Source organism: Paenibacillus sp. J2L1-98 (assembly GCF_056269405.1).
Genome location: NZ_JBWDNW010000020.1, coordinates 1 through 106,335 on the forward strand (window position 1 = coordinate 1; position 106,335 = coordinate 106,335).

Genomic DNA, 106,335 nt, shown 5'->3' on the forward strand with positions numbered 1-106,335 from the left:
AACGAACGGTTACAAGCAAAACTAAACGGCCTCAGTCCGATGGAATTTAGGACCAAGGCCGCTTAATTGATTTTTGTTATTTGTACTGTCTACTTGACGGGGTGCAGTTCATAAGTGGCTGCCGTCTTCTTAGTTTAGTGGGATAATGTGGATTTACTTCAGGCAAACTACAGCTATAAAGATTTGACAATGCAGGAGATGAAAATGTGATTAAATTACAAGATGCAGAAAGTTATCTAAAAAAATGTCTTGAAGATGAACTAGGTGAAGATATTAATCATATATCAAAGTTTTGGGGAGTGTTCAAATTCTTTTCGAAAAAAGATGTTGGGGATGATGATCGTGATGTAGAGTCAGGTTTGCTCTTTGAATGTGGAATCTCCGATTCAACTGGTTTTTATCTTGGTAGAGTTTATGTAAATTTTGTTCGTCAATTTTCTGTTTATGAAAAGATTGGAGGGTACTCGCATATGGAACAACTTATATGCAATTTCACCTTTGAACCAACAGATGAAATAAGTAAACTGAAACATATTGCTCTATGGTATTTTTTTGATGAAGGCGGTGATTTAGAGGAGTATTTTAATGAAGTGGAAAATCATGAATCTTTCAAGATATCTTTGAAAAGTAAACCGATACAGTTCGAGATTTATCAAACTGAAGTTTGAACTAACAAGTACGAGGGAGTTAAATCGAAGGGGCTGCCACATGGTAGCCCCTTCATACAACTAACTAGCAGGATTGCTTAAACTTGTAGCGAATACTTCAAACAAATTAAATAGGAGTGATAACACTGTGAGTTTAATGCGAATAAAAATTCCAGCTGGTTATGCGATTACTTATAATAAATTTCATGATGTTGTTCCAATATCGATTGAAGCGTTTAAAGCAGATATATTAGATTTTCGCTTGGATTCCAATTTCGACATCCTTTTTTCAAGCGGCGTATTACATTATATTAAGCCTGAATATCGAAACGACATATTTAGTAATTATAAGCAATTTACAAATACAAATGGTATTCATGTTTTTAATGTGTTTGTAAACAAACCATTTATAGCTCCACCACCTGAAAAGGAACCCAATGCGTTTAAGTGGCATTCTGGAGAGTTACTTGCACAATATAAAGACTGGCTCATTAAGGACAGTTCAGAAGTTATAATTGACTGTAATTCCTCAGGCATCCCTCATAAACATGCAATGGCTAAAATGATTGCACAAAAAATTAGCTATCAATAAAAGGATTGGAAAATGGGCAAGAGCCTGTGACCAAAAACGACGACAACTCCAAATTACAAACATTAGATATCCAATCCTTAATGTAAATATCTTTCAACGTAAATGTTTAATCAGCTTATCCTTCGTTTCAGCCAGCCGCTCCTTTGCAAGAGCGGCATCTGCCGGCTCAACCCAAGCAAAACCGTCATTCTCGTACCGGGGAAAAACATGCATATGATAGTGGTTAAGGTCGTTAAACTTGCCGCCATTTTGAATGACCGAGATGCCGTCCGGTTGAAATTGCCGCTTTAACGCCTTTGCTATAAGAGCTGAAGCTTTCATGACTGCATGAGCGGTTATATCATCCAGCTCGTCTACGTCTACATAATGCTTTTTGGGAAGAATCAACACATGCCCTTCATTCAAAGGAGCAATATCAAGCAGACAAGCAATCCATTCATTCTCGTACACCGTATATGTATCCTGCAATTTGTGAGCAAGCCGGCACCCTAAACATCCGTCATATAGATCATCTATTGGATTCCAACCTCCTATTAATCGTATTCCGGAGCAAAGCCCAACCGGCTGCGTCTTTATTTAAACGGCTGACTTCTTCTTTTATCGAGCACCTCCAAGTAAAGCACCTGCAGAAACTTTTTAATATTGACCTTTCCTTTTCCCGGCTTCAGCCTTTCATCGATCTCTTTCATCTTCATACGAATATCTTGAAAATCAAAATAGAGCGGCGCATAATGTTCAAATTTAGGATTGCCGTAGTCCGCCAAGCCAATATTGGCGAGGTTTGAAAAAGCGCTCATGATCGTGCGGCGAATCCGCTGCTCCACCGCTTTGACCTCTCTTCCGGGATCGCGATGGGTACGGGCGGCGACCTCATACAATTCTTTTAGGGGCGGAAGCGACTCTGCTTTATGATGATGTATAAGATGCTCCATAATTTCAATCATGTCTCTGCATCCGATTTCGCCGATGATCCCCATATCCCTAAAAATAGGTTGAATAAATTCACGAACGGTCTGTTTTCTTTGGCTGTTCCCCAGATCCATATTCAGATTGCTGAGCTTTGCCATAGAGTCCTTGATTTCATTTAAATAGCGGCCAACCTTCCACAGCTCATTCACTTTGGTCAATACAGCTTGGACTTCCACCCGGTTAATCGGTTTATGAATATAAAATTCGATCCCCGCCTGATAAGCCTTGCCAATCATTTCTTTATTCTCGATTTGCGATATCATTACACACTTTCCGCTGTAGCCCTGCCGCTTTAAATGGTTTATCGTCACAATCCCATCCTGGTCCGGCATCAACAGGTCGATCAGCAGGACGTCCGGATTCGCACCAAGAACGGCCCGTTCGCCATCACTCCCGTTTTCCGCTGTAACGATTACCTCGCCAAGCCAGCTTTTTTCGATGATGCTTTGCAGCATCCGTATGCTCACCGCATCATCATCCACAATACCAAATGAAAGCATCGGTCATCACACCCCTAATTTCAATGTATTGGTCGAAAAAGCGACAACAAAGGTTGTTTCTTCGGACTGACCAGACGTATGTAAACACAGCTTGCCGCCTGATGAATGAACTATATCGCGAACATGGGATAAACCGATTCCGGTCGCCGCGCATCCCTCATCATTAAATTTCGTCGTAAATCCCGGTTCAAAAATAACCTCCTTATTCTGCACCGCAATCCCTGTTCCCGTGTCGGAAACGACAAGTACCGTTTCACCCTCCTGTTCATAAGCTTTGATCCGTACGGTTCCCTTCGTATCAATGGCTTCTACTGCATTTGAGACCAGATTGTTAAGCACGGTCAATAGCGGAATGTAGTGGGCTGTTGCGTAATCGGTTTCTATCCATTTTTCGAAATGGACCTCTTTCTTTAACATTTTACTGTAGCCGGCATTCGTGTTGATCACAAAAACAATGATTTCCTCAATGGTCATGTCGGAAGTCGTTTCCCGGTCGAACAGCTTCAGCAAGCCGGATAAAATGCGCTGGGAGTCCTTCTTCACTTCATGAATCTGCTGCGTAATTTCCAGTATAGACCGGCTTACTTCTTTTTCTCCGGCGTCGCTCAGCTTACAGTACAAACTATGACTTTTGCCCGTAATTTGCTCAATCGTATCCATCGATTTTTTCAAATAAAAAACTTCTCCGTACAAGCCAGAACCGACATTAAGCATTTGTTCCATCCGCTTTTGCTGTTCGTTATGAACGACCCGCATCTGACTTATAATAATGCTGCTGTACATACCAACCGCAAAGATGCTTCGTACTACGGAGGTGGCCCCTATCAGCATCCACTGCCCCTTGTACAGATAAGGCAAATCAAATAGAATACTGCGGGTCAGCAGCTCTACTTCATTGGATATAAAATCAATAAGTGAAATGATGCCAGTCAGCAGGAGCGGATGAAGCTCCGGTAAACGGCCTTGGACCCGCTTCATTCCCATTGCGAAAATGATGTAATAGAGCGCCGCCGATAAGTGAGTCTGCAAACTTGCAAAGAGCGAGAACGTCCCATAGGAAACGAATCCGTCGATGACCGTCCGGAAGACGAGCACCGTAAACCCCGTAACCAAGCCCGTATACACATAGGGCAGCTGCCGCATTAAGAGCAGGAATAGCAAAAAAGCGCTGCTGCCTAGTCCAATGCGAAACACTTCTCCGCTAAAGGGCGTTATTTTGAATTCGCCTGCTACCGCTGTAGCTGCAGCTGCCAGTATCATTTGCATACCGACGATACTCGTATATTTCCGCAAATCATCCCTCCCCCTCAGTTACAATCATTGTAAACAATGGGCTATTATTTTCATAGATATTTGTACCTTTCTTATATGCAAAATAGCCAACTTCGTACGAAGTCAGCTCATTGTTTGCTCTATGTGCTACTTTAGTAAATCCCAAACCTGCTTGCCGATCAGCAGTGTGCACACGACTATAAATAACGGCCTAACGTATGCCGAGCCTTTTCGGATCGCCACTCGCGAGCCAAGCAAGGAACCGAATATCATTGCGATTCCCATCGGAATGCCAACCTTGTAATTGACTTGGCCAAGCAGCATAAAGGTACTGAGGCTCGCAACGTTGCTGCCGAAATTCAACACTTTCGCATTGCCTGCGGCCCTTACAAAATCAAGACCGAGCATAAGAAAAGCAAAGATTAAGAAAGCGCCTGTTCCGGGCCCAAAAAATCCGTCATAAAATCCCAAGCCTGCCGCAGCTAAGGCCGCAAGCCAGGAGGATCTTGTCGTCAAGCCTTGAAAGTTAGAACGGCTGCCCCAGTTTTTGCGGAAAACGGTATATACGGTAATGGCAATCAGCATAACAATGACAATCGGCTTCAGAAAATCCGATGGGATTGATCGCAGCACTAATGTTCCAGCGACCGCTCCCGCTAAAGAGAGGCCAAACAATTTGGTTACCATTTTGACATCGACATGTCCAGACCGCATGAATGAAACCGTACTCGTCAAGGAGGACATCGTACCGGCCAGTTTATTCGTTCCAAGCACGACAGTCGTCGGCATTCCCGTTACAAGCAGAACAGGGACGGCGACCAATCCGCCCCCGCCTACCACAGAGTCGACAAATGCCGCAAGAAACCCTCCTGCGATGACAAGGATCATCATTTCCTTACTAAGCTCAAACATCCTGCTAACGACCCCTTAACGCTAAACGATTTTTGTCTCAAACCTTTTTGCAATTAATGATAAAGCAAAGTTAACGCCAAAGTACAAGACTGCGGCGAACAGAAGAACGGGAACGACATAATTATTGCTTTGTCCGATGACAATTTTTGATTGGTTCATAAGCTCCGGCAAAGAAATAACGACGGCCAATGACGTGTCCTTCAATAATGAAATAAATTGGCTGACAAGCGGCGGCACCATACGGCGCAGCCCCTGCGGCAGAACGATATGCCAGAGGGTGCGCATGTAGCCGAGCCCCGATGATCGAGCCGCTTCAATCTGCCCCTTATGAATGGAAGTCAAGCCGCTGCGGACGATTTCCGAAATCATAGCCCCTTCAAACAAGGTCAAAGCAACAATAGTAGCGTATACCGGACCCAGTTGAATCCCGATATCCGGCAAAGCGAATCTTGCGAAGAAAATAATGAGAAGCAGCGGCAAATTGCGCAGTATTTCGACGAGCAGGCCCAGAACCTGCGATAGAACAGGCACTTTCATATAACGGACCGTTCCGACAATAGAGCCTAGCACAAAGCTATAAACAATAGAGAGGAACGCCACTTTAAGCGTCATGTAAAAGCCATCAAGAATAAACCTTACATTTTCAATTGAAAAAGCATTGGCAAAATCCATCTGTCATCCTCCTTTCTACCCCCGTTTAGCCAGTCTTCGTTCCAATTGAAGCGCGATGTAGCTTAAAGGAAGAGTCAGCACTAAGTAAAATACAGCGACAAAAATATAGGTATCGAAGGTGGCATACGTTCTGCTGGCGATTTTATCCCCGAAATACATGAGATCCAATCCGGCAATAACGCTGAGCACCGATGTATTTTTAACCAGGTTAATAAACTGGTTGCTAAGCGGCGGGATGACAATTTTGATCGCCTGCGGCAGAATAACATATCTCATCGTCTGTACATACGTTAAGCCGGAGGACTGTGCCGCTTCCGTCTGCCCCTTCGGTACGGACATGATGCCCGCCCGGATCGCTTCCGCTATAAAGGAGGCGGTGTATACCGCAAGCCCGATTGTTCCGCACACAAACCCGCTTAATGTAATACCGATCGAGGGCAGGCCTAGGAAAAAAATATAAACAACGAGCAAAAGCGGTATGTTGCGGATAAATTCAACATATACCGTACCCGCCCACCGCAGCGGCCTGATGGACGATATCCGAAATACAGCAATGACTGTCCCCAGTACAAAGCTGCCGATTAGAGCATAGATACTGGAATAGATCGTGTTCACAAAGCCTTCCATATAGAAGTCAAAGTATTTGGTTAAGATCGAGAAATCCGGCATGATTTATCCCCCTTGCAAATCTGACCTGCAATCGCAAACGGCTGCCGCCGTCCTTTGGCGGCAACAGCTCGTTTCGCGGTGAAATATAAGCTTATTCTAAATGTGAAACTTATAAATTCTTATATTTTAAAAGAAGGGTGGCCGCGGCCACCCTTCTTTTGTTGTGATTGCTTTACTCGGAAGGCGCTGTCCCGATCCATTGCTCATAGATCTTATTGTAGTCGCCGCTCGACTTCAGCGCTGCCAGCTCTTTATTGACGGCATCCACCAGCGCTGTCTCGCCTTTCTTGATCGCGATACCGTACGGCTCATCCGTGAAAGGCTCGCCAACCACTTCATAACCGGCATCCTGTGCCATCATTCCGTACAGAATCGCGTTGTCCGTCGTTAATACATCTCCTTGGCCCGCTTTTAACGCGCCGAAAGCATCCTGATAATTATCAAACTCCAGCACGGTCGCATCAGGCGCTTTTTCGATAATGTTGTCTACGGATGTGGAGCCTTTAACGGCCAGTACTTTCGTTCCTTTCTTTATGTCGGCGATGCTTTTAATCGCACTTCCCTTTTTCACGAGCAAAGACTGTCCTGCTTTAAAATACACATCAGAGAAATCAACTTGCTCTTTCCGCTCCTCCGTAATCGTCATTGTCGCAACGATCAAATCAATTTCATTATTATCCAGCATCGGAATCCGGGTCTTCGAAGTAACTTCCTTCAGCTCAAGCTTAGTCTCATCTCCAAGAATCGATTTCGCCAGCGCCTTCGCGATGTCGACATCGAAGCCTTCGACTTCATTGTTCGCAGGATTTTTCAAGCCGAACAGCTTCGTATCGTATTTCACCCCGACGATGAGCTTGCCTCTGCTTTTGATCGTATCCAGCACCGAAGCGGAAGCATCCGGCTTAGCGCTTGCGCCTGAGCTGGTGTTAGCGCTGTTCTCTTTTTCGCCTCCGCAACCTGCGAGTACAAATACCGACATTACAATGAACATTAAGCTGCCTGCCAACCATTTCTTTGCCATCATTTCGAATCTCCCCTTTTATGCTAATGATTTAATACACGATTTAGAAACAAGCGTGCGCGTTCTTCGCGCGGATTGGAAAAGAATTCATCAGGCGACGCTTCCTCGACGATATGCCCCTTATCCATAAACACGACCCGGTCGGCTACTTCCCGCGCAAAGCCCATCTCATGCGTGACAACAACCATCGTCATCCCCTCATTCGCGAGCGTCTTCATCACATCCAGAACCTCGCCAACCATCTCCGGATCGAGGGCGGATGTCGGTTCATCGAAGAGCATCACCTGCGGCTTCATCGCAAGTCCCCTAGCAATGGCTACACGCTGCTGCTGTCCTCCCGATAGCTGAGACGGATATTGGTTAGCCTTGTCCTCAATCCCGACTTTCTCCAAATAATACATCGCGGTTCTTTCGGCTTCCTGCTTCGTCAGGCCAAGCACTTTCATAGGAGCTAATGTAATGTTGTCGATCACTTTCTTATGGGGATACAAATTAAAATGCTGAAACACCATGCCAATATCTCGTCTTAGCTTATTAATATCCGTCTTCTTATCGTTGACCGTATGATTGTTTACTTTCAAATCACCGCTTGTAATGGTTTCCAAACGGTTAATGCAACGAAGCATCGTACTTTTACCGGAACCTGACGGTCCCACTACGACAACGACCTCCCCTTGCTCGATCTGAAGATTAATATCCTTAAGTACATGGAAATCGCCGTAATGCTTCTCGACCTGCCGAAATAAGATCATCGGACACCCTCCTTCCCCATTCTCATCATTTTACCCGCTTGTTAGATATGAGTCAGAAAACCTAACATAATACTACGGATAAACTACGCAAACTTACAAAATCCTACATGTTACTCAAATATTTTTTCTGGCTTAAGCATCATTCACCGCCCGGCAGTTTAATTCGATTTTCTGAAACTATTTGCAGATCGTGATCCGATAACGGCGATTAAGTTTGATTACCGACGGAGTCAGCTAACATCGCCATTACCGCTGCGCGAGCTGCGAAGGATGTCCCTTCAAGCTCCTTGCACGAAAGCGCGGGGAAATCGGGAGATTTGAGTCAGTTTGAGGTACTTGCGCTGCAAACAGCAAGTGCGGGAATTTGTTTCAGGAAGCAGTAATTGTTCGGAATAAAGAAACGGCGGTTCAGGACTAACTCCCTGCACCGCCATTTCATTATCTTTACGCGTCATTGTTGATCTAAGCAAGCTGTCTCTGAGCTGTCTCTTTTGCGAGCTTTACTTTACGGGTACGTTAATATCGTCTACATTAAGGTGGCCCCAGCCGCCAGTGTTGTTATCTACAATCTTAATATAGCAATTGACGCCTTTATAAGCTGAAGCATCCCATATGACGTGTGAGAACGCCTCGCTGTTGGCGCCCGTCGCTTTTAACAGCTCGGCACCGTCGGACACTCTTACGAGAGCGACATAAAGATTCGAGAGGTTGCTGCCGCCGCCGATCAAGAAATCGATCTTTCCGCTGCCGCCGACAATGAAGTTTGCCGACTTCAGCACCCCTACTGCCGCATCTCCCGCTTTATATCCCCACAGGTGGTACACATTGCTCTTATTAAAAAATTCGCCCCAGCCCCAGTTTCTGGCATCCGAGACAACCGCATTGCTAAAGGCTGTACCACTGACTACTGTCCAACCGGTTAAATCTCCGGATTCAAAATCATGGTTCGTTAATTCAGCCGTCGCACCCAGTTCGTAAACGGCAAGGCTATTCAGCGTTACGTTTCCGCCCGTCGCATAAAGCTCAAGTCCATTTTTGGCTAGATCCGGGAAGATTTGATCCGTGATGGAAACCTTACCGTCATTACCGAATGCCTCGATGGAAGAACGGTCTACAAAAATCCGCATTTTGATCTTATTATTGTCCGCTGACATCGTTACTTCATGTTTTGCCGCAAAACTGCTGTCGAAATGCGATTCGCCGGATGCGGTACGGTCAACGAAAAACTTAGAATTCGTCTTATTGTAAGCAATCGTTGTGAAGTTGTCGCCGCCTTTACGCACTTTAAAGCCATACTCGGTTGCAGTGGCCGTATTGTTCTGGAATTCCGCAACAATTTCTACCGCATTTCCCGTCACGCCGGATAGGAGATTGCTGCCCGGCGTTATTGTTTGGTTCGTCCAGCTGCTGCTTGTTCCGCGTATGCCGGACAGCTCTGCAACCGGTGTTTGCGTCATTCTTACAGCGCCACCGCCCGTATCCGTCAGTTTGAGCTCGCGCGGAATGGTCATCGAGCTTCTCCAGACCGAGGTTGGAATGCTTTGCCCGTAATTCCAGTTATTCATCCACGAGAGCATGATCCGGCGGCCATCCGCAGCTGGAATATCGCTGTAGGAAATGCCGGCATAAAAATCGGAGCCGGAGTCAGCCCAAAGCACAGTACCCGCTGTATTATCATTTGTAAAAGTCGTACCGTTGAAGGATCCGACAAAATACTGCGTTCCCGATCCGCCGGCTGGAGCGCCATTGCTAATGCTGGCTGCCAATACCCATTTCGTATTAGCCCCATTGCCGTCAACCGCCAAAGGAAATAAATCCGGTACTTCCCATGTGCCGGCATGAGAACCGTCCGCGCTTCCAAACTCGCTGGCATACGTCCATGATTTTAGATTAGATGACGTGTAGATTCGCACACGGTCTCCCGCGGAAATAACCATCACCCATTTACTGGTGCCTGCATGCCAGAATACTTTCGGATCGCGGAAAACCGTCAATCCTGCAGGCATCGTAATAACCGGATTTGAAGCATATTTTGTCCATGTTCTTCCTTTATCGTTGCTGTAAGCGATGCTTTGCACCTGCGTACCGCCGCTTTCATGCGTAAATATGGCGACCATCGGTTTAACCGTGCCTGTTTGGAAGCCGCTTGTGTTGTTTGTGTCTACAACGACCGAACCGGACCAGATAAAGCCGTTCGTATCCGGTTCAAGCGCAATCGGAAGATCCTTCCAATTTACCATATCCGTACTGACAGCATGCCCCCAGCTCATCGGTCCCCATGTGGTGCCCGCCGGATTATGCTGATAAAACAAGTGATATTCCCCGTCATAATAAACAAGACCGTTCGGATCATTCATCCATTTCCGGTCCGGCGAGAAATGGATCTGCGGGCGATACTGCTCATACCGGTCTGCTGCCGTTATATCGCTTACCGTATTGTAAACATGGAAATCGTCAACGTTGATGTGACCCCATCCGCCCGTCGCATTATCTACAACCTTGATATATACCTGCTCACCGATATAGGCGGATGCATCCCAAAACAATCGGGTGTACCCTTCGTCGTTATAACCTGTCGCTTTCATGAGCTCCGCCCCATCGGATGCTCTGACGAGTGCAACATACTCATTGCTGAGATCATTGCCGCCCCCGATCAGAAAATCAATCCAGCCCTTTCCATACAGCGTAAATGTGCTCGATTTCATGACCCCGATTTGGCTGTCTCCGCCGTCTTTAAAACCCCACATATGGTATGTGGGGTTATGGTTGAATGGACGAGCCGGAGCCCAGTAAGTTGTATCTGTGCTTACATCAAGATTATTGAAAGCAGTGCCGCTTACAATCGTCCAACCGGATAAGCTTCCTGTTTCAAAGTCAGGGTTGGTGATGTTCGTCGTTGTTGGAGGCTGTACGGGTACTTGGAAGTCATCCACATTAATGTGACCCCATCCTCCCGTTCCATTATCCACAACTTTAATGTAACACTCGACTCCAATGTAATCGGAAGCATCCCAATAAACCCTTGTATACGATTCTTTGTCTCCGCCGCTTACTTTAAACAGTTCTTTACCGTCCGAGCTTCGGACGAGCGCAACATATTCATCATAAATATTGTTGCCGCCGCCTACCAGAAAGTTAATTTGTCCATTGCCGCCGAGAATAAATTTCTGTGAGCGGATCGATCCGGTTTGGCTGTCACCGCCGTCTTTGCCTCCCCATAAATGGTAGCTGCCGTGTTGATTAAAAGGTCCTCCCCGCCCCCAATCATTCGCGTCAGTTACATCTTGGCTGCTGAACGCATTGCCGCTTAAGATCGTCCAACCGGACAGATTGTCATCGAAGTCGCCATTGATTAATCCGTCATGGGCAGGCTCCGCTGTAACGGTAATCGCGCTGTTTGCAGTAAAGTTCCCGATTCGGGTTTTTGCCGTAATGGTCGCCGTTCCTACGGACTTCGCGGTTACCCTTCCGTTGACTACAGATGCTACCGCATTGTTGCTGGAAGTCCAGATGACATCTTTATTCGATGCATTCGCAGGTGAAACCGTCGCCCGCAGCAGCTGGCTGTCTCCATTAATGATCGTCTTGGATGCCGGCAGGGAAACGCTTGTCGGATTAACTGCCTCATATGCCGAATTCATTTCCCATACTTTCAGCTTCTTGATGACAACGGTACCCGTATCGCTATTGGCCCATATTCGAATGCCTTTCGCATCGCTGCGGGTCGGGTAAGCTCTTGTCGTTAATGCTTTGATGCCGTTCAAATACGATTCAACCATGGAACGGTCAACAAACGTACGCAGCTTAATATTTTCTGTACCGATGTCGGCGGCTCCGCCCTGATACCACTTCTCTACGTCTGGATTCAGGCTCGATTTGGTCCGGTTCACCCAAAATTCGGTCGAGCTCTTCTTGTAGTAAACGATCGTTTCTTCTTCCGCATTAGGGGAACGGCGCACACTTAGGCCGACTTCGTTCGCCGAGCCAGGATCAATTTCCACTTCAATTTCAAGCATATCCGAGGATATCGACGACAGAGCTGTATTCGCCGCCGCATAAGTCGTATCGGTCGTAAGATTGACCAGCTGCGTCCCTCTCAGCGTGTTTAATTCGGAAATCGGCTCCATCCCCAGCTTGCCGTCCTGACGAAGGTATACGCTTAGCGGCAGTCCGAAGTTATGGGCATAACCTGCGTTGTAGTCCATCGTTGCCGTTCTTCTGCCCTGCGCGATCGTATAAATGACCGTTCTGCCGTCAGGCGTATTAAATGCAGCCGGTCCGGTAAAATGATCCCCGACGTCAAACAGCTGCGGCTCTGCATTGTCCGGTGTGAAAGTAGCCGTCGTTTTATCCCATGTGCCGATCCAGTACAACGTATAGCGGGATTGGCGTTCGGTTTGCGCCATTTTGGCCGGGTTGATCATAAAAATATGCTTGCCGCTTGTTCCGAGCGGAAGCAGCTGCGGCAGCTCCCATACTTGTCCGGTTAACGGATACGTCGTCGCATTCCCGGTATATAACGGACCGCGGTAAGTCCAGGATTGAAAGCTCGAATCGGTTGTCGAATAAACGAGCGCCGTACCGCCTTGTCCGGAAATGCCGGATGTCACGAGCATGAACCATTCGTTGCCGTCCTTGAACACGAACGGATCGCGGAACTCTCCCGTCATCCCTTGTCCCGACTGCTGATCCACCACAACATTCATGTTTTTATTCCACTGATTCAAATCATTATCTTGATCGACCGGATAATTGCTTCTGGCAATATTTACGCGCTGATTCGGCGATTTTCTGTCATCTCCGGCCGTATAGAAGATAGTCGGTACGCCGTTATCGTCCACGACCGCTCCGCCGGCCCATGCGCCTTCGGGATCGACGTCATATCGGCCCGGAATAACGGCATCCTCCGCATCTCTCCATTTCACCATGTCGCTGCTGACCATATGCCCCCAACGGATATGGTTCCAATAAGGCCCTCTCGGAGCGCTTTGATAGAAAATATGATAGAGTCCGTTAAAATAGATGGCTCCGCCCGGTTCGTTCTGCCAATGTACGGGAGGCGCCGCATGGAACTGAGGACGCTGCGTGTCGCCCGCCATTACGCTGCGATCGATTTTTTCGTCTGCGGTTGGCAGGTTTCCGCTCAGCGCCGACACATAGCTGTTATATGCATTCTCTACCTCTACGGAGCCCATAACTTCATTGCGGATTTTCACTTCGTCCATCAAACCGCTGAACATGTTTAACGAGTAGCCATAGAGCCACATGCTCTGGCTGTTTTTTCCGATTAATAAATCGGTGGCGCTAGGTACAATTTGTTCGCCTGGAGGGAAGTGCGCCGTCGCCACTTGTTTCCCGTTCTGGTATAACGCCGCCATTCCGGTAGCGCTTTCATAGGTAGCAACAATATAAGACCATTCATTGAGAGGCAGCAATGTATCCGACATCACTTCACGCCAGCTGCTGCCTGTACCGAATTGAAAGCCCCATGTCCCGTGCCGGAAGTTGCCCAGTATGTAGCCTTCTTTCGCTTCACGGTTGCCTTGGCTGACAATTGCGGAAAGCCGGCCTTCATCGCCATGCTCAAAATTTCTTGGCGCAACCCATGCTTCAACGGTAACCGCTTTTTGCGGAACCGGAATTTTATCAGGCGTACGTGTGATCCATGTAGAGTAGCCGTCAAACAGCAGTGCGCTGTTGCTGATGCCGTCGCTCTTCCATAACGGATCCTGGGACGATTGATAGACACCGGTATTCAAATGATACTCAATCGGATCCGTCGTTCCCGTTACGGTTTCAGCGGCGGCCTTCCCCGTATTTTCATCCAGCTTCCAATGCCCCAGCAGCCCGCCTGCATACTGGGAATTCAATACATGAAAATCATCCGCATTGATATGGCCCCAACCGCCGGTAGCATTATCGACAATCTTAATGTACAGATCCTGCCCGATATAGGCTGATGCATCCCAAAATACCCGCTGGTACATTTCAGAATTGCGTCCGGTTTCCTTGAACAATTCCGTTCCGTCTGAAGACCTGACGAGCGCAACATACAGATTGCTGCTGTCTCTGCCCCCGCCAATTAAGAAATCTACACCCCCATTACCACCTAACGTAAAGGTTTCAGACTTAAGAACGCCTACATCCCCATCCCCGCCGGCTTTCGCGCCCCAAAGATGATAGCTGCCGTTCTTGAGGAACTTTCCGCCTTGGCTGTAATTCGTTTCGTGCGTCAGGCTGCTCGGAACAAAAGCATCTCCGCTGACAGTTATCCAGCCCTTGATCTCCCATGGGACAAGGTCCGTATATTCAAAATCATGATTATAGATGGCCGGCTCCACATGATTATTTAGCGAAGCGGTAGGCGGAACATTCACATCATCTATATTAATGTGACCGCTCGTCGAGCTGTCCACAATCTTGATGTAGCATACGGTTCCGATATACGCCGAAGCATCCCAGTTCACAGTCGAATAGGCATCCGTGCTGCTTCCTGTCGCTTTCAACAGCTCCACACCGTCAGAGTTTCTAACCAATGCGACATACAAGTTATTGATGTCATTGTCTCCCCCGATGAGGAAATCCATTAACCCATCGCCGCCTACGGTGAAGGTCTCCGATTTCATGACGCCAACCTTGGAGTTATCGCCCTTCCCGCCCCAAATATGCCAAAAATTATGCTGGTTAAACTTTTGCAAATTCCAATAATCGGTGTCCGTTGTAACATCTGCCGCGCTAAATGCTGTTCCGCTAACCGTCGTCCAGCCGTTTAAATTCCCGGATTCAAAGCTGGGGTTTGTAATGGTGGTCGCCGCTTTTACTATCGTAGGAGTGTTAATCATAAAAAAGCTCGATAACATAGAAAGAATGATCATTCTTGTTGTTAACTTTTTGAGCAGGCTTTTTCGTTTCATTGCATACACTTCTCCTCTAGTTAATTTCATTCGTTCAAAGCATAATCCCGCTACCCCTATCCCCCCCTTTCAAGAGATACCAAAACGCCTGATTGTAAGCGTTATCATAAAGAAAAATAAAGTCTCTTCTATATCGAAGTTTTATTTGAGTCGCTACCGCATAAACGTTTACGTAAACGTTTATATTTGCTGGCAATATTAAGATTATTTGAAACGTTTGATTTTGTCAATAAAAAAACTGCCCGCTATAAGCAGGCAGCTGAAACAAAAAGTTATTTTATTTAGATCAAATTCAAGTTGTTTCTCCTAATCTAAAAGTGACCGGCAGCTGATAGGTTTCCTGTTCCAATGTATGACCTTCGATTTTTCTAAATAGAAGACGCACGGCCGTTCGGGCGATTTCCTCTACAGGCTGCCTGATTGTTGATAACACTGGATGAAAGTAATGGTGGTCCTGGATGCCATCATATCCGATTACCTTTACATCCTTCGGAACTTGAATACCGCGTTTGCCAGCTCTCTCGATATATTGCGCTGCCAACATATCCGTGATAGCGAAAACGCCATCTACATTGCTGTGAAGCTCAAAGAAATCCTTGTAATAGGTATCGTAATCGCGGATCGGATCCGGCCGCTCATATACGACATAATCGATCCCCATCGTCTCGGCTTCGTGAACAAAACCCGCTCTCCGCTTCATAGTTTCACTGAAAACAGCAGTGACATTTCCAATAAAAGCAGGTTTCTTCGCGCCAGCTTTCACCAGTTCCCTAAGAGCCATACGGCCGCCTTCAAAATTGTCCGAGGTTACGCATGTGATTTTCTTGCTGAAATGACGGTCAATGCTGATCATTGGAATCTCATCGCTGACGCTGTTGTCTATTTCGTTGTAGGTAATCCCTAAGATGCCGGCCACCTTATCTTGCCGCAGCATATCCAGGTAATAGATTTCTTTATCAGGCTTCCTTTCACTGTTGCAAAGCAACAGTTTATATTGCTCGCTGTTAAGCTCATCTTCGATATAATACGTTAATTCCGAGAAAAAAGGATTCCAAATATTAGGAATGATAAGCGCTACCAATTTTGATTTTTTGCTGCGGAGACTTTGGGCGACGGAGTTCGGATAATATTTTAACGCTGTCATCGCTTGCTTTACCCTAGCCTTCGTATCATCCGCGACAAATCGTGTTCCATTTATAACATGCGAAACGGTGGCGATCGATACATTCGCCATCTTCGCGACTTCTTTTATGCTAGACATCGATCATAAACCTCACTTTATTCATTCATAGTGTTTCAATATGATGCAACCATTTCCTTTCCTTGATCACCAAAGCTTGCCGTCGATACTCTTCTGCAGAATACCTTATTAATAAAGAGTTGTAAACATTTGTGTATGAAGCTTTTTTAATATACTCTTCGAACTAAAAAAGCCGCGCAGGTATAATCCCCTGTTCGGCTTTTTTAACATACTGCTTGATACTAAAGCTATTTCTTAAAAGACAAAATAAAATTTGTTTGCACACTATTTGTAATGAAATTTATTTCTCCGTTATTCTTATGCATAATTTCATTGCAGATGGCGAGGCCGAGGCCGGTTCCTTCTTCTTTGTTCGTGATAAACGGTAAAAATAACGTATCTCTTATTTCTTTTTGTATTTCAGGACCATTATTTATGATATGAATAAAATAATTATCATTGTCTTCGTCACATAATATTCTTATTTCTTTCTCATCATGTTTATCACACAATGCATCTATAGCATTATTAATAATATTAAATAATACTTGATGTATCGCTGTTTTCTGAACTTTAAGGAAAAAATCATATTCACAACTAATTGTTAAATGGATATTTTCATTCATTATTCGTGGATTCAACAAAGAAAATATAGCTTCTATCAGCTGTAAAACAGAAACTTCCATATAGATTTCTTCGGTTATGCGGTTTTTGGAGAAGCTCAGCAACCCAGTAATTTGCAAATTAATAAGCTCAAATTCATTTTCAATAATATCCATATATTTTTCTGTTTTATCCGTAGTCCCTCTGGATAGATTTGAGCGAATCAGCTTCAAAAAGCCTTGGATTGCCGTTAAAGGATTCCGTATTTCATGCGCGATGCTGGAAGCCATCTTCCCGATCAAATTCATCCTGTCGTTATGCAGCATCTCGATTTTCGTATCTTTTTCATTCATTAACATGATAGAATTTTGCCCATATAATTCGAAAAACTTTTGTTCAAACGCTCCATTCCTCGCTAAAATCTTTTCCATGCACAATAACGCTTCTTTAGGATTTTCACTCTTTAATAAAATATGAATAAACGCAGTTTCCCAACATTTAAAAATAGCAAGCATATAAGGCAGTGTTCTCTTTTTGAGAAATACGATCTCACAATACATGGTAACAGCTTCATATACAGGATGGCTTTCAACGAAATTATTAAAATCTAACAGAAAGTCAAAATAGTTATTGGCATGTACTTCTAGCTCGGAAAATATATACGTATTGGAAGAATGATTATTTAAATATGTAAACCAGGTAGAAATTACAGTATCCTTTTGTAACTTAAGAGAAGTTAACTCTTTCTCGATAGCCATAATTCTCACCTTTTCATAATTATTCTGTATAATCTAAGCTCGTTAAGATTGGTAATTAATTACAGTATTATATTATTCTCTTATAGTCATCAAATATTTCTACATGGATCTACATTTATCCTGCTTTCGTAGCATAAAGTTGTTGGTATTTTCTTCAGCATTTATAGTACGCAATTCTTATATTCGCAGCACCCGCAAGTATGACATCGGTCTGCTGAGCTGCCAACACACCTAAATATTGTGCACTCCAATAACTAAAAATAATATACTTTCGCAGGAGTTATGATAATTATACTTCGAAAACATCTGTCACCATTCAGGGTATACTATATTTATATGATCTTAGCAGGAGGCACTGAATGAAAAAGCTGAATATCAGGACCAAGCTGTTTTTCGTGTTTATGGCTGTCTCCCTCATTCCGATCGTGATCGTAACCGTGGGTACCTATAATAACTACACCAAGCTGGTCGGCAGGCAAGTATCCCTCGTCTCCTCCAATACGATCGCGAACTCGATCGAGAGGATCGATAACATATATCAGAACATTGACCGCATCACGATAAGCTTCCAACAGTTTTCCGCACAAGCCGGTTCGAAGACGGTCGCCGATCAGCTAAACCAATTGGTCAATAAACCGAATATGGAGTCATATGACTTGTTTTTGGCCCGAAACAATATGCTCTTCTTCTTTAACAACTTGATACTCAGTAACAGCTACTTGAAGGGCATCTACATTTTCCTGCCCGACGGAAATGCGATCAGCTACGGCATCGGTACCGATCTTGTCGTCGATTATAAGCCCCTGCAAGATGAATGGTACCAAAATACACTTAAAAAAAACGGCGGCCTTTACATCAGCGACGTAGACCGTAAACCGTTCCTTATCAATGCCCAGCCTTCCCTTACATTCTCAAGAGCTCTGTACGATACGAATACCCGGCAGCTGCTCGGCGTACTGATGCTCGACTGCAGCCTCGATATTTTCAAGGGCTTGGATAAAGACATTGTGCCGAACATGACGAATATGTTCCTTGTGAACAGTAACGGAAAGATCCTTTATGATAATGCCCAAAACAGCATTGGCCAATCGTTACCTGACAACCTGCGAACATTAATAGCGAATAATCCTGACGGTACGATTCAGGAAACGCAAGGCGGTACGTTAACGGTAATTCAACCGTTTCCGGACAACGATTGGCGAATTGTCGCTTCTATTTCCTTGAATGAACTGTATAAGCAGTACGACGTATCCGAACGGCTGATCCTTTATATTGCCATTACGTGCGCCCTGATTTTCATGTTGCTGTCCGTCATTCTTTCCAGTCAAATTACGAAGCCGATCATCGAGCTCAGTAGAGTGATGCGTAAGAATAAGTCTCATCATCTCGTGACGGCCAAGAAGGAGCTGGAGCGTACGGATGAGATCGGCATCCTCTACACCGAGTACAACAGAATGATTCAGAGCCTCAACGACTATATCAAGGACAGCTATCAGAATAAATTGATCTCCCTGGACTCCCAAATGAAAGCGCTGGAGGCGCAAATCAACTCTCATTTTCTCTATAATACTCTGGAATCGATCAACAGCATCGCGGAGATTGAGGAAGTGGAAAGCATCGCCATCATGACCAAATCCCTGGGGGATATGTTTCGATACAGTATTAAAACGGATAGCGAGCTTGTTGCAGTCGAAGATGAGTTGGCTCATGTAAACAATTACTTGACCATCCAGAAGATCCGCTTTGCGGATAAAATTGATTTTCGTTTCGAAATCGATCCGAAGCTGCTGGATCTGCGCATGCTCAAGCTGATTCTGCAACCGGTTATTGAAAATGCTCTTTATCACGGTATAGAAAATACGAGAATGAAAGGTACAATCGAGATAACGGTACATGAGACGGACGAGGATATCGTCTTCGAGGTCAAGGACAACGGTGCAGGCATGTCGCCTGAGCAGCTTAATAAAATCCGGAGCGTACTGGCGGAACCTCCTAAATTCAATGAGCTGGGTCAGCGGGACAAGCGAAGCATCGGACTGAAAAATGTCCATTCCCGCATTGTATTGTATTATGGGGATCCTTATGGCCTTAGCCTTAAGAGTCAGAAGGACGCGGGGACAACCGTGCATATTCGCATTCCTAAAATTGTATAGAGGTGAGTTATGTACACGTATATTATCGTAGACGACGAGGCCCTGCTCAGAAAAGGGATGCTTAAGAAGATTAAATCCTCTGGCATTGGAGACAAGCTTCAATGCGTCGGCGAGGCCGAAAACGGCGAAGAAGGATTGGAATTCATTCAGAAGTTCGACCCCGATATCGTGTTGACGGACATGAGAATGCCCGAGATGGACGGCAAGTCGTTCCTAAAGCTGCTTCAGCAGCAGTATCCGGATAAGAAGGTCATCGTTATCAGCGGATACTCGGACTTTGAATATATGAAGGAGGCCATCTCCGCCAAGGCTGTCGGATATTTGCTGAAGCCATTCAGCCGTGAGGAAATCGAGGATACGCTCGGAAAGGCCATTCAGCTCATTGTCGAGGAACGGTCGGTCCAGCAAAAGATGGAGTACAGCGAACTTAAAAATGAGGAAATCAACTATACGGCTGACCTTCAGACGTTATGCAATATGATTCTAGGTATCCATCGCAAGGAGAAGGTTCCCTCCCTCCTCTCGGATAAACTGCAAATGCTTAAGCAGGCAGAACAGTTCCTCCTCATAACTTTTTTTCCCAGCGGAAAAGTAAAGGAGGATGTGCCTGACATTGCTGACAGACTCATTTATATTCCGCATATGCAGAACGAACACATGGGGTTCTTCCTTCTCTTCTTATCGGATCTTGAAGCTGATATGCCGGACAGTACCACGCATATTCTTAATCGGATCGAATGGCAAATCGACAACACCCAGGGCACGCCTGTAATCGGCGTCAGCCGTCCGAAGCAGTCTTTGATGCAGCTGGACGAAGCCTATCAAGAAACCATTGCAGCACTGAACAGCAGAGGCATCGGCGAAGTAAGTCCTAAGATAAGGTTCTATAACGGTGAAAAGCCAATCGAGAATCCCCTGGTATGGGAGCATATGGACGAGCTGATGTTTTTCGTGGAGGCGGGTAACTCGCAGCAAGTGAAAGATTGGACAGCCAAATTGTTTGAATTCTTTCACAGTATTCCCAACGTCACGTTATCGGAAGTGAAAACAACATGCAGAATTCTGATTGAGGACGTAAAGGGTCTAATGCGGCACTATTATGAATTGACCGGCGGATCTTCTGCTTCCTCTTCCTTCAACGCGATATTGGACGCTTCTTATGATATTCATTCCTTTCAGGATTATATGCTGCTTGTGCTTCCCAACATCGCTGACATGCTGAATGATAAAAGCGTCTATGCATCGGATAGCTTGGCCGAGAATATCAAGACCTATATTCAGAAAAACTATCATCGCTCTCTGACACTGAATAAGATTTCATCGCTATTCTTTATTAATCCGAGCTACTGCAGTTACTTATTCAAGGAAAAAACCGGCGTCAATTTCATTGATTATGTCAATATGATCCGTATCGATCAAGCTAAGATTCTGCTCGTGACATCGGATGAGAAGGTATATAAAATCGCTAAATCGCTCGGTTTCGATAACAGCAAATATTTTTTCCGGGTGTTCAAGAAGCTGACGGGCTATACTCCGGAAGCATACCGAGAGAATTTCGCACAACAATAACGAAATGGGCCTGCGACAGGATCGCGGCCTATTTCGTTTGGCACTAGATGAAGTATTTGCGTATAAAATACGTCGGGGCCGCCATATCGTGATCAGCCTTTTACGGAACCGACGGTCAAACCGCCGATGAAAAATTTTTGCAGGAACGAGAAGATAAGCAATAGCGGCAGCGCGCTGAGGAAACAAGCCGCGAACAGGACATTCCATGCTGTCGGGTTCGTTTGATCACCCAAGAAGCCCAACATCGCTAAAGGCAGAGGCGCATTTGCAGCCTTCGAAATAAAAATCATATTAAAGAAATAATCGTTCCATATCCATACCCCTTGCGTAATAATAACGGAAACGGTCACCGGAAGGAGCAGCGGGAATACAATTTGCCAAAATCTGCGAAGCAATCCCGCACCGTCAATCAGTGCAGACTCTTCCACCTCGACCGGTACGCTGCTTTTGATGAATCCCGAATATAGGAACGCAGAGAACGGAATACTGCATGTAACGAACATAATAATCGGCGTATATTGCGTGGTTGGAATATGAAGATCCTGCATCGTCTGAACGATCGGAATAATGACCATCTGGCCTGGTACAACGAGTCCAGAAAGAAAGAACAGATAGAGAAATTTGCTCCACCGGTTGTTGATCCTGGCAATCGGATAAGCAGCCATCGAAGTAAAGATAACAACCGCAATGACTGAGATTACCGTTAACACCAGACTGTTCGTCAATGCCTGCGTGAAATGCATCTTCGTAAAGGCCGCTTTATAGCTGTCCAACGAAAATTCAGAGAACAGATTTAACGGATTGGTCATATTTTGCACCGTTCGGAATGAACTGGACAAAGCTATGATAAGCGGCAATAAATTGACCAGCAGGATGACTGAAATCAGGATGTGAGAAATAGCTTGCTTGGCGACCTTCATGCCGATACCTCCCGTTTGTTCAACTTCAGAACGAAGAATGTTGAGATCACGATGATGAGTGCAAATGAAATGACAGCTAATGCCGAAGCCTTTCCAAACTGCTGCTCCCTAAATGCCATACGGAAAATATCGACGAGCAATGTGCTTGTCGCCCGGCCTGGACCGCCGTTCGTCATGATAAATGGATAGTCGAACGCTTTCAGGCCGTTAATGAGACTTAACGTAATATTAATCGTGATGGACGTTGCCAGCATGGGAAGACGGATGAATCTGGTCGTTTGCCACGACCCTGCGCCGTCAATTTTTCCGGCTTCGATCATATCCTGAGGAACAGTCTGTAATCCCGCTAAGTAAATGACAGTTGTCGTTCCAATATGTTTCCAAACATCTACTGCGGTAATCGCGTATAGCGCGGAGTTAAAACTTCCCAGCAGGTTCAGTTCCGCGCCATTCAACCCCATCAAATTCATAAACGTTGCAAGCATCCCGCTCTCCGGCATATAAACATAACTCCAGATAAACCCTACGATAATTGCGCTGAACAAAGTCGGTATATATGCAGATGTGCGATAAAGGCCAGTAGCTCGAATTTTCATATTCAGGATAAATGCCAGCCCAAGCGAAATGAGATTACTGAAGATGACGAAGACGGCTGTATAAATCAGGGTGTTCGAAAGAGATGTACCGGCAATGCCTTCCTTAAAAATATAAGTAAAATTATCTAGGCCAACAAAATTTTTATGTTGAATGAAGCCGTTATAGTCAGTAAAGCTATATTGAAACATCCTGAAGATCGGAAAAATCCAGAAAACCAGATACAGCGTCAGAGCCGGGACAACGAACAAGTACATGGTCTTCTTCATAACTGCTGAGTTCATGTTGAAACTTCCTTTCTAAAACTTAATGGAGGGGGAGCCGCTTAAGGCCCGCCCTCTTTGAATCTTTTATTTCTTCCAAAGCTCGTCAAACTTCGATTGCATCGCTTTCGTTACGTCTTCAGGCGCCGTACCCATACCGCCGATAATTTCACCGAATTTTGCCTGGAGGACATCTGCAACGCCGTTCGGCCACATTTGGTTAGCGAAGTAAATGGAGTTGCCCGATTTTTGGTACAGTTCATACGACTCCTTGTAGAGCTCATTCTTAAGCGGTACAGAGTTAAATGCGCTGATGGCAGGGTTCATGTCAGCCCATACTTTGAAGAGTTCAGAGTTCTGATCGAACCAATAGTTTATTACTTGCTTGACGGCATCCAGATTTTCACTCTTTGCGTTTACCGCCCAGCCTGCTGATGTTGAAACGGCCTGCCAAACCGGTTGGCCCTGTTCATTAGCCGGCAGCGGGAAGAAGCCCCGTTCGAATTCAACCGCGCCTTTCGCTGATAATGTCGGGAAATCCCATGTGCCGTCGAATACCATAGCCGCTTTGCCGTCAACGAACGTCTGTGTTGCTTGCGGACCGCTAAGGCCCAATGTGTTTTTCGCAATATAGCCTTTGTCGTAAAGATCTTTGTACATCGATATCGCTTTGTTCCATTTCGGATCCGTAAATTGCTGCGAGCCGGCTTTAAGCTTCGTGTCGAATTCTTTCTCTTGCGAATAGACGGTATTCGCCGCGATTTGATATACACCAAACTGAATCCACCATGGGTCTTTATCACCCATGACGATCGGCGTTATCCCTGCATCCTTCAGCTTCTGGCAAGCCGCCAAGAACGATTCCCAATCCTGCGGTGTTTCGGTGATGCCTGCCTTCTGGAACAAATCTTTGTTGTAGTAGGTACCCAGCATATCGATTCCCTTTGAAACGGCATAAATTTTGCCGTCGCTGGACATATCCTCTCTTGCTCCGGCGCTTATGTTGCTCATAAACGGAAGATCCGTAAGATCGGCAAGATAACCGGCCTTCGAAAGCTCACCTACACTTGTTCCTCCCATTCTCGGCCAAACCCGGAAGATGTCCGGAGCCTCTTGTGCAGCCAGCTTCGTCTTGATCGAGGTAATATATTGGTCGTCGGGCAGCTTCTGCACTTCCAGCGTGATGTTCGGAAATTTTTCGTGAACCATCTTCGGAAGCACATCGAGTTCGAAGTCTTGTCCATTCGCCGCTTTGTTCCCCGACACAATCATCGTTAACGTAATGTTTTTTGCAGTGTCGCCCTGCTTGCTTGTGTTGTCTTGTTTGTTCGCCGCCCCGCTCGAGCCGGAATTGCCGCAAGCGCTTAAAATCATTGCGACTGTCGCTATTACGGCAATGCCTGAAACTACCGATTTCATCTTTTTCAAATCCATCATGCCCCCTTGTAAGATATCGATAAGTGCCGCCCAGTTCTTTTGTTTGAAGCGATGTTTAACGCCACTGGGGACATTTTTATATTAACCTGTCTTCGAGTGTATTTACTTTGGCATTTGAAGTGCATTATTTTTAGATATTAAGAACGATAGCGGACTAACAATTACATGAAAAGAGACCCACCAAAGCCGGTGCGCCTCTTTCCCCCATTATCGTTGATAAGCGAAACGATAAGAGCCCGAGCCTACGGATACGCAGACTCCGTCCTCTACTTGTGAGTAGTGAAGTCCCGTTTCAGTACGCAGCTCATTCCCGATCTCCTTGACCGTATGGAATATTGCCCCCGGCAGCGTTATTTCTGCTCTCGTATTGACCGGTATGGTTGCGGTAAGTTCAATGCCCGCATCCGTTATATGCCATCCACACTCGATACTGCCATACGGAGAGGCATAGGAAACTCTTGCGTGATTGAGTTCACCCTCCGTTATTCGCGGATGAATAACAATTTTTTTATAAGCAGGTTCGCTTTCATCCATAGAAAGTCCCGCCACATATCTATACATCCAATCGCCAATGGCACCATATGCATAATGGTTATAAGAGTTCATATCATCGCTCCAGAAGGATCCGTCCGGTTTGATACCATCCCAATGTTCCCATATGGTCGTAGCACCTTTGCTAATGGAATACAACCAAGACGGATATGTTTCCTGCAGCAGAAGCTTCACAGCAGTCTCATGATAACCATTATCCGATAATGCCAAACAAAGATAAGGGGTGCCGACAAACCCGGTATCCAGATGATAATCATTGCGAATGATCAACTCGTTTAGATCATTGGCGATTAGCTTCCGGTCATTCCCTTCTACCAGTGAAAAAACAAGGGGTAAAATATGCGCCGTTTGGGTAGATGCAGCCATCCGGCCTTCCCGTGTCATAAAGTGCTCCCGGAACTTCGTTACAATCCCGTTCCATAAAGCGGCGTACATGCGGGCATCTTCCTCATAACCCAGAACGGCCGCGGCATCTCGCACAATTTTTGTTGACAAACCAAAAAAAGCTGTCGCTACAAGCTCGTTTGGCGTAGCGCCAAAGTAGCTGCCCTCATGGGCATCCAATGCCAGCCAGTCACCAAATTGGAAACCCGTGTTCCATAAACATTCCTCTGTTCCTTGCGCACGGATGAACTCCACCCACGCTTTCATACTGCCATATTGTTCGGCAAGCAGCCGCGCGTCCCCATACATCAAATACACGATCCATGGGCAAACCGTTGCAGCGTCTCCCCAAGCCGATGAGGTAAACGTTTCATCCCCCCACATGGTGGAGGTATAGTCCTCCAATGCATTGGGTATGACGTAAGGGACACTGCCGCTCGGCCGTTGGTCTGCCTTCAGATCCCTCAGCCACTTGGTAAAGAACGGTCCAATGTGATAATTGAAGGCAGCCGTACGTATGAACACTTGGGCATCCCCCGTCCATCCAAGCCTTTCATCCCGCTGTGGGCAATCCGTCGGCACATCGAGAAAATTCCCCCGCTGTCCCCATACAATATTGCGTTGAAGCTGATTTACCATTGGATGAGAGCATTCAAATGTACCGCTCAGAGCCATATCCGAATGAATGACCTCGGCAACGAAGGCATTCATTAGAATATCGTCCTGTTGATAAGGGAACCCTTCCACTTTAACGTAACGGAATCCCTGGAAGGTGAAATGCGGCGCATAGGTTTCCGTCGTGCCGCCTTTTGAGATGTATTCAACGGTCTGCTTCGCCTTTCGCAGATTGGCCGTGTAGAAGTTTCCTTGCTTGTCCAGCACTTCCGCATGTTGGAGTGTTATTTTAGTTTCTGCGGGAACATTCAAAATCATTCGTATCCGCCCGACTAAGTTCTGACCCATGTCGAGTACAATCTCTCCTGCTGGCGTACGAAGCACCTGCCTAGGATGAATATGTTGCGTAACACGAGTCGGCCAGTTCTCTTGTGCGACCAAGTGATCGACCGGATGTTGAATAGCTATGGTACCAGCCCATTCGTCTTCCTCCGCATATGCCTCGTTCCAGCCCGTTTTCTCCAGACGAGCATCATAAATTTCGCCCGCATATAATTCAGAGAGCAAAATCGGTCCGGTAGAAGACTTCCAGGAGGGATCAGTCCCGATCCATTCCTCGGAACCGTCAGCGTACTGGATACAAAGCTGCAGCAGCATCGCCCTCCGGTCGCCGTATATATTTCTTTTACTCAGCCATGTTAACTCACCCTTAAACCAGCCGTCACCGAGAAGCACACCCATTCCGTTCGCTCCGCTCTGAATCTGCGAAGTAACATCATAGGTTTGATATTGGTGACGGTGCTCATAGCTGGTCCATCCCGGAGCGAGGAGTTCATCGCCAACTCTTTGTCCGTTAACGTATATCTCATAGACCCCTGCTGCTGTCGCATAGATTCGTGCCGAACGAATACCTTCCTGTGCTTCGAAACGTTTGCGAAGCATGAATACTTCTTTCGCGTGAGGGTCATACACTTCCGGGTCCGGGGTGATCCACGCCGCCTTCCACTCCTTTGGCGAGAGAATTCCCATCTCCCACCACGCGATGTCACTCCAATCCGATTCCCTGCCGAAATTATCCCATACTTTAACCCGGTAATGATAACGGCAGCGGGATTGAAGCAGCGGTCCGGCATATTCGACCTGAATGGATTGGTCCGACTCCACACGACCCGTATCCCAGCCCGGTGATTCGAATTCAGCTTCAGAGCCGGTAACCTGCAGTCTGTAAGCTGTCTGTCCCGTCCCTCTCAACTCCGAAACGAGCTGCCAACTGAATCTGGGACGAAGCACATCCGTTCCCAGCAGCTGACTCCTATACTCACACGTTAAAGATGATGTACCAAGTATTGTCAAGTCGTTTTCCTCCTCTATTGTTAAGCAATGCAACTTCGGAACAATCAAGATTTCCCTAAATGAATCATAGAAAATAGATAATTCTATATTAGCTTGTCGAAAAGTGGATTATGTTTAGCCGTTTCGGTGCACTATCTTTAGAATGCGATACAATCAAACTGATCATTTGTTTTGATTCAGAGTGATCGGCCTGTTATACGAGCAAAAGCCGGATCCTCAATAAGATCCGGCTTTCCTATTTCTAGTGTACAACCTTTATCCCTTCCGATACCTCGACCGTGAGATTGATGCTCCCGCTGTCTGCCTTTTCCCAACTTACCTTGACCAGACCCTTCGGCGTCATTACTTCACCTCTCGCCCAGGATAAATAGCCTGGAGTCGGGCTTACCCGGATGCTCGCGTAACCTGGTTCTGCAGGCTGCACCCCAAGTACGATGGCCGGCAATTCATAGAGAATCAAAGATCCCCATGCATGACAGTCGCTTCGTTCGGTCACGTCATCTTCTACGCATGTCGTCAAATTGTTCGCCAGCATCCCTCTCCATAAAATCCATAGCTCATCGGTTTTATGATAAAGGCCGACCTTCTCCACAGCACGGAAAAGGTAGTACGCCATCGCAACAGAGCACTTCGCTAGGGTCTCATCCGACAATGCAATTTCCATCAATTCCTTCGCTTTTGTTCCGCTTACTACATCGGTCAATACCGCAAACACCTGAGCATGCTGGCTGTATTCGTCCACGCCTGGACCATCCTGAATCAAGCCGTCTCTGCCGACGCAGCATGCGAGTACCGCCTGCTTAATGCTTTCCGCTTTCTTCAAATAGCTTTCCCTGAGGTCGTGTCTGTCCATGTAACGGGCCAGATCCGCCGCAGCCTGAAGCCCCATCCGATATAAGAGAGAGTCGAAGGTAACAGGTCCCTTAGATATGGCATTCGGCACGCCGGTATTCCATGTGGCTACCCAATCGACGAAGGACCAGTAAGGGTTCCCCATCCCTCCTTCGGACGTTCTTGCCGTCAACCCCGTTTCTTCCAAACGCCGGTCGAAGAACTGAAGGACTCTTTCGACGGAAGGCATATACTTCTCAACCAGCTTCTTGTCGCCAAAGTACATCATGTGGTCATGGATCATAAGAATATAATAGATGGCGAATCCGGGAATGACGTTAGGCCCGGTAGACGGATAACAGCTGTTAGTCAAACCGTCATAACGCTGGGAACGGAAGAAATCATCGATACACTTTCTTGCCAAACGGTCATCGGCTGCGATGTTATACGTAAACAGGATTTGGGATCGCGAATCCATCGCATATTGAAGCTGCTCGTAATACGGACAATCCTCGTAAGTTTCATGCATGCAGAGGCGCAAGGTTCGCTCGCTGATCTCCCAAATGCCATGCAGGGTTTCGTCGGACGTCTCTACTTTGGTCCGCACTTCAAGCGGATAACCGGTTTCCCGGTAACCCAGCCTTAAGAAGGTTAAAGGCTCGTCTCGTGTTTCCACAGTGACCTGTACAAAACGGAACGTACGAAACCAGAACGGCTCGTACTCCTCCGGCCGCTCAAGCGTACCGAAGCCGCCGACCCGATAGGTGTCCGGCGCACCTTCCAGATGTCCGTGGATATAATCGGTCCGGTCTCCCTTCGCCGGAGCAGGGAGGTGCCCTTTCTGGTCTTTGGACGGATACACATAGGACTCCGAGCTGAGAATTGACACCAGTGCTCCTCTGCCGCCGGAATATGCCGCTTCCAGAAAACCGGTTACTTCGTACCCCGCGCTGATCTCGATAACAGACTTCGTGTTAGGCGGAATTGCTACGCCGCCAACCCCTTCAATCAATTTCTTCCACTCATCTACATTCGTTTCCGTCGTTCTTGGGCACACCACGCTTTTGAATCTGCTCGGTTTTTCATACATCAATGGAATCGGTCTAGGGGTCATCCCGCCCGGACTGATCGCTTTTCTAATCTGAACGTCCAGATAAGCCTTCGTTTCCGCCCAGCCGCCGTCGTCAAAGCCGGCTTCCTTCCATCCGAATGAGCGGCTATTTCCTTCTGCAGTTTCCACGATATAGAGCGGGTCGAAATATGGATTTACCTTCCCCAGTTGAATGCGGTCGTCATAGAAGCTCTTCCACGTCTCATCTGCTCCAAAGGAAAGCCAGCTTCCATCAGCGAGCTCGATGGTTCCATCCAGGTAAACCCCCGGCATATCCGTTCTCCAAACGGAATGGTTACCCTCTGCATGTTGCTGAGGGTAACGCAGAACGACAGCTGCAAATACATTCACACCTTGCCGAAGTGCTGATCCAACCTCCACTTCATCATAAAACCAGACTTGATTGTCCCCTTTACATGGCCCTTGAGCAACCGAGATTCCGTTAATATAAAGACGATATCTGGAGTCTGCGCTCATTCGAAAAAGCGCCGATCTGACATCCTGATTCAGTTCGATTTCTTTCCGAAAGTACAGAAACGAAGCGCTGTCCCGATCAAATGACCCGGCCGTCCAGATCCAGTTGCTGTTGCTGAAAACCGGCTGATCCATCTTTAACTCCCCTTTGGAAAACAATTTATGCTATCCTTTAACCGCGCCAATGGTAATTCCCTTTACAAAATACCGTTGGAAGAAAGGATACATGACCAGAATGGGCAGCATACCCATGACAGCGATCGCCATTCGGATGCCGGTACTAGGCATCTCTGTGTTAACCTTCTGACTTACGGTGTTTGTGCTAAGAAACTGGATGTTGGACAGGATTCGGTTCAGTAAGTTCTGCACACTGAAGAGATCCGGGTTCGTCACATAATACAATCCATTGGTCCAATCATTCCAGTAATTGATCCCGATCATGAGCCCAACCGTCGCCATAATCGGCAGCGAAAGCGGAAGCACGATCTGAAAGAATACTTTATACTCGCCAGCTCCGTCCATTTCCGCCGCTTCGATCAATTCCGGTGGAATATTGTTGGCGAAATAATTTTTCATGAGAAGTACGAAAAAGGCGTTCATCATCAAGTTAGGCAGGATTAAGGCGAAAATGGTGTTTTTAATATTAAAAACACTGGTCCACATCAGATAGGAAGGCACCAGCCCTCCGTTAAAAAGCATGGTGAAAAACACAACAAAGGAGAATACGTTCCGTTTGGAAAAATCTCTTCTCGATAGCGGATAGGCAAGCATGGATGTCAGCAGCAGCGCTACGCTTGTGCCGACAGCGGTAACAAAAATTGTAATTCCGTAAGCTCTCAGTAGCATGCTGCTTTGTTGGAACAAGTACTCGTAAGCGTTCAAGCTGAACTTCTCGGGAAAAAAGGAGTAACCATTAAGTGTCAAAGTCGCTTCGTCCGCAAAAGAGGAAATCACAAGCAGCAGAAACGGCAAAATACTTGCCAATGCCAATATCATTAAAATGAAGTTAATGCTGATTTGATAAACAGATCGCGTATTGAATAGCTTACTCATTTCTCCACCTCCTAAAAAAGCGCGTTATCTTTATCTAATTTCCTGACAATAAAATTGGCTAGCAAAATCAGTATGAACCCAACCACGGATTGGTACGCTCCTGCGGCGGAGGACATTCCGATGTCGTTCAACTGCAGCAATCCTCGATACACGTAAGTATCGATTACACTGGTCGTACTGTAGAGTACGCCGGAATTCATCGGGATCTGGTAGAACAAACCGAAATCGGAATAGAACATTGTTCCTATGGACATCAACACCAATGTAATAATGGTAGGTTTTAGCATAGGTAAAGTAATCGAAATGATCTGTCTCCACTTTCCAGCCCCATCGATTTCCGCAGACTCATAAAGAGATCTGTCGATGCCAAGAATGGAAGCGAGATAAATAATGCAGGAGTAGCCCAAGCCTTTCCATAGGTAGATAAACGTCAGGATAAAAGGCCAATAAGAAGGCTCCATATACCAGGAGATAGGATCTATACCGAAGAAAGGCAAAATCGTTTTGTTGATTAAACCCGTGTCCACACTTAGAAACGCGTAAGCGATATACGCGATAATGATAATAGACATTAATTGCGGCAGAAGCAGAACCGTTTGATAAAACCGGGACAGAAGCTTCCTGGACAACTCGCTTAACAGAATGCCGACCGTTATGCCGGCCGTGGTTCCAAGTATAATAAACGCCAAGTTGTACAATATCGTATTTCGCGTAATGATCCATGCATCGGAGGTGCTGAAGAGATACTTGAAATTCTGAAACCCTGACCAATCGCTTTGAAAGATACCTTTTGAGTAATCGATGCTCTTAAAGGCAATAAATAGACCGGTCATGGGGAAATAGTTATTGATAAGCAAATACAATAGCCCAGGCAACATCATCACATACATCGGAATCATGCTTTTTCTTTTCTTGATCGTTGTATTCAAAGCAATCCTCCTCCTTCCTCTTGTGCGTTCTGGATAAAATAGGGTACAAATATGTAACACAAGTCTGCATGCCGGTTACATACTTGTACCCTAAGAGAAGACTCGTTTACTTCTGATTTGCAGCAACCCAAGCGTTGAGCTGCTCCTGTTTCTCCGCAATGATCTTATCGATTCCCGCCGTTTTCAGCTTGGAAATCAATTCCGGCAGGTATTTGTCCGGATCCAGGCTTCCGGTATGGAGCCCCGGCCGGTATTGAGAAAGTACATTGTTTACATTCGCGATCTCCGTCTTCACCTTCGAACTGTCATAAGAGAACCCGAGCGCGATCGAGATAGGTGCGGTCTTATTGTTTTCGGCGAGAATGTTATAGTTATTCGGGTCGTTACCTTCCCATACATGGGCAATCAACTGATTCCCCATTAACCAGTCTTGGCCGAAGCCATAGCTGGTATTGCTCGCGTCGACACCGCTTGGGTAGCCAATCGTTCCGTCCTGCTTCTTCTCGTAGTGTTTGCCCTCGATGCCCCAGTCCAGCAAGTTAACTACATCTGCGTTCGTATAGGTCAAATTCAGGAACTTCATTGCCGCTTCCGGTTTTTTGGAAGTTACGGGAATCGTCCAAGTCAGACCTTGAATGGCTCCCGAAGTAATCAGTGGTTCTTGCAGCTTCTTGGTCACAAATGGATGTCCGGTGTTTCTTGCCAACTGAGCATCCAATCCCACTTCACCGTTACTAAATTCAGAGAATCCCTTGCCTGCCTTTAGTAAGCTCACAGCAGTCTCGGTTGTTGTTGCTGCATCTTTCAAGATATATCCCTTTTGATACCAGTCTCTGATCGTATTTAGGAGCGACTTGTATTCCTCTGTCTCATAGAAATTGACGACGTTGAAATTATCATTGCCAAGAAGCACACCTATACCGTCACCCAAGGCATCGTAATTCGATTGAAATAACAGAGCGCCAGGCGCCAATGAAACATCGCCTGCACCGAATGGAATGAGCATGGACATTTTCGGTTCCTTTTGGGATACTACCTCATAAATCTTGGCGATATCTTCAAGAGTATTCACGTTGTCGATACTTAAACCATATTTGTCAAGAATGTCCTTTCTCATTGCAATATTGGGAACAGCCGCTTTTCCGTTTCCAAGGGTAACCCCGTAAATTTTCCCGTCAACCATAGTCCCTTTCAAGAAGTTCTCCCCAACCGCAGATTTGATTCCTTGACCGTGGGAGTCAATCAATGCCGTGATATCCAGCAGTTGCTTCTGGGCGACCATGGTATTGAAGTTGCCCATTGACGGCATGAGGTCAAGCTTTTCCCCGCTAGAAATCATCAGATTGACTTGTTGGTCCCAGTTTCCGCCGTTGATTGGCAGCAGCTTTGCTTTCACGTTAATTTCTTTGATCGAAATTTTATTGACCTCGTCCTCAATCAACTGTATATCCGTCGGTATGTTTCCGTATATGGGATAGGCATATACGATTTCTTCAGGCTTAGCGGTACTTTCCGATTCTTGTGTCGGGTTTTCACCGGTATTGCTGCCGCTATTGTTGCCACCATTCCCGCCCGAGCAGGCCGATAAAAGCAAAGCGACAATCGCCAACACAGTAATGATTCTGCTTTTCTTTTTCACCTTGATCTCCCCTTTGTATGCGATTACCGTACAAACAACCCGTGATGTAATATTTAATCAGGTTCTCTGTGACAGCTTACCGCTATTATATAAGCATTTCCGTCTGTTTCTCTTTAACTCCTCAGACCTACATTGGACGGTTTCCGACCATATCCGGATCATGCCGGTAGTTAAAACAAAAAAACAAATCCCAAGGCAGCTGGGATTTGTTTTTATCCGACCAGATTTATTCATTTTCCGACTTCGCGCTCTGTCTTCTGAATTCCGAAGGGCTGCTGCCGACTGCTTTCTTGAATAGCTTGGAGAAGTACGTGAGATTATCATAACCGACTTCGCTAGCCACCGTACTAATCGGCAAATTCGAATCGTTCAGCAAAACAATCGATTTTTTGATTCTTGTATCGGTCAAATATTCGATGATCGATAGTCCCGTAGCTTTCTTGAATATCCGGGTCAAATAATCCGGATTAAGGTATACATAATTGGCGATGTCTTCTCTCGTAATGTCATTCTTCAGGTTGGCTTGCATATACTCCTTCACTTTCCAGATAACCGACTGCGATTTTGCGATCTCTTCCGTGTAACCGACGGCCTTGCCGATAAAATAGCGAATCCAGTTTCTCATATGATCGATATTGCTTATAGAATTCCGGTACAGCTCCTGCGATTGCGGATCTTTGAAAAGCTGATGGGCTTGAACTTCTTTTTGCTGCAGGAAAGAATACACCATTTGCAACATATCATGCTGCACAATGCGCAGGACATCCAGGTTGAGTCTTTCCTCAGCCGCCAAAGCATTAAGGTAGCTTATGATTTTCTGCTGCAATTTTTCTTTATTGCCCTGATGCAGCATGACCGTCCATTCTTGAATAAGGGTTTGTAAGGCGGCGATCGGAGTCTCAAGATCACGGTCCCGCTCGTTCAAATCAAAGATTTTACTTGTTAAGGCTACATTGTTTTTGTCGATTTCCACCAGCTTTTTATAGCATTCGGGAAGCTGCTCGCCGTAAACGAAGTCGCCAATATAACAGCTAACGCTGCATCCCAAGTAGGTATTGCAAGCGACGATGAGTTCCTTGCACACCTCCTTTATTTCTTCCTCATGGCGCTTCCTATCCTTAACCTCAGGTAGAATGGCTATCATTTGACCGTTCAACATAAAGAGGGAGTTCGAGTTCACATTTCCGAATATGGTTTCGCCCGCAATATTTTTCAAAGCGTAATCGAGTAATTGATGGTTCCATGCGTCCAGCTTCGTAACAAGCCTTTTTTTGCTGATCAATACTAATCTGTACCGTTCATCCGTTTTATACTCAACATTTCTTTTTTTTGCGTTTTGCGCGATTTCCGCAGGGTTATCAGAGAGCTGCCCCTGCAGTAGATCGGACCAAAAGCTTTCTTCAATCATGGATTGGTTGTTAATCCAGTACTCCCCATACTCACTGTACTCTTTTAGCCGTTTCGTTGAGGAAATCTTGGACACGGCTTTGTAAATAACCTGCTCCAACTCTTCGAATGGGATCGGCTTGACCAAATAATCGAAGCTTCCAAGCTCAATTGCTTTTTTGGCAAATTCAAATTCGGCATGGCAAGTCAATAAAATACTCTCCGTATCCGAAGAATACTCGTTGATCCATGCAAGCAGCTCCAGTCCGCTGCCCTGCGGCATCTCAATGTCGCAAATTGCGATGTCTATTAAGGTCGTGGACAAGATCTCCTTGGCTTGAGCGATATTGTGAGCCGTATAGACTTCATTAATCTTGAGCATGTCCCAGTCGATGCTGTGTTTAATAGCCCTGACGGTCTGGATTTCATCATCAACGATTAAAATATTCATTTTGAATCGGCTCCGTTTCTATCGGCAATATAATCATGATTCGCGCACCGGCGTTGTTGCTCGCGGTTAAGCTGGCTTTATTCCCATACATCAACGCGAGCCTTTGTTTAATATTCCAGATCCCGATACTCACTCCGTCGTCTTTGTGGTGGTCATTATCGGAATTAATATCGTACAGAGCCGCGGCCGAAAATCCTTTACCGCTATCCTGGATCGTAATGCTTGCAAACTTGCCGTTCTCCTGTTCAATCAAAGCCGCATTGATGTACACCGTTATCGGCTCGTGCATCGTAAGGGCATGCTTTACGATATTCTCAATAAATGTGTGCAGGATAAGCGGCGGCATTTGCAAGTTCATCAGCTGCTGATCGGCATCGACATGACATATCAAATTTTCCCCTGAGCGGATCTTCTGGATTTGAAGATAAGCTTGGACATGCTTTAACTCATCCTTGAATGGGACAAGCGTAAAATTACCCCTGACCATATACCTTAAATAATCCGACAAGCTCCGGACCATGTCCTGAATCAATGAATAGTCCTTCATTTGAGCCATGCTGTAGATCGTGTTGAAGGCATTCAAGTAAAAATGCGGCTTAATTTGCATCTGAAGATACTGGAGCTCCGCTTTCTGCTTATGAATTTGCTCTTCATAGACGTCAATCTTAAGCTGTTGGATCTGTGACGTGAAATGATTGAATGTATCAATCAGCAGCATAAATTCATAGGGATGCTCTTCTACCTTGATGTTATAGCTTAGATCCCCGCCTTCAAACATTTTAATGGCGTGTTTTATTTTTGTTATCGGCTTGAATATCCATTTCCTCAGTATAATGAAGGTTAGAGGTATGCACAAAATCGATAGCAAAGCGATGGTAATAATAACGATCTGAATTTGATTGAGCCCTTCGAGGATGTTGTTTTCGCTATCCACGACCGTTAATCTCATGTTTCCCCTCTTTGAATCCTGCCCTATCACCATGTAGCTTTTATTCGTTCCAGTAAAGTAGTAGCTGCTTAAATCTCCGGATAGATCGATACCATGACTTCGAATGAAATCGGCATTATTTAACGGCACTCCTTCCGAAGAAGCCATAATAAACGATTCCTTCTGATTAAGGTCCAAATCATTAATGTACTGAATAAAAGTATCTAGGTTTATCCAAGCGCCTACAAAGACGCTGCCGATATTCAAGATTCTGAACATGTAATTGGAGGAATCGACCGATGATGAAAACCACTTCAACCCGCTAAGACCTCCGCCACTATTCATCCTATCCGACGTATACTCCGCAACTGCAATTCTCTCCTCGTAGCTGGTACGGGAGCTATAGGAATATAAGTAGTCCTTCGTCGTGCTCGAATAGATAAATATTCCGTCCACCAGCTTATAGGTACCGATGGCCCTTACAATATCTTCTTTTAAATTAATTTTGGTGATCTCTCTCGTGCCGGGATCGTCATTTTCCAGATTGGAAATGCTCATATCATAACTTAACGTTTTGACTAGGTAATCATCCGCACTTTTCAGTTCGGAGTCGATCTCGTTCATGTATAGCGCAATCGTATCCTTCTTGGACTCAGATACTTTCTTGTGCAGCACATTTATGGAATACAGATTATCGAAGATTAGGAAGAAGATTAGCGGAATGATAATGAGCTGCGAGCCAATCGTAAGCTTGAAAGTCAACGTTTTGGTTACGTTTTTATGTGGGAGGAATCGCATGATTTCATCTGCTTTCATCGTTTTTCAGGACCTTGCAGCAAAAAAATCCTGTCCCCTTATTATACATATTTAAGTTTGCTATGCTTGATTAGGTACAATTGGGGTTGTGAATGCTTAAAAAGCAGCGGCGGACTAGGATGATAAAATCCGTCCTAATCTGCCGCTGCTTACCGATAATCGTTTAGGGAGAAATGTCGGTTTATGTTACCACGACCCGTACACGGCAAAGATTCAGAACTTGCGTGTACTTGTCACTGCCATTGCCGTCCTTGTTTGACCCCGCGCGCAATACGGGAATATGTGCCGGTGGGTCGGGATCTTGCCATTTGCATCATGAATGAGGAGGTTGCTCCTGCTTTTAAAGTTAGTTATTTAGCGGAATTTTATTACGTTCATTGCATATTCCGCTTTAGGTACGTCTGTGGAATAATTTCGAAATCACTTTCCATTATTAAGATCATTTAAAACCATATAAATACTGATTGGGTATTGCAGTCTCTTTGCTCAATTTAGCTGCGGCTTCTAATGCCCAATAAGGGTTTCTTAACATTCCTCTACCGACAGCTACTAAATCAGCTTCTTCATTTCCTATAACAGCATTTGCCAAGATCGGATCATCGAGCCTTCCAACAGCAATAACAGGAACATTGAGAGCTTTCTTAATGTCTTGAGCCAGTGGCACTTGGTATGCAGCATGTGTGCCTGGTCTTCCCCAGGCTGCAATAGGGCCTTCACCACCTGACGAGATATCAAAAATATCTACCCCTGCTTTTTCATATTCTTTGGCAAAGGCAATACTTTCTTGAATGCCATATCCGCCTTCTACATATTCTTTAGCAGAGATACGCATCATAAGCGGCATGTCTTCAGGCATCTCAGCCTTGACTGCCTCAATAATTTCTCGACCAAACTTGGTGAGATCTTTCCCATACTCATCATCCCTTTTGTTTGTAAGAGGAGAGTGAAATTGATGAATTAAGTATCCGTGGGCTCCATGTATTTCAATGGTATCAAACCCGGCTTTCACAGCACGTGCTGCAGCGCTGCGGAACTTTTCCACCAATCCTTTAACTTCTTCAGTTGAAAGGGCTCTAGGCTGTTTTGAATTCTCATCAAATGCAATAGCGGATGGAGCTACAGGCACATCAGCATCTTCCGCTTTACGTCCAGCATGAGCAATTTGAATACCTACTTTGGCTCCATAACTATGGCAGGCATCTACAATTCTTTTCAAAGCAGGAATTTGCTCATCCGACCATAATCCAAGATCAAAATCGGAAATACGTCCATCCGGTTCTACGTCCGTCATTTCAATCACAATTAGCCCAGTTCCACCAACCGCTCTATTTACGTAGTGCATGAAATGCCAGTCTGTGGCGATGCCGTCTTTTTTGTCAACGGAGTACTGACACATGGGAGCCATAACAATTCGATTCCTTAATTCCAATCCTTTTATTTTATAGGGACTATATAAATCTTTCATGAAGAAAGACTCCTTTCTTTTTATAAAATGAATAATGAAAAATAAAACAATTAAGATGTATGCACATGCATATATAATAGCACGCCTTTTTTATTTGTCAACTAATATCCTTTGTACTTATTTCCGTATAATTAAAAGCCCAGCGAATATAATCTCTGGGCTCCTTAATCCTTTATTAAATTAATTAAAGTTTTTTATAATTGCCTGCAGCTCTTTTTTCAGCTCATCTTTTAAAAAAGAGGATTGCAAAATCTCGTTGAAGGTTTCAAGAGCTCTGTGTAGTTTTTTTTCACCCAAATCGGTAATTTGAGTATAAATCCCTCTACGATCGTCTTCACATATATGTCTTTGCAAGGCTCCGCAGCTTTTTGCCTCCATTCTTCCTACCAGCCTAGAAATAGCACTCTGACTTAAACCAACCATCTCTTGTAACTGCTGTAATCTTAATTGCTTTTCATCTGTTTGAGACAAGAAATAGAGAACAAAAAATTCCTTTAAGGACAAGCTGTAATTTGCTTGCAGTACACGTTCCAGCTCATCGTTAATATTGGAGTGAATATTAGTAAGGGACAGCCAAGTGTTTAAAAGCTCATTTTTACTGTTTGTTTGCATACCAATTCACCCGATCTATTTTAGAATATATCATGAAGCACGAAGGTTAAATTTATTCTAACAAGGATCACAAAGACGGTCAAAAATTTTATGGGCAAAATAAAAATAACCAATGCATTCAAGAAGTATACACTATTCCAGAAAAGTCCTTGCACAATCGGTCATCTTGGAATTTCGCTATTTAAAAACTAATGTTTCATTTGGAAATAAACCTAGTTTGAACCTAACAGCGTTTTTATATATTCAATAAATTTTTTGGCGGCAGGAGAGAGTTCTTTTAGAGAGAGCGTAGCTCTGTTCTCCATATTATCTCCTGTTCAATTACAAATCGGAATCATATAAGATTTATCGAATCAAGGTATGGCAATCATATACGTGCTACTTGCCTTTTCTATAGTATAACGGAGTGTGCCCGGTGACTTGTTTGAACACTCTGCCAAAATGCGTAACACTACCGAAGCCTACATTCTTAGAAATCAGGTTGACTTTCATGGAGGATCGCATCAGAAGTTTCTTTGCCTCCTTGATCCTAACGCTGTTCAAATACTCCACGAAAGTAAAGCCTGTCGCTTCTTTAAAAAAACGGCTTAAATAATAGGGGCTGACATAGAATTTCTCTGACAGCAGATGAAGCGATAACTCCTCCATATAATGGTTGTTAATGAAACGAACCACTTCCGAAATTCTTTCATGCATGGGACTTGGGAATCCCAACGGCTCCGAGCTGTTTTGTTTCACATGCCTGCAGCAAATAATGAGAAGCTGCAGGATTAAAGTCTGTGCATACATTTCGAAGCCCGGCTTCTTCTCCCGCACCTCCTGCATGATCCTCTGCGCAAGCACCTCCACAGAAAATCGGTCATGTTGTGAACACGTGACTATGATGTACTCTTTCTCAAACAGCGGCTGCAGAATGTCCATATAAGATCCATTCACTGCAGTCATATAATCTTCGTGAATGTTTACGATGAGCCGCTCATGCTTAGGCATTTCCGTATTGGTTGTCCGATGCAGGATATTCGGAGAGATAATGATGACATCCCCCTCATTGATCACCATCGTTCGGTCCTTAATAAAAAACTCCCGTTTGCCGGACATCAAATAGAAGATTTCGTATGTACTGTGAAAATGATTGGTCGGCATATGGTGACTTAGTGCCTTGCGATGGGATACCGAGAAGGTCCCTTCGCCGTTATCGTATTGAATATCCCCCAACCTGTATCCCGCCTCTTATAAGATTATCTTTTCATTATACGCACTTTCACATTACCCGCAAGATATAAGAAGAATTCACATATTTCCGCAAATAATGTACATATTTCTGTGCTAGTATATGTTTAATAAAACACAGGAGGTATGATATGAATTCTTCAGAAACGAATGCCAGGAAGACATTGCAAGATGCACAGACTCCCCTCCAATGGGCTGAGAAGGCTTGTGAAGCATTGATGTCCAAATTCGAACCGGAATTGCTTCCGCCGGATCGGTTCCACTATCATCAGGGTGTCTTTTTGTCCGGTATGGAGAAATGCTGGCGGGAGACCGGGAAGAAAAAATATTATGATTATATCAAGCGGTGGGTAGACAGCCAAATTCTCGAAGATGGCACCATCAAAAAGTACAAGCCCGACGAACTAGATGATATTCAACCGGGGGTGCTTCTCTTTAACCTGTATGAGCAAACGGGAGATGCACGATATAAGAAAGCCTTGTACACGCTTGTCCCCCTGTTAAAATCATGGAAAACCAATCCATCGGGCGGGTTCTGGCACAAGGAGCATTACCCGAATCAAATGTGGCTGGATGGGTTGTATATGGCCGGGCCAATTGCTGTCCAGTTCAGCAAGACATTCGGTGAAAGCGAATACTTTGACATGATGACCTTTCAGGCGATCCTGATGGAGAAGCATACCAAGGACCCTGATACCGGCTTGCTTTACCACGGCTGGGATGAAACCAAAACAGCTGAATGGGCTGACCCCATTACAGGCTTGGCTCCGGAATTCTGGGGTCGCGCAATCGGCTGGTACCCTGTCGCCCTGCTGGAAATGTTCGAATACCTTCCTGAAGATCATAAGCATAAAGCAACACTGACTGAGATCCTTCAGAACCTGCTCATTGCCCTAATTGAATACCAGGATACCACCACCGGTTTATGGTACCAGGTTGTCGACAAAGCACACCATCCGGACAATTGGCCGGAAAATTCCTGTACCGCCTTGTACGCTCATGCCATTGCCAAAGCAGTGCGCTTAGGATATTTGGATGCCAAGTATCTGCCATATGCATGGAAGGGCTATCAGGGCGTAATTGATACATTGAAGTTCGATGAGAATGGCCATGTGATCATCGGTCATATCTGCATCGGCACAGGCATCGGAGATTACGCTCACTATATTGCCCGCCCGACCAGCGAGAATGATCTACACGGCGCAGGCGCCTTTATCCTCATGTGTGTGGAAATGAGCCTCGCGCAAAAATCGGCTTGGCGCCTGAATAATTAAATACTTCCCTTCAGCAGTTCCTCGTCGAGCGATCTGAACCGCTTGCGCTACCGTGATTTAAACCATAGTGCAAGTCCGATTTGCGGACAATTATACATTCTTGCATTAGATCGGCAGCCGCCCGACGGTGGTGAAGTAAAGTTTTGGGATGGCGTTCTTTCCTCCCTGAAGGTCATCGGCTTACACTTTGTTGCACTGTTTAACTTTTTGATTCCGATTCGACTCTCAGCTTATTTTGCAAGACATAGTCGAAAAAGAGTTGCCGTAAATGGATATCGGAAGATCTTCCACTTCATGAAGTCAAGCTTTACGACCGGGAAAATGCGATTCCCCGGTTCCTATAAATACCCTAATCCCTCAGCTTTTTAGGTGATGGTTTTCTTATCACTGTTAACCTATTTCCTATTATGGTTTTACAATATGTTCTAGAATCTAACTCACCGCCACGATACCACCACATCCAGGCTTCCAATTTAAAAACACCTCCAAAGTTGTCCCCTACATCTTACGACGTGTTAGGTTTGTTTTGAAGGTGTTTTGATATGTCTCACGATAAGTGGTCCGTCCCAATCAACGTTGCTGCTGATGGCTTTGTTATGGACGGTTCGATTTCACTTAGCCTTCTTTGAAAACTCCACTTGACTTAAATTTGTTGTTTCCTTAGATGTTTAATTTTTCCTCAATAGATTTCATTTACCCACATCCCTATAAAAAAAGATTGTCCTGATGGTTTTCATCAGGACAATCTTAGAAGTAATGTCTATTCACACATTTTATTGTTCAGCTACATAATATTTAACGAATTCAACTAATATAAGGTGTAACAAACTCTGGAACCAACTTTGAATGATCTCTATCTGAACCGCGGCACGTGATAAACATGAAAATAAGATTTCATTCGTTTGCCGGCTCATTGTTCTCAAATCATTGCTCGCTTTGAGAGGGGACGCCATAATCGCCCACATGCTGAAATGAGATTTGTCTTCTTCATAACTCATACCGTTTCCGACCTGAAGCATATCCATATGATTGTAATGGCCTGGATCGGCATACTTCGACAATCCTGCTTTTAGATCGATGATTCTCGTAATGGAATTAAAATTGGGCTCGATATCGCCGGATATCCGCCAATGGGAGGCAACATCCGACACCCATTCTCCTGGGAACTTCCAGTTGAATGCCAGCCGGATTGGGATGAGGTGAACAGGTAGCCCCATTCGTTGTTGTAGAACAATACCGGCGCTTCGCGGTGCTTGCCGACGTAAATATCTAATTTTTTATCGGTACGACGTCTGAATTAACGTAGTCACCACTCCGCCAAACATTCTTCTTCTGTTGACATTGAGTGATTATTCGTGCTTCCGGCATTCAAATTTCTGAAGAACTGCCTTCACCTTTCTCGGATGGGCGGTGTTGGCAAGCTAAGTTTCTTTAAATAATTTCCAGGTATGTGATAAATATTATCCACCAAAACAGATGTAATAGTGACCGCTTCGTATGGAGAGCATCAAAGAAGTTTACTCATCGAGACGAGCGGTGGACCTTATGTGAAGATCTGAGTATGGAGGTTACTAAAGGCAGATTCATTTTATCGATCTATAGGTTTTTCGGTTAAATGGCAAACTAGTCACGAACTGATAGTTCTTTTACTCCCAATTTTTTTAAGCGCTCTCGACTGATCACCGCAACAACAGCGGTAGAGCGAAATGAATTCAGTTCCTGCGACTTTAACTTAGGGTATCTGAGAACTATATCGATAAACAATCATGAAGATAATGATTGGGTTGGTCACATCTATGAAGAAAGCACTTCCAATTCATACATATTATGATCAGTATTCCTTTTTCTCATTTCCATACGTTGATACTTAATAATACACTCGTCAAGTTCCTGGCTTAACTTTATGACTTTCTCATCGCCTAAACACCCCGACCTCGCAACTAATAAATTTAACTCTTTACGGAGAGTTTCAATGATTTGGAGCTGATCTTGATTCGTTCTCATCATGTAACCCCCTACATCATCGCTCAATGTGCATGGAAACTAAAACAACGCCTCTAATCACGATATGTATGCCCTGTATTAAATCCATAAGCAAATGGTTTCTGAGAAGAGGCAAATTCTCGCAAAGGGTATACAATGCCTTTTGCTGGGAAGTGATATGACCCTAATCTTGTTTGATTTGCTCAAGTACGGAAGCGACCTCCTGCCGCACTTCATCCGTACTAAACGGCTTTAATAAATATCCGTCTGCGCGATTTTTCAAGGCTTCACGGGCATATTCAAATTCAGAATAACCCGTAAGCAATATGCATTTTGTCCGTTTCCAATTTGTTTTTGATTTCTTTTATAAGTTCCAGACCTGACATGCCTGGTTTGCGATTATCCGTAATAACAACATCTATTGCGTGGATTCGGCAAATTTCAAGTGCTTCATTAGCTGAGAAGGCCTTGTGTACTTCAGAAAGCCTCAGCGCTTCCCAACCAACGAGCAAAAAGAAGCCGCATGTAACGGCTTCTCCTCTGCCATTTATTGTTTCCTGTACCAAGGTAGTCTACTCAGCGGCACATCGATCTGCCGTATCGTCGGTCCTTCGACGATACTGCCGTCGTCGCCGATCCATGTACCGGAAGGGAACGATACCTGCCGAACTCTAGCCCCTTGCTTAACAACGGGGGCAACCAACAGGGAACTACCCAGCATAAATTGGTCGATGATCTTCTCCATTCCCTCATTTGGAAATTCATAAGCCATGTGTCGTAGAATCGGCTCGCCCGTCTTGGAGGATTGCATTGCAAGTTCCAGAATCTCCGGTCCGATCTGCGCATGGAGCCGGGCCGCGTCTACGCAGTACCCCAAGTGTTCGTTATTCATTATCCGCCAAGGTGCTGCAGAAAATTGCATCATCGGGAATAGCGCGGAGCACTGGGCATAACGCACAACTAATTCGGAGTCTAATTGAGCCGACGTAAAACTCATGTACTCTCCGCCACCGATCATATCAGGACAGCTATAGGCATAACCGAGAAGACCTTGCGCTAAGCCATCTGGAATTAAGGCATCGAGTCCATTGCCTTCCCATTCGTGGTTCTTATCCTTGAGCCGCTGAACAAGAGGTTGTCCTGCAAGCTTCCAGCAGGCACGGTATTCATTAAGCGGATATTTCAGACCAACCTTGGCCCATGCCTCACAATGTCCATTGCGAGTTGTGGCGGGGATATAACTGAGGTCGTCAGACTCGTAGAACTCCGAGTCACCGGCATCCAGCTTGAAGCCGTCGATCCCATATTCTTTCTGCAAAGCATCAAGCTGCTCATGCATCCATTGAACGGCCAGAGGGTTGGTGCAATCCAGCACCGCACTGTAGCCGTTCCACCATTTTCGTATCGCCGTCTTGCCGTCCCGATCCTTCAAGAGAATCCCTGTCTGATCGAGCTGACGGTAAGTGAGGGAATCCGGAGTAACGAAAGGACATACCCAAAGCATTACCTTGAAGCCCATAGCGTGGAGTTCCTGCACCATACGCTTAGGTTCCGGGAAGCGGCCGGAATGGAACTTCCAGGTTCCATAAGGCTCATGCCAATTATCATCGATCATAATAACGCCAGGAGGCATCCCGTTTGCAAGCACATCTTTCGCATATTGCAATACCTTCTCTTGTGTAGGTTCATAAAGCAGTTCAATCCAAAGATTATATTGAGGAGCCGTGAACAGCAGTTCCTCCGGAATCGAAGAACTAGGGGGAAAGAAGGTCCGAGATACATAGCTGTACGCTCCCCGTAAGGTTTCATGGCCTTCTCCTGAAATGAGCTCTCCTGCACCGCTCACCTTTAAACTATTTTGTTCGAATTGATAGAAAAAGGGTTCTTCACTCCAAATATATCTGCCTTTGCTCGAAATAAGTAACGGGCAGGCCTGATTGCCATTGAGGTTTGAAGACAAGTCCACGCTAAAGGATGAAGTGCCAAAGGGCATGCTTCGACCATCAGCAGCGCGGCCTCCCCACCAATATTCGTCAGGCAGCAGTTCGATCATCAGTCCATGAGTTGTCATCTATGATTACTCCTTCATCACAATTTGAACACAAACCGGTCCATGAAGGTCATGGCAATCGACGGTATAAAGCTGCGAATTATCGGAATGAGATCTCAGCTCTCTCGTTACTCCGTTTACTTCAACGAAATCAGGTCTTTTATCCGCAAAGAAAGTAAATGCTCCCCCTTCGTCTAGAAAAAGTGTGGTCCTGGATTCGTTTCGAATGATATGCTTGATCGTTTTGGGGGAAATCATCTTGTTTGTCAATCCAATCGGGGCAATCCCCGAGTCGCAGCTCACTAGAATGAACAGTTTGGCTTCCTTCTCATTCAGGACGATCGGATATTCTTCATCACGCCCAATCACCGAACATGCTTCCGAGAAATATTCGTAGACTGCAAACCGGCTTCCATGCAGCCCCGGAATATCTGCAGGACGAATCCGGCTTTGGATCGGCTGTCCATCCTTGTTGATATGAAATGCAGCAACAATTCCAGCATCCCCGGCACGGCTCCATATCTTTAATGCAGCATTTTCATGGACCGGATCTACAGTCAAGCAATCCAATGTCGGCATCCCGGGCAAATCGCAGCGCAACAGCTTCCCGTCACGTTCAATCAGCGGTCGGATCAAATTGGGGTCGGTTGCTTGAAGAGGATCGCTAAAATATACTGGTCCACCGCTTACCGCTCGAAGAAGGGCATGACGTTCCGCATCGGCATGAACCGTCCAGAACATATCCCAATCTCCCCAGTAGAGATGGCCATGATAGAACGAGTTGTATACATTTTGCATGGCGTGTTCTGCGAAGCAATCAGGGTTCTGGGGAACAAAATCATCACTGTTACGGTTAATGGCGGACATGGGCCTGCTCCATAAATTTTCCGAGGCCATTCCCATGCAGTTGATCATTTGATAATGGAAATGCATGGCGGCAGAAGCCTCCAGTGCCACATGTCCCCCTTTAGCGGCCTTTCCTGCAGGAAGATGATGTTTTGTGAAATTGGCTATCGCACTTTGTCCATCTACCTTGATGAGTCGAATTCCCTGAAGGCGTAACTGCTGATGAAACTCTTTCCAAAAGCCAAATCCGTGGTCATCACATGCAGGAATAAGAGCACCCCCGTTGGTGGGCATCAGATGTTCTTTCATCTTCGCAGCCAATTCACTTTCAGGATGAATACCGCCCCAATAGCCTGCGAATGTATGCCATACTCCTACTGAATTGATATCCAGCTCCTTCAACTTGTCTACAACACTTGCAAGTCCGCCCGGAAATTTGCCTGCATCAGCCTTAAAAGATACAAGCTTCCCATCCTTAATGTCCTGCCATCCGTCGTCAATGATCACCCAGCGTACCGGAAGATTCATGTTCTTAAATTCATTGCATTTTTGTACGATCCCCTCTTCGGACACCTCTCGGTAAAAGGCATCCCAAGTACACCATCCGATGTACTCAAAAATATCCGGATATTGCCGTTCATCCTTATTTGCAACACCAAGTTTGCGTCTCGCCGAGGTTAACGTATGTTCCGCCAATTCGAACGGATTCTCATGGATCCCCAACATTGCAACAGAGGTATTCATGCGGCTGTACCCGCCTGTGTTGTTAAACACAACCAATTGCAAATTCCCTGCGGTTGTTCCCTGCAAATCTGCCTTACCGTTTTCTTCGCAAAGCGGTATGATTTGAAAGAAAGAGCCTGTTTCACGTTCTATCAGCAGCTGCTGCGTTCGGCTGGGCACCCCATCGAGTGTCCCGGTATACGGTCTTGTCCACCAATCGTTAAACCGGTAATGCCCCAACAGGCCCGTCATTCCAGGGAAGCTTTCCATCGTTAGCACAATCCCTTTGTTACTGTCAAAAAAACGCAATTTCTCAAACTGCGGATTATCAATCGATGCGGAAAGAGATATCGCTGCACAGCCTTCCTCTATGCTCAAATGAAGCTTAACTAAAAGTCCTTCAGCCTCATTCCGAAATTCGCAATCTGTTACCGGCAACCCGCTTTCTTCTCCTGCGATCACCTGTGACAAATGTAAAGTGTGGCTGGAACCATCATCCAAGTTCACAACAGCTGAGATTCCTTTTATAACCGTCTCCCCGCCGTCAACCAAATCAAGCCTATCTCCTTTTTGTAAGAAATTTAGCAAATGTTTTACCCTCCCGGAATCTAAGTTAATTCAACCTGTTGAAATCTGTAGAACACACTCGTAAAGTCACCATGCATGACCGGAATGGTTAACCCTGCATGCATTAATTCGTCACCGCCGTAAATGCGGCCGGTCTCTGCATGTTTGTACTTCGCGTCAGGATGCAAGCCGTTTAAACGCAGGAATCTTATCCGTTCTCCCGGTTGCGCAAGCACCTTAAAGTAACCTACAACCGCTTCATTCTTGTTTTCGGAAACGAACATCCACGCCGCTTCGTTACCTTGGAAGGGATCAAGCAAACGGTAGAAATCTCCGAATTGAATAACAGACCTGATTTCCTTATATTGAGAGATCATCTTGCGGATAAAATCCTTTTCTTCTTCGCTCAACTTCGTAAGGTCGAGCTCAAATCCCAAATTCCCTGACATGGCAACGTGAGAACGGATATCCAAAGAAGTAACCCGATGTACCTGGTGATTCGGCACAACGGACACGTGCGCCCCAATGGTACTGATTGGATATACGAGACTTGTCCCGTATTGGATATTTAGGCGGCTGACCGCATCCGAATTGTCGCTGGCCCAAGTTTGTGGCATATAAAACAGCATTCCCGGATCGAATCTGCCGCCGCCTCCAGAGCAGCTTTCGAATAAAATATCAGGAAACGAAGACGTAATTTGCTCCAAGACGTGATATAAACCAAGAATATATCGGTGGGCGATTTCTCTTTGACGTTCAGGAGGCCAGGCAAGGGATCCAACTTCTGTCAAATGACGGTTCATATCCCATTTGACATAACTGATGGGTGCGCTTTTCAACACCTCGGTTATCACACGGACAATATAATCGCAAACCTCCGGCCGAGACAGGTCAAGTACAAATTGGTTCCTTCCCCATGTCTTCGGCCGTCCTTCCACTTGGATACACCAATCAGGGTGTTCCCTGTACAGATGGCTATCCTCCGAAATCATCTCAGGTTCGAACCATAATCCAAACTCCATCCCTCTGGCACGAATTCTTTCAGCCAAATCTGCAAGGCCGTCCGGCAGCTTACGCTTGTCCACCTGCCAATCTCCTAATGAGCTGGTATCATCGTCGCGGTGCCCAAACCATCCGTCATCTAACACAAACAGCTCGATTCCAAGACGCTGCGCTTCATCTGCCAGGCTCTCCAATTTCTGCGCATCAAAATTGAAATAGGTTGCTTCCCAGTTGTTTATCAAGATTGGCCTGACTCGATCCCTATGTTTGCCCCTGCATAAACGGGATCTGTACAATTCGTGGTACGTGCGGGACATCCCCCCCAGCCCATCCGAGGAAAAGACCATGACTGCCTCAGGCGTTTGAAAGGTTTCCCCCGGGCCTAACAGCCAGGTGAAATCGAACGGATTAATCCCGATCGATGCCCGGCTGGTATGATACTGCTCCACCTCTACCTGGGCAAGGAAGTTGCCGCTGTACACTAAATTAAACGCGTATACCTCTCCCTTACTCTCGTCGGCTCCTTTTCGTAATAAGGCCATGAAAGGATTCTGCTGCGGGCTGCTGGCACCCCGGGCACTGCTGATGGCTTGAACGCCGTGGGTAAGCGGACGCCTTTCTATATTCCGTTCATTCGTATGCGATCCATAAAGGGTCAACCACTCAAATTCATCATCCCGAAAGTCCACGCTTGCGCTTGAAACACGCAGTAGTTTGATTTTACACTGCCCATGATTGGTGATGGCAACGGAGCGGCTGATGGCGTTAAAGTCACGGAAGATGCAATAGGTTAACGCGACCGACAAGCCAAGATGTGCATCCTCCAATACAATCTCAAGGGAAATAGCCTCCTTATCGTTCTCTACATAAGTCGCAGGAAGACCGTTTAGTACTGATTTCCCATGATAAATCCTGTGAGAATGATATCGTAAGTCAGATATCGTAGATCCGTCTTCTAATTTTAATTGGAAGGCAGGCTGCCGGTAGTCCCCGTTTCCATATACCGGATATTCATGTGGAATCGTATCCAAAGAAAAGCTGCGGTCCTTAGGGTCTGGGTTAGGCGAGAAGCCTCTATCCAAAAACAACAGGGGATTGCTTTCGTTATAGGAGGCAACGCTCCTTCCCCAGTACAAATGGACAAGATACCCTCCATCCAATACCTTCATCACATAACTGGTTCCTTTATTACTAAGGTGAAAAATCTTCTTCTTCTCATCGAAATGTATATTCATGTATCTTCCTCCCCAAATACAGAGAGCTACCCTGCGGTAATTCTCCTCTCTCTGATCCATATCCGAGTTGTTAGCCCAAATCAACCTTTCACACTGCCGAGAACGAGACCTTTCGTGAAATATTTCTGCAAGAACGGATAGACGACTAGGATCGGGACCGTTCCAAGGAACAACTGCGCGGCGCGGCCGGTTCTCACGTTCATTTGCGCGAGCAGCTCCGAATAGTCGGTACCGGCTCTCAACATAATTTGGTCGAAGCTGAGCAGCAGTGTCTGCAAATAGCTTTGCAGCGGATAATTATCGGGATTGTTCATGTAGATGATGCCATCAAACCATGAGTTCCAATGCCCAACGATGGTGAACAGTCCTACGGTCGCAAGCGCCGGCTTAAGAAGCGGCAAGAGGATGCGGATCAAGATTTGCATCGGCCCGGCTCCGTCGATCGTCGCTGATTCCTCGATCTCTTCCGGCAGGCTCCGAATGAAGTTCATGAGAATGATCATGCTGTAGACGGGCAACGCGCCCGGCAGAATGAGCGACCAGATGGAGTCGATGAGTCCGGCTTTGACGACGATAAGGTAGCTCGGGATCAACCCTCCGTTAAATAGCATCGTCAATACAAAAAAACCCATATAGATGCCGCGTCCCATCAGTTTCTCCTTCGTCTTGGAAAGCGGATATGCGGTGAGCACCATCAAGATGAGGTTGACTATAGTCCCCAGCACGACTCGCTGGGTCGAAACCCAAAACGATTGTAAAAATTGGCCTCCTTCCAACGCAAACTCATAAGCCTTCGTCGTAAAATCGACTGGCCAGAATACGACATCTCCCGCCGCTACCGCTGCGCTCCCGCTAAAGGAAACAGCAAGCAGATTAACGAAAGGCAGGATGCAAAACAGCGAAGTCAAGAACAGAATCGAATAATTGGCGATAAGAAATAGCTTACGCCCTAGGCTTTTGTCTTGAACCATAATTTCCCTCCTTAATAAATCTTGTATCCTGCGGCTTTTTTCGCAAGCACGAGGGATAAGACGACCAGGATACAAGTGATGACCGATTTGAACAGGCCGATCGCCGTGCCAATCGAATATTGCGCTTGCACAATGCCGAGCCGATACACATACGTATCGATGATGTCGCCAGATTCGTAAACAGCGGGGGAATAGAGGTTGTAGATTTGGTCAAAACCCGCGTTCATGACGTTACCGAGGGACAGGACCGCCATCAGGATAATTGTCGGTGCAAGCAGAGGCAGCGTAATATAGATCGTCTGCTTCCAACGATTCGCCCCGTCGATCAGCGCTGCCTCATACAGCCCTGGGTCGATGCCAGTCAAAGCGGCCAAATAAACGACAGTGCCGAAGCCGAACCCTTTCCAGATATCGGTGACGATCATCGTCCACGGGAAGATCGAGGGGCTGCCCAGGAATGAAATTGGCTTCACACCGAGAAGACCGAGAAACGTGTTGACGATCCCATCCGAAGCTAGAATATCGATCATAATGCCGGCCATGATAACCCAGGACAGGAAGTTTGGGATATAGACAAGCGTTTGGAACGTACGTTTGAAGGCCGCCCGCATTACTTCGTTCAGTAATAAAGCGAAGATGACTGGCACGAAGATGCCGCCGAGCAATTTGAAAATCGACATGTACAGCGTATTCCAGATCGTTCGCAAGAATTTCTCCTGCTTGAAAATGTGTTCGAAGTTTTCCATTCCGACCCATGGCGAATGGAAGCCGAGCCCCGGATTATAGTCTTGAAACGCGATGACCAATCCGTAGAAGGGGAGATAGCTGAAGATAAAAACGAGAATGATACTCGGAACCAGCATGAGGTGGAAAGCCCTCTGTTGTCTTAACTTTCTTAACATGTCCCGATCCTCCGTTCCTAGAATAATATAAAGGAGGCGAGCGTAACCTCGCCTCATCGCATGGTTCTCGATCGTTAGTTATTTGTTGCCGTACATTTTGTTTACAGCTTCGGTCACTTCGTCTCCGCCGGCTTCCCGCCAGTCCTTGATGAGCTTATCGAAATAATCGATGCTCTCCTTACCCATGATGATCTTCGTAAAGCCTTCGGTCAGAATATCATCCAGCGTGGAGCCGTATTTGGCAAGTTCCTTGGGCTGTGCTCCCCAAAGCGAGTTCTTGATATACTGATTGTTGTCGATAAAGGGCTTGGCGAGGCCATATGCGCTCCTCGGCGCGCCTTGCTGCAGGTAGTCGCCAACCGCGGCCGGTGTGCCTTTCGTCTCAAACTCGACACTGTTGTTGTACTTCTGCCACTGACCGGTCGCTGTGAAATTGCTCGTGTCTTTCGTCTTCATCGCCTCGCTGACCTTCACGAACTGCTCGTAGTCCGTGTTCGGGTTCGTGACCTTAAACGGTTGAGGAGCGTGCTCCAAGCCATCGTTTACGAAAGCGGCCAAAGTCTCTTGCGATTCCTTGCTGAATCCTTCGTCCATCATATAGGCGTAGAAGTTAATCAGCTTGATCACCGCTTCCGGATTCTTAGCTTTCTTGTTTACGACAACGTAGTTCCCGTTTAAGAAGGAAACGGAATGAATCACTTCTTCGCCATTGGCGGACGGTATGTTGTAAGGATAAAATATCGCATTCTTACCCAAGTTCGTGACAACATCCACGCCCGGACTATAGCCCCACCACTGGTAGTGAGGTTGTACGCCGACTTTGCCGGCTACGACATTAGCGTTCATCGCTGCCATATCTTTAATCGAAAATTCCGGATCGATAATGCCGAGCTTATACCATTCAGCAAATGTTGCAAGCGCATCCTTCATCTCAGGCTGGGTCGAACCGTGGACGATCTTGCCGTCTTCGCCTGGAACCCATATGTCCGGATGAGCTCCCCATGCGACTGCGAGCGTGTTTAGTGTATCGAGAGTCTGATCAAGCGCAATGCCGTAACCGCCGTGTTTTTCCATGAACTTGAGCGCGATGTTCTTAATGTCGTCTATCGTCTGCGGATCCTGGAGCCCAAGCTCTTCCTTCCAATCGTTGCGGATCCAGACAAAATCGGGCTGGTCAATGACGCCGTAGTGTAATTGCGGGATACCGTATAATTTGCCATCCTTCATGCCGGATTCAAAGCTGGCACGATCGAATTCCATGTATTTTTTCACCCGATCGGATGCGTACTTGTCGAACACCTCGGTCAGATCCATGACCATGTCCGCTTCCATCAACTTCTGCAGCTGCGATGCGTTTACACGATAAATGTCGGGAAGCTCGCCGGACGAGATCGCGAGGTTCAGCTTCGTTTCGTAATCGTCGGATACCCAATCCGTCACGACGTTTATGTTGAAGCGCTCCTTATACGCTCGCGTCCAGATGTTGTCCGTTATGTCGTTGCCTTCCGGAAATTGAGTGGACGTATTCGTTTCACGAATGGTGTGAATCGTGACCGGCTCCTTGTATTTCCCGAAAGCGTAATCTATTTCCCCATTCTCTTTCGTCGCCTGTGAAGATTCGGCTCCCGATTCCGTCGCTTGCTCTTTCTTGTCCTCACCGTTGCTGCACGCAGCAAGTAACATTAGCGCAATTGCCAAGATGATGGATAATCCTTTTCGTTTCATTTGTACCCCCCATTTGTATCAATAATGTAATTTAGAGAAATAAACAACAGGCCCTTCATAAAATCCGTCTCGTCAATTTACTGACTCTTCTGGAGACCTTATTGACCCTTTTGCCAGTAGTTCTTGTGAGTCAGCCACGCAATCACCCCTTTTTTCTTTCATTCGCTGCATACTTTATTCTGTACGAGCTTGTACTATCATGACATCATCAGGCTACGCCATCTATCAATATTGTGGACGAATCATCATAAATGTGTATTTCTATGAAAAAAAAAAAAATGAACCCGGTGGAACAAACACAAAAAGAAATAAAACAAAAAAAGCTGCTGCCCCTTGATGGAGACACCAGCTTTTTTTTTTGCGGTAAAATGCCCCTTCCGCCTCGAAGTGAAGACATGTCATTACTTCAGCTTCTGACGTTCCTGATATTGCTTCGTCCACTCCTCCTCAACATCCTTAATGCCTATCTTCGCATACTTGGCCAGCAGTTCATCAAGGCGTGCCCTGGCATCCTTTGCGCTGTCAGCGATCAGCACTTTCGTAATGTCAGTAAGCAGACCAGATTGTATATTCGCCCAGACGATCCCCGCTTTGCTGTTCGGGTCGATCGATAAAACGCTCAGGTCCGTTCCGTCAAATTTGAAAAGCTCGGCAATACGGCGATCCTCTTGCCGATCCGGCGATTCACTTTGCTTTTCCCAATTATACTTTTGATACTGGTTCAGTTCGAGATAACGTACTCCCGTTTTCTGACTGTAGCCATCCCAATCCTTCTGAAATTCCTCGTAAGCGTTCTGCTTCAGGACCGGTGTACCGTCTTTCATTTCCCAAGTCTCGCCTTCGATGCCATAGAAGCTTAACATTTGGCCTTCCGGACTCATGTGGTAATTGAAGAAACGCATGATCGCTTCGGGATGTTTGGCGTTCTTCGTGATGACCGCCACGTTCCAGCCGACCGTGCTATAGCCCCCCATATATGGCTTGACACCGTCTTTCCCGGCCGGGATCGGGTAGGCTCTATAATAGATGCCGGGATCGGTCTTCTTCAGCACAGCATTCGGCGTCCAATAATCCCAAATCGCCGAGAAGCTTGCTGCCCATTTTCCGTTGCTGCGCACTTCCTGTTCCATGCCGTCGTTGTAAGAGAAATTCTCCGGGTCGATCATTTTCTCACGGTACATCTTGTTCAGCCATAGTAGCATGTCCTTGGTGGACTCGTTGAACATAAAAAACTTGACCTTCTGTTCCTTCTCGTCATAATAGCGGTAGTCCTTGTTTTTGCTTCCCCACATGTTCGACATTTCAATAAAAGAACCGTCGTTATAATCCAGGCCGAGAGGAAACACTATTTCACCGTTCGTCGTGCTCAGATTGGCATTACGCACCTTGGCTAAATAGGCTTCGAAGTCTTTGACAGTCTTGATTTCTGGCTTACCCATTTTCTCATAAATGTCTTCACGCAGCATGAGGGTTCTGCCGACGGATAACTCCCCCTTGTCGCTGAACCAGTTGGGGATCCCGTAAAGATGGCCGTCCGGGTGCTTCAACTTGTCGACGACATGCTGCGGAATATAAGTACCGATCAGTTTGTCATACCCGTACTTTGCCGCAAGCACGTCAATTGGCAACAACGCTTTCGAATTGACATAATTGTCCCACGTCGGCCCGCGGTCCATCCACATCACTTCCGGATAGTCTCCGGATATGAGCATGACATTCGCCTTCTGATCGCCATCACCATCGGGACCGCTAAAATCGAATTGAACGCCAGTTTTTTCGGTAATACGTTTCGTGACCGGATCTGCACCCCACTTCTTTCCTTTAAACCAGACATACATCCACATGGCTTTGACGGTTACATTCGACATGTTATTCGAAGAGTTTTCGGGCGGTATCTGCGCAGCAATCCCCTTCGGTTTCGACTCGGCGCTCCCGCCGGAACAAGAGGCGACCAAAGCCGCGGTCAATGTTGTGGCGATCGCCATGCTCACTCCCCTCTGCCAACGCATCTCAACCACACCTTTCCACTATTTGAAAGCCGTTATTATTCATCCCGCATCAAAGTCAACTTGCGGTAATCGAGAGGCGAGTAGCCGCAGCACTTTTTGAATTGCTGGGCAAAATAAGAAAAATGAGAGAACCCGACTGCTTCCGCGACCGCGCTGATCTTCAAGTTTGTTTGGGAAAGCAGACATTTCGCTTCCTCCATCCGGACGTTCAAAATATACTCCGACAAGGAATACCCCGTTTCTCTGCGAAAAATACGGGAGACGTAACCTGCGTTCACATGAACGATCCCTGCGATCGTATCACGGGTAATCTCTTCATGGAAATGCTCTTGGATCCATTGCTTGATCTTCATGACCGCAACGGAATCATCCTTGCAATACGCTTTAAAATAGGACACGCACGTCTGTATTACCTTATCGCACCACCCCACAAAGTGATGAACGGAGCGCCTGGCGGCCGGGGCGGAAAGCAAATCTTCGTCCGGATAGATAGCGGAGATGGAAATTGTTTTTTTATGCGCGGCCGTATAAACCATATGGAGGATAGTATAGTACAACGATTCCAGCATTTCCGGATGTAAATCTTGCTCCCGACCCCAATAGTTGATCGTTTTTCTGATTTCCTCCATTAGAAGCTCCTCTTCTCCCGCTTCCAGCAAAGCAGACCACTGTGATGCAGGAAACTGACGGAACGCCCCCTTCAGAAGCTGAGGCGATCCTTCACGCAAGGAAACGACTTGATTCGATGCCGACACACTATCCCGTTCCAGCTTGACTAGCCGCCTATAGACTTCTGCCAAATCGGGAACCAGTGTCCATTCGCCGATATAACAGGACAAGCTGCATTTGAAATACCGTATGCATGATTGGATGTATTCCCGGCACCTTCCCTTGATCTGCTCGTCGAGGTGATACGGATCATCATGTTGATAGGCATCGAGATGAATCAATACGACATTGTGGCCATCCAGGCTCTGTACGGCCGTACCGCTCCCATCGTGCAGAATGATCTCCTGCGCAGCCTTGCGCAATGCATACTCCATAATCTCCTCATCCCTCAGGCTGAATTCTTCTTTCCAGCGTTCCACGCTGATGAGAATGGGAAGAATCGTTCCGCCTGCTTGGACGGGAATTTCGTAGAGCTTTAACATCGCATTCAGCTTCTCCGGTTCTAATCTGCACCTCTCTGACAGCAAATCCTGCCATATACGCTCCGACATAGAGGGAAGCTGATCTTCCCATAAGCGTACGTATTTATTGTAGGTTTCCCGAAACGCTTCATTTTCTTTGCGCTGCTCCAGCTTCCGTATCATTTCCTTCACGACAGACAGCAATTTATCAAGCTCAATCGGCTTCAAGATATAGTCGTGAATCCCGAGATGAACGGCTTTCTGCGCATACGAAAAATCGGCATACCCGGTCAGAAATACCGACTCCAAGCCGGGATGGTTGTTCACGGCCCACTCCATCAACTCAATGCCGCTTCGCCCCGGCATTTCGATATCCGTAATCATGCAATCAACCGGTTCGCGGTTCAGGATTTCGATCGCCTGCTTGGTGCTGTATGCTTTGTAGACAACAGAAACACCGACACCGGACCAGTCGATTCCTTCCGCAATGGCTTGTACCGCTAATTTCTCGTCGTCAACCACCAGCATCCGATACAATCAAGACATCCCCTTTTCCTGATGATTGTTGCAAACGTTCGGGATCTCCAGGGTCACAGCCGCTCCCTGAGGCTGCCTATTGGCAAAACGGATAGCCACTTCTTCCCCGAAATGCATCCGCAAGCGATGATAGACGTTCCAAATGCCCACACTTTCTCCTTGCCTGTCAAAGTATTCTCCGGTTTGCAGCCGTCTTAGCTTCTGTTCCTCAAAACCCTCTCCGTCGTCGAATACTGCAATGAATATTTTCCCCTCCGCCGTATCTGCGTCCATTCTCACTTCAATGGAGATATGAAGAACCGCTTCTTCGCCCTGGAAACCGTGAATCAACGTATTCTCTACGAATGGCTGAATGGTTAGCGGCGGGATCTCGACATCTTCAAGCTGTTTCGGAAGCAGTACCTGATAGAATAGTTGATCCGGAAACCGCAGCCTCTGAATTTCCAGATAATTGGCGATATGGGTGCACTCCTCCTTCAGTGTAACGATCTGACGGTCGGTTCGGATCGTAAAACGGAAGTAATCGGCCAGATGAATCGCCAATTTTTGTACGGTGGCATGATCCTTCAGCACCGCCAAACTATAGATGATATTCAGGGTATTCAAATAAAAGTGGGGTTTGATTTGACTTTGCAAATGCTTGAACTCGGCTTTTTGCACCCTCAATTTCTCTTCGTACATACCGATTGTTAAGCCTTCGATTTCGGAAGCCATATGATTGAATGTCTTGATCAAATAGGCGATTTCCCATTGTGCGGGAACCGGGAGACGAATCCTCAAATTTCCCTGGCCGATCATTCGCATCCCTTTCAGCAAGGAGCTGATCGGTTTAATTAACACACGCTGCAAAATCATAACAAAAATGAAAATGAGAAGAAGGACAATGAACGGAATCGAATAAATCGCCCGTTGAAAAAAAGGCAAGTTCAAGAGCAAATCTTGTTCCGGGATCAACAGCAGCATCCATATGGAAGACTGGGTGTACGGATGCACCATGTATATATAGCTTGCTGCACTTTTGTCATTGATCGTTCCATATTGTCCGTTTTTTTCGTTCCCCGGGTTCAACAATGGATCGGGAAAATCATTTGCGCTTATCGAAGTGAGTACTCGTCCCTCATCGGATACCAGCAAAAATTTGCCTGACTCGCCGAAATTCAAATTTTTCACCGGCTCCATGAACCTGGATTCCGGAATCCAGGCTCCTACATACATTCCGCTCGATCGGACGATACGAATCAGGCCCGATTCCGTGCCGGTGCTAACCCAGCGCCATCGGTCGCCCGATTCAGACGTGTTCACTAAGCTGCGGATCAACGCATTTCGTTCGCGCCCCCGATTCGTATCGTACGATTCGTAATACGAAATCAGATCATCATTGTCAGCGTTATATGCAAAGAACGAATCGACCAGATTGTATAGTCCGTGATCCGCATCGAATTTATGCATCAGCATGATTCGAGAGAAGATATAGTCCTCGGATTGTTCGGGGAATATAGCTAGAGTTTTGACATAAGTATCAGTGGTTGCGAGCTTGTACAAGTAGGAGTTGATATCGCTTAAGGATTTATCCATTGCTCGGGTGTGCAGGGACAACAGGTTCAGGTTCGATTGGGCGACTTGCTTGCGGACCACTTCCATTGCGTAATAATTGCTGTAGTACAAAAAGGCCGCCAGAGGCACGATGACGGACAGAAACCCAAAAATGAGTTTGGTTCGCAGCGAGCTGTTGATAGCCATTGATCTCCCCCCGAAAAAACTCTTCTTGTTTATTCCTCCACAACAATTTGAACACAAATCGGTCCATGAAAGTCATGGCAATCGACGGTATATAGCTGCGAATCATCAGCCCCTTCGTTCAGAAAAAGTGTGGTCCTGGATTCGATTAGTACTTTGTAAGTCACTCTTTCGTATACCTGCCACTGCTCCCGCGTACCACCAGTGTCGTAGGTATGATTACTGTTAACGGTACTTCTCGCCCTCTTATCCGTTCAAGAAGAAGATTCACAGCTGTTTTCCCCATTTGCTCAGCATAAAGCTTTACTGTTGTCAACGGCGGATGTATATAAGCAGATAAGTCGATATCGTCAAAACCAATGATCGTAACATCTTGTGGAATCCGGATTCCCGCTTCATGCAATGCACGCATCGCACCGATCGCGATCGGGTCATTCGCGGCAAAGAAAGCTGTCGGCATATCCCCATTTGCAATGGCCGTTAACATGAGCTCATATCCGCTTGCCGAATTCCATTCCCCAATATAGATATCGGATTCCTTACAGTAGCCCTGCTCCTTCGCGATTCGTTCGAACGTTCTGTACCGAACTTCAAACTCTTCATCACCCTTGTTAAAACCTGGTTTCAGAGAATATTCCCGTCCACCTATAAAGCCAATACGGGTATGTCCCAACTGCAACAAGTAGTTCAGGGCTTGCTCTGTACCGTTCCCCAAGTCAGAAATAACACAATCATATTTTTGATGATCCGGAGGGAGGCTGTTTACAAACACCACACGATTATCGCGGGGATATATTTTCTCCATATCACTCATAGAAACCTTAGCTACCACAATCATGCCATCCAAGTGATTCATCGTTTCATCTTGCCTAAACTGATTCATCCTTATGGTTTTCGCGAGTTCAAAACCCGCTTCCCTCGATTGCTTCTCAATCCCTTGCCTTATGGTGTGGAAGTAGGGATCATCATATTCATCCTCCATCGAACACCACATTAACAGACCAATTTTCGGAATGTTATCCTTCTTTGGCCGCTTTGGAGCTTTCCTCACTTTGTTTTGATATCCCAATTGGTTTGCAATGAAGATGATTCTTTCTTTTGTTTCCTTTGTAACCGAAAGCGTCGGATCTTCATTGAGAACCCTGGAAACCGTTGCAATCGATACCTCAGCCACTTTTGCGATATCCGTTATAGTCGCCAATACCATCAACCCTTTAGTAAAATAAATGTTTTTTAGTTAAACCAATCCTATCATATGACCTTTTTTTATGTCAATCACAATGTAATTCCGGCTTAAATAAATGCCATTTTGGTTAAAATGCAGTTTTAACTAATTTATTTAACCTTTTTTAACTGATATTTCGCAGGCAATCGACAGTTATGTTAAAAGATGGATCTCCGTTTCCCATGAAAGCAAAGAAGAGTATTCAACCCTCGAGGGATAAATACCCAAATACATGTTATTTCTTCCGCTTTGTACCCTTTTTCTTCAAATAGGTAATTCGTTACTCTGTCATCATAAACCATTTTATTTATTTGAACCTAGGGGTAGAGACACATGCCCATCAAGTTAAAATTTTCGAATACCCCAAAACGAAAAAAAGCTATTCTTTTTGTTAATAAAGGATAGCTTTTTCGTTTTGGGGGTGTATTAATTACTTAGCTTGATGGGCATGGGGTACCGCCAGCAAAACGCAGATTTACGACGCTTAGGAGTTTTGAACACAAAAACAGCCGGTTTTCACCAGCTAAGGTGTAACAGACCTTATTGTTATCTCTGGTTCAACGGCCGCAAACGAAAAGATTTTTAATCGAGCAAGATATTATTCTGCAGCTCTTTTGTCGTTTTCATATCCAGGTATCATTACTAATCCTAAATGCAAATGTGAAAACTCGTCAGAGGTATTTCGTTGTGATTTTCTCTGTATGTTCGGACATTTTGGGCAACCTTTCGGTGGCTGTTCCCTTCGCGCGCAGGCTTGGAACCTACGGCTTTGCTCTTTACGCCTCAATTGGCCAATCTTTATATCTTTCCTTCGCCTGATCTCTAATCGCATTCGCAAGGAATCGCACTTGCTCACCCTTGATTTGCTCCTGAATGACCACCATTTTTACAGCATTGCTGTCGCACCTCTGCCCGATGCGGGTTCGTCAAATATTTCTATTTCAAGAGGGCAAGTATTTGGGTTTTAGGCCCTTCAGATGATCTCGGTGTCAGTGACATTCCTGCTTGTGCGAACGCATAGAATTAGGGATAAAGAATTTCGTGAAAGGGGGAGTATGTTTTGAACAAAACAAGCAAAAACTGCTCACCTGTCATGGGAAGCCGAAATGGAGTTCCTGTCTGTCCATTGCCTTCATCCGCCATTATTTATCCTTGGACGCCGCTCGAGCAGATGGAGAGAACGGACTACGATGTGATCATTGTCGGAACGGGGGCGGGAGGAGGTGCTGTCCTGTGGCGGTTGGCCCAGCAATGGGGCAACAATGGAAAACGGATCGGGATCGTTGAAGCCGGCGATTACATTCTACCGGCACACAAGGACGATCTTCAGGACTGGCCGCCGCTCACCGCCAATACAAATCCGCCAAATCCGGTATACTGGGAGCCTATCCCGATCTATCCTTCGGACCACCAAGCGACGTCGTCCTCTCTTGTCTACCCGTTCGTGCAGTTTATCGGTTTAGGCGGCCGATCGATCCTTTGGGGAATGGTTACCCCCCGAATGACCCCAGCCGACATGTCCGGTTGGCCCATCTCCCTGCGAGAGATGGATATGTATTATAACATTGCCGAAGAAGTCATGAACGTCAATCAATCCTTTTACCGAACTGCCCAGACCCTTCTAGATCGGCTTCGCCGTGGCGGTTTTCGCGAAGCGGTAACGACACCGGTCGCAGTCAACATTCAACCGACCGCTAATGGAGAATTTCATTCCACTCCCCGCTTTACGACGATGGCACTGTTCGCAAACGCCGCAAGCCGGCGGCCTTTTGACGTCGCGGTCAGATCACGAGTCGTTCAAGTATATAACGAAAACGGAAAAGTAACCGGTTTAAGAGTAATGAACAGGGATAAAAAATCGTATTTTCTAAAAGCAAAAACCGTTGTCTTGGCAGCGAGCACATTTGAAACGCCGCGGATTTTGCTTTATTCCGGAATCCGGGGCGATGCAATCGGCCGTTTCTTAACTAATCATTCCCGATTAAACACCATCGCTCACGTTGATCCTGCTGATTATCCGCAACTTCCCGGACAATATTTCATGTATATTCCTCCTGCTCCGGACCGTCCATATCAAATGCAGATGCGCGGCTTCCCTCCGCTTGGCCAAGTGTTTGACATCCTCGGTTCAGGCGAGGTTGAATCGCGGTTCGAAAACAGAGTAGCCTTGGCAACGGACACGTTTGACGAATACGGAGTGCCGAAAGCGGAGGCCTGCTTTTCATTCAGCGACAGGGATGTCGAGGTTGTCCGGCAAATGGAAGCAGGAATGAGGCGGGCGGCAAATACTATGCAGGTTGAGCTCGAGCCGTTCTGCGAGCTCTCGCTCGGATTAGTGATGCACGATATGGGCACATGCCGCATCGGCGTCGATCCTTATTTTTCGGCAGCCGATCCGTACGGACAGATTCATGGCGTAGCCGGTCTGTACGCCGCAGGCAGCAGCGTCATTCCAACGAGCGGCAGTGCAAATCCGTTCCTGACGATTACCGCCCTCGCGATTCGAACGGCCGATTACATAATGGAACAATTGAGATAAATTTCGTCCAAAGAGCGAATGCATAGAAATGAAGTTCCATTTGAACGGTACAGTAACCCGACACTTACTATCGCTGTGGTCATACATACGAAGGATTTTATCGTTGCACAAATGAAAAGACGGGACCCATCGAGCAACCGTGAAGGATGTGTACCCATGCGGAAATTAACGATCCCTGTATACCAGGTCGCCGTTCCGTCCGGAAATCCGTATAAAAGATCCCTCTCACGCCGATCGAACAAATGACGATGATCGAATACGATGTCCTCATTATCGGAATAGGGGCCGGGGGAGTGCAGCATTCGCAACGGAGAAAGAGTGGGAAACGAATTGATGTTGTCGAAGCCGGTTACCCGTTTACCCAACTACATTTGGTACCTGAGATCATCTTAATTTATTGCGTCGATTCACTCCTCTTCTCTACATTACCTCTTCTCTCCTATGAGAAGCCAATTTAGATCCACACCGAATTTTTCATATAGTTGTATGATCGTTTCAACCGAAGGGTTAAATTTATTTTTCTCCAATTCACTTAAAGTTCCTTGTGATATCCCCAGTGATTGAGCAAAGGAAACTTGATTAAGTCCGTGTGACTTTCTAATATGCTTTATCCTTGCACCAATTGTATCTAATTTTCATCCGCCCTTTAAAAGTAAAAATGGTCCCGATTGATTTTGAAATCATCGGGACCATTCTCGGTAATATTTATCAATCCATGCCAAGCTTGAGGAACCAACATTAATGTTCAGGTACCAACATTATTGTCTATGAACCAATATTAATGTCTAGGCACCAACTTTAATGTCACCGCACATTTTCACTGTCAAACTACCCCAACTACTCCACTGTAACACTCTTTGCCAAATTCCTCGGTTTATCCACGTCATGCTCAAGAGCTAGAGATGCATAGTAAGAAATCAGCTGCAGTGGGATAACAGACAACGCCGGTGACAAGATCGGCAGCGTCTTCGGAATCGCGAATAGCTCGTCGACAGATTTTGCTACTTCCTCTTCTGAGCCTTCGTTAGCGATACCTAGGACGTGAGCGCCGCGCGCTTTTACTTCCTTGATGTTGCTAAGCGATTTCTCGTACAGCTCTTCCTGCGTTACGAGAGCGATAACCGGAATGCCGTCCTCGATCAGCGCTAATGTTCCGTGCTTCAGCTCTCCGGCAGCATAAGCCTCGGAGTGAATATACGAAATTTCCTTCAGCTTCAGCGAGCCTTCTTGTGCTACGGCATAGTCTACGCCGCGGCCGATGAAGAATAAATGTTTATGGTGCGAGATAGATACGGCTACTTTCTTCAACTGATCAGCTTGCGCAAGGATGAGCTCAACCTGTGCAGGTAGCTGATGCATAGCTGCAATCATTTCTTCAATGTAAACAGCATCCTTTGTTCCAAGCGTAGCAGCCAGGTGCAAACCAAATAGATAAAATGCGATTAGCTGCGATGTGTATGCTTTTGTCGAAGCAACCGCGATTTCAAGACCAGCCCATGTAATAAGTACGTGGTCTGCTTCACGAGCGACTGAGCTGCCGACAACGTTCGTGATCGCGAGTACGCGAGCGCCATTACGTTGTGCTTCGCGAAGGGCCGCAAGCGTATCTGCTGTTTCGCCCGATTGGCTTACAACGATAACTAGCGTATCCGATGTAACGATTGGTCCGCGGTAACGGTATTCGGATGCGACATCCGTCTCTACCGGGATGCGGGCAAGCGTTTCAATTACCGATTTACCTACAAGACCTGCATGATAAGCCGTTCCGCATGCTACGATCTGTACTTTGCGAATCGATTTAATATATTCATCTGTCATACCCAGCTCTTTTAATTGCACGGACTTGCCGTCTTCCGTAATACGGCTCATCATCGTGTCGCGGTATGCTTTAGGCTGTTCGTGAATTTCTTTCTGCATGAAGTGATCAAATCCGGCTTTCTCCGCCGTTACGAGATCCCAATCGACATGAAATATTTCCTTGGAAATACTTTCGCCTTCAGTCGTCATCACTTCGACAGAATCACGTGTCAAGATTGCCATTTCGCCGTCGTTCAAAATGTATACGTTGCGCGTATGCTCCAAAATAGCCGGGATATCCGAGCCAATGAAGTTTTCGCCTTCGCCTACACCGATTACGAGCGGGCTTGCATAGCGTACCGCAACAAGACGATCGGGTTCAAACTCCGTCAAGACGCCAAGTGCGAACGCTCCGCGCATACGCTTAACAGCGCGTTGAACGGCTTCCACAATGTCACCGTTATATTCATCAGCAACAAGGTGTGAAATAACTTCCGTGTCTGTTTCCGATACGAAAACATGCCCTTTTGTCACTAATTCTTCCTTCAGTTTCAAGTAATTCTCAACGATACCGTTATGAACGACAGAAAACTTCGCAGTGTTGTCGGTATGCGGATGCGAGTTCACATCGGATGGTTTACCGTGTGTTGCCCAGCGGGTATGACCAATTCCGACAAAGCCTTCTAACGGCTCTTCACGCAGCAAACCCTCAAGGTTCGCCAAACGACCTTTGGATTTCGTAATTTCGAGCCCGTTTTTCGTGAAGACAGCGATTCCGGCAGAATCATAACCCCGGTACTCCAGCTTCTTCAATCCATCGAGCAAAATGTCCTGCGAGTCGCGTTTACCAATATATCCTACAATTCCACACATAATTTAATAGGCCTCCGATAAGGTTATTTTCCCGTCCAATCGGATGCCTGCCAATGCGCGGCACAGGCAATATGAAGTTGTCACAGAATAATCCCAATCATTGCGGAAAATGTAACCCCTCTGCCCGTGCCCACCCCACTGGTGGCATCTTGGACATACGGGAGTAATAGATATGATGAATATGCAGCCTGCCGTACGATTGTATGACCGGTCGCCCGGCCGTTTTACGTAACGGCTTTCGGTTGGCTAGCAAATACCGGAAGGTCCCCGCCGAATGTTTCGAACACCTTCACCTCGTCAGCTTCCCGTATGAACTCCCGCTTCAAGCTCAGCTTCCAGCTCTACAACAAGATCGTTCATCACGCAAGCTCTGGCGCTTAACATGCTTAAATAACCTCTATCCTCGCTTTCCTTCCTGAGTCATACTACCTATCATATTCATTTTCTAGCTGCTGTGCAACTATTCCATGAAAAATCATTTACTATTTTCCAAAAAAGTATAATGAAGGCCCGCCGACTGCAAAATCCGACAAGCCTTCGACAATATCTGTATAAGATTAACCTAGTTCACTTTTAACGACGTCAGCGATTTGCGCAACGTATGCCTCAACCTGGTCCTTCTCCGGTCCTTCCGCCATGACACGAATCAAAGATTCCGTACCGGATGGACGAACAAGCACACGGCCGTTATCGCCAAGCTCGAGCTCCACAAGTTTGACCGCTTTCTCGATTGCTGTATTGCCTTGGTATAGACTCTTATCTGCTACTCGAACGTTCACAAGCTTTTGCGGATATTTGCGCATCAGACCTTTGAGCTCGCTTAGCTTCTTACCGGAGGCTGCAAGCGTATCAACGAGCTGCAGCGCAGTAAGGATACCGTCGCCTGTCGTTATATGGTCAAGGAAAATAACATGGCCTGATTGTTCGCCGCCAAGGTTGAAGCCGCCGCGGCGCATCTCTTCCATGACGTAACGGTCGCCTACTGCCGTTTGTGCGGTTTTCAGACCAATACGCTCAGCGCCCTTGAAGAAGCCGATATTAGCCATCACCGTCGTTACGATTGTATCTTCCTTCAGCTTGCCGGCCCGCTTCATCGCATCGCCAATAATACACAAAATAAAATCGCCGTCTACCTCATCGCCATTCTCATCAATCGCGATTAGACGGTCAGCATCCCCGTCAAAAGAAAGCCCGACATCTGCGCCATGCTTAAGCACCTGCTCGCGCAAATATTCCGGATGCGTCGATCCGACACCGGCATTAATATTAAGCCCGTCAGGCTCGGCGCCTACCGTTATAATGTCCGCTCCAAGCTCGCGGAATACGGAAGGAGCCAGCTCGTAAGCTGCGCCGTTCGCGCAGTCGAGTACGATCTTCAAACCGCTGAACTCGCCTTTGATCGTCGTTTTCAAATAGTCCAAATAACGCTGCTTTGCGCCTTTATCGCTTGATACCGCTCCGATATCCCCACCTTCAGGCCGTGGTAATTCATCTGTCGAAGCATCAATTAGTTTTTCGATTTCGAGCTCGGTATCATCCGACAATTTAAAGCCGTCGCCAGCGAAAAATTTAATGCCATTGTCCTCTACAGGATTATGCGAAGCGGATATCATAACACCCGCATCTGCGTTCAGCTCGCGTGTAATGTATGCGACTGCCGGCGTAGAAACGACGCCCAGACGCACAACGCTTGCACCAATCGACAATAAACCCGCAATTAGCGCAGATTCCAACATTGGACCGGATATACGCGTATCCAGACCGATAACCACCTTAGGCTTTTTGGCCTGACGTGTTAAAACATAGCCGCCGCAGCGGCCGATTTTATAAGCTAGCTCCGGTGTAAGTTCACGATTGGCTACGCCCCGCACACCGTCTGTACCGAAATATTTCCCCATAATTAAAATGCTCCTTTGTTATATGCTGCGTTCATTATTATCCGCTTATACCGCTTTGCTTATCAAGGATTTGTATTAGAGCCGCCTGCCTCGCTACCTCCTCCACTGCCGCTCTCCTCACCGGTATCCGGTGTTGGCGTCAATGCCGGAGGCTCCTCTGTCGGCGTACCCCCAACTTCCTCCGAGTCTTCTTGCCCTTGCTCTGAGACTGCATTGTCAATAATCTCGATGGATACGGTCAGCGTCTGCCCTTTACCCGTAACCGTCTGCACATAAGCCGGCACATCGACCTGAAGCGTGACCTCATGTATGCCCGGCTCTAGTCCCTCGACATTCGCAATAACGCTAATTGCATCTGCCTTAAGTGCGGATATGACAGATTCCGCTCCGCTAACGGTCAAATCAATTTTCCCGTCCGCTGGAGACCGGATAACGGCAGACGACCCGCTGGCGAGCCCCTCAACCGTTACAGGCAGCCCCTTAAAGGTTCGCTTCATATTGGGAGCTACAACAACCTCCACCGAAACCTCAGCAGGATCGACCGATTTAATGCCATCGATAGGCTCCGTCTTCAACTGTAAGGTGCCGGATTCCTTCACCTTCGAGAGATCGAGCACCACACCATCATAAACCTGAAGCTCTTCTAACGACTTCTGCTCGCCGTAAACGGTCACCTGATCAAGCGCCGGCTTAACCGATACTAAGCTTAGCCCGTCAGGCAAAGTACCGGTATAGCGCACCTGCAAAGGCAGTGTTTTGAACGGCGGTGTGACCTTCACCTCGGCATGAACCGTTTCCGGAGAAATAATCGCATTCGTCATCTCTTTGCCATCCGTATCATATACGACTACTTTAGACTTTTTATTAACGACCGTTTTATCAGCGCCCTCGACACTAATCTCCGTCGTTACAAGGCCAACCCTACCCATATCATCCTTTGGCAGTGTAACCTGGACACCTGTCGTTGGCGCTACAATCGATGACGTTCCCACTACATAGCCGTCAGCCGGCTTTCCTTCCGTTACGACCTGAAGCTCGAATGGCTTCGTCAAAATCTCTTTTATCTGCACCATTACGGTTCGCGGCGACATCTCCACAAGCTGAATCCCTTTAGGTAATTTTACGGTCAAGGGCAACTCATGTATGCCTGCTTTCGCACCCTTCAAGTCCACCTTTACGACATAATCATCTAACGAAGAAGCCTTGAGCAGATTGGAGAAACTCCCCTGCACATCAAGCCGCACTACGGTAGGATCCATGGCCGTAAGAACATACTTATCGGTATCTAGGCCCTCGGTTGTAATAACAGATGCCTCTATCGTCTTAGTATCCATATTAGAAGTAACCGTCTGAGGTGACGTATCCGGATCAATATGTACGACAGCCCAGAGCAGCAACCCGACAATGACGGAAATGATTTTGAGCGAGGTCGGGTGACTTAGCCATTTATCCATCACTGCCTCCTTTCCGCTTCCAAAGAGACGATACCGTAACGCGTTCCTTCGTAAGTCCGTTCGTCTTCGGCGTCAGCTCTTCGAATAGCTTGGAAATCAACGACTCCTCATTAATATCCCGAACGATCATACCACCCAGAGACAAGGATACTTGCCCCGTTTCTTCCGACACGGTTACAGACACCGCATCCGTTACCTCACTTACGCCAATAGCTGCCCGGTGGCGCGTACCAAGCTCCTTGCTTATAAAAGGATTTTCCGACAGGGGCAAGTAACAGCCCGCCGCCATAATCTGATTGGAGCGAATGATGACCGCACCGTCATGCAGCGGCGTATTCGGAGTGAAAATGTTAATGAGCAGTTCCGATGTAATCTTCGATTCCATTCGAATGCCCGATTCAATCAATTCACTCAGACCCGTGCTTCGCTCAAAAACGATTAACGCTCCGATCTTCCGTTCCGCCATGAAACGGACAGCTTTAATGACGCCGTCAATTTGCTCATTAACGACATCCCGGTCAAGCGAATACGAACGTGCAAACAGTTTTCCGCGCCCAAGCTGCTCCAGCACACGTCTAAGCTCCGGCTGGAATATAATAAGCACGCTCACGATTCCGAATGTGAACATCTGATTCATAAGCCATTTTAATGTATACAAATTGAACCAGGTGCTTAGCGCCCATACCGCAACGAGTATAAAAATACCTTTCAACAGCTGAACGGCGCGGGTCCCGCGCACGAGCAATATCATTTTATAAATAATAAAGCTGACTATGCCAACATCAATAATATCCTTTATCCAGTCATGCCATGTTAAATCTGAGAAATAATTCATATGCCAACCCCCAACAGCCGATCACTTTATTTTTATCTATGAACGGATTTCAACTTTATTATTTTCTATATATGGGATTGGAAATCCTTTTTTTAAAAAAATAAAATGCCCCCCTACAAAAAGGGAGGCAGCTCGCTTTAACGGGCATTACCGCCAAAAGTTTGCGTCACTTTGTACCAGAACCAATCGAGTGCTTGATCGATCGTTCTGCTCTGCCCCGCGATATGACCGGTGGACGCGAGGTTTAATGAGCCGTCGATTACGGTTACGTTACCATCCACCTCGCCCTTTACATCAGCTGTTCCATTCTCAACCGTCAAGTTTCCGGTTAAATGGGCACCTTCCGGCACAATTACGGTATTTCCTTCTATAATGACCTGCTGAAGATCCTCGCCTGCTACGATTAGCTTAGTGTCCTCTTCCCACATGGTGAAGAAGCTGCCTAGCATAACGAGTACAAACACAGCAGCAGCAGTGACTCCCGGGTACCGGTAAATAAAGCGTACGATCCCGTTCCGCTGCTTACTCCGTTTCTTCGGCAGCTGCTGCATGATCCGCTGCGTCAATAGCTCCGATGCCTTCTTGTCAAAATCCGCGGCAGGCTTAATCGCTTCTAAAGTATGGAACGCCGCGGCGTCCGTCTTCTGGAGCTGTTCAAACCGACTGCGGCAAGCCGGACAGGAAAGCAAATGAGATTTTAACGTAACGATATCTTCTGCGGGCAGCTCGCCGTCCAAATAGTCATGCATCCATACGATGGCGACGTTGCAATTCATAGCAGCCAGTCCTTTCTTTCAGTTGCTCGCGCATAAGTTCTATTCTCGCTATTAGGATACGTTGATAGTGAGGGGATGTTTCAATTTTTTTCGAAATCGGGCAAGTAATCATTTCCATCTACAATTTGTGCTCGAGCTTCTTCCGGAGAAACTCCCTGCCGCGGTGAACGCGCGTCTTGATCGTCGTCACGGGCATGTCCAGTACATCCCCAATTTCCTGCAAGGAAAGATCCTGCATATAGCGAAGAGTCATTACGGTCTTATATTTCGGCGGCAATGCTGCAATGGCCGCATGAATAATCCGCTGCGTATCCGTCAGCAGCAACTCCGATTCCGGCGTCCGGTTATCACTAGGAATCATCGAATAGCCATCCAAGCCCTCATGACCGGATGACTCCGCGTCAAGCGAATAGGTCGGCTTGCGCTTACGCAGCCGGTCGATGCACAAGTTCGTAGCAATCCTGTAGATCCATGTCGAAAATTTTAACGTATCATCATATCTATCCAGGTTTTTGTACACGCGAAGAAAGGTGTCTTGAACGACATCCTCCGCCTCCTGGCGGCTATTCAGCATTCGATATGCCATATGAAAGAGCTTATCCTGATAGAGGTCTACAAGCTCAGCAAATGCCTGCTGATCGCCTTTGAGAGCTAATTGCGCCAGGCGTGCTTCCAATACATTCACCTTAACTCCTCCAAACCTTCCGTTCGTTCGGCCGATTGCCTTGCCGTATGCTCTGCAATCATAATGCCCGCAAGTATAAGTAATATTCCAATCGTCATACCTGCGCTAAGCTGCTCGCCAATAATGAGCCAAGCGCTAATCGCAGCTACCGGCAGCTCCATCGCGCCCAGCAAGGATGCCAGCCCGCTTCCGATCTTCGGAATACCTGCGTTAAAGCTAATCGCTGGAATTACGCTGCCCAGTAGAGCAAGCGCCGCCCCCCATCCGATAAGCGTCCACTCGCTTTCGCCTGCCCATGCCTTCGAGCCGTACATAAGAGCGATTACGATAAAGCCGAACGTCATCATCATCGCGGATTTTAGGACGGGATCATAATCCGTCTGCAATCTGCCTGTCAGAAACAAAAACAAACTGTATGTAACCGCCGATGCGAGGCCGTATAAGACCCCTGCGATATTAAGCTCAACATCACTCTTCTGCTCAAACAGTCCAACCGCGAGCAGCGTACCTGCCATTACGACAGCAATCGCGAAAATCTGCTGGCGCCTGGGCTATCGTCTATCCTGCAAGCACTCAAGCAAAATCGTAATCCACATGAACTGAAAAAGCAAGACAATTGAGAAAGAAGCTTCCAATTTTTGCAGTGCCAAATTATAAAATACGGTTGTCATGCATAAGCCGAATATGCCTATGAAGGCAAGCATGATCCATTTTCCGCGTTGAAACGGATTTTGCCATAACTTCGGACGCAGCAGCACGAATAGCCACAGCAGTATGACGCTGATCCCTACCTGATGCACTGTAATTTGCTCAAAGCTAAATCCCGCATTATAAGCAAGCTTAATGATCGGAGACAAGATGCCGTAGCTGGCTGCACCGAACAAGACGATAAACACCGACATGAAATAAGCCGATGATTGTTTCATTGCTGCCGACCTCCCGAAAATGTGAACCATTCTGACAATTATATACGTTCAGTGCTGGGTCAGCAATCGACTATAGGCTAGTTGACGCATCGACTTTCGACCAGGTTCCGTAATTATAAAGTTAAAAAGGTCTGGGAGACATGTTCCTCCCAGACCTTCCGCTTGTATGAATTCCGTCTATGATTACAGAGTATTTGTTTTCAGTTTATCCAACACCTTCGAAATGGTCGTTGTCGGAATCGCGAAGCCGATTCCTTGCGCCTCGGCATTAACCGCCGTGTTGATGCCGATAACCTCGCCCTTCTCGTTAAGGAGCGGTCCGCCGGAATTTCCGGGATTGATCGATGCGTCCGTTTGCAGCAAATGCTCATAGTCGTGTTCACCTTGCTCATCGGCTATTGTGATTGGACGTTCTTTTGCACTAAGGACACCCATTGTCAGCGTTTGGTCGAAGCCGTACGGGTTACCGATGGCCATTACCCAGTCGCCGATTTGTGTTTCATCAGAGCTTCCAAGCTTAAGGGAAGGGAACGCTTTGCCGTCAGGACTCTCAACCTTCAGCACAGCCAAATCCAGCTCGTAGCTCGAGCCAAGAACCGTTGCCGTAAGCGGCTCATCGTAGCCCTGAACGGTCACCTTAACCTCCTTCGCATCTGCTATGACATGTTCGTTGGTTAATATATACCCATCCTGTTCAAAGAAAAAACCGGTCCCTGAGCCCGTCAGCTCCAGCTCTGTGCTGCTTTGCTCCTGCTGCTGTTGCTGCTCCTGACCGCCTCTGCCCGATTGACCGCCGCCAAAAAACTGACGGAAGCCGGGATCATTGAACATGGAGGAGGAACGGGCAGGCTCCGCGTAATTTTCTATTTTTACAACCGCTGGACTCGCCGATGCGTAGACAGAGGCAATATCATCGCTTGTGCTGAGTGATGCTGTTGATAAGCCTGCATCCTGCTGGGCCGCACTGCTTGCTACGCTTGAGCCGGTGTTTTGCAGAGTCTGACTGCCCCCGCTGAACAGATTATTTTTATCCGCCAAGTACGAGAAGCCGCCGATCACAATCGCACCAATCAGGAACGATGCCAGCAGCGTTTTGGCAGGGCTTCCTCCCGGACGTTTCGAACGTTTTTCTCCGCCAGCCTCCGGCTTACTTCTATCCTTCTGCAGCCCGAGCTCCTTCTCGTAAGAGGCTCTAAGCTCATTGGTCGATTTGCTGGAATCATAAATATAAGTAGAGACAGGAGCATTATTCGATGTATTAGTTGCTGTATAAGTATCGTTGTTCGCATCCGCGCTGCGTTTGTTATCCTCGTTCATTACTATCATCCCTTCAAGTGTAGGTGTCTGTTTCCTATGTATCTATCATGCAGGATGTACCTTAAACGAAACTTAAGCGGATTATAAATGAACATAAGAAAAAAAGGGTTCAGAAATTTGGGGTTGGCGGGCGGGTCCCAGCCGACCCCTTTGTATTTTATGAAAGAAAACTCGCATTCTGGCCTTGCATTCCTTCCTCGTCCGGCGCAGTGACAATATTGGCTTACAGCGCACGCATCATCTGCCGCTGCCCGGGGATTCCTTTTTAGCATGCATCAACCAGACATAACGATTGAACTGCTGAAAGGAGACAGCGAGGCCATGGTTCCTGCATATTTGTCCGAGCACGTCCAGCGTTGTATAATACTCACTCTGCAAATCCTGAAGCAATTTCATGTAACCTGCCTGCTCTGCACCGGCCTCAATTTGCTTTCGGGTCTCTTCATCCTGAAAGACGGTGTCCGCGAAAATAATTTGTCCGCTCTCATCAAGGAGCGTACTGTATAAAGCGATAGCCCGTTCCTTCTCCGCATCGGTCAAATGATGAAAGGCATAGGTGCTCACGATCGTATCCAGCTGAGCCGGGATTTGCGGGAACTGCAGGAAATCGCCTTCTAAAAGCACAGCGTCTAAGGCCCGCTTTTCAAACAGTCTCCTCATCCCTGCCGACGGCTCAACCGCATACACGCTGCTGCACCGCCGAAGGAGCTTCTCCGTCAGATTGCCCGTTCCGGCGCCGAACTCAAGGACTGTACCGTAGGAGCGCTCCGCTACCGCCTCGAGAATGGCATCATAGCTTTGAAATACTTCCTTGTATTCCTCGTCTTGCCCCTGTACCGTAAGGTCATAAAAATCCGCCCAATGGTCAAATAGATCGATAAATTCTCTCCCCATCGCTTCGTCCATCCTTTCTGAACGATTAATTCCAACTAATTGTATAGAACTAATCATGTATTTCTTCAGCATATGACGGTTGGTCAAAATAGTTCTAGTGAACCTTATGTACTCCTTTCTCCAAAATGCAAAAAAAGCCAGCCACGGTGTTAGCACCATGACTGGCTTTCGTTATATCATTCGTTTTATTAGCCCGTATTCCGAAGGCCTGCAGCAATTCCGTTAATCGTCAGAAGCACTTCGCGAAGCAGCTCCGGATCATCCTCTTCGTTATCACGCAGCGCGCGCAGCTCGGTTAACAGCTGTACTTGCATATAGCTAAGCGGATCGACGTACGGATTACGCAAACGAATCGACTCTTGGATAACAGGAACGTTATCCAGAATTTCCGTTTGACCTGTAATGCTTAGAATAAGCTCGGATGTCAGCTTGTACTCTTGTTCGATTTGCTCAAAAATACGATCGCGGATCGTTTTGTCCTTAATCATATCCGCATATTCCTTCGCAATTACCAAATCTGCCTTAGCCAGCGCCATCTGCAGGTTATCGATAAGCGTGCGGAAGAACGGGAACTTCTCGTACATCGTACGCAGCGTTTCCAGATTGCTTGCATTTTCACTTACAAATTGATTCAAGGCTGTACCCGCAGCATACCAGGCTGGCAGCAGGTAACGGCTTTGCGTCCATGCGAACACCCAAGGAATCGCACGCAAATCCTCGAAGCGATCGCTGTTTTTCCGCTTAGACGGACGGGAGCCAATGTTAAGCTCACCAACCTCAGGCAGCGGAGTAGACTCCTTGAAGTAAGTCAAGAAATCCGGATCGCGGAAAATAAGATCTTGATATTTCGTGAGCGCCGTCTCGGAAATCGAACGCGCAATTTCATCCCACTCGGCTTCTGCTTGCTGCGCTTGCTCTGGATATTTCGCCAAACGCGCTGCCGTAATAAGCGCCCAAGTCGCTTGCTCTAAGCTGCGGTAAGCGATGCCTTGCATCGAATAACGCGACGAAAGCACTTCACCTTGCTCGGTAATTTTGATGCCGCCGCCAATCGTGTGAGGCGGCTGAGCAAGAATACTGCGGTTAAGCGGCATTCCACCGCGGCCAAGAGCTCCGCCACGGCCGTGGAAAAACTTCAATTTCACATCATATTCTTTACCGGCAGCCGTAATTTCTTTCAGCGCCACGCGCAGCTCCCAGTTCGCCGTAACCACTCCGCCGTCTTTGTTGCTGTCGGAGTAACCGAGCATAATTTCGTGCAGGTTGCCGCGAGCCTCTACCGCTTGACGGTAAATTGGCAGCTCGAAAAGCTCCTTCATAATAGCCGGTGCCGCATGAAGATCGTCAATCGTCTCGAAAAGCGGTACCGATTGCAGCGTGCAGCGAACAGAGCCGTCAGCTTCCTTACGGAACAAGCCAACTTCCTTCGCGAAAACCATAACTTCAAGCATGTCACTCGCCGCTTGGGTCATACTGATCAGGTAGCTGGAAATGCAATTGACGCCAAATTCCTGCTGCGCACGATAAATCGTATGGTATACGTTCAAGCATTCACGCGTCGACTCTGTGTAATCCAAATGTCCCGACGTAAGCGGTCTTGGATCGTTCAGGAGACGGTGAAGCAGATCAGTCTTCTCTTCTTCCGATAGCGAGGCATAGTCCGCTACCACGTTCATTTTCGCCAAAATCTCGGACATCGCATTCTCATGCTCTTGGCTGTGCTGACGAACGTCAAGCGCCATGAGATGGAAGCCAAACAATTCAACTTGACGAATAAGCGTAGCGAGTGCCGTATCTGCTACATAATCAGCGTAGTGATTACGCAGACTGCGGTCGATTACAAGCAAGTCCTCGCGAAGCTCGCTCGGGTGATTATAACGCATCGGCGAACCTTTTAGCGATTCATCCCGCGTATTAGCGAGCTTCTCTAGCATAAAGCCCAGCTTAATACGGTAAGGCTCCTTCGTATTTCTCCATAAATCAACACATTTCAGCTCAACATGCTCGCGGTCCGAACGAATCGATTCCACAAGTTCATCCGACACCTCAACCAGGTTTGTGCTGAAGCTGAGCAGACCCATAAGATCTTCAAGCTTCTCTTCGTACTTGCGAATAGCCAGCTGGCGGTGCAGCGTTAGCGTCTCCCAAGTTACCTTCGCCGTTACGGATGGATTGCCGTCACGGTCGCCGCCTATCCAAGAGCCAAAGCGCAAGTAATCCGGTACATGCCAGTTCTCATCCGGGTAATATTTGCTCAGACAGCGCTCAAGCTCTTCATAAACGTTAGGCAGCACCTCGAACAACGTTTCATCAAAATAGTACAAGCCATTACGAACCTCGTCGATAACCGTTGGCTTGCGGTCACGAAGCTCATCGGTCTGCCACAAAATGAGAACCTCATTCATGAGCTTCTCACGCAGCTTCTCGCGCTCGCGATAAGTCAATGTTGGATTATCAAGCTCCATTACATCAATAGCAATCCGTTTGTGAATATCAAGCACCGCACGTCGAGTCGCCTCGGTCGGGTGCGCTGTCATCACAAGCTCAAGAGAAATACCGTTCAAAATATCTTGAACATCCCCGATCGCAATCTCACGTTCCTTCAAATCCTGAATAGCGCTCTCGATCGAGCCGCGCTGTACCGTTTCACCGGCAGAAACCTCGTAGTCGCGTTTCCGTCTAATCCGGTGATTTTGCTCGGCAATATTAACGAGCTGAAAGTAAATAGCAAACGCTCTAATGACTTGATGACGAATTTCCGGACTTAGAGACGATACGTTTTCCTTGAATTGTTCGAATAGTTCCGGCACAAACTCAGCGCGAAGAGCTTTACTTTGCTCACGAATCCGTTCCACAATATCAAGCAGCTCGCGTCCTCCTTGATGGACGAGAACTTCGCCTAGAATATTACCCAGAAACCGGACATCGCGTCGCAGCAAATTGTTAGCCTGCTGCCGATTTGTCGTCAAAGTAGATGCAGATTGATCCGACATACTGTTCCTCCTAAAATTTTGCGAAGCAATGGTCGCTCCGTAAGCTTTAATACACAACATGAACGTTTTTTGACTTCTACCATCATACTACAAAAACCCACAGGGTTGAAGCCCTGAAGCCAATCCTCACAAAAACAGAACAGCGTAATCTGCATAGGATGCTTGCTCTGTTTAGAAGTAAATGATATGTGTAAATATTGGTATCTTCTTTCCGTGAGCAATGGCTCCATCGAACGAATGTTATAAAATAAAAAAAAGTCCTTGAAAGATCAAGGACTTCATCGTTTGTAGTTGGAGCGGGTGATGGGAATCGAACCCACGCTATTAGCTTGGAAGGCTGAGAAATACCCCATTTCTGAACTGTCTCTTCATATTAATACGTTGATTTTACTGCATTTTTCTTTAACCTGTCTGTCAGTAACGTTCAATGAATGTCATTTCAAAATGTACTCTTGCCCCAAATTTGCCCCAATACTATTCGAAATGAAAAGATTAAAAAATGATTGCGATAGGTTGAAAAGCAAACATATGACTACGGCGCGTAATCGAGATGCAGATCGTGACGATTAACGGAATGCACTACGTAAAGCCGCTTGCGAATTCAAGGTTCGCTAAGCGGCTTTTCTCTTTCCACACCCTTCATATATCACTATTATTATTTTTTAACTGCGTTAGTTATTTACGGCAGCAAAGGGATTATAGGTTTAGAGGACAACCCAGCATATTCCTTAGTGGTGCAGTATGCAACCGGAGAAGTTGTAAATTATGAGCTTGGCAAAATTCAGTCGAATAAAGACGGCGGGCAAAATAACACGCATATCGTTGAAAAATTTGTCGACTCCATCGTTCTGGATACAGAACCGCCGGTTTCCGGTGAGGAAGGCATGAAATCATTGGCGGTTATTTTGGCAGCGCTGAAGTCGAAGGAAACCAAACAAATTACACGCGTGTAGATGCGGTTTCCAATACAATCGCTCTTATGTGCAGCGTTTCAATTAGCTGCCGAGAGAGCTTAAACATCAGGAGCGAATCTTTTTTTGAGGGATGAGTATAAATACGGGATAGACTTTCAGCCATTACGGAATACGCTTTCTCCGCGCGATGAAATTTCACGCAAATTATTATGGGAGTGACACCGCTTGAAGCATTTGACTAATGGGTCTCTGATTGGAAGAGACAAGGAAGCGGCCAAATAACAAAGAAGTAGCAAACGCTAAACGCTATAGAAAAGTAAATATGACCGATTCCTTTCGGGGGATCGGTCTATTTGTTTTTATTCCCCAATTCAAACAAGCGGATTCCTTTTCTCATGAGGATTTTCATTCCATACCGTTACTTTTACCATTTTAAAAACCACTCCTCGTCGTTTTCTATTCACCTGTAAGAAATGTACGGCGAGCACTTTGATATATAAAAAAAGGCATATTCAGGGGCCTCGGGAGAGCACCGTCGAAAATTTACAAAAAAATCTCGGTCTTCTTCGTATTCGCCTGAAAACGCCTGAATTTAAGCTCGAAACGATTACCGCGGGCGGAAAAACGAAAACGACTGTCGCCTACGGGTACATTGACGGCACCGTTGATCCCGAATTGCTGGCGGAATTCAAAAAAAGAGTGGAGGTAATCAAACAGTTTGAAATATTGGAGACCTCCTATATCGAACAACTAATCGAAGATTCTACGTACTCACCCTTTCCCCAGCATCGGTATACGGAACGGCCGGACGTGGCGGTGGCCGCCATGCTGGAAGGAAAGATAGCCGTCCTGGTTCAAGGTACGGGCGGTATTTTAATATGCCCAGGTTTATTCTTGGAATTTTTCCAATCCAGTGAAGATTATTATCAGAGAACGGTAATTTCGACTTTGATTCGGTGGCTTCGAATCATCGCTTTTTTCATGGCTTTGACACTGCCCAGCATCTACATCGCTTTATCGACATTTCACATTGAGCTTATCCCTACCGTATTGCTTCTTGCGATCATCGATGCGCGGGAAGGGATACCGCTGCCCGCTTTTTTTGAAGCGCTGATGATGGAATTTTTCTTTGAGCTGCTCCGAGAGGCCGGGGTTCGGCTCCCGAAACCGGTCGGCTCCGCGGTAAGCATCGTTGGGGCGCTTGTCATTGGGGATGCGGCAATCAGCGCAGGGATCGCTTCTCCTTTCATGGTCATCATTGTCGCCGCTACGGGGATCGCCTCCTTTGCGATTCCCCAATACAGTATCGCCACTGCACTTAGGGTAATAAGATTTCCGCTCATGATTTCTGCAGCTCTTTTGGGCGGCTTCGGGATGATGATTTGTTTTATATTTATTTTACGTCATCTTTGTAAGCTTCGCTCGCTTGGACAACCCTATTTTGCACCGTTTGGTCCATTTCGGCTTTCCGAGCTGCGGGACGTTTTGATTCGGGTTCCTTTAAAAGTGCTTTTACGCACTCCCCGGAAACAATTGCCCAAAACCGATAAGTAACCCATCAATCTGTTAACGGAAGGAGGAGGCACAATGAAAGGATTGACGATTCTTCTCTTCTTTTCAGCTTTTCTCATGATCCTTCCCGGGTGCTGGAGTAAAAGTGAGCTTACCGAGTTCGGATTGGTTATGGGAGTCGCACTGGACCGCGGGAAAGATGGAAATATCGATATGATTACGCAGGTTTATCGCCCCAAAGCGGCTCAAGGGGAAAAGAATGCTTCAAGCGGAGGCTCCTCCTCTAATCTAAATATTAAGACGTCGGATCGTTCCGTCTTGGAGGCGATTCGCGATATTCCGATTCATTTGGGCAGAAAAGCCCAATTTAGCCATATGCGCGTTATTGTGATCGGGGAGAAGCTTGCCAGAACCGTTGACATCGGAAAGCTCCTCGACATCTTTTACCGGGACCATGAGCCGAGGGTCACCGTATCACTCATCATTGCGAAAGGATCTGCGGGGAATCTGCTGAAAAAACAACCGATTATTGAGCAGACGTCGGGACAGCAGCTTTTGCGTGTCAAGAAAGCGGCCTACCTTACTTCCTCTAAAACGATGGATACCTCTCTTTTAGATTTGGTACAGCAATATTTAAGCCCGCATAATGACTCCTTCGTTTCTTACGTATATGAGGACAAGCATACAAAGGAAATGTTTTCGGCAGCTGGCCTTGCTCTTCTTAAGAAAGGGAAAATGACGGCAATCCTATCTCCAGAAAGAGTAAAAGGTCTTATCATGCTGCGAAACGAGTATAAATCGGGCATAATCGTAATCCCCTGCAAGGGCAATAAAAATGAAACGGAGTCCGGGGAAATCCTTCACTTGAAAACCCAAATAAAGCCTAAGTTTAATGGGGGGAAGGTTACCGTATCCGTTACGGCACGGGGGGATACGGCGATCGGGGAATTAAAATGCACGAACATCAAAACAAAAGAGGATGAGGCCATCTTCATTCGAGAACTGGAAGAAGTGCTGAAGAAGCAAATGCTTGATTCGATTCGTTTTCTACAAAGCAAAAAAATGGACGTCATCGGGATCGGAAACCTGATCTATAGAAACCATCCCCAACAATTCTATCGGCTGAAAGAAAACTGGGACGACAAATTTGCGGAAATCCCTTTTGATATTCAAGTCAAATTGAGGCTGGTTACAAGCGGTACCACAATAAACAATCCCACATTATCCGATGCAAAGTAGAGGGAGGGTGTTACCGCTTATGATGGAAAGAATCATTGTTCTGATCGTCATGTTTGGCTCCTTGATGCTGTATGACGGCTTTCATTTGAAGACCAACGGAAACAAGAAGGAGAAAGCCATCTATTTGATTCTCATGCTCGCCTCTTTATACATGGGAATTGATTATGTGGTGAATAGAAATTGGGTTGACTATTATGATTTGATCGGACCCATATTTTCGGAAACGGCCCGACAAATTGAAGAATTTTTGACGGTCCACAAATAAAGGTGACAGTATACGGGGGAAAGCATGAACAAGCAACAGACGATCAGTCCCATACAGTTGGGCGTTATCTTTTTCACTTATATGACTGGTTCTTCCATCATTAATATGCCGGGGCCGCTCATTGGAAGAGCGAATAACGGAGCGTGGTTGTCCCTTTTACTATCAGGCGGACTTGGGTTTTGTATGTTGGCTTGTATTCTTTTCCTGCACCGCCGATATCCGAGCTTGACCTATGTGGAATACAGCCGAAAATTAATCGGCACAGGGCTGACGATCCTTTTCTCCATCGTTACCTTGTCTTTTATAATTCAAATACAGACTGCGATCGTCATGGATGTCGGTCTGTTTATGGTCAGCTCGATGATGAGGGAAACGCCGGTTTATGTGTTTTCGTTTCTTATCTTTTTCCTATCGGCCTTGACTGCCCGTGACGGACTTGAGGTTATGGCCCGGATGTTTACGCTGATCTCTCTGATTACCGCCTTTTTTATCAGTATGATTCTGCTGCTGGCTATGACCGAGTATAAGCCGGCTTTTCTGCTTCCGATTATACCGGACGGGATTAAGCCTGTGATCCATGGCGCCGTATTCACATTCGGTTTTCCTTATTCCGAAATCTTTCTGATTTCGATGCTTCTGCCGTACGTCAATAAGCGTTCATCCAAGCAATTATCCCGCACCCTGATTGTGGCTTTGGCCATGAATATTGTCATCTTATGCCTATCTAGTGTTTGCGCGATTATGGTATTTGGACCGTTCGCCGGTAAAAATCATTACGCACTGTTTCGCGTCGCGCGTCTAGTCGAATTTCAGGAAATTATCCAAAGAATCGAATCGATTATCGGCATATCGCTCATTTTGGGTTCTTACATGAAAGCGACGGTTACGTTGTATGTACTGAGCTTATATGTGAGCCAGCTGTTCCTGCTTAAAGACCATCGAACGATCGTTATGCCGGTGGCGATGCTCTGTTTAATGATTACGCTCGTTGGCTATGACGGAGAGACGGAGTGGGGGGAAATCATTGCGACTTTTCATCCGTTATGGGCGATGCTGGCCTTTGTTTTGCCGCTGCTAATTCTGACAGTTGTCGCTTTGTTTAAGAAGGAAAGGCAGAAAAACGAAATACAGATTAAGACCTGAAAGGAGCGCCAAAGCAGGTCGCTCCAATAACATCTAGTATTGTTATATTTATCTATCGGGCAAAGTGAAACCAGCCTTGGGCGGTGGGCAACGGAGGAGCCCAAAAAAAGGAGCTGCCGCGCGGCAAGCTCCTCAACAATCGTTTCCGATCATGCCTTCGTTTGGCTGACAATATAATCTGCTGTCCGAATCGCCAAAGCGACGGTCGTCAGCATCGGGTTGGCCGGTCCGGATAGGCGGACGACGCTGCTATCGGCGACGAACAGGCCGGGAATATCGTGGATTTGACCGTAGGGATCGGTTGCGGAAGTCTCGGGATCAAGACCCATCCGACAGGTGCCGCATTCATGATTATCTTCCCCGGGCGCGATCATCCAGGGTTCCGTTTCAAAATCCAAACGCATGCCGCCAACCGCGCTTCGCATCGTTCTGAACATTTCAGGGATCCTTGCCCGATCCTGATTGCTGTAAGAGAAGTTCACTTGCAGGCGCGGGATGCCATACTCGTCCTCTGTTCCAGGTTCAAGGTATACACAGTTTTCATATCGCTGTTCCACCGTTCCTCCACAGACAAATCTTAATTTCAGTTCATCCAAAATCGGTTTTTGTTCATAGGAATACCAAAAGTAGTCAAAGGGATCTGTCCCGAAACCGTACATAATCATCCACCGATTTCCGGGTACAGGAATCCATAGACTGGCTACGCCTGCCACTTCACCGAACTGCCTCCGTGTTCCTTTGACATTCGCAAACACTTTCATATGATTTACTAAATAATGCCCAATGGCGCGTCCGGGAATGCCGGAGTGAAGAAGAAGCCGTGGGCTCTCCCATGCGCCGCAGGAGAGGATGACCGTTTTGGCTCGAATCGTGTAGGATTTCATGTCCGGGGTCATCACTTTGACACCGATGGCTTTCCCTTTGTCTGTCAAAACTTGAACCGTGCGCGTATTAACTGCCAAATCGAAAGGTCTCATATTCAGCGCATAGGACAAAAAAATAATCGAGCTAAAAAAAACATTCGAATGAATTTGCCCATACCTGGTAGAATCAAGATCTGCCGCTAATGGAGTATCGGTCGCCCCGGGAAATCCGTTAGAACGAAGGCGGTAGAGCAGCGTGTCTTGAATCGAGGACCCTGCGGCGTACCTTGTGGTTACATTCATGATTTGTTCGGCGGTCAAATAGTAAGGAACAAGCTCGTCATAAGTAATCGGCCAGGACTGGAAATCTTCCGGATGTAGCCGGGGAGAGACCAAGTACCATTGAAGCGTTCTTCCGCCTAACGCTCTTATCATTCTGGCGCCGGGGTATTCCGGCCAAGACTTTCCGATATTCTCCGTATGTAGCGGATTTTCAAAATATCTTATGAAACGTTCGTCATTCATCGTCGGGATATTCCGTCCGTGCGTCGGCAATAAAAGGGGTCCCGACTCGATCATTCCGACCCGTTTGCCGTTCTTTCCCCATTGCTGGCATAATCTCCAGAGCGCGGCCCCTCCTCCTGCTCCACTGCCGACAATAATCACATCATAATCGGTTTGCGCCATTTTCTCGACCGGAGTCAGAGGAATCCAATCATCCATGCTTTCGGTAGAACTATTCATTGCGAATCACGACCTTTCAACAGGATGAAACGATCCCGGCGGATACGAAAGAACAATAATTACGCTAATTCCACGGGGCCGCGGATCAACAATCTCCGCAAGCTGTCCGCCGCTTTGCTGAATCCCTCCAACCCGTCCATCAGCGGATCATGTTGTTCAATGTGAAAACCGCCCCTATATCCGACCATTTGGAGGGCGCTTATAATATTGGACCATGTTTTTAGGTCATGCCCGTATCCACCGCTTATTTCAACTGCCGGATTAAATGATCCGCAGTACGAATCGCCAGAGCAACCGTCGTTAATGTCGGGTTCGCTGCTCCGATCGAAAGCAAAAGAAGCAGCGTATGTTGTGGTCCGCAAATATATAAAAAATACTAGCAATGTTTCTCAAATTTCTCTATTGATTCTCTGCTGGAACCAAAAAAATAATAAAAAGAACATCCCAAGTTGCCGTGTAGTACATCAAAACTTTGCCTGTTTTGAATGCTACTTTGGGTAATTGTCCATTAATTATATTAAAATTAGTGGTTTCTGATCATGTAGAATGACTGTTAGTCGAGAAGTTTATCGAGGAGACCAACATAGGAATTTCGAGCGGTGCAATAAAATCAAAGCAGTTCAGTTACAAGTACTACATTCATAAGAATCGGTATGAATGAATGCATATCCTATAGGGGGACAACCGTATCAAACGAGTAAAGGCAGCTGTTATTGGCTTAGGATTCATCGGTAAAGTGCATATAGAAGCTATGAGAAGGTTAGGCTACGTAGATGTGGTCGCAATCGGTCAGAGCAATCAGGAAAAGGCGAATCAATATGCTGAGGAGCTGGACATTTCAAAAGCGTATGGAAATTATATGGATCTTCTGCAGGATGAGGAGATCGAAGTTATTCACAATTGCACGCCCAATCATCTGCACCACGAGATTAATAAGCAGGCACTGATGCACGGCAAGCATCTGCTATCGGAGAAGCCGTTAACGCTATTAAGCAAGGAAGCCAAGGAGCTTTATCGAGGTGATTTTGAGGGATGTCTTCCTCCAAATAGGCAAAGTTGATCCATGGTATATTGAATGTACAAAGAAACCGTTCCCTTCGTAAATGGTTGGTCGCACTTCCATTTTACCAAAGAACGGTTTCTTTTTGTTTTGTTTTAAACGAAAAACAGGGCTGGCCCTTAGGTCGTTCATTCAGACCTTTTGGGACAGCCCCTTAAAATTTTCGCTGCATTTAACGTCTGATTAGATAAACTTGTAAGTCGTTTAGCAGATTCCGCAACCACTTTGGAGGGATCGATTACAAGTGTTGCTTGGCGTATATAAGATTGCAAAGGATAATTTTCATTTTTGGTCATCAACACCAAAACCTAAAAAAACTCATTCCAATGACCTGCAATTGTAAACACAAGTATCGTTGCAAAGCACAGGTGTAGACAATGGCAAAAAGATACCGAAAAGAATACGCTATGGTCCTGCTCCATCAATTAGTGCGGATTCTTCCATCTCCTTCGGTAAATTTCTAAAGAAATTCATAACCAGTCTTGAGTAGGTCGAGGTATGATCGCTATTATTAAGCAGTGCCACCAGCGAGTAAGCTTGTCGTTATATTGATAACTCTGCTCCGCAGTAATTAGTCTGCGGGGCAGAGGGAAATCAGTTGAAATTTATTTTACATCCATGTATCGATTGTACGCATCATCATAGATTTTAATCAGCTTTTTGAGTCCCATATCATTTAGTTTATTCACGTATGCATCCCACTCTTCATCGATACCGCCTTTTATTACCCATTGGGCACAGGTACTTGCAATGTAGCTATCAATATCCGTTATAAGGGTAGGAAGTTCTTGGTATTCTTCTGTTGCAAACACGACATACGGGAATGGCTGTGTTACGTAATCTTTACCCAGCTTATCGATTTGCAATTTCAGCCCATCTCCGGTTTTCGGATCGAGTTTGATCTTCTTGTCAAAGCTGGTACTCACATATTTAGGTCCGAAAGATCGAAGGGAATTGTCCCAGTACCATGCGTCTGCACTGGTTCCTTGCGGTGGATTCATCAGCGTGTAAGTACCGTCGCTGTTCTTGTTAATGGCGGTACCTATGGCACCCCAAAAATTCTGAATACTTGCTTCACCTGTATAGAACTGGTCCGCCCAACGGGCAGCGACTTCCGGATTCTTGCTAAAGGTTGTAATCAACATCTGATTACGAGTAATTCCTGAAGAAGGGTTGCCTTGCTGATAACGTTTTCCATCCAGACCTGCAATGGGTGGAATGGCTTCATATTGATTCCCCCATTTACCAAAAACAGCGTCCGGCGTCCACTGATAATCAAATCCCACAAGAGGTGCATCTGGATTTTGCCTCTTTGCGTTCAACATAGTCTTATCCTGTGTAAAAGACTCTTTGTCGATTAAGCCCTCCGCATATAATTTATGTGCCCACTGAAGGCCAGCCTTATACTCCTTAGAAGTAGGATAGTACACCGGCTTGCCGTCCTTGATCATCATATGATTTGCTTGGTCCAAGACGCCAAAAGGAGCGATGAAATTCACGCTAAAATCTCCGGAAAAGCTAATTGGAATTTCGTCATGCTTTCCGTTCCCATTGGGATCTCCTTCTTTAAATGCTTGAAGAGCATTGTAGAGTTCATCCATGTTAGTAGGAGTTTTCAGCCCCAAGCGGTCCAGCCACTCTTTATTGATAATCGGCTGACTTATCGACACGGGCTGCGCTGGCCCCCTCGCGGGTAGAGAATAAATCTTCCCGTCCGGAAAAGTACTGGCTTTCTTCAGTTCCGGGTTTTCTTTCATAGCTGCTTTCAGATTTGGCATATATTTATCAATATAATCATCTAGCGGGCGAAAAAAACTTATATTGTTGACGATATCTGAATCCCCAAATGCCAGATCACCTAAAATAACATCCGGTAACTGGCCGCTGGCTAACATGACCGATTTCTGGGTATCCCATTCGTTGGAGGACACCACCTGCCAATTGATTTTTACGTTGGTTTTCTTCTCCAGATTTTGTAGCCATGTGTTTTTTGTGAAGCTATCTCCCATATTGCCCCAACGAATGGTCAGTACATCCAACGTAACCGGTTTATTGACAATCGGCAAACCCTCTTGATTAAAATTGCTGCCCGTATTGATCGCGGCTGAACCCGCATTATCTGCTGTACAGCCACAACCCGCAAGGACAAAAACAAGTGTAGAAGTCAGGGTCAAACCGACCAGTATTTTTTTTATTATTACGTTTTTCGAATTTTTTCTCATGCAAAATCCCCCAATTTTTTTTAACTTTCATTCCTTTTAATCGTGTCCTAAAAGTCCAGTTTTCAGCATACTCTATGACTTTACTGCGCCAATCATCACCTCTTTGTTAAAATACTTCTGAATAAACGGATAGATGCACATGATTGGGATAGTCGAAACAATGATAACAGAATGAAAAAACGCTTAAATTGATTTTTTCGCATTTGATTAACTACCAATGCAAATATGATCGGAATTGGAAACGTAGCAAAGCTGTAAAGGCTTATAAACAACGTATTTTTGATTGTGATAGAGAATTGGTAGGAATGAAAGTACTTTTCAAAGTACTTAAAACCTGCCCATGGACTATCCCAAATCCCTAAAGCAGGGCTAAAATCTTTAAAAACGATAATTACCCCATATATCGGCTTGTAGGTAAAACAAAGGAGCAGGACTGTGGCTTAATTGGCTGGTTCTCATAGACAATCCCTCTTCTCCCATCCATGTATCTTATTGACTCTATACTTCCAAGTTCATGATATTACTGTATCGCTGAACTCAAAATTTATTATAAAATCTTATTCTCGTGATATTTGAACATAATTAAGGTGTTATCCAGACATTTGTGATTACCTATTTTTAAAAAATCCAGTCTTCAACAATGTCAAGACAAAATTCATGACAGTATCCAGACCTTTCATAGCACTTTCCGGACCTTGCGGTAAAGATCTCATCCTCATACTTGAGGATATAAAGCCAGAAGAGCCTTGCCCGCGATTGCGGCAAGACTCTTCTGATTATGATCAGACTTTTCAGTACTTTGCGCGATGAACGCCGGGAAAGCCTCTTTGTCAGTTCAAAATGGCGGAACCGTAAGGGGGAAGCGTCAATGTTTTACCCTCTTTGTCCAGCTTGCTGCCTTCCTTTGAAAACAGCAGCAGGTTCGTAAACTCGCTCTGGTTGCGCAGCGTCAGCTTTTGTTCTTCTCCCGACATATTGTGCACCACGAGTACACGCTCGTCCTGCGTCATCCGTACGAATGCCGTCATTTTATCGTTATCGATCGGATAGTCAGCGATACTTCCGTCACGCAGCGCCTTCACTTCATTCCGCCAACCGATCATCTTGCGATAATGGCTGAGCAGCGAATCAGGATCGCCCGATTGCCGTTCGACGGAAGGGGTTTCCTTGTTGTATCTCGAAGTTTCCCAACTCGTCTGCCCCGCTTTCGGCTGTTCAAACCACAGCATCGGCTCACGAATGAATTCATCCGGTTTCTTGCCCTGCATCCCGATTTCCTCGCCATAGTAAATGAAGGGATTCCCGGGTATCGTCAGCAGCAAAGAGGCGGCCACTTTGGCTCGATCCACATTTCCTCCCAGTACGCTCATTACCCGCTCCTGATCGTGATTGGTGAGGAAAGGGGCGTCGATGAAAGCACCATTTGATATCTTGGCAAATAAATCATTGGCCCGTGATATCGAAAAGCCCAAATCCGCGCCCCGCTCCCTGTTCGCCATTTCCACCAGCTGTTCCGCAAGCCCGAAATTAAATGCGGAATCAAACGGTTCCAGGTAAGGAGCAACCGTTACCGGGGAATTTTCCCAAACTTCACCCACGAGGTATGCTTCGGGGTTCACCTCATCCATGCCTTTTCGAAATTCGTTCCACCAAGTGATGTTTTTGGCCGCCTTGTCCTTGTTGCTGTAGTCGCCTTACGTGTCTATAAAAATATGTTTGGCCGCATCCAAGCGGAAACCGTCCGCACCTTGCTCCAGCCAGAATTGGCCGATCTTGATCATTTCCTGCCTGACTTCAGGGTTATCGAAATTCAGATCCGGCATTCCTTCCCAGAAGATTCCCAGGTACTTGCTGTCGCCAACGGTGTGCCAAGCGTTTCCGCCGCCCGCGGCACTGACTGAATCCACATTCTCGTCCTTGTTCTTCCATGTATACCAAGAGCGGTATTTACTGTCCGGATTTTTCGAATCCGCGAACCAGGGGTGCTCCGAGCTGGTATGGTTCACTACCAAATCCATGATCACTTTTATGCCGCGCTTGTGGGCTTCTTCAATTAATCGTTTGAAATCCTCAATCGTTCCATATTCCGGATTGATGCCGTAATAATCGGTAATATCGTATCCGTGATAGCTCGGAGATGGATTAATCGGCATGAGCCAGATTCCACCCACGCCGAGATCGGTATCCGTACTGGGATCTCCGTCGTTCAAATAATCCAGCTTCTCGATCACGCCGCCCAAATCCCCGATTCCGTCACCGTTCGAATCATAGAAAGAACGGACAAAAATTTCATAATAGACGGTAGAGGGCTGCTCATCGACATTGGCTTGCTTGGCGGTGTCCGATAAGCTTTGTTCCTCCGCGCCGGAGCTTACTGTCTTCGCTTCGTTCTGACCGTCTTTCTGCACCTTGTTATTCGGCACATCGTCCTGTGCTTCACTGCAGCCGGCGGATACCGCCAAGATGATCAGAACAAGCCATACCGTAATCCACCATTTAGAAATTTTCATATTATTTTAGGAACACCCTCCCTAGTTAAAGACCATGTACCCGTAAGCATTTATTAGTATGGTCATTGCGCCTGAAACTTTATACTTTCTCCCGGTTAACAACTCGGTTACCGTTTCCCCCTCCTTCTTCCAAGGGAAGGAAATATTCATTTCCTGCTTCCGCGGACTGTTGTTGATGAGCAAGCCAGCAGCCTGATCCTTATAGGTACGGATGTAACCGTACGTATTCAGCAGTTCTTCTTCTACCCACGTTTCAAAGCTGCCTCTCGCCAGTTCTGGATGCGATTTGCGAAGTGAAATGATCGTTCTGTAATGCTCCAGCATCTGCCCGTTTTGCAATTCCTTGTCCCAAACCATCGGTTTCCCGCAGTAAGGGTCGTTCTCCCCCTCCATTCCAACTTCATCGCCGTAATAAATCATCGGCATGCCCGGTTAGATCAATTGGAAAAACTCGTCCATCTTTGTTAATAATAGTATCAAATAATACAGCTTGAAAACCATCTAGGATTATATAAAAACGAAATGAAACCCTGATGTGATCAAGAATCTTGATCTATCAAGGTTTCGTTTCGTGTTTGAACAGGGTTATTCTGACTCAATTTTTGATGACCTATGCCCCTTCGGTTCTCAAAAGCTCTAAGACCGAGGCCTATACTTACGAAGAGTGACAGGATACGCTACGTTTCACATAATATGCTCAAGATTTTATAATTATTGTCATTTTACGACTAACTCCATATCAACGAAATTATTAGGCACTTGAAACTTAAGTTCCTGACTCTCTGCTTCGTATGACCAGTTACCGCCTAATTCCTCCAGGCTGATACTTCCGTTAGATGTAACGGTTCCGATATATTTTGGAACAAAATTCAGCGACTTCACATTTAAATCAAGCATTTTTCGAACATCTGGTATACCTTTTAATTGATAAGCGAGTTTCAGCGTCACCGAATCTTGATTAAATTTCACTGTGGACTCTAATAGGTTGTAAGCACCTTTCTCATAGGCATAAGTTCTAGCATCATCTTCGTACCACTGACCATATGATTCACTTCCTACTACGCCAGAATAAATACTTAGTTTTATATTTGACAGTTCATTCATTACCGGCTTCCAGTTATTATCAGTGAGCTCGGGAAGAATTGTTCCTGCCTTAATATAAAGCGGTAACACATCAAGTGGAGCATGCACCAAAATATGGCGTCCCCCAGTAAAGCGTTCTCCGCTCCAATAATCAATCCAGTCTCCTTCCGGCAAATAAACCGAACGATATTCTGTACTTGGACGAAGAACTGGCGCTACAAGCAAGCTGTTGCCCACCATAAACTGATCACATAAATTATACACAGAACGGTCATTAGGATATTCTAATATTAGCGGGCGCATAATCGGTAGTCCTGTTTTATGCGCTTCATAAAACTGTGTATATAAATAAGGCATGAGTTGATAACGCAACCGAATGTATTTACGGCATATTTCTTCAATCTGCGACCCAAATACCCAAGGTTCTTGACGGACAGATTCAAGAACACTATGATTGCGGCAGTAAGGGAAGAACACCCCTGCTTGTGTCCAACGAGCCAGCAGCTCCGGAGATGCATTGTGGGCAAAACCACCTATATCAGGGCCTGAAAATGGCTGACCGGATAGACCAAGATTTAGCACCATAGGAATAGCCATAGCAAGATGTTCCCAGAAGCTGCGATTATCTCCAGTCCAAGTGGCTGCATACTTCTGTATGCCCGCATAACCTGCACGAGTCAGCACAAATGGACGCTCTCCGTCCAGCTGTTTCTTCAGTCCTTGCTGCGTTGCCATAGACATGAGCATCCCGTAAAGATTATGAACCTCACGGTGCGTTTTCGGATTTCCGTCGTTTCGGTGTATAACATCAAGATCCATTGTTTTTGTAGCATTAAACACGGCAGGCTCATTCATGTCATTCCAGACCCCGTGAATTCCCAGATCTGTATAGTAACGATGTTGTTCACCCCACCAAGAGCGTACTTGTTCTTCCGTGAAATCAGGAAATGCGCTCGCTCCTGGCCAAACATTACCAATGAATAAATCACCTTCTAGTTTTTGGCAGAAATAATCGTTTTTTATACCTTCTTGATATGGTAAATATTCAGGATCCTTCTTGACACCAGGATCGACAATTGGAACAATTTTAATTCCCATTTCATTCAGCTCATTTATCATCTTGCGAGGATTCGGGAACCGTACCGGATCAAATGTAAACACACGATATTCATCCATATAATGAATATCTAAATAAATGACATCACAAGGAATATTCTTATCGCGGAAGTTTCTAGCGAGCGTCATGACTTCTTTTTGATCCATATAGCTGTAACGGGATTGATGATAGCCTATTGCCCATGCAGGAGGGAGATCCATCCGGCCTGTCAAACCGCTGTATCTTTTCACTACATCCTTAAGCTCTGGCCCGTAAACAAAATAATAATCAATCGTGCCTGCATGTACCTGGAACTTGTACGAATTTTCACTCGAGCGCATATCAAACGAAGAACGACCCGGATTATCCAGGAAAATACCGTAAGCAGGCTTATCATAACGAAAATGGATTAAAAACGGAATGGATACATATAAGCATTCAATTTCAGGTACGTGGGGATCGTAGACATCGGAATTCCACATGTCGTATTTTTCACCCTTTTTATCCAAAAAACTCGTCTTCTCCCCTAACCCATAAACATGAGAGTCCGGTTCCATCTGATTTCTGCAACCATACACACCTCGACCCGTCCTCGATAACTCTTCTTCCCTCGAGATCAAGTCGCCATCGGCATTGTAGAAATCCAAACGTGTATCCGACTTTTGTAAGACAACAGTAAGAGCCGGCAGTATAAGCTTATACGCCAGTGGTGTTTCTTCAAGCAGAACTTCAACATGAGTAAACGCATCCTCTTGAACAGCAACAGTAGTACTCAAATCGAATACATGGTCTATCAGCAACTTCACGCGAACAATATAATCATTGACCGGCTGCAGTAGTATCGTGGCGTTTTCACCGCGGAATAAATAAGCCCCCTGTTTTTCACAATGTACCGATTGAATAGAACCAATTCGCCAATCGCTCTCTATAACAGTATTTATATCGCTCTTGTCTGGATGTATCGTTTCACTAGTTTGCATACGCTCTTCTCCAATCTATTAATGTTAACCCTTAACAGAACCAAGTGTTATTCCTTTGATAAAATATAATTATTGCAGGAACATCCTCCCTATTTAAAGACCATGTACCCGAAAGCATCCATTTGAATGGTCATTGCGCCTGATACTTTGTACTCTCGACCGGTTAACAACTCGGTTACCGTGTCCCCTTCCTTCTTCCAAGGGAAGGAAATGTTCATTTCCTGCTTCCGCGGACTGTTGTTGATGAGCAAGCCGGCGGCCTGATCCTTATAGGTTCGGATGTAACCGTACGTATTCAGCAGTTCTTCTTCCACCCACGTTTCAAAGCTGCCTCTCGCCAGTTCTGGATGCGCTTTGCGAAGCGAAATGATCGTTCTGTAATGCTCCAGCATCTGCCCGTTTTGCAATTCCTTGTCCCAAACCATCGGTTTCCGGCAGTACGGGTCGTTCTCCCCATCCATTCCAGCTTCATCACCGTAATAAATCATCGGCATGCCCGGGTAGGTCAATTGGAAAAACGCGGCCAGCTTCATCCGCTCGAGCGGTTGCCTCTCTTCGTCCCAGCCCCATCCGTTTTTCGTGCAGGCTGTTAAGAAACGTTCGGTATCGTGGCTGTCGATCAAATTAAACATGGCCGCATTCGCTTGATCGGAATAAATCATTCGGGAGTGGGTAAGCCGGCTGTTAAAGGTACGGACGCCAATATTTTGTTTGGCAAAAAAGTCGTACAGTGCTTCCTTGAACAAATAGTTCATTACACCGTCAAATTGATCGCCACGAAGCCACGCCCTTGAATCAGTCCACACTTCGCCGATGATAACCGCTTCGGAATTCGCTTCCTTGACCACTTTGCGGAAATCCCGCCAGAAATCGTGATCCACCTCGTTCGCCACATCCAGCCGCCAACCGTCAATTCCCGCCTCCTCAATCCAATAACGGGCGACCTTGAACAGATACTCCCGCACTTCCGGATGCTTCGTGTTGAACTTCGGCATTGAGGCTGTATTATTAGCGAACGTCTCATAATTTGTTTTTGGGTACTGTACGACCGGGAATCCGTCGATATAAAACCAATCGGCATATTTCGAGGCCTTGCCCCGTTTCAACACATCCTGAAACGCGAAGAACGTATCCCCGCAGTGGTTAAAAACGGCGTCGAAGATGATTCGTATGCCTCTCCGGTGAGCTTCCTTCACAAGTATCTTCACCGTCTCCAAATCGCCAAATTGAGGATCGATGCTGTAATAGTCGGTCGTATCATATTTATGGTTGGTGGTGGACGCAAATACCGGAGTCATATAGATAACGTTTATCCCTAATTGCTCCAGATAAGGCAGCTTCTCCGCGATTCCGGCCAAGTCGCCTCCGTAATAACTTTTCCAATCGGTCACCGGTTCATCCCATTCCAGTGTGTCCGCCGGATCGTTGGTCTTGTCGCCATTGTAAAAGCGCTCCGGAAAAATTTGATATACGATGCCGTCATGAACCCAATCGGGGATACGGAAAACATCTTGTTCGGCAAGATAATCGAACTGGAAATAGCCCGTCCCTTCCCGGTTAACAGAAATGCCCTTTTCCCCATACCAGAGGTGCTGGCCGCCCGTTCCCGTCAAATAGAACACATACCGCACCCGCTTGGATTCAGTGGAAATAACGCCTTCGAAATAATCGTACAGCTCATCCCAGGCCACTTTTGGCAAAGCCAGACTGCTTTCCCGGCCCTCGGACTGGTATCGGTCGCCGTGCAGCAGACTGCACCCTGCGACATCACCTTTTTTCGCACGCAATCTCACTTTAAGTTCATGGCCGCCCACCGCAAAAGCAAACGGTTGATCGCTAATATGCAGCAAAGCCTCTTTTTGCATTAGAACACACGCTCCCTAATTGGAATTTTCATTAAGCCGTACATATTGACAGGTTACTGCGGCTGGTTCATGCCAACCCATAGTGTCAAAGCAGAAAACGTCATGATAACCAGTGCTATTACAATGGCGACCCATAAAAATACTTTAGTTAATCTGGACACTGGATTCCCGCCTCCGATCATCCTTTGTTGGCTCCCGATTTCAAGCCTTCAATAATATATTTTTGCAGGAAGAGGAACAAGATTGTAATCGGAATGGCCACCAGTACCGCACCTGCGGCAAATCGGGTGAACTCGGTGTTCCCCCTGCCGGTCACCATCTCGAAAAGTCCGATGGCGAGCGTCTTATTTTCATTGGAGCGGAGTACTAGCCGCGCAAAAATAAAGTCCATCCAAGGCCCGATAAAATTATTGACGGCGATAAAGGTCAAGATCGGAATCGACAGCGGCATCATCACCTTAAAAAAGATCGTCGTATTCGAAGCACCGTCGATTTTAGCAGCTTCTTCGAGACTGCGGGGCAGTCCGTCGAAATACCCTTTCACGAGCCACGCTCCGAATGGAATCGATCCGCCGGCGTACACCAGAATCAAACCCCAGTGATTGTCCAGCAAATTCAGCTGCAGCAGCAAAATGTAAATGGCGATCATGCCCATGAAGCCGGGGAACATCTGCAGGATCAGCATCGCCATCAGCCCTTTTCTGCGGCCAGGGAAACGAAACCGGGAGAAGGCGTACGCCGATGTCACAATCAGAAAGGTGGAAATGATCATGTTCATCGTGGCGATGAACAGCGTATTCTTATACCAGAGCAGATAATCCGTTTCCACGATCAGTGCTTTGTAATGGTTCAGCGTCAAATGATCGGGAATAAAAGCGCTGCTGAACAGCGAATTTCCCGGGTTCATGGATCCCAGAACGATCCAGGCAACCGGATAAATGACAAAAATACCAGTAAGAATCAGGATGATATAAATACAAGAGACAACCAGATTCTCCCGAAGCTTCATGCCAACCGACAGGGATTTTTTTGTATGCGTGCGGTTCGTCATTGTATCATATCCTCTTCTTTAAAGGCTTTTGTTCTCCGGAAATTATAAACAGAGAAAATGGAAACGATCACGAAAATCAGGATGGATACGACGGACGCCATATTGTACTGGTTTTGTTCCAGTGTAAGCTTGTAGATCCAGGAAATCAGAATGTCCGTGGACCCTGCGTAGCTGTAAGCGATGTTGGTCGGTCCGCCCTGCGTGAACAAATAAATCATGTTAAAGTTATTGAAGTTGCCGGCAAAGCCCATAATAAGGAGCGGTGCGGTAGCGAACATGACAAGGGGAAACGAAATCTTCCGGAACTTTTGCCACGCGTTTGCGCCGTCCACCTCGGCCGCTTCGTACATATCCTTGTCGATGCTGGTCAGCACGCCTGACATGAGCGCCATCCAGAACGGAAAACCAAACCAGATGTTGACGGTCACTAGCGCTATTTTCGCCCACGTCGGGTCCGTAAACCACGGGATCGCATCGAGCCCGAATTGTTTCAGATACTGATTGATCGGCCCGAACTGACCGTTAAAAATGTTGCGGAAAATCAAAATCGAAATAAATTGCGGTATCGCCCAAGGCAAGATGAATACCGTTCTCCACAGTTTCTTAAAACGGATTCGTTTATGGTTAATAATGACCGCATAAAACAAACCGACAAAAAAAGTTGTGACGGTGGCGAGAATCGACCAAATGACAGTCCACCACAATACCCCATAAAACGTATTGCTCCAAATTTCCAATTTGAACAAGTTGACGAACGTCTGGAAACCGACCCAGTCAACGAGCTTCAAGGGAGGCAATACCGGTGAGGCATAGTTGGTAAATGCGATTAAAATGCCGAATGCGAGCGGCAAAATCGTCAGGAACAGCGTGAAAATAAAAGCAGGCGTCAGAAGAATATAGGCATAACCCTTTTCCCATACATTCCTCAGCGATTCCACAAACGTGCTCGGCTGCCCGCCCTGATCGATCATTTTGCCGGTCTTATAGGCATCGATGATATTACGGATATAGATCAATAGAAGGATAAAGACCACAATCAGGATAATGACGCCTTCAATCATCAGGAAAATCGAGTGGTCGCCCTGCTCGGTGATTTTCCCCCGCGCACCCCGCACCTGGGGCTGTTCGCCAAGTGTATATAATCCCCAAAGTCCATGCGCGATCGGTTTAGACCATACCGCGATCACAAAGATTTCAAGAACGGCATACAGGATGCCCTTGATGAATTGCCGGTTGAAGATTTGCCCCAATCCCATGAACAGCGCCGATAATACTGCGCTCATAACGGCTCGTTTCAATCCCGTTGGCTTACTGGCGGTTGTATTTATATGAGGACTCATAGGAGCCACCTTTCTTCTTAGTCATATACGGCCCCAAGACTCTCCATTCGGCGAGCCTTGGGGCGGTGCAAGGAAAAGCTTTTATAAGGTCTTATTTTTCTGCTTTTTGGATTTCGATCGCTTCCTTGATTTGCTGCACCGCGGAATCAAGCGCCGCCTTCGGCGCGGCTTTCTCGTTCCAGATCGTGGCAAGCGCCGATCCCGCCGGACCCCAGACGGACTGCATTTCCGGAATGTTGGGCATCGGTACGGCAGATTGTGCTTGGGTCAGGAAGGCTGAAGCCATTTCGTCATTTTTAATGGTCTCATTCTCGAGCAGCGATTTGCGCGGCGGGAGTTGGCCCGTTATTTCAAATCGTTTCAGCAGCATTTCTTCGCTGGTGGCGAATTTGGCATACAGGGAAGCGGCTTCCGGATATTTCGTATACGCATTCACGTAGAAGCCTCTAACGCCGGAAAAGCTTGTCGGAACATTGCCGTTCTCGAGCTTCGGCAGCGGAGCTACGCCAAAGTTAAGGCCAGCGTCTTTGTAGCCCTTAACCGCCCAAGGCCCGTCAATATTAAACATCAATTTGCCTTCGTTGAACAAGGATTGCTTGACGTCATAAGTGATGTCTTCGTTGTTAAGCGGCAGGACTTCTTTTTTGAGACGCAGCATAAATTCACCGGCCTTCACCGCGCCTTCATTGTTCACACCGATATCGTTAGGATCCGTATTGTTATTGCCGAAAACATAGCCATCGTAGCCGCCGATGATGGAGTACACGAAGTAGAAGTTGCCGACTTCCATCATAAAGCCGTATTTGTTTTGGGCTTTATCCGTAAATGCTTTCGATTGGGTAATAAGCTCATCGAATGTTTGAGGCACTTGCTTTACAAGATCTTTGTTATAGAACAAAGCGTATGTCTCAATGCTTGTCGGATAACCGTACATTTTGCCATCCACGGATGTGCCGGTAATCGCGGCTTCCATGAAATCCTGCTGGTACTCACCCGCGTAGAAGTTTTCCAATATCAATCCTTGCGCTGCCATGCCGCCGGCATTGTCATGAGCCGCTGCGAACACGTCTGCCCCAAGGCCGGCAGGTCCGTCCGTTTTCATTTTGTTAGGCGCATCCATGTTTCCGACTTCCTCCACCTTAACGGGGACGCCGTATTTTTTCGTGAACTCCTCGGCAACAAACCGGGACCATTCCCCTTCCTTATCCTTGTTATCCCACACGATCAAGGAAGCGCCTTCCTCCGGCTTGTTGTTCGCGGCCGTCTTGTCGTCTTCGGAATTCACGGAGCCCGAATTGTTCGCAACCGCATTTCCTCCGTTGCCCGCTGAATTATTTTTACCGCATGCCGCAAGGGTAAACAGCATTGTAAAACAAAAAATAAGTACCAACAGCTGTCTCAATTTCATCGATACCAACCCGCCTTCTCCATAAATTTTAGAATTCCTGAAATACAAGTACAGATGTCTTTAATAACCCGACCCGCCTTATTTCATCCGCAGTTCAGCCGAATATCCCCCCTAACGGGGTAACATTGCCTTCAAGTTTTTAAAGGTGCGGTCGGCTGTGCAACGGATGACTTGCTTTCTTGAGCAAAGCCTGCTGCATCCAAGTTGCACTTGCGTTAGAAGTTTAAACGGCCCTGAAGTTGATTATAACCGCTTACATGTTGTTTATCCGGACTTCATTGATAGCGATATTCGGACTTTTTGATATCCAAATTATTAAAAAATAGAAATATTTCCCTTTCCGAGAGGAACGATGATAAAATCCGGACTTTTTCTTTGTGCTTTCCGGACCTTTAAATAAATAAACAAGATAACACCTTTGTTTTCCACTCACTGGCTCTTATAATTATTTCATTACCAGCAAATGATATCGAAATCAGAAGTACAGACAGAAAGGACTCTGCGTGGGCAAATGGCCAAATCAACCGAAAGCAAACCGCATCCTCTTCGGCACTACGTGAGAATTATGCTTTTGATTTTGTTCGCCACACTTATTCTGGATTTTCTCATCAGCTTCGCAGCCATTTCTATTGTCAGACAGCAAGCTACGCGATATTTGCAGGATACGGCCAATTTGTACATCAATCGGTTCGACCATGATTTCGCCTACCTGAATCGTTATATGGGATGGTCGCTGGTTAACGACGAAGACGTGAAGAACATGGATACGTACGGTACGGATAACCCCAGGTTTATAAAATCAATTGATGCGATTCAAAAGCGTTTCTCCGAGCTCCAACAAAATTACGGACAGAAATTTAACTTTTTTATTTATCTAAAACACCAGAATTTTTTTTCAAACTGCGCTCCAATGAGCCTATCGTACCGCGAGTATCTGGAGCTTAAAAATCTCATGGTTTCCGATAAAGCCGATAAACAAGCGTACGAGCTTTTTTATTCCCAGTGGACGCCTGTCCTCCTGAATCATAAATATTTCATCATCAATATGGTTCCATATCATGACCGTTATTTAATCAGTCTGATTTCTGCAGATGAACTGATCCGTCCTTTACGACAGCTCAATATGGGAGAATACGGTATCGCCTCTCTGATCGATGAAAACGGGAATCGTATCACGAGTCCGGTGCTGGAAAGAGAAAAAACTCGGCATCAAAACGCTTTAAATACATTTCTCTTGACAGACACACCGTCCAGAAACACTGTCATCAGCAGCTTTAACAAAGCATCGTTCCGTGTAAAAATGGAAATCGTATTTGGCACATTCGAGAAAATCATGATCGCCCAATTGCTAATTATCTTCCTTGCTGTCATTATCGCCTCTTCGTTATGCGCCGTTATGCTGTATTTTAAGAAAAAGGTGCTGACGCCCATTCAGAAGTTCTCGGATAACCTGTCCCAGTTAACTGAAGACGGCGAGCCATTAGGTTTTAACAGCAGCAAGATTGCCGAACTGGAACGGGCGAATATACGGTTTAAAAATCTGATTGATCAAATTAAACAATTTAAAATCGATATTTATGAACAAGAGCTGGAGAAACAGAAGATTCAGCTTGATTATATGAAATTGCAAATCAAGCCTCACTTCTTCTTGAACTGTCTGACTACCATTTACAGTATGGCTCAAATGCAGATGAACGATGAAATCGAGAACATGACGATATCTATATCCAAGTATTTCCGGTACATTTTTCAAAGCGGCCAGGATTTTGTCAAGCTGCAAGATGAAATCGAGCACGTCAGAATTTATCTTGAAATTCAAAAGAATCGTTATCAAGACGTTTTCAGCTATCGCATCGAACAAGCTGAGAACACAGACGTGAAAATTCCGCCGCTTGTACTGCAAACCTTCATTGAAAATTCGGTCAAATATGCCGTTTCAAGAGTAAGTAAGACCAAACTTCTGCTGTCAGTAAACCGCTGCTTGGTTGAGGAACAAGAAATGGCCGTTATCCGGATATCCGATACGGGCCCTGGTTTTCCTTTAGATGTTTTGGAAAAATTAACAAAAGGGGAAACGTTGGATCAAAGCAAAGGGACTCATATTGGTATTATGAATACGCTTCAAAGGCTAGATATGATTTATAAAAATAAAGTGAAGGTCCTTTTTTATAATATGGAAGAAGGTGGTGCTTGTGTTACTTTATATCTTCCATTCCTTTAGTAAAAAAAATATAGGAGAGATACCACAATGAATGTATTGCTAGTTGATGATGACTATTTTGTCGTGACCGCTTTAGAACAGAAAATAGACTGGAAAGCGCTCTTAATTGACACGGTTTTTTCCGCCAATAGCGTTGCTCAGGCAATAGGCATATTAAACCAACATCCTGTTCATATTTTGATTTCTGATATTGAAATGCCGCAAGGAAGCGGACTTGAGCTCCTTGCTTGGATACGAAAGGAAAAACTCAACATTCAGGCCATCTTCCTGACGAATTACGCAGACTTCAACTATGCACAAAAAGCAATTGAATTGCAGAGCTTTGAATATTTTCTCAAACCGATCGAATTTGATAAACTGACCCTTATTATCCAAAAAGCAGTCGCCAGAGCAGAAGAAAACCAGCATAACGAGAAAGTGATACAGGAAGGTTACTACTGGAAGAAAAATGAGAGGAAAATAACGGAGCATTTCTGGCGGAAATTGATCATGAAAACTTCTCTGACCAAATCCGCTGCGATTCATCAGGCAATTGCAGAGCATCATCTTTCGTATCAAATGTCGGATAAATTTCTCTCTGTTATTATCCATATTTTTCCTTATGGTCAAAACTTGAGCAAGGTAGATAAAGACCTTTTTGATTTCGCGTTTCTGAATGTGGTGCATGAATTGTTTCAGAGCCCTTCTTGTTCTATTGAAACGATCTTGGAATATAAAGAAATGAATTGGGTTGCCATACTGAAATGGAATCGCTCCCCCGATTCCTCTCTTATCAAAGGTCTATGTTCGTCTTTCATCCCAAAAGCGAACAAATTTCTCAGTTTGTTCCGTTTGGATATGTTGCAGCTTGTTTACTCTGTGCTCAAAACTAAAGAGATAGAGGCTCATAAATTGTATTCCGGAAGAACAAATGATCAATTATTCGTCCAATCTCTGAACTCCATTGAAGATATGGAGAAATATCTTACATATTTAGTGAATACTGCGATGGAATACAGAGATTTCGCAGCCCAACCCAAGTCCGTTATTGAAGAAATAAAGCAATACATTCACACTCATGTGGGAGAGGACCTGACTAGAATCAGTTTGGCGGAAATCGTCTATCTGAATCCCGATTATTTGGCCCGGTTATTTAAGAAAGAAACGAAAACTTCATTAGGAAGCTATATTACTCAAGTTCGTATCGAGGTTGCAAAACAATTATTGGAATCCACCAATTTATCTGTAACTACAATTTCTAGTAAAGTCGGGTACATGAACAATTCCCATTTTTCCAAAGTTTTTAAACAAGTAGTCGGTTGCATCCCCAATGAATATAGGAAAAATGCCAAGCGACCATGAAAGATCACCTAGTGCCCATTGCCGCCGTGGTGGCCATACTTCTGAATATGAGGAAATCCCGGCTGTACTTGAAGATGATAACGATAGCCCTGCGATGTACAAAGGAGCTTATCTGTTCATTATTAATCGCCATGACGCTTCCCATTTAGCGCTTTAAGTCTACGGCAAACGCTGGCGGATTGTGGTTTTCTTTCGCATGGCCAAGCAAGAACTTGCCTTCGAGAAGTGCCATTCGACTTCGATAGCGCACCAGTATGCACACATGGAATTGTTGTTTGCTGCGGAGTCGCAGCTTGCGTACGCGCTATGACAATTAATCAAAGAAAAAAACGAGTGATGAGAGCTTGCACTCATGGAGAAATGGTTCGCAGACTATTCAGTTGTTTCAATCAATCGCTTTTAAACAAGGAGCAGTTGCCTAAGGCAGCTTATTTTAAATTGTTGTAATCTTCTATAAAACAAGAACATCATATAATTGTTATGTAAAAAATGGCTCGGTGGATCAAAGCAGTATGTGTTTCATTCAGGTAAGGGTGAGATGTATTATCCTAACACGCCCTCATTGACCTGGAGACGCTTCCTAAGCGGCAGAGAACTCCCACATATCCGATTACATGATCTGCGCCATACAACCGCTATGCTGCTGCGTGAGAGCGGCGCTGATCTGAAGCAGATACAAGAACGTCTTCGTCATACCAAGATCGGCACCACAGCCGACATTTATACGCATGAATCAGAACTCATCAGCAGAGACGCTGCCGATCGTTTGGAGTCCCTCAACCCCAAACAAATAAAATTTGCCCCAGAATCTGCCCCAAACTAGGGGTAGCACTATTCATTTGTCGAAAAGAAGAAAACAAAAAAAGCCTTGATAATCAAGGCTTTCGGGCTTTTAAAATTTTGGAGCGGGTGATGGGAATCGAACCCACGCTATTAGCTTGGAAGGCTAAAGTTCTACCATTGAACTACACCCGCATATACAATTTTTAAAGATGGTCGGGACGACACGATTTGAACATGCGACCCCCTGGTCCCAAACCAGGTGCTCTACCAAGCTGAGCTACGTCCCGAAGTGTAAATAAAGTGCATCTAATGAAGTGATAATGGCGTGCCCTAAGAGATTCGAACTCCTGACCTTTTGATTCGTAGTCAAACGCTCTATCCAGCTGAGCTAAGGGCACACATTATGGAGCGGAAGACGGGAATCGAACCCGCGACCCTCGCCTTGGCAAGGCGATGCTCTACCGCTGAGCCACTTCCGCATGTTACTCGTGTCAGCCGTTCGTTTTGTTTAACATCGCGGCGACAAGTAATAATATATCACCCCTGAAAAGAAAAAGCAACTGTTTTTACAAAAAAGTTTTAAATTATTTTTAGCCGTCAAAAACAACTGCTGTTCAAATGCGAAAAAACGCTGTAGTGGCGCGGTTTTCCTCGATTTCACATCGCCAGAATCCACACGTAAAAAAGCCGGTTTTTTTCAGGCGCCGAGAAAAATATTACCGTTCAGCTCAAAAAATATTCTGTTAAATAAATATACAAAACGCCTCCCCATGGGAATGCGTTTTGTACGAATAAAGAATCTAAGCTCCTGCAGCCGTAAAAATCTGCTCTTGCTTGGCGCGGCTGTTCATGGCTACCTTGTCAGCAGCTGGCTGGCCGGCCAGCGCATATGGAAGGCAAAGAGGAACGCCTGTCCGCGGATCAGGCACGATATCCGCTTCAATATTAAATACTTCACGCATAATTTCCGGAGTCATAACCTCTGCAGGCGTACCTTCGCCAACCACGACACCTGTCTTAATCGCGATCATATGATGAGCGTAGCGCGTTGCGTGGTTCAAATCATGGACAACCATAACGACCGTGCGGTTATTGCTTGCGTTCAGCTTTTGAAGTAAATGAAGAACCTCCAGCTGATGCGCCATATCGAGGAACGTCGTCGGCTCGTCAAGGAACAATATGTCCGTTTCCTGTGCCAGCGCCATCGCGATCCAAGCGCGCTGTCGCTGGCCGCCAGATAAATGATCTACCGGACGATCTGAAAAATCAGCCATGCCCGTCGCTTCGATTGCCCACTGCACAATGCTGCGGTCATCCTTGCTCATCGAACCAAAACCCTTCTGGTAAGGGAAACGTCCGTATGATACAAGCTCAGCGACCGTTAGTCCGTCTGGAGCTGTAGGATTTTGCGGCAAAATCGCCAGCTGCTTCGCTACTTCCTTCGTAGATTGTTTATGAATGGATTTACCGTCCAGAAGCACACTGCCTTGGGAGGGATTCATAATACGGGCCATCGTCTTCAAAATCGTGGATTTGCCGGAGCCGTTCGCTCCTACAAGCGCCGTAATTTTCCCTTGAGGTATAGCAATGTTTAAATTTTGGACGATAAGACGGTCATCATAAGCAATGTCAAGATTCGAAGTCGTCAGACGAATCATTGGACATGCACGCTCCTTCCGCTGCCGGGGCAGACACATTCTAAATGTAAATATTTATATTTCGTTTAACATCGAAAAATGATAACGATTATCATTTACTTCATAATGATAATGTTTCTCATGCAAAAAGTCAATGTTTATCTAATTCATATACAGGAGCCACTTCACGTCTTGCCGAGTCAAAATTCAGCTTACTCCTTTAACTTTTCGTACCTGGAAGCTTCGCGCACGTATGTCTGAAGACCGCTTCAAATAACGGACTGATGTGAGCACTAAATAGATAAATATGGTTACCAAATTGCCGGTACAGCTTCCAAATCAAGCGTCTCACCGCCTCCCTCTAGCTTCTGAGCCCTCTTCCGGTTGCAAAACGGTATTAGGTGTCACAGACCAATAAAAACCCATTAATAGCGTGTTTATGAGGTGTTCCGTAATCAGGAGCTCTCCAGAATAATTTCACCCCGTAAATGAATAATGCCGCGAACATCTCACAACGTATAAAGGATTCCTTAATCGAGCTAATAAGTGCCATATAGTTATCAGTCCAATCCTGACGTTATCAATAATAGCTTACGTTAATGGAATAAGCCCGCCAGATCGTGTTTGATCCAGCGGGCTTATCATAAGGCGCTGCAGCCTGATAACATACTTCATTAAACAAAAAAGAAAGCCTTTAAGATCAAAAGATCCTAAAGGCTTGTGCTGTCGTTGTGATGCGCGTAGAGGGACTTGAACCCCCACGGTCGCCCGCCAGATCCTAAGTCTGGTGCGTCTGCCAATTCCGCCATACGCGCATATTGTAATAAAGTAAAGCTCATAAATTGTTGTAGGACTTCCACCTACGATACTCTGTCGACATACAGAGCGCTTCCCGGTTAAGGGTGTTAAAGATGGTGCGCGTAGAGGGACTTGAACCCCCACGGTTGCCCGCCAGATCCTAAGTCTGGTGCGTCTGCCAATTCCGCCATACGCGCATGTGAGATAAAATGGTGAGTCATGTAGGATTCGAACCTACGACACCCTGATTAAAAGTCAGGTGCTCTACCAACTGAGCTAATGACTCATAATATAAATGGCTGGGGATTCAGGGATCGAACCTGAGAATGACGGAGTCAAAGTCCGTTGCCTTACCGCTTGGCTAATCCCCAGCAGCGATATGGTGGACGCTGACGGGATCGAACCGCCGACCCTCTGCTTGTAAGGCAGATGCTCTCCCAGCTGAGCTAAGCGTCCAAGTGTAGAGGCGACTTTTCTGTCAAAAACAAAATTGGTGACCCGTAGGGGACTCGAACCCCTGTTACCTCCGTGAAAGGGAGGTGTCTTAACCACTTGACCAACGGGCCATACTTAAATTGAAGCTTGTCCTTACAGTTGAAAGAGTTCTGGAGCTCTCAACCGGGATCGAACCGGTGACCTCATCCTTACCATGGATGCACTCTACCTACTGAGCTATGAGAGCATAATGGCTCCCCGAACAGGACTCGAACCTGTGACAACTCGATTAACAGTCGAGTGCTCTACCAACTGAGCTATCAGGGAACATTGTATTTTTGAGTTGAAATATCTCAAAGAGCTTCAACTTCAAAAGAGGCACGGTTGAAAATCAAGGCGAATTGCGCCCTGAAAACTGGATACGAAAGTTAGGTTTGCTGAACCTTATTAGCTGCTGTCTGCCGGATGTATGGGTCCGGGACAAACTTAAGCGTATGCTTACGATGTAAGTTTGCTTCTCAAACTTTTTAGGATAAGCCCTCGACCGATTAGTATTCGTCAGCTCCACACATTGCTGTGCTTCCACCCCGAACCTATCAACCTCGTCGTCTTCAAGGGGTCTTACATACTGGGAAA

72 protein-coding genes, 12 tRNA genes, 1 rRNA gene and 6 pseudogenes are annotated in these 106,335 nt (G+C 46.1%); 15 read left to right on the forward strand and 76 right to left on the reverse strand.

Going from position 1 to position 106,335, the window contains the following annotated elements:
• The first annotated feature begins 206 nt into the window (after positions 1-206).
• Both AC0YNZ_RS24700 and AC0YNZ_RS24705 read left to right on the forward strand, forming a co-directional pair.
• The gene (locus tag AC0YNZ_RS24700) at positions 207-668 is read left to right on the forward strand and encodes a hypothetical protein (RefSeq protein ID WP_475829144.1); all 462 of its coding nucleotides are present in this window, start codon (positions 207-209) and stop codon (positions 666-668) included.
• 211 nt (positions 669-879) lie between these two features.
• Positions 880-1,239: pseudogene (locus AC0YNZ_RS24705) on the forward strand (class I SAM-dependent methyltransferase); the annotation flags it as partial.
• Positions 1,240-1,332: 93 nt separating this feature from the next.
• Here the strand turns inward: AC0YNZ_RS24705 and AC0YNZ_RS24710 are convergent.
• From AC0YNZ_RS24710 to AC0YNZ_RS24760, 11 genes are all read right to left on the reverse strand, one after another.
• On the reverse strand, positions 1,333-1,755 hold the full coding sequence (locus AC0YNZ_RS24710; RefSeq protein ID WP_475829206.1) for an HIT family protein: 423 nt from the start codon (positions 1,753-1,755) through the stop codon (positions 1,333-1,335).
• A gap of 56 nt (positions 1,756-1,811) precedes the next feature.
• The gene (locus AC0YNZ_RS24715) at positions 1,812-2,708 is read right to left on the reverse strand and encodes a response regulator (protein WP_475829145.1); all 897 of its coding nucleotides are present in this window, start codon (positions 2,706-2,708) and stop codon (positions 1,812-1,814) included.
• A gap of 6 nt (positions 2,709-2,714) precedes the next feature.
• Positions 2,715-4,001 carry an ATP-binding protein gene (locus AC0YNZ_RS24720; RefSeq protein ID WP_475829146.1) on the reverse strand — a complete coding sequence of 429 codons (1,287 nt, stop codon included), beginning with the start codon at positions 3,999-4,001 and terminating at the stop codon, positions 2,715-2,717.
• Positions 4,002-4,127: 126 nt separating this feature from the next.
• Positions 4,128-4,892: a sulfite exporter TauE/SafE family protein gene (locus AC0YNZ_RS24725; RefSeq protein WP_475829147.1), complete on the reverse strand. Its 765-nt coding sequence runs from the start codon at positions 4,890-4,892 to the stop codon at positions 4,128-4,130.
• A 21-nt stretch (positions 4,893-4,913) separates the two neighbouring features.
• Positions 4,914-5,564, reverse strand: a complete 651-nt coding sequence (locus tag AC0YNZ_RS24730) for an amino acid ABC transporter permease (protein WP_475829148.1) — start codon at positions 5,562-5,564, stop codon at positions 4,914-4,916.
• 15 nt (positions 5,565-5,579) lie between these two features.
• Positions 5,580-6,233, reverse strand: a complete 654-nt coding sequence (locus tag AC0YNZ_RS24735) for an amino acid ABC transporter permease (protein ID WP_475829149.1) — start codon at positions 6,231-6,233, stop codon at positions 5,580-5,582.
• A gap of 172 nt (positions 6,234-6,405) precedes the next feature.
• Positions 6,406-7,257, reverse strand: a complete 852-nt coding sequence (locus AC0YNZ_RS24740; RefSeq protein WP_475829150.1) for a transporter substrate-binding domain-containing protein — start codon at positions 7,255-7,257, stop codon at positions 6,406-6,408.
• 20 nt (positions 7,258-7,277) lie between these two features.
• Positions 7,278-8,006 (reverse strand): amino acid ABC transporter ATP-binding protein, encoded by a 729-nt coding sequence (locus AC0YNZ_RS24745; protein WP_475829151.1) that lies wholly within the window; start codon positions 8,004-8,006, stop codon positions 7,278-7,280.
• Between the two features lie 500 nt (positions 8,007-8,506).
• Positions 8,507-14,920 carry a GH32 C-terminal domain-containing protein gene (locus AC0YNZ_RS24750; protein WP_475829152.1) on the reverse strand — a complete coding sequence of 2,138 codons (6,414 nt, stop codon included), beginning with the start codon at positions 14,918-14,920 and terminating at the stop codon, positions 8,507-8,509.
• Positions 14,921-15,212: 292 nt separating this feature from the next.
• A complete protein-coding gene (locus AC0YNZ_RS24755; protein ID WP_475829153.1) occupies positions 15,213-16,181 on the reverse strand; it encodes a LacI family DNA-binding transcriptional regulator in 969 nt (322 codons plus the stop codon).
• Positions 16,182-16,408: 227 nt separating this feature from the next.
• On the reverse strand, positions 16,409-17,521 hold the full coding sequence (locus tag AC0YNZ_RS24760; RefSeq protein ID WP_475829154.1) for a sensor histidine kinase: 1,113 nt from the start codon (positions 17,519-17,521) through the stop codon (positions 16,409-16,411).
• Between the two features lie 359 nt (positions 17,522-17,880).
• On the opposite strand from AC0YNZ_RS24760, the gene AC0YNZ_RS24765 reads away from it, so the two are divergent.
• Both AC0YNZ_RS24765 and AC0YNZ_RS24770 read left to right on the forward strand, forming a co-directional pair.
• Positions 17,881-19,674 carry a sensor histidine kinase gene (locus AC0YNZ_RS24765; RefSeq protein ID WP_475829155.1) on the forward strand — a complete coding sequence of 598 codons (1,794 nt, stop codon included), beginning with the start codon at positions 17,881-17,883 and terminating at the stop codon, positions 19,672-19,674.
• Between the two features lie 9 nt (positions 19,675-19,683).
• Positions 19,684-21,243, forward strand: coding sequence for a response regulator transcription factor (locus AC0YNZ_RS24770; protein ID WP_475829156.1), 1,560 nt, complete (start codon positions 19,684-19,686; stop codon positions 21,241-21,243).
• A gap of 92 nt (positions 21,244-21,335) precedes the next feature.
• Here AC0YNZ_RS24770 and AC0YNZ_RS24775 read toward each other — a convergent pair whose 3' ends face one another.
• From AC0YNZ_RS24775 to AC0YNZ_RS24835, 13 genes are all read right to left on the reverse strand, one after another.
• Positions 21,336-22,163: a carbohydrate ABC transporter permease gene (locus AC0YNZ_RS24775; protein ID WP_475829157.1), complete on the reverse strand. Its 828-nt coding sequence runs from the start codon at positions 22,161-22,163 to the stop codon at positions 21,336-21,338.
• On the reverse strand, positions 22,160-23,041 hold the full coding sequence (locus tag AC0YNZ_RS24780) for a carbohydrate ABC transporter permease (RefSeq protein ID WP_475829158.1): 882 nt from the start codon (positions 23,039-23,041) through the stop codon (positions 22,160-22,162). The genes AC0YNZ_RS24775 and AC0YNZ_RS24780 overlap by 4 nt, the downstream gene beginning before the upstream one ends.
• A 66-nt stretch (positions 23,042-23,107) precedes the next feature.
• Positions 23,108-24,439: an ABC transporter substrate-binding protein gene (locus AC0YNZ_RS24785; RefSeq protein WP_475829207.1), complete on the reverse strand. Its 1,332-nt coding sequence runs from the start codon at positions 24,437-24,439 to the stop codon at positions 23,108-23,110.
• A 225-nt stretch (positions 24,440-24,664) separates the two neighbouring features.
• Positions 24,665-27,361, reverse strand: coding sequence for an alpha-L-rhamnosidase (locus tag AC0YNZ_RS24790; protein ID WP_475829159.1), 2,697 nt, complete (start codon positions 27,359-27,361; stop codon positions 24,665-24,667).
• 241 nt (positions 27,362-27,602) lie between these two features.
• Positions 27,603-29,912, reverse strand: coding sequence for an alpha-L-rhamnosidase-related protein (locus AC0YNZ_RS24795; protein ID WP_475829160.1), 2,310 nt, complete (start codon positions 29,910-29,912; stop codon positions 27,603-27,605).
• Between the two features lie 30 nt (positions 29,913-29,942).
• The gene (locus AC0YNZ_RS24800; RefSeq protein ID WP_475829161.1) at positions 29,943-30,830 is read right to left on the reverse strand and encodes a carbohydrate ABC transporter permease; all 888 of its coding nucleotides are present in this window, start codon (positions 30,828-30,830) and stop codon (positions 29,943-29,945) included.
• Positions 30,831-30,841: 11 nt separating this feature from the next.
• Positions 30,842-31,765: an ABC transporter permease gene (locus AC0YNZ_RS24805; RefSeq protein ID WP_475829208.1), complete on the reverse strand. Its 924-nt coding sequence runs from the start codon at positions 31,763-31,765 to the stop codon at positions 30,842-30,844.
• 100 nt (positions 31,766-31,865) lie between these two features.
• Complete coding sequence (locus tag AC0YNZ_RS24810) at positions 31,866-33,398, reverse strand: ABC transporter substrate-binding protein (protein ID WP_475829162.1); 1,533 nt, start codon at positions 33,396-33,398, stop codon at positions 31,866-31,868.
• Between the two features lie 226 nt (positions 33,399-33,624).
• Positions 33,625-35,235, reverse strand: coding sequence for a response regulator transcription factor (locus AC0YNZ_RS24815; RefSeq protein WP_475829163.1), 1,611 nt, complete (start codon positions 35,233-35,235; stop codon positions 33,625-33,627).
• Positions 35,216-36,961, reverse strand: coding sequence for a sensor histidine kinase (locus tag AC0YNZ_RS24820; RefSeq protein ID WP_475829164.1), 1,746 nt, complete (start codon positions 36,959-36,961; stop codon positions 35,216-35,218). Before AC0YNZ_RS24820 ends, AC0YNZ_RS24815 begins: the two co-directional genes overlap by 20 nt.
• Positions 36,962-37,418: 457 nt before the next feature.
• On the reverse strand, positions 37,419-38,444 hold the full coding sequence (locus AC0YNZ_RS24825) for an NADH:flavin oxidoreductase/NADH oxidase (RefSeq protein ID WP_475829165.1): 1,026 nt from the start codon (positions 38,442-38,444) through the stop codon (positions 37,419-37,421).
• Positions 38,445-38,624: 180 nt separating this feature from the next.
• Entirely contained in the window at positions 38,625-39,056 is a 432-nt protein-coding gene (locus tag AC0YNZ_RS24830) for a MarR family winged helix-turn-helix transcriptional regulator (RefSeq protein WP_475829166.1), read from the reverse strand.
• A gap of 378 nt (positions 39,057-39,434) precedes the next feature.
• Positions 39,435-40,271: an AraC family transcriptional regulator gene (locus AC0YNZ_RS24835; RefSeq protein ID WP_475829167.1), complete on the reverse strand. Its 837-nt coding sequence runs from the start codon at positions 40,269-40,271 to the stop codon at positions 39,435-39,437.
• Between the two features lie 146 nt (positions 40,272-40,417).
• Between AC0YNZ_RS24835 and AC0YNZ_RS24840 the strand changes: the two genes are divergently transcribed.
• Positions 40,418-41,560, forward strand: a complete 1,143-nt coding sequence (locus AC0YNZ_RS24840; protein ID WP_475829168.1) for a glycoside hydrolase family 88/105 protein — start codon at positions 40,418-40,420, stop codon at positions 41,558-41,560.
• Between the two features lie 773 nt (positions 41,561-42,333).
• Here AC0YNZ_RS24840 and AC0YNZ_RS24845 read toward each other — a convergent pair.
• The 14 genes from AC0YNZ_RS24845 to AC0YNZ_RS24910 form a co-directional block, all read right to left on the reverse strand.
• Positions 42,334-42,711, reverse strand: coding sequence for a hypothetical protein (locus AC0YNZ_RS24845; RefSeq protein ID WP_475829169.1), 378 nt, complete (start codon positions 42,709-42,711; stop codon positions 42,334-42,336).
• Between the two features lie 643 nt (positions 42,712-43,354).
• Positions 43,355-43,564 carry a Spo0E family sporulation regulatory protein-aspartic acid phosphatase gene (locus AC0YNZ_RS24850; RefSeq protein WP_475829170.1) on the reverse strand — a complete coding sequence of 70 codons (210 nt, stop codon included), beginning with the start codon at positions 43,562-43,564 and terminating at the stop codon, positions 43,355-43,357.
• 163 nt (positions 43,565-43,727) lie between these two features.
• Positions 43,728-43,868 carry a response regulator gene (locus AC0YNZ_RS24855; RefSeq protein WP_475829171.1) on the reverse strand — a complete coding sequence of 47 codons (141 nt, stop codon included), beginning with the start codon at positions 43,866-43,868 and terminating at the stop codon, positions 43,728-43,730.
• Entirely contained in the window at positions 43,849-44,109 is a 261-nt protein-coding gene (locus AC0YNZ_RS24860) for a response regulator (RefSeq protein WP_475829172.1), read from the reverse strand. Before AC0YNZ_RS24860 ends, AC0YNZ_RS24855 begins: the two co-directional genes overlap by 20 nt.
• Positions 44,091-45,614, reverse strand: a complete 1,524-nt coding sequence (locus AC0YNZ_RS24865) for a glycoside hydrolase family 31 protein (RefSeq protein WP_475829173.1) — start codon at positions 45,612-45,614, stop codon at positions 44,091-44,093. Before AC0YNZ_RS24865 ends, AC0YNZ_RS24860 begins: the two co-directional genes overlap by 19 nt.
• Positions 45,615-45,620: 6 nt before the next feature.
• The gene (locus AC0YNZ_RS24870) at positions 45,621-47,750 is read right to left on the reverse strand and encodes a Sip1-related alpha-galactosidase (protein ID WP_475829174.1); all 2,130 of its coding nucleotides are present in this window, start codon (positions 47,748-47,750) and stop codon (positions 45,621-45,623) included.
• Positions 47,751-47,770: 20 nt separating this feature from the next.
• Entirely contained in the window at positions 47,771-49,966 is a 2,196-nt protein-coding gene (locus AC0YNZ_RS24875) for an alpha-galactosidase (protein WP_475829175.1), read from the reverse strand.
• Between the two features lie 80 nt (positions 49,967-50,046).
• Positions 50,047-50,937: a carbohydrate ABC transporter permease gene (locus AC0YNZ_RS24880; RefSeq protein ID WP_475829176.1), complete on the reverse strand. Its 891-nt coding sequence runs from the start codon at positions 50,935-50,937 to the stop codon at positions 50,047-50,049.
• A gap of 11 nt (positions 50,938-50,948) precedes the next feature.
• Positions 50,949-51,839 (reverse strand): ABC transporter permease, encoded by an 891-nt coding sequence (locus tag AC0YNZ_RS24885; protein WP_364142664.1) that lies wholly within the window; start codon positions 51,837-51,839, stop codon positions 50,949-50,951.
• Between the two features lie 78 nt (positions 51,840-51,917).
• Entirely contained in the window at positions 51,918-53,564 is a 1,647-nt protein-coding gene (locus AC0YNZ_RS24890) for an extracellular solute-binding protein (RefSeq protein ID WP_475829177.1), read from the reverse strand.
• Between the two features lie 401 nt (positions 53,565-53,965).
• Positions 53,966-55,549 (reverse strand): extracellular solute-binding protein, encoded by a 1,584-nt coding sequence (locus AC0YNZ_RS24895; RefSeq protein ID WP_475829178.1) that lies wholly within the window; start codon positions 55,547-55,549, stop codon positions 53,966-53,968.
• A gap of 59 nt (positions 55,550-55,608) precedes the next feature.
• Entirely contained in the window at positions 55,609-57,231 is a 1,623-nt protein-coding gene (locus AC0YNZ_RS24900; protein ID WP_475829209.1) for a response regulator transcription factor, read from the reverse strand.
• Between the two features lie 9 nt (positions 57,232-57,240).
• Complete coding sequence (locus AC0YNZ_RS24905; protein ID WP_475829179.1) at positions 57,241-58,980, reverse strand: cache domain-containing sensor histidine kinase; 1,740 nt, start codon at positions 58,978-58,980, stop codon at positions 57,241-57,243.
• A 160-nt stretch (positions 58,981-59,140) separates the two neighbouring features.
• A complete protein-coding gene (locus AC0YNZ_RS24910; RefSeq protein ID WP_475829180.1) occupies positions 59,141-60,178 on the reverse strand; it encodes a LacI family DNA-binding transcriptional regulator in 1,038 nt (345 codons plus the stop codon).
• Between the two features lie 1,084 nt (positions 60,179-61,262).
• Between AC0YNZ_RS24910 and AC0YNZ_RS24915 the strand changes: the two genes are divergently transcribed.
• Positions 61,263-62,741 carry a GMC oxidoreductase gene (locus tag AC0YNZ_RS24915; RefSeq protein ID WP_475829181.1) on the forward strand — a complete coding sequence of 493 codons (1,479 nt, stop codon included), beginning with the start codon at positions 61,263-61,265 and terminating at the stop codon, positions 62,739-62,741.
• Positions 62,742-63,166: 425 nt separating this feature from the next.
• Here the strand turns inward: AC0YNZ_RS24915 and AC0YNZ_RS24920 are convergent, their stop codons facing one another.
• The 12 genes from AC0YNZ_RS24920 to ppc form a co-directional block, all read right to left on the reverse strand.
• Positions 63,167-63,364, reverse strand: a complete 198-nt coding sequence (locus tag AC0YNZ_RS24920; RefSeq protein WP_475829210.1) for a helix-turn-helix domain-containing protein — start codon at positions 63,362-63,364, stop codon at positions 63,167-63,169.
• A 214-nt stretch (positions 63,365-63,578) separates the two neighbouring features.
• Positions 63,579-65,411 carry a glutamine--fructose-6-phosphate transaminase (isomerizing) gene (gene glmS / locus AC0YNZ_RS24925; RefSeq protein ID WP_475829182.1) on the reverse strand — a complete coding sequence of 611 codons (1,833 nt, stop codon included), beginning with the start codon at positions 65,409-65,411 and terminating at the stop codon, positions 63,579-63,581.
• A gap of 557 nt (positions 65,412-65,968) precedes the next feature.
• The gene (gene glmM, locus AC0YNZ_RS24930) at positions 65,969-67,309 is read right to left on the reverse strand and encodes a phosphoglucosamine mutase (protein ID WP_475829183.1); all 1,341 of its coding nucleotides are present in this window, start codon (positions 67,307-67,309) and stop codon (positions 65,969-65,971) included.
• Positions 67,310-67,371: 62 nt separating this feature from the next.
• Entirely contained in the window at positions 67,372-68,763 is a 1,392-nt protein-coding gene (locus tag AC0YNZ_RS24935) for a CdaR family protein (RefSeq protein ID WP_475829184.1), read from the reverse strand.
• Positions 68,756-69,598 carry a diadenylate cyclase CdaA gene (cdaA, locus tag AC0YNZ_RS24940; protein WP_110773485.1) on the reverse strand — a complete coding sequence of 281 codons (843 nt, stop codon included), beginning with the start codon at positions 69,596-69,598 and terminating at the stop codon, positions 68,756-68,758. The genes AC0YNZ_RS24935 and cdaA overlap by 8 nt, the downstream gene beginning before the upstream one ends.
• 137 nt (positions 69,599-69,735) lie before the next feature.
• Positions 69,736-70,374, reverse strand: a complete 639-nt coding sequence (locus tag AC0YNZ_RS24945; RefSeq protein ID WP_475829185.1) for a zf-HC2 domain-containing protein — start codon at positions 70,372-70,374, stop codon at positions 69,736-69,738.
• A 118-nt stretch (positions 70,375-70,492) separates the two neighbouring features.
• Positions 70,493-71,059, reverse strand: coding sequence for an RNA polymerase sigma factor SigW (gene sigW / locus AC0YNZ_RS24950; RefSeq protein WP_110773483.1), 567 nt, complete (start codon positions 71,057-71,059; stop codon positions 70,493-70,495).
• Positions 71,056-71,574 carry an EamA family transporter gene (locus AC0YNZ_RS24955; protein WP_475829186.1) on the reverse strand — a complete coding sequence of 173 codons (519 nt, stop codon included), beginning with the start codon at positions 71,572-71,574 and terminating at the stop codon, positions 71,056-71,058. The genes sigW and AC0YNZ_RS24955 overlap by 4 nt, the downstream gene beginning before the upstream one ends.
• 36 nt (positions 71,575-71,610) lie before the next feature.
• Positions 71,611-71,985 carry an EamA family transporter gene (locus tag AC0YNZ_RS24960; RefSeq protein WP_475829187.1) on the reverse strand — a complete coding sequence of 125 codons (375 nt, stop codon included), beginning with the start codon at positions 71,983-71,985 and terminating at the stop codon, positions 71,611-71,613.
• A gap of 183 nt (positions 71,986-72,168) precedes the next feature.
• Positions 72,169-73,302 carry a S1C family serine protease gene (locus AC0YNZ_RS24965; RefSeq protein WP_475829188.1) on the reverse strand — a complete coding sequence of 378 codons (1,134 nt, stop codon included), beginning with the start codon at positions 73,300-73,302 and terminating at the stop codon, positions 72,169-72,171.
• 237 nt (positions 73,303-73,539) lie between these two features.
• A complete protein-coding gene (locus tag AC0YNZ_RS24970; RefSeq protein WP_475829189.1) occupies positions 73,540-74,196 on the reverse strand; it encodes a class I SAM-dependent DNA methyltransferase in 657 nt (218 codons plus the stop codon).
• 188 nt (positions 74,197-74,384) lie between these two features.
• Positions 74,385-77,189, reverse strand: a complete 2,805-nt coding sequence (gene ppc, locus AC0YNZ_RS24975) for a phosphoenolpyruvate carboxylase (RefSeq protein WP_475829190.1) — start codon at positions 77,187-77,189, stop codon at positions 74,385-74,387.
• Positions 77,190-77,863: 674 nt separating this feature from the next.
• Here ppc and AC0YNZ_RS24980 point away from each other — a divergent pair.
• From AC0YNZ_RS24980 to AC0YNZ_RS25000, 5 genes and pseudogenes are all read left to right on the forward strand, one after another.
• A pseudogene (locus tag AC0YNZ_RS24980) lies at positions 77,864-78,142 on the forward strand (Gfo/Idh/MocA family protein); the annotation flags it as partial.
• A gap of 471 nt (positions 78,143-78,613) precedes the next feature.
• A pseudogene (locus tag AC0YNZ_RS24985) lies at positions 78,614-79,657 on the forward strand (spore germination protein); the annotation flags it as partial.
• Positions 79,658-79,690: 33 nt separating this feature from the next.
• Positions 79,691-80,854 (forward strand): Ger(x)C family spore germination protein, encoded by a 1,164-nt coding sequence (locus tag AC0YNZ_RS24990; RefSeq protein ID WP_475829191.1) that lies wholly within the window; start codon positions 79,691-79,693, stop codon positions 80,852-80,854.
• A 19-nt stretch (positions 80,855-80,873) separates the two neighbouring features.
• Positions 80,874-81,119 (forward strand): hypothetical protein, encoded by a 246-nt coding sequence (locus AC0YNZ_RS24995; protein ID WP_475829192.1) that lies wholly within the window; start codon positions 80,874-80,876, stop codon positions 81,117-81,119.
• A gap of 24 nt (positions 81,120-81,143) precedes the next feature.
• The gene (locus AC0YNZ_RS25000) at positions 81,144-82,262 is read left to right on the forward strand and encodes a GerAB/ArcD/ProY family transporter (RefSeq protein WP_475829193.1); all 1,119 of its coding nucleotides are present in this window, start codon (positions 81,144-81,146) and stop codon (positions 82,260-82,262) included.
• Between the two features lie 149 nt (positions 82,263-82,411).
• Here AC0YNZ_RS25000 and AC0YNZ_RS25005 read toward each other — a convergent pair whose 3' ends face one another.
• Positions 82,412-83,869, reverse strand: a complete 1,458-nt coding sequence (locus AC0YNZ_RS25005; RefSeq protein WP_475829194.1) for a GMC oxidoreductase — start codon at positions 83,867-83,869, stop codon at positions 82,412-82,414.
• Between the two features lie 712 nt (positions 83,870-84,581).
• On the opposite strand from AC0YNZ_RS25005, the gene AC0YNZ_RS25010 reads away from it, so the two are divergent.
• Positions 84,582-84,929, forward strand: a complete 348-nt coding sequence (locus tag AC0YNZ_RS25010; protein ID WP_475829211.1) for a Gfo/Idh/MocA family protein — start codon at positions 84,582-84,584, stop codon at positions 84,927-84,929.
• A gap of 605 nt (positions 84,930-85,534) precedes the next feature.
• Here the strand turns inward: AC0YNZ_RS25010 and AC0YNZ_RS25015 are convergent.
• From AC0YNZ_RS25015 to AC0YNZ_RS25065, 11 genes and pseudogenes are all read right to left on the reverse strand, one after another.
• Entirely contained in the window at positions 85,535-87,151 is a 1,617-nt protein-coding gene (locus AC0YNZ_RS25015; RefSeq protein WP_475829195.1) for an extracellular solute-binding protein, read from the reverse strand.
• 72 nt (positions 87,152-87,223) lie between these two features.
• Positions 87,224-87,325: pseudogene (locus AC0YNZ_RS25020) on the reverse strand (carbohydrate ABC transporter permease); the annotation flags it as partial.
• Positions 87,325-87,582, reverse strand: a pseudogene (locus tag AC0YNZ_RS25025) (sugar ABC transporter permease); the annotation flags it as partial. The pseudogenes AC0YNZ_RS25025 and AC0YNZ_RS25020, both read right to left, overlap by 1 nt.
• 399 nt (positions 87,583-87,981) lie before the next feature.
• Complete coding sequence (locus tag AC0YNZ_RS25030; RefSeq protein WP_475829212.1) at positions 87,982-88,179, reverse strand: alpha-glucosidase C-terminal domain-containing protein; 198 nt, start codon at positions 88,177-88,179, stop codon at positions 87,982-87,984.
• 45 nt (positions 88,180-88,224) lie between these two features.
• A pseudogene (locus AC0YNZ_RS25035) lies at positions 88,225-89,661 on the reverse strand (alpha-amylase family glycosyl hydrolase); the annotation flags it as partial.
• A gap of 21 nt (positions 89,662-89,682) precedes the next feature.
• Positions 89,683-90,087, reverse strand: a complete 405-nt coding sequence (locus AC0YNZ_RS25040; RefSeq protein ID WP_475829196.1) for a hypothetical protein — start codon at positions 90,085-90,087, stop codon at positions 89,683-89,685.
• Positions 90,088-90,378: 291 nt separating this feature from the next.
• On the reverse strand, positions 90,379-92,820 hold the full coding sequence (locus tag AC0YNZ_RS25045) for a glycoside hydrolase family 31 protein (protein WP_475829197.1): 2,442 nt from the start codon (positions 92,818-92,820) through the stop codon (positions 90,379-90,381).
• 89 nt (positions 92,821-92,909) lie between these two features.
• Positions 92,910-94,685, reverse strand: a complete 1,776-nt coding sequence (locus AC0YNZ_RS25050; RefSeq protein ID WP_475829198.1) for a glycoside hydrolase family 13 protein — start codon at positions 94,683-94,685, stop codon at positions 92,910-92,912.
• Between the two features lie 178 nt (positions 94,686-94,863).
• Positions 94,864-95,736, reverse strand: a complete 873-nt coding sequence (locus AC0YNZ_RS25055) for a sugar ABC transporter permease (RefSeq protein ID WP_475829199.1) — start codon at positions 95,734-95,736, stop codon at positions 94,864-94,866.
• Positions 95,733-97,076 carry a carbohydrate ABC transporter permease gene (locus AC0YNZ_RS25060; RefSeq protein ID WP_475829200.1) on the reverse strand — a complete coding sequence of 448 codons (1,344 nt, stop codon included), beginning with the start codon at positions 97,074-97,076 and terminating at the stop codon, positions 95,733-95,735. Before AC0YNZ_RS25060 ends, AC0YNZ_RS25055 begins: the two co-directional genes overlap by 4 nt.
• A 91-nt stretch (positions 97,077-97,167) precedes the next feature.
• Complete coding sequence (locus AC0YNZ_RS25065; RefSeq protein ID WP_475829201.1) at positions 97,168-98,484, reverse strand: sugar ABC transporter substrate-binding protein; 1,317 nt, start codon at positions 98,482-98,484, stop codon at positions 97,168-97,170.
• Between the two features lie 511 nt (positions 98,485-98,995).
• Between AC0YNZ_RS25065 and AC0YNZ_RS25070 the strand changes: the two genes are divergently transcribed.
• The 3 genes from AC0YNZ_RS25070 to AC0YNZ_RS25080 all read left to right on the forward strand — a co-directional run bounded on the left by AC0YNZ_RS25070 (position 98,996) and on the right by AC0YNZ_RS25080 (position 102,869).
• Positions 98,996-100,705 (forward strand): sensor histidine kinase, encoded by a 1,710-nt coding sequence (locus AC0YNZ_RS25070; protein ID WP_475829202.1) that lies wholly within the window; start codon positions 98,996-98,998, stop codon positions 100,703-100,705.
• A gap of 27 nt (positions 100,706-100,732) precedes the next feature.
• The gene (locus AC0YNZ_RS25075) at positions 100,733-102,046 is read left to right on the forward strand and encodes a response regulator transcription factor (protein ID WP_475829203.1); all 1,314 of its coding nucleotides are present in this window, start codon (positions 100,733-100,735) and stop codon (positions 102,044-102,046) included.
• A gap of 538 nt (positions 102,047-102,584) precedes the next feature.
• On the forward strand, positions 102,585-102,869 hold the full coding sequence (locus AC0YNZ_RS25080) for a tyrosine-type recombinase/integrase (RefSeq protein ID WP_475829204.1): 285 nt from the start codon (positions 102,585-102,587) through the stop codon (positions 102,867-102,869).
• Positions 102,870-102,947: 78 nt separating this feature from the next.
• Here the strand turns inward: AC0YNZ_RS25080 and AC0YNZ_RS25085 are convergent.
• The 14 genes from AC0YNZ_RS25085 to AC0YNZ_RS25150 form a co-directional block, all read right to left on the reverse strand.
• Positions 102,948-103,021, reverse strand: a tRNA-Gly gene (locus tag AC0YNZ_RS25085).
• Positions 103,022-103,039: 18 nt separating this feature from the next.
• Positions 103,040-103,116, reverse strand: a tRNA-Pro gene (locus AC0YNZ_RS25090).
• 34 nt (positions 103,117-103,150) lie between these two features.
• A tRNA-Arg gene (locus tag AC0YNZ_RS25095) sits at positions 103,151-103,227 on the reverse strand.
• A gap of 6 nt (positions 103,228-103,233) precedes the next feature.
• Positions 103,234-103,308 (reverse strand) — tRNA-Gly (locus tag AC0YNZ_RS25100).
• 321 nt (positions 103,309-103,629) lie between these two features.
• A complete protein-coding gene (locus AC0YNZ_RS25105; RefSeq protein WP_475829205.1) occupies positions 103,630-104,487 on the reverse strand; it encodes an ABC transporter ATP-binding protein in 858 nt (285 codons plus the stop codon).
• 714 nt (positions 104,488-105,201) lie between these two features.
• A tRNA-Leu gene (locus tag AC0YNZ_RS25110) sits at positions 105,202-105,281 on the reverse strand.
• Positions 105,282-105,378: 97 nt separating this feature from the next.
• A tRNA-Leu gene (locus AC0YNZ_RS25115) sits at positions 105,379-105,461 on the reverse strand.
• A gap of 13 nt (positions 105,462-105,474) precedes the next feature.
• A tRNA-Lys gene (locus tag AC0YNZ_RS25120) sits at positions 105,475-105,550 on the reverse strand.
• Between the two features lie 10 nt (positions 105,551-105,560).
• Positions 105,561-105,635: transfer RNA gene (locus AC0YNZ_RS25125), tRNA-Gln, on the reverse strand.
• A 9-nt stretch (positions 105,636-105,644) separates the two neighbouring features.
• Positions 105,645-105,720: transfer RNA gene (locus AC0YNZ_RS25130), tRNA-Val, on the reverse strand.
• Positions 105,721-105,755: 35 nt separating this feature from the next.
• Positions 105,756-105,830, reverse strand: a tRNA-Glu gene (locus tag AC0YNZ_RS25135).
• Between the two features lie 40 nt (positions 105,831-105,870).
• A tRNA-Thr gene (locus AC0YNZ_RS25140) sits at positions 105,871-105,946 on the reverse strand.
• A 4-nt stretch (positions 105,947-105,950) separates the two neighbouring features.
• A tRNA-Asn gene (locus AC0YNZ_RS25145) sits at positions 105,951-106,026 on the reverse strand.
• 201 nt (positions 106,027-106,227) lie between these two features.
• A 23S ribosomal RNA gene (locus AC0YNZ_RS25150) occupies positions 106,228-106,335 on the reverse strand; the annotation flags it as partial.

Coding starts and splice junctions, on each gene's coding strand:
- AC0YNZ_RS24715 (WP_475829145.1), bottom strand. CDS start 2,708: ATGCTTTCATTTGGTATTGTGGATGATGATGCGGTGAGCATACGGATG.
- AC0YNZ_RS24725 (WP_475829147.1), bottom strand. CDS start 4,892: ATGTTTGAGCTTAGTAAGGAAATGATGATCCTTGTCATCGCAGGAGGG.
- AC0YNZ_RS24730 (WP_475829148.1), bottom strand. CDS start 5,564: ATGGATTTTGCCAATGCTTTTTCAATTGAAAATGTAAGGTTTATTCTT.
- AC0YNZ_RS24735 (WP_475829149.1), bottom strand. CDS start 6,233: ATGCCGGATTTCTCGATCTTAACCAAATACTTTGACTTCTATATGGAA.
- AC0YNZ_RS24740 (WP_475829150.1), bottom strand. CDS start 7,257: ATGATGGCAAAGAAATGGTTGGCAGGCAGCTTAATGTTCATTGTAATG.
- AC0YNZ_RS24745 (WP_475829151.1), bottom strand. CDS start 8,006: ATGATCTTATTTCGGCAGGTCGAGAAGCATTACGGCGATTTCCATGTA.
- AC0YNZ_RS24750 (WP_475829152.1), bottom strand. CDS start 14,920: ATGAAACGAAAAAGCCTGCTCAAAAAGTTAACAACAAGAATGATCATT.
- AC0YNZ_RS24755 (WP_475829153.1), bottom strand. CDS start 16,181: ATGTCTAGCATAAAAGAAGTCGCGAAGATGGCGAATGTATCGATCGCC.
- AC0YNZ_RS24760 (WP_475829154.1), bottom strand. CDS start 17,521: ATGGCTATCGAGAAAGAGTTAACTTCTCTTAAGTTACAAAAGGATACT.
- AC0YNZ_RS24765 (WP_475829155.1), top strand. CDS start 17,881: ATGAAAAAGCTGAATATCAGGACCAAGCTGTTTTTCGTGTTTATGGCT.
- AC0YNZ_RS24770 (WP_475829156.1), top strand. CDS start 19,684: ATGTACACGTATATTATCGTAGACGACGAGGCCCTGCTCAGAAAAGGG.
- AC0YNZ_RS24775 (WP_475829157.1), bottom strand. CDS start 22,163: ATGAAGGTCGCCAAGCAAGCTATTTCTCACATCCTGATTTCAGTCATC.
- AC0YNZ_RS24780 (WP_475829158.1), bottom strand. CDS start 23,041: ATGAACTCAGCAGTTATGAAGAAGACCATGTACTTGTTCGTTGTCCCG.
- AC0YNZ_RS24785 (WP_475829207.1), bottom strand. CDS start 24,439: ATGAAATCGGTAGTTTCAGGCATTGCCGTAATAGCGACAGTCGCAATG.
- AC0YNZ_RS24795 (WP_475829160.1), bottom strand. CDS start 29,912: ATGGATCAGCCGGTTTTCAGCAACAGCAACTGGATCTGGACGGCCGGG.
- AC0YNZ_RS24800 (WP_475829161.1), bottom strand. CDS start 30,830: ATGAGTAAGCTATTCAATACGCGATCTGTTTATCAAATCAGCATTAAC.
- AC0YNZ_RS24815 (WP_475829163.1), bottom strand. CDS start 35,235: ATGAATATTTTAATCGTTGATGATGAAATCCAGACCGTCAGGGCTATT.
- AC0YNZ_RS24820 (WP_475829164.1), bottom strand. CDS start 36,961: ATGCGATTCCTCCCACATAAAAACGTAACCAAAACGTTGACTTTCAAG.
- AC0YNZ_RS24825 (WP_475829165.1), bottom strand. CDS start 38,444: ATGAAAGATTTATATAGTCCCTATAAAATAAAAGGATTGGAATTAAGG.
- AC0YNZ_RS24830 (WP_475829166.1), bottom strand. CDS start 39,056: ATGCAAACAAACAGTAAAAATGAGCTTTTAAACACTTGGCTGTCCCTT.
- AC0YNZ_RS24840 (WP_475829168.1), top strand. CDS start 40,418: ATGAATTCTTCAGAAACGAATGCCAGGAAGACATTGCAAGATGCACAG.
- AC0YNZ_RS24850 (WP_475829170.1), bottom strand. CDS start 43,564: ATGAGAACGAATCAAGATCAGCTCCAAATCATTGAAACTCTCCGTAAA.
- AC0YNZ_RS24865 (WP_475829173.1), bottom strand. CDS start 45,614: ATGACAACTCATGGACTGATGATCGAACTGCTGCCTGACGAATATTGG.
- AC0YNZ_RS24875 (WP_475829175.1), bottom strand. CDS start 49,966: ATGAATATACATTTCGATGAGAAGAAGAAGATTTTTCACCTTAGTAAT.
- AC0YNZ_RS24880 (WP_475829176.1), bottom strand. CDS start 50,937: ATGGTTCAAGACAAAAGCCTAGGGCGTAAGCTATTTCTTATCGCCAAT.
- AC0YNZ_RS24885 (WP_364142664.1), bottom strand. CDS start 51,839: ATGTTAAGAAAGTTAAGACAACAGAGGGCTTTCCACCTCATGCTGGTT.
- AC0YNZ_RS24890 (WP_475829177.1), bottom strand. CDS start 53,564: ATGAAACGAAAAGGATTATCCATCATCTTGGCAATTGCGCTAATGTTA.
- AC0YNZ_RS24895 (WP_475829178.1), bottom strand. CDS start 55,549: ATGGCGATCGCCACAACATTGACCGCGGCTTTGGTCGCCTCTTGTTCC.
- AC0YNZ_RS24900 (WP_475829209.1), bottom strand. CDS start 57,231: ATGCTGGTGGTTGACGACGAGAAATTAGCGGTACAAGCCATTGCGGAA.
- AC0YNZ_RS24905 (WP_475829179.1), bottom strand. CDS start 58,980: ATGGCTATCAACAGCTCGCTGCGAACCAAACTCATTTTTGGGTTTCTG.
- glmS (WP_475829182.1), bottom strand. CDS start 65,411: ATGTGTGGAATTGTAGGATATATTGGTAAACGCGACTCGCAGGACATT.
- glmM (WP_475829183.1), bottom strand. CDS start 67,309: ATGGGGAAATATTTCGGTACAGACGGTGTGCGGGGCGTAGCCAATCGT.
- AC0YNZ_RS24935 (WP_475829184.1), bottom strand. CDS start 68,763: ATGGATAAATGGCTAAGTCACCCGACCTCGCTCAAAATCATTTCCGTC.
- cdaA (WP_110773485.1), bottom strand. CDS start 69,598: ATGAATTATTTCTCAGATTTAACATGGCATGACTGGATAAAGGATATT.
- AC0YNZ_RS24945 (WP_475829185.1), bottom strand. CDS start 70,374: ATGAATTGCAACGTCGCCATCGTATGGATGCATGACTATTTGGACGGC.
- AC0YNZ_RS24955 (WP_475829186.1), bottom strand. CDS start 71,574: ATGGCAGGTACGCTGCTCGCGGTTGGACTGTTTGAGCAGAAGAGTGAT.
- AC0YNZ_RS24960 (WP_475829187.1), bottom strand. CDS start 71,985: ATGAAACAATCATCGGCTTATTTCATGTCGGTGTTTATCGTCTTGTTC.
- AC0YNZ_RS24965 (WP_475829188.1), bottom strand. CDS start 73,302: ATGAACGAGGATAACAAACGCAGCGCGGATGCGAACAACGATACTTAT.
- AC0YNZ_RS24970 (WP_475829189.1), bottom strand. CDS start 74,196: ATGGGGAGAGAATTTATCGATCTATTTGACCATTGGGCGGATTTTTAT.
- ppc (WP_475829190.1), bottom strand. CDS start 77,189: ATGTCGGATCAATCTGCATCTACTTTGACGACAAATCGGCAGCAGGCT.
- AC0YNZ_RS24990 (WP_475829191.1), top strand. CDS start 79,691: ATGAAAGGATTGACGATTCTTCTCTTCTTTTCAGCTTTTCTCATGATC.
- AC0YNZ_RS24995 (WP_475829192.1), top strand. CDS start 80,874: ATGATGGAAAGAATCATTGTTCTGATCGTCATGTTTGGCTCCTTGATG.
- AC0YNZ_RS25000 (WP_475829193.1), top strand. CDS start 81,144: ATGAACAAGCAACAGACGATCAGTCCCATACAGTTGGGCGTTATCTTT.
- AC0YNZ_RS25005 (WP_475829194.1), bottom strand. CDS start 83,869: ATGAATAGTTCTACCGAAAGCATGGATGATTGGATTCCTCTGACTCCG.
- AC0YNZ_RS25015 (WP_475829195.1), bottom strand. CDS start 87,151: ATGAGAAAAAATTCGAAAAACGTAATAATAAAAAAAATACTGGTCGGT.
- AC0YNZ_RS25030 (WP_475829212.1), bottom strand. CDS start 88,179: ATGACGGCATTCGTACGGATGACGCAGGACGAGCGTGTACTCGTGGTG.
- AC0YNZ_RS25040 (WP_475829196.1), bottom strand. CDS start 90,087: ATGCCGATGATTTATTACGGCGATGAAGTTGGAATGGAGGGGGAGAAC.
- AC0YNZ_RS25045 (WP_475829197.1), bottom strand. CDS start 92,820: ATGCAAACTAGTGAAACGATACATCCAGACAAGAGCGATATAAATACT.
- AC0YNZ_RS25050 (WP_475829198.1), bottom strand. CDS start 94,685: ATGCAAAAAGAGGCTTTGCTGCATATTAGCGATCAACCGTTTGCTTTT.
- AC0YNZ_RS25055 (WP_475829199.1), bottom strand. CDS start 95,736: ATGACGAACCGCACGCATACAAAAAAATCCCTGTCGGTTGGCATGAAG.
- AC0YNZ_RS25060 (WP_475829200.1), bottom strand. CDS start 97,076: ATGAGTCCTCATATAAATACAACCGCCAGTAAGCCAACGGGATTGAAA.
- AC0YNZ_RS25065 (WP_475829201.1), bottom strand. CDS start 98,484: ATGAAATTGAGACAGCTGTTGGTACTTATTTTTTGTTTTACAATGCTG.
- AC0YNZ_RS25070 (WP_475829202.1), top strand. CDS start 98,996: ATGGCCAAATCAACCGAAAGCAAACCGCATCCTCTTCGGCACTACGTG.
- AC0YNZ_RS25075 (WP_475829203.1), top strand. CDS start 100,733: ATGAATGTATTGCTAGTTGATGATGACTATTTTGTCGTGACCGCTTTA.
- AC0YNZ_RS25080 (WP_475829204.1), top strand. CDS start 102,585: ATGTATTATCCTAACACGCCCTCATTGACCTGGAGACGCTTCCTAAGC.
- AC0YNZ_RS25105 (WP_475829205.1), bottom strand. CDS start 104,487: ATGATTCGTCTGACGACTTCGAATCTTGACATTGCTTATGATGACCGT.